This window comes from Parathalassolituus penaei (assembly GCF_026626885.1).
GTDB lineage: Bacteria > Pseudomonadota > Gammaproteobacteria > Pseudomonadales > Oceanobacteraceae > Oceanobacter > Oceanobacter penaei.
The window spans coordinates 1-115,343 of sequence record NZ_JAPNOA010000026.1; the positions used below are offsets into that span (position 1 = coordinate 1).

Genomic DNA, 115,343 nt, shown 5'->3' on the forward strand with positions numbered 1-115,343 from the left:
CACCACCATCGACGTCTGGTTGTAATCGTAATGCTTGTACCTTGGCATATCGCTTCCTCGCTGCTGCCAGGAATTTTACCGCAGAAAGGCGGTTGAGAGAGGTTTTTCTACAGCTTCAACGCCAAATTCAGCGGCTGCCGAAGGCAGTCCGCTGGAATTTTTTGTTATGTTTCTTGGCTGGGAGTTTTTCTGTTCTGAGGAAAGGCAAGTATTTATCTTTTCTTGACGGCTTGCAGAGATTTCCCCGCATTTGATGCAAGCTCATCAATTAGGCTGTCTTTTTCTTCAACTATCTCACGCAAAAGCTCGTTCTGATTTTCGAGATCATTGAGGGCATTCTCAGTATCTTCAACAGCATCATCGTAACCCTCAGCATAGCCATCCATCCATCCTAACTTATAGGTTTCATTAAGGATAGAAGCTTGCTGGTCTTGCAAGTTATTTTCATTTTTGTTTTTTGAGCTCATGTTTTTTCCTCATCTGTTCCCGCATTTGCTGTTTTAGTCCATCGTCTATCGTGGATCTCAACTGCTCACTTAGCTTCACGTTCTTACCTGCGTCTTGCTTTACACCTTCATTTTTGGGCTCTTCCGTAGTAGAGCTATTGCTTGAGGTGTCTTTAGGACGCTGAAAGTCAATCACATTATTTTTGCTACTCATGATCGTCCTCGAGTTGCGTTCCGAAGGCTACCAGTATAGCCAAGGTTCGCCGGTAAAATCAGCAGTTTTATGAAGCATTGACATGTAGGCTTGGAAAAATCACCCAGTCTTGAACTCAATTAATAGTTTCAGTCCTTTTGTGGAGGTGTTGCTTGAAACATAACAGTTTATTCATACGCATGCGCGTTTTTCTGGTGGCGTGATTTGTTGCGAAAGGATGGTAGGTATTTGAATTGATTGGTAATTCCATTTTCATAAAGTCATCCTCCCTGGAAATACGCGCGCGGACGGCGAGTTATGCGCGTTTTTCTGCTTTAACGTGCGTATTGATTCTGTGTTCAAAACGCAAAGTCATTGCACTTCATGAACTTACGCTAACAGCATCCGGAAAAACGCGCAATCGCTCTGGAAATACGGGCTGGATTTTTCTTTAGCCTGATTATTCTCTACGCGCCCGACGCCCGACGCCCGACGCCAGCCTCCACAAACACAACAGCCGCCCGTGGGCGGCTGTTGCTGGTTTCCTTACCCCGAATGCGCCGGTTAGCGGTGCATCATCCATTGGCCAATGCAGTACCCGGCGAGCCCGAAGAGGGCGGCAACAGCCAGGTACGACACCATAAACATTGGCCAGCTTTCAGGCTGGGGGATACTGAACATCGTGGTTTTTCCAGTGACAGGGGTTACAGCAGTATTGCCAACCACGTGACGGGTTGGTGGTGACGACGCAGAAAGACAGGTGTTTTTGCGGTGGCGCATGGTAACAATTGGCCGCTGTAAATCCGACTGCTTTTGTCAGTTATGGCGGTTGGCTGGTCGTAACGAAGCGGGAACGGGCTAACCCGGCTGGACAATGTGATCGAAGCGGCTGTTGCCGAGGTAGTTGTCGACGAGTCTGTGTAAATTTTTCGTTTAATGGTTCGTATTTGATCCAAAAATTGTGGATCGTATACAATCTTAGTCTAAGGTCTATTGAAAGAGGCCTTTAAGGGCAATATTGTGGTCACACCTAAAGAAATTGTAGACAAACCAATGACCGATTCCCAAACCCTGGCAGACAAGGTGTTTGCCGACATGACCACCGCCATCGTGCGCGGTGAGATCAAGCCAGGGGAACGGATTTCCGAGCAGCAGCTGGTGGAGCGTTTTGGTGGCAGTCGTGCGCCGATGCGGGAAGCCATCCAGAAACTCGAAGCGCGTCATCTGGTGGTGCGTATTCCACATGCCGGTGCCCGGGTGGTGTCTCTGACCCTGGCTGAGCTTAAGGATATCTACGAGGTGCGGGTCGAGCTGGAAAGCATGGCCTGTCGCCTGGCGGCACAGCGTATGACCGATGCTGAAATTGCCGAGCTGTTTGATCTGCTGGCGGTGCACGAAGCGTCCATCGCGGCGGAGCAGGGCCAGAGTTATTACCAGAAGGCCGGGGATCTCGATTTTCACTATCGCCTGATCCTCGGCAGCAAGAACCAGCGTCTGCATCAGATGTTGTGTGGTGAGCTGTATCACCTGGTGCGTATGTACCGTTACCAGACCAGTACCAGCGCCCAACGTCCGGCAGTCGCCCTGAAGGAACACCAGCGCATCGCTGAAGCCATTGCCGCGCGTGACGCCGAGCTGGCTGAACTGCTGATGCGACGCCATATCCAGGCGTCATTAACCAACCTAGAACGACTTATGGCTGAAGAGGAGGGTCGCTCATGACTCCAGGTCAGAAATTCCGCAAGGCACTGGCGGACAACCAACCACTGCAAATCGTCGGCACCATTAACGCCTACGCCGCCATGATGGCTGAGCGTATTGGTCATCAGGCGATTTACCTGTCGGGTGGTGGTGTGGCCAACGCTTCCTACGGCCTGCCGGATCTGGGTATGACTTCCCTGAACGATGTGGTGGAAGACGTGCGTCGTATTACCGCGGCGTCCTCGCTGCCGCTGCTGGTCGATATTGATACCGGCTGGGGTGGTGCGTTCAACATCGCTCGCACTATTCAGCAGATGGAAAAAGCCGGTGCTGCCGCGGTGCACATCGAAGATCAGGTGGCACAAAAACGCTGTGGTCACCGTCCGAACAAGGAAATCGTCTCCACTGACGAAATGGTCGACCGTATCAAGGCGGCGGTCGATGCCCGTACCGATCCGGACTTTTTCATCATGGCTCGTACCGATGCGTTTGCCCAGGAAGGTCTGGAGAGCGCTCTGGAGCGTGCCAAGGCTTATGTGGCCGCCGGTGCCGATGGCATTTTCGCCGAAGCAGTCAAAACCGAAGAGCACTACCGTGCGTTTGCGACTCTGGGTGTACCGATTCTGGCCAACATCACTGAGTTTGGTCAGACCGAGCTGTGGAATCGCAAGCAGCTGGGTGAATGGGGTGCTTCCATGGTGTTGTACCCACTGTCTGCCTTCCGCGCCATGAACAAGGCGGCGGAAACCGTTTACACCGCGCTGCTGCGTGATGGTGACCAGAAAGCGGTGGTGGACATGATGCAAACCCGTATGGAGCTGTATTCCTACCTGAACTATCACTCGTTCGAGGAAAAGCTGGACCAACTGTTCGCCGAAGGCAAAAACAAATAAGCCCGGCCCTGCGGGTAACCAAAACGACAACTCAAACGACCAATCCGCGCTGGCCGTTGTGGCTCCTGTTGTGACAGTGAGCTGGCCAGTAGCGGAACAAGAGGATGGAGCACAAGAATGGCTGAAGCAAAACAACTGAGTGGTGCCGGTCTGCGTGGCCAGGTGGCTGGTAAAACCGCGCTGTCGACCGTTGGGGTTTCCGGTTCCGGTCTGACCTATCGTGGTTACGATGTCAAAGACCTCGCCGACAACTGCACTTTCGAAGAAGTTGCCCACCTGATTCTGAAAGGTGAGCTGCCAAACCAGCAGGAACTCGATGCCTACAAGGCCAAACTGAAGGGCTTGCGCGCTCTGCCGCAGGCGCTGAAAGATGTGCTGGAACGTATTCCTGCCGATGCCCATCCGATGGACGTGATGCGTACTGGTTGCTCAATGCTGGGTAACCTTGAAACCGAAGAAAGTTTCGATCAGCAGCAGGACGCTACCGACCGCATGTTGGCGTTGTTCCCGGGCATGATCAACTACTGGTACAACTTCAGTCATAAAGGCAAACGTATCGAGGTAGAAACCGATGCGGATTCCATTGCCGAGCAGTTCCTGTGGACTCTGCACGGTGAGAAGCCGACCGAGCTGCATACCCGTGTGATGCACGCGTCGCTGGTGCTGTACGCCGAGCATGAATTCAACGCTTCGACCTTTACCGCCCGTGTTTGTGCTTCCACTCTGAGCGACATGCACAGCTGCATCACCGGTGCCATTGGCTCCCTGCGTGGCCCGCTGCACGGTGGTGCCAACGAGGCGGCGATGGAGCTGATCCAGAAGATGGAAAACCCGGATCATGCCGAAGCCACCCTGATGGGGATGCTTGAGCGTAAGGAAAAGATCATGGGCTTTGGTCACGCCATTTACCGTGAGTCCGATCCACGCAATGCCATCATCAAAGGCTGGTCTGAAAAGCTGTCCAAAGAAGCCAGCAATCCAGCGCTGTATGACATCTCTGTGCGTTGTGAGGCGGTGATGTGGCGCGAGAAGAAGCTGTTCTGTAACGCTGACTTCTTTCATGCGTCTGCCTACAACTTCATGGGTATTCCAACCAAGCTGTTTACCCCGATTTTTGTGTGCAGTCGTCTGACTGGCTGGGCTGCACACGTGATGGAGCAACGCTCCGATAACCGCATTATCCGTCCAAGCGCTGAGTACGTGGGTGTGGAATTCCGCGTGGTTCCGCCGATCAGCGTGCGCTGATTTTTCAGGGGCATAGCCCCTGTTGCAGGTTTCGAATCCGGAGGTGGGCAGGTTTTCGTGGGGTTAACCTGCCTGCCACCGGATTCGCCCCAATGTTGTTGATTGTTGCGCCGCAGGTCGCCGACAACGCCATAATCGAGAGAGACACCGTGAGCATGAACACCGAATTTCGCAAAGCACTGACTGGCACCGGCCTCGACTTTTTTGACACCCGTGCCGCGGTAGAGGCTATTCAGCCAGGCGCTTATAACAAGCTGCCGTACACCTCCCGTATTCTGGCGGAACAGCTGGTACGCCGCTGTGAGCCAGAGGCGTTGACCGACTCCCTCAAGCAGCTGATCGAGCGTAAGCGCGACCTCGATTTTCCATGGTATCCGGCCCGTGTCGTGTGCCACGACATTCTGGGTCAGACCGCACTGGTTGACCTTGCTGGCCTGCGTGATGCCATTGCCGAGCAGGGCGGTGATCCATCCAAGGTGAACCCGGTTGTTCCTACCCAGCTGATTGTTGACCACTCGCTGGCGGTGGAAGCACCAGGTTTCGACCCTGAAGCCTTCGAGAAGAACCGCGCCATTGAAGATCGTCGTAACGAAGACCGTTTCCACTTTATTGAGTGGACCAAAACGGCGTTCGAAAACGTTGATGTGATCCCGGCTGGTAACGGCATCATGCACCAGATCAACCTCGAGAAAATGTCGCCGGTGGTGCAGGCTCGTGATGGTGTTGCTTACCCGGATACCTGTGTGGGTACCGACTCCCACACGCCTCATGTGGATGCGCTGGGCGTGATTTCCGTGGGTGTGGGCGGTCTGGAAGCCGAAACCGTGATGCTGGGCCATCCATCCATGATGCGTCTGCCCGACATCGTCGGCGTAAAACTGACCGGCAAGCGCCAGCCTGGCATTACCGCCACTGACATCGTGTTGGCTCTGACCGAGTTCCTGCGTGCTGAGCGGGTGGTTGGGGCTTATGTTGAATTTTACGGTGAAGGCGCTTCCAGCCTGTCGGTCGGTGACCGCGCCACCATTTCCAACATGACGCCGGAATTTGGTGCCACGGCAGCGATGTTTTACATCGACGAGCAAACCATTGATTACCTGAAACTGACCGGCCGTGAGCCGGAGCAGGTCGCGCTGGTTGAGCAGTACGCCAAAGAAACCGGCCTGTGGGCTACCGCGCTGGAAGGCGCTGAATACGAGCGTGTGCTGGAGTTCGATCTGTCGTCGGTGGTGCGTAACATGGCTGGCCCGTCCAACCCGCATCGTCGTCTGCCAACCAGTGCTCTGAGCGAGCGTGGTATTGCCGACGAAGCCAAACTGGCAACCGCCAAACAGCAGGAAGCCGATGGCCTGATGCCGGACGGCGCAGTAATCATCGCCGCGATTACCTCCTGCACCAACACCTCCAACCCACGTAACGTGGTGGCGGCCGGTTTGCTGGCCAAAAAAGCCAACGAACTGGGTCTGGTGCGCAAGCCATGGGTCAAGACTTCCTTCGCTCCTGGCTCGAAAGTCGCCAAGCTGTATCTGGAAGAAGCCGGTCTGCTGCCAGAACTGGAAAAACTGGGTTTTGGTATCGTGGCGTATGCCTGTACCACCTGTAACGGTATGTCGGGCGCGCTGGACCCTGTGATTCAGCAGGAAATCATCGACCGCGACCTGTACGCCACCGCAGTGTTGTCCGGTAACCGTAACTTCGACGGTCGTATTCACCCGTACGCCAAACAGGCGTTCCTGGCATCACCACCGCTGGTGGTGGCTTACGCGATTGCCGGTACGGTGCGTTTTGATATCGAAAAAGACGTGCTGGCCGTAGTGGATGGCAAAGAGATCACTCTGAAGGACCTGTGGCCATCTGACGAAGAAATCGACGCCATTGTGGCCTCGGCGGTGAAGCCTGAGCAGTTCAAGCAGGTGTATATCCCGATGTTTGCGCTGGGCGAAAAAGAGAAAGCGGCCAGCCCGCTGTACGACTGGCGTCCGATGTCGACCTACATCCGTCGTCCGCCGTACTGGGAAGGTGCACTGGCCGGTGCTCGTACCCTGACCAATATGCGTCCGCTGGCGATTCTGCCGGACAACATCACCACCGACCACCTGTCGCCATCCAACGCGATTCTGGCGGATTCCGCGGCGGGTGAGTACCTGGCGAAAATGGGTCTGCCGGAAGAAGACTTCAACAGTTATGCCACCCACCGTGGTGATCACCTGACCGCCCAGCGCGCCACTTTCGCCAACCCGCAGCTGGTAAACGAAATGTGCGTAGTGGAAGGCAAGGTCCAGAAAGGCTCGCTGGCCCGGGTTGAGCCGGATGGCGAAATCATGCGTATGTGGGAAGCCATTGAAACCTACATGCACCGTGGTCAGAACCTGATCATCATCGCCGGTGCTGACTATGGTCAGGGTTCTTCCCGTGACTGGGCCGCGAAGGGTGTGCGTCTGGCTGGTGTTGAAGTGATCGTTGCGGAAGGGTTCGAGCGTATTCACCGCACTAACCTGATTGGTATGGGTGTGCTGCCGGTGCAGTTCCACGCCGGTGTGACCCGTCACACTCTGCAGCTGGATGGTACGGAAACCTACAGCATTCTGGGTGACGTAGCGCCTCGTGGCGAACTGACCCTGGTGATTACCCGCACCACGCCGGGCCATGAAGGTGAAATGGTTGAACTGGGTGTGACCTGTCGTCTGGATACCGCTGCGGAAGTGGATGTGTACAAGGCCGGTGGGGTGCTGCAGAAGTTTGCCAAGGACTTCCTGCAAGGGGCCTGAAGCCTTTGGGCGTCGGATGTCGGAAGCTGGACGTCTGACGCTATCGGACCACTAATCCTTGTAGGGCTTGCCTGTGAGGTGTCGGGCGGGGCCAACCTGCGAAAATGGCGTCTGGCGTCTGGCGTCTGGCGTCTGGCGTCTGGCGTCCGACCTCAGACCTCAGACCTCAGACGTCCGACGTACAAGACGAAAACAGGAGTTGAACATGTCTCGTGTTCCCCAGATCAAAGTACCCGCGACCTATATTCGCGGTGGTACATCAAAAGGTGTTTTTTTCCGCCGTGCGGACCTGCCGGAAGCCTGTCAGCAGCCTGGTGAGGCGCGTGATCGTTTTCTGATGCGGGTAATTGGCAGTCCGGACCCATACGGTCAGCAGATTGACGGTATGGGTGGGGCAACCTCCAGTACCTCCAAGACTGTAATTCTCGACAAGAGTACCCAGCCGGGTCACGACGTTGATTATCTGTTCGGTCAGGTCGCCATTAACAAGGCGTTTGTGGACTGGTCCGGTAACTGCGGCAATCTGACCGCTGCTGTCGGCGCATTTGCCATTATGTCCGGTTTTGTGAATGCCGAGCGGATTCCGGAAAACGGCATCTGCACTGTACGCATCTGGCAGAAGAACATTAGCAAAACCATCGTTGCCCATGTACCCATCACCAACGGTGAAGTGCAAGAGACCGGCGATTTTGAACTCGACGGTGTGACCTTCCCGGCCGCGGAAGTGGTGATCGAGTTTATGGACCCGGCCGATGGTGAAGGCTCCATGTTCCCAACCGGCAACGTTGTGGATGATCTGGAGGTGCCGGGGATCGGGACTTTCAAGGCAACCCTGATCAACTCCGGGATTCCGACCATTTTTCTGAATGCAGCGGATATTGGTTACACCGGTACTGAGCTGCAGAAGGATTTGAACTCTGATTCCGCCGCTCTCGAACGGTTTGAAACCATGCGCGCCTGGGGTGCTGTGAAGATGGGGCTGATCAGTGATATTGCTGAGGCCGCCACCCGTCAGCACACGCCAAAAATTGCGTTTGTAGCACCGGCTACCGCTTATACAGCGTCCAGCGGCAAGGAGATTGCTGCGGCAGATATCGACGTCTGTGTGCGTGCCTTGTCGATGGGCAAACTGCACCACGCCATGATGGGGACTGCAGCGGTGGCCATTGCAACGGCGGCGGCGGTGCCGGGTACGCTGGTGAATCTGGCGGCCGGTGGTGGTGAGCGTAATGCGGTGACCTTCGGACACCCGTCCGGCAGTCTGCGCGTGGGTGCTGAAGCCGAAATCCGTTCTGGTGAGTGGACGGCTACCAAGGCCGTTATGGGCCGCAGTGCACGGGTGTTGATGGAAGGCTGGGTACGTGTGCCGGGAGACTCCTTCTGAGTCTCCATGGGTTGATTAAATGAAAACAAGGCAGTGATACCGCAACGGGGGCGAGAGATTCCTGGTCGGTGTTGCTGTTAACAGTGTCTGCCATTGCTCCCGGCAGACACTGTTTGCGCCCCTTGGCAACCTGCTGGCCATGGGGCGTTTTTTTTGCCTGTCAGTGACGGATTTCGGGCGGCTTAATGGCTGTCGGGCGCTTGTTCCGTGGTGATGCCCTGATAACGCTGGAGCAGTGACTCCATCATACGGATATCAAAACTGTCGATGGCCATGGTGAGGTTGCCTGCCAGTTGCAGCAGCTCCTGATGCTGGATCAGATTGGCCTGTTCCTGCAGTGCCTGTGCGAAATTGCGAATGTCGGTGAGGCTGTGGCTGCTGGCAGCCAGCTGATAGAGCGGTGTCAGTCGATCCTGTAACTGGGCTGGATCAACGACCGTTGCCGGTTCCGGCGCGCTGGCGGCTGGCTGGACAAGGTCTTCCGGTTTGTGAGCGGGCAGGAAGCGCACCAGCTCGCGAAACAGGTCCCGTTTTAATACTGGCTTGCGTAAATGGCCATCGAAGTGGCGGTGTTGAAGCATCTCGCGCTCATCGGACATGACTGACGCCGTCAGGGCAATAATCGGAATCTGGGGGTGGTGGTCGCGCAGATGCCGGGTCGCTTCATAACCGTCCATAACGGGCATTCGAATATCCATCAGCACCAGATCGATGGATTCTTCTTCCACGCGTTTGAGTGCTTCTGCGCCGTTTTCGGCCGTGATGATCCGAATGCTGGTGTTGGCAAAAAAATGGCTGATCAGATCGCGGTTATTGGCGATGTCATCGACCACCAGCAGGGTGGCCGGTAAAAACAGGGCAAAGTCGTGATATTGCTCAAACCGTTGCTGATCGTTATGGCGGGTTTCTTCCTGCATAACGGCAATATCCACGCCGGGGATAGTTACAAAAAATGTGGAGCCCTTGCCCTGTTGGCTGCTGACGCCAATGTTGCCTCCCATGATTTCGGCCAGACGGCGGGAAATCGCCAATCCAAGACCGGTGCCGCCCAGATGGCGGGTGCGGGCGGTGCTGGTCTGTTCAAAGTCATCAAATACCCGTTCCAGATCCTCGGGGGCAATACCAATACCTGTGTCGGTGACGCGGATTTCGATATCCACCTTGCTCAGGTGGTCATACACCGCTAGCGCATGGGTTTCGATCTGGATACAGCCCTTGTCGGTGAATTTCACCGCATTACCGACCAGATTGATCAGAATCTGACGCAGGCGAGCGTCATCCAGCAGCAGTGAGGGCGGTACGTTGGCATCACTGCGAATCAACAGATCAATGCCTTTGCTGGTGGCGCTGAGGGTAAAAAACTGGGCGATGTCTTCAATGATGCTATGCAGGCTGACGGGTTTCAGGTGTAACTCCATCTTGCCGGATTCGATTTTGGACAGGTCGAGAATATCGTTGATCAGCTGCAGCAGCGATACGCCAGCATTGCGAATGGTACGCACGTAAGACTGCAGGCGTGGCTGGTCGAGTTGTTCGCTCAGTAGTTCGGTAAAACCGATGATGGCATTCATCGGTGTTCGGATTTCGTGGCTCATGTTGGCCAGGAACTCTGATTTGGCACGATTGGCAATTTCGGCCCGATCACGCGCCTGGGATAGCTCGGTATTCAGGCGACGTTGTTCTGATATGTCGCGCAGCACCACATATACCGCGTCGGCGCCTTCAAAACGAATGGGAGTGAAGCTGGTGTCGATCCAGAACTGACGGCCGTCCTGACGTCGCACCAGCAGCTGGTGTTGTTGGCGTTCTCCAGCCATGGCCTGTTGCATGGCAGATTCCAGTTGCTGACGCTGGTCACTTCGTCCGTGCTGTGCTGGAGCCAATGAGTCGGCCATGCAGTAGTTCTGTTCATTGCCTGCCGGTATTCCAAGGTAATAACGGGCGGCTGGATTAAACCGGATACAGTGGCCATTCTGGTAGATCAGGTTACCTTCGGTAGCTTCCTGAAACAGGGTTTTGAAGTTGTCCCGCTCGTTTTCGAGAGCCTGTTCAATCTGTTTGCGGCGGTCGATCTCGCGTCGCAGGCGGCGGTTCCAGTAGAGGCTAATGAGGACGTACAGGATAAACAGCCCCAGCAGTTTCAGCAGGGTGGCGTAGTCAGTTTGGCTGGCGAACTGCACGCTGCTCCAGCGATCCAGAATTGCCAGGTGTTCACGGTTGTCCATGTCGGACATCAGTGCTGCCATGGCGGCTGCCAGTGGTTTAAGATCGCTGCGCACCATCAGGCTGATGTTGACCTGAAAATATGTGGTACCAACAATCTTGAGGGTTCCATACCGCCCCTGACGCAGCAGGTAGTTGGCATTGGCCAGTGGCAGTAGCACGGCATCAAGGCGGCCATCAATAACGCCATCGAGCCCTTTCTGGGAGTTGTTTACCCGTATCAGGGGCTGGTTTCTCAGGGCGCGTTGTATGGCTCCTGCGTAACTGGCGTCTTCAGGCAAGGCGATCCGATGCCCATTCAGCGAGTTCAGCTGGGATATGTACTCCTGCTCGGAGCGCATTACGATCACGACCGGGCTGGAGTGAATCCGATACACCTCCTGGTAACCGGATGGCAACGTTGGGGTGTCCGGATCGCCGATCAGGACATCGGGTCGGTCAATGTCGCTGAGTGTGAGCCGAATCCCGAGGCGTTCATTCATGATTTTCAGATAGTCCGACATCATGCCGGTGATAATGCCGCTTTCCTGGCTGACCAGCGGCGGCAGATTGCTGACCACCCGAGCGCTGATATCCGGGTGTTGCTCCAGCCATTGGCGTTGATGTTCCGCTAACAACGGTTCCTGTTTATCTCCGCTGGTGGCGGGCACCCACTGGTTGATCAGGGCATCCACTTCATTGGCACTTATGTGCTGTAAGGTTTTGTCGATGGCGCTGGCCAGCAATGGATATTCCGGGCTGGTGGCCATGTAAAAATCCACCGGCCCCCAGGGTAACAAGGGTTTGATGTTCACGATGCCTTGTTGGCCGAGTTTGTAGTGCAGTACCGCGTAGAAGTCGATGAGCAGATCGGCCCTATGCTCCATCACTGCCTGAATGGCATCGTCTAGTGATGGTACGTTCAGAATCCGCAGGTTGGGATAACGCCTTTTCAACTCTGCATCAATGGCGTAGCTACTGGGGATGGCGATGGTTTGTTGTAGCAGGTATTCCTGGCTGGCGCCGACCAGGTCGCTATGCCCAAAGAAATACTCCTGCATGCGGGTATAGGGGCGGGTGAATATCAGGTTTTGGGCACGTTGTTCAGAATAGGCAAGTCCTGGCAGTAGGTGAATATCACCACGGTGAGCGCGATTTAACAGGTTTTTCCAGTCATCGATCACGTATTCGGGCGCGATGCCTAACTCGTCAAACACGCGTTGTGCCAGTTGTTGGGAAATGCCATTGGGTTTGCCATAGGTGTCGACAAAATCGAAAGGTTCCCAGTCGCGTTCGACCGCCACCCGTATTACAGGGTGCTGGCGAATCCAGTTCTGTTCTTCTTCGGTGAGTTTGGGGGCCGCATGGCTGGTGGTCGGCAGGGTAATCAGTAAAACCAGCAAAAACAGCAGTGAGTTCATTGATTACCCTGAGTGGCGTTATTCGGCAGCGATATGAATGAACTGCTCAAGGTTGTTGCGGAAAAGCTCCACCAGATAAGGGTCAAAGTGGGTGCCACTGTTGTCGACAATGAACTTCACCGCATTGTCAATACCCCAAGCTTCCTTGTATACCCGCTTGTGGGTCAGGGCATCAAAGACATCGGCCAGGGCCACAATGCGTCCGTAGATATGAATGTCGTGGCCTTTAAGTCCTGCCGGGTAGCCAGAGCCATCCCATTTTTCGTGGTGCTGCAGGGCAATGATGTCGGCTGCTCGCATGATGCGACGCTGGGCATTTTTCAGGAATTGATGTGCCTTGGTGGTGTGGCTGCGCATGATCTCCATTTCTTCGTCGGTCAGGCGTCCGGGTTTGTGCAGTATGTGCTCCGGGATAAATACCTTGCCAATGTCGTGCATAGGGGCTGCATGAAAAATAACCGTTTCGTCTTCGTCGGTCAGGCTTTCGTGCAAATGTGCCAGCAGGCGGGAATGTTCAGCAACCCGCTTGATGTGTTTGCCGGTTTCGTCGGATGTGAACTCCATTAACTCCGTCAGGATATGGATCATCTCCATTTGGGTTTGCTCAAGCTCGCTGAGCAGGCGTTTTTCAGCCAATTCGGCGCGAGTCTGCAGCGACATGTTCTTCTGTTTCAATAGCAAGCGTGAGGCATGCAGCTCCAGATGGGTGCGGGTACGGGCTAGTAATTCGGCAGCGTGAAAAGGTTTGACGATGTAATCAACGGCTCCCAGCTGAAAACCTTTGGAGATGGAGTCGATGTCTGCGCGTGCGGTGAGAAAAATAATCGGGGTATCGCGGTTGATGGAGTTCTTGCGGATTTGCTCGCAGACGTTAAAGCCACTGATGTCAGGCATCATGACGTCGAGCAAAATCAGATCGTAATAGGTGGACTTCAGCAGGTTCAGGGCATTCTGCCCAGTCATGGCATATGACAGGTCGTAGTTATCTTCGCGGAGGATATTCATGGCCACCTGAATGTTGTCAGCGACATCATCAACCACAAGAACTCTGAAATTCTGTTCCACATGCACTTCCGCTAGTTTGTTGTTCATTTGTAACGCTAGCACGTTGCTGAGCGGCTGCAAATTATCGGAAAGCCATATTGGAGGATCATCTGATTTGCGGCAGGTTGTTGATTTCTATGTCAGCGGTTTGGCCTGAATTGCGGTGTATGGCTGGGGTGTGAGGTGCCGGGTTTTGACGTCACGCGTGATGAGGTGCTGGCAGGACAGGGGCGCATCACCATGGTATGTGATGGTAGTTGAGCTTACGGCAATAAAAAAGCCGGCTTGCGCCGGCTTTTTTGACAGGTTAACGATCAGACCTGTGCAGGTTTGTCGGTCTCCGACTTCTGCTCAGTTGGTTCTGTTTCGTTTGCCTGGATAGCAACTTCTGCATGAACAACTGCTGGTGCAGGTTCAGCGGCCGGAGCTTCTGAAGCGGCGGCTACAGGAGTTTCTACTGCTGGAGCTTCCGCGGCAGGTGCCCGGGTTGCCACGGCAGGAGCTTCGCTGGCTGCTGGTGCTTCAACAACGGCTGCTGGGGCTTCTGCAACAACTACCGGGGCTTCTGCAATAACCACTGTGGCAGCAGGTGCTTCAACCGCTTGTGCTGCTTCAGGTGCAGTCTGTTCGTCAAACTGGACGTCGTCTTCACCACGCTGGTTACGAGGATCGTTCGGCGCGCGGCCACCGGCACGGCGACGGTTACGACGACGACCTGCATCGTTGTCAGCGGAGTCATCCGACGATTCAGCCTTGGTCACTTTTTCGACGGCAGGGGCTGGTTCGTTTGCAACAGCTTCAGCAACCGGTTGTGCTACTGGAGTGTCAGCAGCCGGTGCAACCTCGGCAACATCAACAGATGCTGGTTTGGCTTCCTGCACTGCTGCTTTTTCAGAGCGCACTGGAGCTTCGACGTTGGCTGCTGGTGCATCTTCCTGAGCGGAGATGTTTGCAGACGCTTCCTGTTTGACAGGTGCCTCGGCTGCAGCAGCAGAGCTGTCGACGGAGGAGGCAACGTCTGCGGTAGCAACAGCTTCACCGGCTACCGGAGTAGTGGACTCTTCTGAAGCGTTATCACCGGTTTCGCTACTGCTGTCATCGCCACGACGGTCTTCGTTGCGGCTGCGACGACGACGACGGGAGCGACGGGTACTCTTTTCACCATCCAGACCTTCTTCACCGGCCACTTCGCTGATGCCAGCAACAACGGCCTGTTCAGTATCGGCAGAACCTTCAGCGTTTACAGCAGCTGGTGCGGCAGCCTGGTCTTCTTCAGCACCTGGTTTTGGTGCTTCGCGACGGAACTCGCTGCTGCCACGGCTGCGGTCACGGCGCGGGCGACGCTCCTGACGGTTGTTGCTGGTGGTTTCAACGGCTTCAGTTTCAGTCGCTTCTGTAGCTTCAACTTCTGCTACTTCAGCTTCTGTTGCTTCAGCGGACAGGCTGGTTACATCGGCTTCGGTAACGGCAGCTTCATCGCGTTCCTTGCGGTTGCGATTACGGTTGCGGTTACGTTCGCGATTGCGACCGCTACGGCCTTCGCTGACAGCTTCTTCACCATCACGGGTTTCGCGTGGTTCGCGATTTTCACGTGGTTCACGTTCTTCGCGTGGCTCGCGCTGTTCGCGGCCCTCACGTGGTTCGCGGTTGGCGCGTGGCTCACGAGCTTCGCGTTCACGGGCTTCACGTGGCTCGCGGTTTTCGCGCGGTTCGCGGTTTTCGCGCGGTTCGCGGCCTTCACGAGGCTCACGGCCTTCGCGTGGTTCACGTTCTTCACGTGGCTCGCGCTGCTGACGGTTCTGTTCGCGTTGTTCGCGACGGGAGTTGCGTTCTTCGTTGCGGCGTTCGCGACGACGGCCGCCTTCGCTGCGACTGTTTTCGCTACGGCTGCCTTCAGTGCTGGTGCTGCTGGCAGTTGTTGATACTTCGATGCGGCTGGAAGGTGCAGGGCGCTCAACTGGTTTGGCTGGTTTCTCGCCACCACCAAACAGGCCGGACAGGAAAGAAGAAATCTTTTCCAGTACGCCCGGATTGGCTGGCGCCGGAGCTGGAGCAGCGACTGGCGCAGCGGTTTCGGCCTTGGCCTGGGTCGGAACCACACGCACAGCAGCTTGCTGGCTTGGGGTATGGTCACGAACGGTCAGGTCAACACCATAGTCTGGCTGTTCTTCGTCGAAACGATGTTCATAGGATACTTCACCAATCAGGCTGTCATCTGGACGCAGACGCAGTACTTCAAAGTGTGGTGTTTCCATGTTCGGGTTTGGCAGAACGATAACGCGAACGCCGTGACGGGTTTCGATGCCGTCGATCAGCTTGCGTTTTTCGTTCAGCAGGAAGCTGGCAATGGCAACCGGAACAATGGCGCGTACCTGTCCGGTGTTGTCTTTGGCGGCTTCATCTTCGATCAGGCGCAGGATGGACAGGCCAGTGGACTGGTTGTCACGAACAACGCCGGTGCCGCTGCAACGTGGGCATACGTGGCCGCTGGTTTCTTCCAGAGACGGGCGCAGACGCTGACGGGACATTTCCATCAAACCAAAGCGGGAAATACGGCCGACCTGTACGCGGGCGCGGTCCATTTCCAGAGCTTTCTTCAGGCGGTTTTCCACTTCGCGCTGGTGCTTGGCAGATAGCATGTCGATGAAGTCGATGACCACCAGGCCGCCCATGTCGCGCAGGCGCAGCTGACGGGCAATTTCGTCGGCCGCTTCAAGGTTGGTATTGAAAGCGGTGTCTTCAATATCCGAGCCTTTGGTGGCACGCGAGGAGTTGATGTCGATCGACACCAAGGCCTCCGTCGGATCGATCACAATGGAACCGCCGGATGGCAGTTTCACTTCGCGCTGGAAGGCGCTTTCAATCTGGGTTTCGATCTGGAAGCGGTTAAACAGTGGTACGTTATCGGTGTAACGCTTGAACTTGTTCTGGAACTGCGGCATGACCTGCTGAACAAAGGCAAGTGCCTGATCGTAGGCTTCGTCGCTGTCGATCAGTACTTCACCAACATCCTGACGCAGGTAATCACGCACGGCGCGAATGATCACGTTACTTTCTTGCAGCAGCAGGGCAGGAGCCTTGACTTCGTTATAGGCACGCTGAATGGCGTCCCACAGCTGAACCAGGTAGTCGAGGTCAGATTGCAGCTCTTCGCCAGAACGGCCAATACCGGCAGTGCGGACGATGACGCCCATTTTGTCCGGAACGGTGACGTCCTTCATGGCTTCGCGCAGTTCGGTGCGTTCATCACCTTCGATGCGACGTGAAATGCCGCCCGCACGAGGGTTGTTTGGCATCAATACCAGATAACGACCGGCCAGGCTCACTTGGGTAGTCAGGGCGGCACCCTTGTTGCCACGCTCTTCCTTGTCGACCTGCACAATCACTTCCTGACCTTCTTTCAGAACGTCACGGATATTGATGCGGCCTGGACCTGGATCGCGCGCAAAGTATTCGCGGGAGATTTCTTTCAGCGGCAGGAAACCATGACGTTCGGCACCGAAGTCAACGAAAGCGGCTTCAAGGCTAGGCTCGATACGTGTGATCTTGCCTTTGTAGACGTTGGATTTTTTCTGCTCGCGAGAGCCTGATTCAATGTCGAGATCGTAGAGTTTTTGCCCGTCTACCAGGGCTACGCGCAACTCTTCAGGTTGAGTTGCGTTAATCAGCATTCTTTTCATTCAGTGCGTCATGCTCTTGGGGCAGCATACGCCGGTGGCAATCCCAACCTGGGTTGGTCAGTACCAAAATATTTATGGGTGTTTTGCCGCAGTCCGCGACTCTCCGGGATCGGAGTGTGTCTGGCTGGAGCATTGGTGCAGTTTTATCCGGAACACCGACACTCTGGGGTCTGTTTGTCTTTGCGCTCGTCGGCAGTGTTGTTACACACGGCGGCTTCTGGGCCGCTAGCCGGTATCGCAAACCTGACAGGCGAATTGTGCATGCTCTGTCTGGGGCAAACAGGTGCCCTGTCCATAATTTGATAATGCGAGATTGCCAGCCGTGTATTTGCCAGGTTTATCTCACGGGCGGCGTCACGCCAGCCTTGTTTAAATTCGTCGAAGAGTTTTGATGCAGCCTCTTCTTCTTTTATACTCTGCCGCTTTTCACAGTTCTGCTGGCTGGCGTCAGATTCCTGCAAACATGATGGTTGTTATGTCTCAGGAATTTGGAATATAGCAACAAAGCATGAAGGCAGCAAAGGTTAGCACTGTGAACACTCCTTTTTCTTGAACTGGGACAGGTTGATCCTTCTTATATATGGCGAATCCCGAAATCGATACTGCCAAGGTGACCTTTGTAGAGGTTACTGCAGACAACGATGGTCAGCGACTCGACAACTTTCTGTTGTCGGTGCTGAAGAAAGTCCCGAAAACGCTGGTGTACCGCATCATTCGTAAGGGTGAAGTGAGGGTGAACAAGGGGCGTGCCAAAGCCGATACTCGTGTTCACGATGGTGATGTGGTGCGTATTCCGCCGCTGCGTCTGGCGCCTGAACAGGCTGCAGCGCAAGCTTCTGATGACTTGCTGGGCTTGCTTGCGCGCTCCATTGTGTATGAAGACGATGCACTGTTGGCCATCAATAAGCCGCATGGTCTGGCAGTGCATGGTGGTTCCGGTGTCAGTCTTGGTCTGATCGAGGCGTTGCGCCAGATGTATCCTGATCACTCTTTCCTTGAGCTGGTTCATCGACTGGATCGCGATACCTCCGGCATTATTCTGGTTGCCAAAAAGCGCTCAGCGCTGGTTGGCTTGCAGAAAATGCTGGTGAACAAGAGCGGTATCCGCAAGCGTTACCTGGCGTTGTTGCACGGGCGTTGGCCAGCCTCTATCAATGAGGTAAAAGCGCCGCTGAAAAAATTCGAACGTCAGTCCGGTGAGCGCATCATGCTGGTTGATGATGAAGGTAAGGCTTCTCACACCCGTTTTCGTTTGCTCTCTGCCGGTTCTCATTATTCGCTGGTTGAAGCGGAGCCGGTTACCGGGCGTACACACCAGATTCGAGTGCACAGTCAGTTTCAGGGCTATGCCATTGCCGGTGATGACAAGTATCGCGACAAGACCCAGACCCAGATCGACCAGGTTCACGGTGTAAAGCGTTTGTGTCTGCATGCGTTGCAGTTAGAGTTCCCGCATCCGATTACAGGCAAGGCCATGTGCCTGCGAGCGGAGCCGGGTGATGAATTGGCGCAGTTATTTCAACAGGAAGGATGTTCCTATGAGCTATGAGCTCATCATTTTTGACTGGGATGGCACGTTGGCAGACTCCACTGGACGAATCGTCGACAGTATGCAAAAAGCTGGGCGTCTGGTGGGGTTGCCAGAACTGTCGGATGCGGCAGTACAGAACATTATCGGACTTGGTCTGCCGGAAGCCTTGCTGGCGTTGTGGCCGGATATCACCGATGAGCAGATGACCATGATGCGTGAAGCCTATGCTCGTAACTTTGTTTACGACAGTCAGGTGCAGATGAGTCTGTTTGATGGCGCTGAGGCGATGCTCAAGCGTCTGCAAAAAGCCGGATTGCTGTTGGCGGTTGCTACTGGTAAAAGTCGCAAAGGTCTTGATCGTCTACTGCATGATCTGAGTCTGGGGCATTATTTCGCCGCGACCCGGTGTGCTGACGAGACTCTTTCCAAGCCGGATCCCTTGATGCTGAATGAGCTGCTGACGCAACTGAGTATCCCGGCTGGTCGGGCGCTGATGGTAGGCGACACTACGTATGATCTTGATATGGCTCGGGCTGCCGGTGTTGATTCGGTAGCGATGGGACATGGTGCGCATGAGGACGAGGTGCTGCTGGCATCTGGGCCTAAGGTGCTGTGTCACAGTATTACCGAGCTGGAAAACTGGATTTTCTCTCATATTAATGGAAGTGGGGCTGATACATGAATCGTCCGGAAGATAGCAGCAAGGAATGGCATCTGATCGAAAAGATGCTGGGTGACCTGCAAAAAGAGCAGCGTCGCTCGCGTCGTTGGGGTGTGTTTTTTCGTGCTCTGACGTTTATTTATCTGTTCGCGTTGTTGTGGATGTTTCGCACGCCAATCGAGAACGCCGAAGGTATGTTGCCTGAGGGTGGTTTTGCGGCGGTGGTCGAGGTGAAAGGCACCATTGCGGCGGATCAGGATGCCAATGCGGATGCGCTCATTGGTGCGATTCGGGATGCGTTCGAAGAGCCGGATGCCAAAGGTCTGATTTTGCGCATTAACTCGCCTGGTGGCAGTCCGGTGCAGGCGGGTTATGTGTATGACGAAATTCGTCGACTGAAAGCGACTCGTCCGGATTTTCCTGTCTACGCCGTGATTATGGATCTCGGTGCTTCCGGTGCTTACTACATTGCGGCGGCGGCCGATGAAATTTACGCTGACAAGGCCAGTCTGGTTGGGTCTATTGGTGTCGTCGGTTCCGGCTTTGGTTTTGTGGGTGTGATGGATAAGGTGGGTGTTGAACGTCGTAGCTACACCTCTGGTGCGCACAAGGGGTTCCTGGATCCGTTCCAGCCTGAAAAGCCAGAAGAGCGCGAATTTTGGGAGGGTGTGCTGGATGTGACTCACAAGCAGTTTATCGAGCAGGTGCGTAAGGGGCGTGGAGAGCGTCTGCACGAAACTTCGGACATGTTCTCGGGCTTGGTGTGGTCTGGTGAGCAAGCGCTGGAGCTGGGTCTGATTGATGGTCTGGGTAGCTCCAGCAGTGTGGCTCGTGAGCGTCTCGGTACTGAGGAGTTGGTGAACTTCACTCGCCAGAAAGCGCCTTGGGAAGAGTTGGTTGGGCGTCTTGGGGCAAGCTTTGGTCGTGGTGTTGCCACCATGCTGACTGAGCAATCTCTGCAATTGCGCTGAGTTTGTCGTATACTGTGCCGTCGATTGGCTATGTGGCTGATCGACGGTGTTTTTTCCAAATATTTTTGACAGCGGGGCGATCGCTCTCTATGATGTCGCGCACTATGGCAGAGGCGCAATTACCCCATCGCGTCGATGGGCCGAAACTCGTTGAAAACAATCAACAATTTTCTGCTCAAATCGACTCATCTGTACTCTCCCGATTGAATGATGCAGTTGATCGGTGCTTGGCACCGGTAAGCTGTGTGTTGTCGTTTGATAGGGACGAAGAGCGTCACAGAGTGTTGAAGGGTAGTTGCAGCACCCGCGTTTCCATGGTTTGCCAGCGTTGTCTGGAACCAGTGGAAGTCCGGGTTGAAAGTCAGTTTTCACTGGGTCTGGTTTTCAATGACGAGCAGGCAAAGCAGTTGCCTCGACGTCTTGAGCCGGTGGAGGTTGACGAGAATGGTATTCTGGATCTCTGGTCGGTAATTGAAGATGAGGTGCTTCTTGCACTTCCGATGTTTCCGACTCACGAGGCATCGGAATGCCAGATGCGCCAGCCCGAGCCGGAGAACAAACCTGGTAACGAAAAGCGGCCTAATCCGTTTGACGTTCTTGCACAGCTCAAACAGAAATAGCGTAGGAGCCAATCATGGCGGTTCAACAAAACAAATCAACCCGTTCCAGACGTGGTATGCGTCGTTCCCATGACGCACTGGACACTGGTGCAATGGCACTGGCTACCGATCCAACTTCCGGTGAAACTCACCGTCGTCACCACGTGACTGCTGACGGTTTCTACCGTGGTAAGAAGGTCGTGGAGACCGGCAACAACTGATATGTTGACCATTGCGGTTGATGCTATGGGCGGGGACTTAGGTCCCCGCGCTGCGTTCAGGGCCATTGAAAAGCTGCTGCGCAAACAGAAGGACGTTGGAATTCATCTGTTTGTAGAGCCGGACTGGCGGGACGAAGCCGAACAGACACTGCAGCGATTTGCTCCCCGCTTTCGCGTTGTGGTTTGTGGTCAGAGTATTGCTGCTGATGAAAAGCCCATGGTGGTTTTGCGCCATCGTGAGGATTCTTCGATGTTCCAGGCGATTGATGCCTGTCGACGCGGTGAATGTCAGGGTGTGCTGTCGGTTGGCAGTACGGGTGCTCTGATGATTCTTTCCCGTCATCTTCTCGGGGTTCTGCCTGGTATTGATCGACCAGCGCTGGCAACCCGTATTCCTACTCGCGGACGTCCCTTGTTGATGCTGGATCTCGGTGCCACTCTGAGTGCAACCACCTGTAATCTGGTGCAGTTTGCCGTGCTGGGTGTTGCCTGGTGTCGCTCCATGGGTACTGAAGTGCCGTCGGTGGGGCTTTTGAATGTTGGGCATGAGTCTGGCAAGGGCACGGACGAAATTCGCGGTGCGCATCAAGTGTTGGGCAAGTGTATGCCCGAGAATTACGCTGGCTTCTTCGAGGGGGATGATCTCTATCGGGGCGAGCTGGATGTGATGGTGTGTGACGGGTTTACGGGTAACGTTGCGTTAAAAACCAGTGAAGGTCTGACCGAGTGGTTGACCTGGATGTTGCGTGAAGAACTGCGTTCACACTGGGGTTTGCGGTTGTTGTTACCATTCTGGCGACGTATGTTCCGGCGGGTGCATCGGCAGATTGCACCGTCCCGTCACGGTGGCGCATTGTTGCTGGGAGTGGATGGTGTCGTGGTCAAAACACACGGCAAGTCCGACGTTTCAACCTATGAATACGCACTGCAATATTTGCTCCGTCAGGTGCAAAATCATGACAGGTCTTCACTAATTGAGCAGATTTCCCATGCTCAAGGGGTGATTGCCTGAAACAATTTCAATAAAATGTTGCCGCTCTGGTGTTTACTGGATGCCCGGACGCCCCTACTATTGCGCCGCCTTCTGTTGCAGGCAGCAGAGTAATGCGAGACTCCGGTGATGTTCCGGACTGAATGGTTGGCAACAAGAATACTTAAAGCAGCGGATGAAGCAGATGACACAAGTAATTGCGATGTTCCCTGGTCAGGGTGCCCAGCAGGTGGGTATGCTGGCGGATCTGGCTCAGGAATACAGCCTGATTGGTGAAACCTTTGCGGAAGCGTCCGAAGCGATCGGTGAAGACCTGTGGGCTCTGACCCAGAACGGTCCTGCCGAAACCCTGAATCTGACTTACAACGCCCAGCCAGTGCTGCTGACTTCCAGTGTCGCGCTGCTGCGTCTGGTTCGTTCCCTGTGCCCGGCACTTCAGATTGTTGCCGGTGCTGGTCACTCCCTGGGCGAATACTCCGCTCTGGTGGCGGCTGATGCGATTGATTTTGCTGATGCGGTGCGTCTGGTACGCAAACGTGGTCAGCTGATGGACAAGGCTGTGCCTGCCGGTGAAGGCGGTATGGCGGCGATTCTGGGTCTGGAAGAAGACGCGCTGCGTCAGGTGTGTGCCGATGCAACCGCAGCTGCGGGTGTGGTTGAGCCTGCCAACTTCAATGCTCCAGGTCAGATCGTTATTGCTGGCACTATGGCCGGTATCGAAAAAGCATGTGAGCTGGCCAAAGCGGCTGGTGCCAAGCGTGCGCTGCCTTTGGCGGTCAGTGGTCCATTCCACTCCAGCCTGATGAAAGCCGCAGCTGGTAACTTCGCCGAAGCTCTGGCTGCTGTGAACTGGCGTGCACCGGTGTTTCCGGTGTTTCACAACGTTGATAACGCGATTGCTCCCCTGGCGGAAGTGCAGGAGAAGCTGCTGGCACAACTCTACAGCCCGGTTAACTGGACGGGTGCTGTTGAAGCGGTGCGTGGCAAGGCTGAAGTAGCGATTGAGTTTGGTCCTGGCAAGGTTCTGGCTGGTCTGAACAAGCGTATCGATAAAAACCTGACCACTCTGGGTACTGGCGATGTTGCCAGCCTCAATGAGGTCGTTGCCCTGATTCAAGGACAGTAATATGACAGATAAAGTACTGGCTCTGGTAACCGGAGCTTCTCGTGGTATCGGTCGTGCCGTTGCTGAGCGCCTGGCTCGCACTGGTCACAAGGTAATTGGTACTGCGACCAGCGAATCTGGCGCTGCCGCCATTCGTGAAGCCCTGCAGGCGATTGATCCAGCCAACGATGGCATCGTTCTGAATATTGCGGATGCCGCTCAGACTGCTGAAGCGCTGAAAGCGTTTCTGGATCAGCACGGTACTCCGGAAGTTGTGGTTAACAACGCCGGTATCACCCGTGACAACCTGTTCCTGCGTATGAGTGATGAGGAATGGGAAGCCGTGATCAACACCAACCTGAGTGGTGTGTTCCGTGTTTGCAAGGCAATGGTCAAGCCAATGCTGAAGCAGAAGTCTGGTGCCATTGTGAACGTAAGTTCCATTATTGGTACTACCGGTAATGCCGGTCAGGCCAACTATGCTGCTGCCAAAGCGGGTCTGGAAGGTTTTACCCGTTCCCTCGCTCAGGAAGTAGCCAGTCGCAATATCACTGTGAATTGCGTTGCACCGGGTTTTATTAAAACTGACATGACTGACGTCTTGCCTGAAGCGCAAAAAGAAGCCATTCTAGCGACCGTTCCATGCAAGCGCCTCGGTCAGGCAGAAGAAATCGCCGCCGCGGTAGCCTTTTTGGCCAGCAGCGATGCCAAGTACATTACAGGCCAGACCATTCATGTGAATGGCGGCATGAATATGGGTTAAGGTCGTTCTGGCCTTAAGAAACACTGAAACAGTAGGAAATACCATGAGCAACATCGAAGAACGCGTAAAGAAGATTGTATGTGAGCAGCTGGGTGTTAAAGAAGAAGACGTTAAAGCCTCTTCCTCTTTCGTAGACGACCTGGGCGCTGACTCTCTGGACACCGTTGAGCTGGTAATGGCTCTGGAAGAAGAATTCGAAACCGAAATCCCAGACGAAGATGCCGAGAAGCTGACTACTGTTCAGGAAGCAATCGACTACATCGTTGCGAATCTGTAATAATCGCGACGTCTGAAAGCCGCCTCTTCGGACGCGGCTTTTTTTATGTCTGAAACAGGGAAACCAAAACAGTGATGAGTAAAAGACGGGTGGTGGTTACCGGTCTGGGAACAGTGAACCCGCTGGGCCTGGACGTCGCTTCAACCTGGCAGGCGCTGTGTGAAGGGAAATCAGGTATTGGCCCGATTACCCATTTCGACGCCAGCAGTTATTCCACACAGATAGTCGGCACTGTCAAAGACTTCGACGTTACCAGCGTCATGACCGAAAAAGAGGCTCGCAAGCTCGACCAGTTCCTCCAGTTTGCACTGGTGGCTGCGCATCAGGCGCTTGCAGATGCGGCCTTCCCGGATGACGTGAATCGTGACCGTTTCGGGGTGGCAGTAGGGTCTGGTATTGGTGGCCTGAACACCATCGAACAAAATCATGTCCAGCTGCAAAAGAGCGGTCCGCGTCGGGTATCACCATTCCTGGTGCCGGCGGCTGTTATCAATATGGCGGCTGGTAATATCGCTATCAAATTTGGTCTGCGTGGCCCGAACTTCGCGATCACCACGGCTTGTACTACCGGTACTCATAATATTGGTATGGCGGCCCGCACCATCGCTTACGGCGATGCTGATGTGATGATCGCTGGTGGTGCCGAGGCATCGTCCTCGCCACTGGGTATGGCAGGCTTTGCGGCCGCTCGTGCCATGAGTACCCGTAATGACGAGCCTCAGAAGGCCAGTCGTCCATGGGACAAGGATCGTGACGGCTTTGTACTGAGTGATGGCGCTGCCATGCTGGTTCTGGAATCTCTGGAGCATGCACAGGCACGCGGAGCTCATATTTACGCCGAACTGATCGGTCTGGGTATGAGTGACGATGCGTTCCACGTGACCAGCCCACCGGAAGACGGTTCTGGCGCCCGTGCCGCTATGGCCAATGCGCTGGCGGATGGCAAGGTGCAACCGCAAGAGGTTGATTACATCAATGCTCACGGTACCTCTACCCAGGTCGGCGACATTGCCGAAACCAAAGCGATCAAGTCTCTGTTTGGTGAGCACGCCTATAAAGTGGCGGTGTCATCCACCAAGTCGATGACGGGTCACCTGTTGGGTGCGGCAGGCGCGATTGAGGCCATGATTACGGTTCTGACCATTCAGAACGGCATCATTCCTCCAACCATTAACCTCGACAATCCGGACGAGGGTTGTGATCTGGACTACGTTCCACACACAGCTCGTAAAGCCGATGTCAAAGTGGCACTGTCCAACTCCTTCGGTTTTGGTGGTACCAACGGCAGTCTGTTGTTCCGTCGTTTCGAAGCCTGATCGATGAGCAGTGTGATATGCCAGCTGGCAGGGCAGTGGGCTGACCACTGGCCTGCTCTGGATCGGGGTTTGCAGTACGGTGATGGTCTGTTCGAGACCATTCGCCTCGACTCCCGCGGTGGAATGCCACTACGGGAGTATCATTTCGAACGTTTGCAGCAAGGTCTGCAACGTCTTTACTTCCCCTCGCAAGTGCTGGATCAGGTAATCCTTTCCTGGCAGCAGCTTTCCATTCCTGACGGCGCTACTGGCGTCAAACTGCTGCTTACTCGTGGAGAAGCGGCGCGCGGTTATGCCATTCCTGCTATTCCGGCGGTGAACCTGCAGTGGCAGTTCTTTACGTCCCCTGAATGGCGATGGAAGAGCAAGCCAGAGGGTTTGGTAACAGGTGTGAATCCTGTGCGTCTCGGCAATCAGCCATTGCTGGCAGGCCTCAAACATCTGAATCGACTCGAACAGGTTCTGGCGCGGCAGGCGTTTCAGCCGGGCTGGGATGAGAGTTTGATGCTGGATCAGGATGATTTGCTGGTCGAAGGCTGTATGTCCAATCTTTACTGGATAAAAAACGGAACGATTTTTACGCCGTCGCTGGCTAAAGCCGGTGTTAACGGTGTTATTCGTCGCTGGTTATCTGCACAACGGTCCATACTGGAAACAGAAGCTCGCTTGGATGAGCTGTATCAGGCCGATCTGGTGTTTATGAGTAACGCCCTTAACGGGCTGGTACCCATTGCTGCCCTGGATGGGCAGTCTTTGTCACAGGCGCCCGCCGCTTTGGCGGAATTGCGGGCCCTGCAATCTGAACTGGAAGCATGCTTTTGAAAAAACTGTTCGCATCTCTGATTGTACTGCTGGTGATTCTGGCGGCCTTGTTGTCGGCGCTCTGGAGCTTGCCGATGAAGAACACCCAGGAAGTGCTGATTGAAGTTGGTCAGGGCGATACCCTGCGTAGCAAATCATCAGAATGGGAGGCACAAGGCTGGTTGCCATCAGCGGCGCTGTTGCGTATGCAGGCGCGGGTTCTCAAAAAAGGGACGTTACGGGCTGGTGAATATATGGTGCCGACCGGACTGGATGGCCCGGCGTTTCTGGACTGGCTGGAAGCCGCCAGGCCACTTACCTACAAGGTGCGTTTTATTGAAGGCACTCGCCTGACCGATGCGATTGAAGCCATTCGTACTGCACCGCGCCTGAAGCAGGATATCGATCCACTGACACCCGCCAGCATCGCTCAGTTGCTTGGTCTGGAGGGAAATGTTGAAGGTATGCTGTTCCCGGACACCTATGTTTATCAGGGTGGGGAGCGTGCCTCGGCAATCATTCGTCAGTCTTATCGCATGATGCAAACCCAGCTGCAGGATGCATGGGAGAAACGTGCCCAGAATCTGCCGTACCAGACTCCGTATGAGGCGCTGATCATGGCGTCGATTGTTGAGAAAGAAACCTCGCTGGCGTCTGAACGTCCACAAATTGCCGGTGTGTTTGTGCGCCGCCTGCAGAAAGGAATGCGTCTGGAAACGGATCCGACGGTGATTTACGGTCTTGGCAGTACCTATGCCGGTGATTTACGTCGAAGCCATTTGCAAGACGAAAATAACCCTTACAACACCTATCGCATCAAGGCCTTGCCACCAACGCCAATTGCCATGGCCGGGCGTGCCGCGATTGATGCAGCCCTGCATCCGGCGGATGGCAATAACCTGTTTTTTGTGGCGCGTGGTGACGGTTCTCATGTGTTCTCGGCAACGCTGGATGCTCATAACGCGGCCGTTAACGAATACCAGATTCGTAATCGTTCAAAAGCCTATCGTTCAACTCCGGCAAAGGAGGCCAGTCAGTGAGCAAACATTATTCTGGTCGTTTTATTACCTTTGAGGGCGGAGAAGGTGCTGGCAAAAGCACCAATATCCAGTTCTGCGCCGACTGGCTCAGCGCCCGAGGTCAGGAAGTACTGCTGACCCGCGAGCCGGGCGGTACGCCGATTGCCGAGCTGATCCGCTCGCGTTTATTGAAGGCCAATCATTCCGAAAGTATGGACCCGCTGGCCGAACTGCTGCTGATGTTTGCCGCTCGTGCCCAGCATGTGAACCGGGTGATACGTCCGGCACTGCAGTCGGGTTGTTGGGTGCTGTGTGACCGGTTTACTGACTCGACCATCGCTTATCAGGGCTTTGGGCGCGGTCTTGATCTCGAACAGATTGCCACGCTGAAAAACATGACTCATGGGGATCTGGCACCCGACCGGACGTTCCTGCTGGATACCCCTGTTGAGGTTGGTATGGCGCGGGCGCGTGGTCGCGGTGCGGCGCTGGGTGAAGAAACCGATCGTTTTGAACGTGAGCAGCTGGCTTTCTTCGAGCGTGTACGGGAAGGTTTTCAGGCGCTGGCGGCAACCAATCCGCACTTTGTGACCATTGATGCAACTCAGTCGCTGGATCTGGTGCAAAGCCGTTTGCAGTCTGAATTGGAGCGTTTGCTGGCGTCATGACCGACATGTCGTTGTACCCCTGGCAACAGGGGGTGTGGAGTGATCTTGGCAGGCGTCACCAGCAGGGTGGTTTGCCTCACGCCTTGATGTTTACCGGGCCTCGCGGTGTTGGCAAGCAGGTGATGAGCCTGATGCTGGCACGCTGGTTGTTGTGCAGTGAGCGTGATCGCCAATCACTGGCTTGTGAACGTTGCCACAGTTGCCAGCTTTGGGCTGCAGGTAATCATCCCGATTTTATGCTGGTGACGCCGGAAGACGGTGGTCGTCAGATTCGTATCGACAGTGTTCGCCAGCTCAATGAATTCCTCAGTCAGACTCCACAAATCAGCCGTTGCCAGGTGGTTATTCTGCGTCCGGCCGAAGTTCTGAATCACAATGCTGCCAATGCGCTGCTCAAGACGCTCGAAGAACCGCCGGGCGAAAGTTTTATCCTGCTGGAATCCGAGCGTTTTGGTTCTGTGTTGCCGACGATTCGCAGTCGCTGCCAGCGCGTGGTTTTGCCCGTTCCTGCACATGCCGAGGCCATGGCCTGGTTGCAGCAACAAGGGCGCTCTGCGGATCAGGCGGCAGATGCCTTGCGTCACAATCAGGGTGCGCCGCTGGCAGCAAATGCCTGGCTGGAGGACGATGGACATGCCCAACACCGACGTTGGCTGGAAGAGTTGGCGACATGGTGTGATGGCCGTACACGTCTGGATCTGGCGCTGGGACACTGGAAAACCATCGAATTGGAGCCGCTGGTATGGTGGATGAACCGTGTGGCTGCGGATTTGCTGCGTGCCGCATGTGGTGCCAGCAACAGTCAGTTGCTCGATCCGGACGTGCCAGCCCGTTTGGGGGGCGCTACTCTGGATAGAACAAAACTGTTAGCCTTGCAGTCACGATTGGCAGAAGTTCTCGCACAAGTGCAAGGTGGTGCTGGCCACTTTAATCGCCAGCTGCTGGTGGAATCGTTGCTGATTGACTGGCGAAGTCTGATAACCCAAGGGAGACGTTAATGGCAAATATGGGTCGTAGCGGTATTCTGACGCTCACCATCAAGGACAAGGCCGTTTTGTACGCAGCCTATATGCCTTTTATCAGGGACGGTGGTTTGTTTATCCCGACCAGCAAGCCTTATCAGCTGGGCGATGAAGTATTCCTGTTGTTGCAGTTGCTGGACGATGCCGAAAAGTTGCCCGTGGCGGGCAAGGTTGTGTGGCTGACGCCAGCAGGAGCTCAAGGTAACAAGGCCGCTGGTATTGGTGTGCAGTTCAGTCCCGACAGTTCGCTGGCGCGTGACCGCATCGAGACACATCTGGCTGGTGCGCTGAAGTCCGATCGTCTTACCCATACCATGTAAAAGATTCTGCTGGGCTGTTGCGGCAGCCCCGGTGGCCTGTGTGATTGGCGGGCCGGTTTTCTGTATCGCATTGCCTGCTGGTGATGCCCGAGTTGTATATAGGTCAGGTTTATGTCGAATTCATCTGCATTTCGCTACATTGGTGCTACCCCGGTTGAGTCGCTCAACCTTGAGGTTCAGCACTACGAACACATTGCTACTGGCGCCGTGCATTACCACCTGGCCTGCGATCACGACGAAAAAGCCTTTATGGTTGCCGTGCGCACCATGCCCAAGGACTCCACCGGTGTCGCCCACATTCTCGAGCATACGGTGCTGTGTGGTTCTGAGAAGTATCCGGTACGCGATCCGTTCTTCATGATGACGCGTCGTTCTCTGAACACCTTCATGAACGCCATGACCAGCAGTGACTGGACTGCTTACCCGTTTGCATCGCAGAACAGCAAGGACTTCAACAACCTGCTGGATGTTTATCTTGATGCGGTGTTTTTCTCGCGTCTGCATCCGCTCGACTTCGCCCAGGAAGGTCATCGTCTGGAGTTCGAAAACCCGGATGATCCGCAGTCACCTCTGGTTTTCAAGGGCGTTGTGTACAACGAGATGAAAGGTGCGATGTCGTCACCTGTGTCTCAGTTGTGGCAGGGGGTGAGCTCCTATCTGTTCCCGACAACTACTTACCATTACAACAGTGGCGGTGAGCCAGCGGAAATTACCCGCCTGAGCTACGACCAGTTGCTGAAGTTCTACCGCAGTCATTACCACCCGAGCAACGCGGTGTTTATGACCTTCGGTAATCTCGACGTTGCTGAGCTGCAAGACAAGCTGGAATTCCAGGTGCTGAGCCGTTTTGAGCGTCAGAACCAGAGCTGGAGTGTTCCGGCTGAGCGTCGTTATCCGGCGCCGGTTGCCATTCAGGAACAGTACGGCGTTGATGGTGATGACCTCAGTGCCCGTACTCACCATGTGGTGGGTTGGCTGTTGGGTTTCTCCACCGATCTCGATGCCCAGCTGGAAGCCCAGCTGCTGAGTCAGGTGTTGCTGGATAACAGTGCTTCGCCACTGCGCAAGGCACTGGAGCAGACCGAGCTGGGTGGTTCACCATCACCGCTGTGTGGTCTGGAAGAATCCAATCGCGAAATGAGCTTTATCTGTGGCATTGAAGGCAGTGAGCCTGAGCATGCCGCGGCTCTGGAGCAACTGGTGCTGGATACTCTGGGTGAGGTGGCGAAGAAGGGTGTTGATCCTTCGGTGGTTGAGTCGGCTCTGCACCAGCTTGAATTACATCAGCGTGAAATTGGCGGCGACCATTACCCATATGGCCTGCAACTGATCTTTAATGCTCTGCCAGCCGCGACTCACTATGGTGATCCGGTTGCCATGCTGAACCTTGAACCTGCGCTGGCGCGTCTGCGTGCCAAGGCCAGTCAGCCTGGTTTTATTCAGGAAGCCGTTACCCGTCTGCTGCTGAATAACCGTCACCGTGTGCGTTACAGTCTGGTGCCGGATAGCGGCCTGAATGCTGAAGCCAAACGGCTGGAAGAACAGCGTCTGGCGGATATTCGTGCATCGCTGAGTGAAGAGCAGCTTGCTGAAATTCGTACACAGGCCGAAGCCCTGCAAGAGCGTCAGGCTGATCATGACGATCCGGGCATTCTGCCGCAGGTGACTCTGGCCGATGTGAAGCCGGAAATCGCCTACGTCCATCCGACCGCTCGCAATAGCGACGGTCTGCCGGTGACCGACTATGTGGCCGGTACCAACGGTATTATTTACCAGCAACTGATGCTGGATCTGCCAACCCTGTCGGCTGAAGAAATCAGCTGGCTGCCATTGTTCACCAACGCCTGGACCGAAGTGGGTGCGGGTGGCAATGATTACCTTGATCAGCAACAGAAGCAGACTTCGCTGGTGGGCAGCCTCAGCACCTATTCCACCATTCGTAGCGGTGTCAGCAACTGTGAGCAGCTGCAAGGTTACCTGGTGATGAGTGGCAAGGCGCTTGGCAGCAAGGCCGGTGACTTCAGTGGTTTGATGCAGGAAACCTGGCAGACCGCCCGTTTCGATGAAAACGAGCGTCTGCTGGATCTGTTGACTCATATGAAATCACGCAAGGAATCCGGTGTAACCGGTTCCGGCCACAGTCTGGCGATGGCCGCCGCCGCAGCGTCCCTGAACCCGGCTGCCAATATTTCCAACGCACTGTCAGGTATGCCACAGTTGGTCGCTCTGAAACAACGTCTGAAAGCGGCTCAGGCCGATGATGGCGCCAGTCTCAGTGCCGCTCTGGGAGCCATGTACAGCAAGATTCTGAAGACCCCGGGTGAAGCGCTGCTGGTGCACGATGACGCCCATCGTCTGGCGCATCTGCAGGCGGTTGCCGGTCTGTGGACACCGGATAGCGCCAATACTGCTCGCCCTCTGCAGTGGCAAATGCAGGATGCCGGAAGCTGGTGGATGGTGGATTCCCAGGTGAACTTTTGCGCCTGGGCGCTGCCTACAGTGACCATGGATCACCCGGATGCACCAGCCTTGTCAGTATTGGGTGGTGTGTTGCGTAACGGCTTCCTGCATACCGCGATTCGTGAGAAAGGTGGTGCGTATGGCGCGGGTGCTACTCACGATTCTTCTCAAGCCTGCTTCAAGTTCTACTCCTACCGCGATCCTCGGGTAGAAGGCACCTTTGACGACTTTGCTGCGTCGATTGACTGGGTGCTGGAACGTGAAGAAGGTGATGAGCTGGTCGAACAGGCTATCCTTGGCCTGATCGGTGGAATGGATCGTCCGGGTTCTCCTGCTGGTGAAGCCAAGCAGGTATTCCATATGGAGCGGGGTGGTCGCACCCGCGAATTGCGTCAGCAATTCCGTGAGCGTCTGCTGGTAACGCGCTGGAGCGATGTGCAGCGTGTGGCTGATCAATATCTGCGAGGTCAGGCTGGTAGCAAGGCGGTTATTGCGCCGCGCAACAGTCAGGCAATTGCAGAGAGAATCGGGCTGACGGCGGTCGATTTCTGATGCAGAATGCACGGCGGCCAAAGGCCGCCGTTTTTGTTTGGGTGGGATTATGTTGAGTTCAGTTAACTGTGTGATGTCCCGGATTGCCTCCCAGCGTACCGCATTGGTCTTGTTGTTGCGGGTGACGCTGGCCGCTTTGATAATTGCCGTGGTTTGGAAATCGCTGGAACCCAATGGTGGTGCCACCATCGCCGGTTCCGACAAGCTCGCCCATGGTCTGGCCTATATGAGTGTTACGGTGGTTGGTCTGAATAACTTCCGGGCGCTGCGCTTCAAGTTGCTATTTATTATGTTCGCGCTGGCGTTGGGTGCTTGTATGGAATACGGCCAGTCGTTTGTGCCGGGTCGTGATATGTCGTTGGGTGATATGATTGCGAATGCAGTTGGTGTGTCGATCGGGATTGCGGCGTATATCCCGTTCAGTTTCTGGCGCCGTCGTCGCCTGCAAATGGCAATGGCCTGATCGTTCAGGCGTTCTCAGACAGGTCAGATCGTTTGTTACCAAACTGGCTGCTCCGCAAGGATCAGCCAGTTTTTGTTTTCAGGGCGCCAATTCTGGTTTGGCAGGTGCCGAATCAGACCACCCGGGACCAGATAGGAGCGTGGTCGGAGGGTTTTTCCATACCGCGAATATCGTAGCTGATACCCGCTGCTTCGCAGCGTGCCAGCAGTGGAGCGGTCATCAGAATGTGGTCGATACGCAGACCGCGCTTCGGATCATCTTCAAATCCACGTGAGCGGTAATCAAACCAGCTGAATTGCTCCTGGCTGTCTGGATAATGTTTGCGGTAACTGTCGCTCAGGCCCCAGCCCAATAATTTCTGGTACCACTCGCGCTCTTCCGGCAGGAAGGAACATTTGCCGGTCTTCAACCAGCGTTTGGCGTTGGCATCACCAATGCCAATGTCGGTATCTTCCGGAGAGATGTTCATATCTCCCATCACGATGACGTTGTCGGCAGGCGTGAAGGTTTCGTTCAGATAACGCAGCAGATCTGCATAGAACTTCTGTTTGGCCGGAAACTTGGTTTCGTGGTCGCGACTTTCGCCCTGTGGAAAATAACCGTTCAGAACGTGCACCAGTTCATCACCCATGCGGTAGGTGCCGTGGATCAGACGTTTCTGGGCTTCTTCATCGTCCCATGGCCAGCCTTTAACGACCGCAACAGGGGCTTCCAGGCTCAGCAGCGCAACACCGTAGTGACTCTTTTGACCAAAAAATTCGACGTGGTAACCCAGAGCCTGCACATCAGCGAGCGGGAATTGTTCGTCGTGAACCTTGGTTTCCTGCAGACCAATAATGTCAGGAGCCAGTTGGTCACGCAGGGCTTCGAGCTGGTGAGGACGGGCGCGCAGGCCGTTGATGTTAAAGCTGACGAATGTAGTCATGGGAATTCTTTGCTGCCTGGAATTGGGCTGAATAATAACACGACCAGTACCATCATTGCGGTTACTGGCCGGTATGAAGTCGGAGTTGCTTAGTTGTCAGCCCTATAGGTATAAGCACGCAGACTGGGCAGATACGGCTCATCACTGATGCGCTGATCACCACGGGCCTGACGGGTGCGTCCTGGTGGTGGTTCCGGGCTGATGCGGTTGTGCTGCGGCAGAATGCCATTGTCACCGGCGATGAACAGTGGCAATGCAACGTTCATGGCCTTGCGGGTTTCTGCACCGGGTTGACCAAACACCAGATTGGCCCGTACCACGGGGGCCTGGTTCTGGATGCGGGCGAGCAGGGTGCCGGGAGGTAACATTCCGAGTTTTTCCAGTTGAATCTGGATGTGGGCCTTGTCTTCGCCCAGATCAAGCAGCATTGCTTCCGCTTCGGCGAGAGTCAGCTTGCGGATCGAGCGGCCGTTGACATACCAGCTGAAGCCAACACGCACGGGTGCCTGCTCAAGAATCGGGATATGCCGGAAACATTGCTTCAGGTGAATTCGGCTCAAGCCGGTCAGGGATAGTTTGTCGCGCAGATCTGACGGTCGTTCGGTGAGCTGCTGCAGGCTGTTCTTCCAGGTGGGAAGGTCCTGTTTTTCCTGCTGTACCAGCGCCCGGAAGTGATCCTTGGCGGCGTTGATGCCATGAATCAGTTCGATGCAGCGACTGTCGGCCTGGATCAAGCCATGGCGGGAGCGGGTTTCCCGCCCATCCTGATGGCCACGATACCAGAGGTCGCACAGCAACTCGCAGGCAAAATCGAGCGGGCCACACATCTGTTCTTCGGTTGGATTGAGTGGAATCCAGTGAGCAGGCTGGGATGTCGTCAGATGCTGCGCCAGCTGGTGAAGCTGATGCTGGAGGTCATCAAACGCGTCGATCAGTTCGGTAATCACGAGTTGGGGCGAGCCTTCAGTTTGGCGCGTATAAATTCGCTGTGCGGAATGTACAGCAGCTCGGATATACGGCGAATGATGTGTTCTTCATAACGGTCCAGGCCGTTGCTGGCCCATGCGACCTGCCACAAACCGGTCAGCAATTCAAATTTCTGTGTTTCGCTGAAGTGCTGGTGCACCAGTTCGGTGAACTGATAAAGGTCATTGGCGTCGGCGGCGGTGGTTTCGGCCTGCCGAATCAGTTCTTCCACATTGTCCGGTGTAAGTGAAGTGAATAGGTTGGCAAGGACGTCTCGCATCGCTTGGCGTTCACTATCATCAATCGAAAGATCGGCACGCATGACTTCAACCAGCAGGCTGGCAGCGGCGAGGTCTGTGGTGTGTTTGCTGGCTGGAGCGGCGGTTACGCCGTCCAGCAATTGTTTGAACAGTCGTGCAATCATGCCAGTTCGCTGAGCGTGCGCTCCAGTGTGTTCTGGTCCTGGGCGAAGCGGCGAATACCATCGGCCAGCTTGTCGGTTGCCATGGCATCTTCGTTCATGGCCCAACGGAATTCAGCTTCGTTCATGGACAGTTTCGGAATATCGGAATGTGCAGTTTCGACACTCAACAGGCGCGCCAGTTCATCCTTGTCGTCCGCCAGTTGTGCCAGCAGGTCCGGGCTGATGGTGAGTTTGTCGCAGCCTGCGAGCTGTTCGATCTCGCCGGTATTACGGAAGCTGGCTCCCATTACGACGGTGTTGTAGTCATGCTGCTTGTAGTAATTGTAGATGCGGCTTACGGATTGTACGCCAGGGTCGTTGGCGCCTGAGTAATCGGGGCCTGGCTGATTGGATTTGTACCAGTCCAGAATACGGCCTACAAATGGCGAAATCAGGGTAACACCGGCTTCGGCGCAGGCAACCGCCTGGGCAAAGCTGAACAGCAGGGTCAGGTTGCAACGGATACCTTCGGATTCGAGCTGACGCGCGGCCTGAATGCCTTCCCAGGTAGAAGCAATCTTGATCAGGATGCGGTCTTTGCCAACGCCGGCTTCCTGGTACATGGCGATCAGTTTGCGCGCCTTGGCCAGAGTTGCGTCGGTATCAAATGACATACGGGCGTCCACTTCGGTGGAAATCAGGCCCGGGATCATGGTGAGAATTTCACAACCGATCATTACGGCCAGCTTATCTGCAGCGTTAGCGGCCAGGGATTCACCATTTTTGGTGTTACGGGCCCACTCAATGGCTTGGGTCAGCATCGGCTGATAGGCAGGCAGACTGGCGGCTTTCAGGATCAGCGACGGGTTGGTGGTCGCGTCCTGGGGCTGGTGGCGGCGAATGGCTTCAATGTCACCGGTATCGGCAACTACTACGGTCATAGCACGAAGTGCGTCCAGCTTTGTCATGTGCAATCCTGATCTATTTCTTTGTTAGAGTTCCTTCTCCTAGATTGTCCTATCCCTTGCTCAGCGTCAAATATCGGTCGCATCAGGACGTTATTCTTTCGTTATTCGTAAAACAGCAGGAACAACCCGTACCTATTATTCAGGGACCTTTGGTTGAAATGCATCGGCTGTTTGCCTGGAATTGTGATGAATCGGAATAAGGAGAATCGAATATGAAGTGGATACTGATTGCGTTACTGAGCTTGCCGATGATGGCGATGGCTGGCCCTAAAGTGCTGATTGATGTACGCACTGCGGGTGAGTTTGAAAAGGCTCATCTGGAAGGCGCTGCCAATTTGCCGGTAGACAAGATTTCCGAGCAGATTGGTATGCTGGGGCTGTCGACGTCGGATGAAATTCTGCTGTATTGCCGTTCTGGTCGTCGCGCCGATATCGCCAAAAACAAGCTGGAATTCCTCGGTTACACCAAGGTTCGTAACCTCGGTGGCATCGACGATGCACGTGCTGCGCTGGCGAAAAAGTAAGTCGTCAGTCGCTGATCTGTTCGCCGCCATGACATCGGAGGGCAAGCAGATCAGCCGTGTTGCTGGATGCTGGCTCGAACAAAGGGCGAGTGATTCCGCCCTTGGAGTTCTGTCGGTTGAAGGGTGTTTTTAATAACCCATCAGCTGCAGTGCCTGCTCCATGATTTCCGGACCAGCATTGCGGCGGTGGGCGTTTTCGCTGATGTGACGACGGTACAGGCGGGCACCGTTCTGGCCATGGAAGAAGCCCAGTGTATGGCGGCTGATGTGATGCAGTGGTGCACCGCGCCCACATTGTTCTTCAATGTACGGGTACAGGCTACGAATAATCGCCGCCTTGTCGGCTTCCCGTGGTTCAGCGCCGTAATACAGCTGATCAACCTCCGCCAGTAATGCCGGGTTGTGATAGGCCTCGCGACCTACCATCACGCCGTCTACGTGTTGCAGGCACTCCTGCATCTGCTCATGGTTGTTCAGGCCGCCGTTAATAAGGATTTCCAGATGAGGAAATTCCTGCTTCAGACGGTACACAAAGTCGTACTTCAACGGCGGAATTTCGCGGTTTTCCTTCGGCGACAAGCCCTGCAGGATGGCCTTGCGAGCGTGCACAATGAATACCTCGCAGCCAGCGTCCGCAACGGTGCCAACAAAATCGCGCATCTGTTCATAACTGTCCTGATCATCAATGCCAATCCGGTGTTTCACCGTCACATCAATGCTGCAGGCATCCCGCATGGCCTTGACGCAGTCGGCGACCAGTTGCGGATGTGCCATCAGGCAGGCACCAATCATGTTGTTCTGCACCCGGTCACTTGGACAGCCAACGTTGAGGTTGGCCTCGTCATAACCCCATTGCTCGGCGTAGGTCGCACACTGCGCCAATGCCTGTGGGTCACTGCCACCCAACTGCAGGGCAATCGGGTGCTCAATATCGTGATATTCCAGATAACGTTCGCGATTGCCGTACACAATGGCACCGGTGGTCACCATCTCGGTATACAGAACGGCGTTACGGGTCAGCTGACGCCAGAAGTAGCGGCAATGGCGATCGGACCAGTCCATCATCGGAGCGGTGGTGAATGTCCGGTCCAGCTTTTTACCCTTGGAATAGGCAGTTGATCCGGCCGTTGTCAGGCTGGCTGCGAGAGATGTGTCGATATCGGATGAGGTCATGTATAGGCTTTCTGGGCACTGGCGTGCCGTCGGTACAAAACAGGCGCGGGAGTATCGCATGTTGAACGCGGTTGCGCATTAAATGTGCTGGCAAAGTCTGGTTATACCGCGCTCAGTGCGGTCTGTAGATGCGAAAACTCGGCATCGGCGGGCAGTGATATTCGAACCCAGTCGCTGCCAAGGCGGATATGGATACCCTGTTCGCGCAGGGCAGCAGTGAGCCATTTGGCTTTGGCAGGTGTTGTGTGCCAGCTGTAGAACAGAGGTGTGTGCTGGCAGGTCGGAGCATCCAGCAGGCTGCAAACCAGCGGGGCGATTTCACGCTGAAAGCGTTGATTGCGGACACGCAGCGACTCGTATGCGCGGGCTTGCCATTCTCGATCCAGCAAGGCGGCGCTGACGATTTCGATCGCCGGGGTGGCAATTGGCCAGGGACCGGTGAGGACACGCAACGGCTGTTGCAAGCTAGGATCTCCAAACGCAAATCCAATCCGTGCTCCGGGTAAACCAAAAAATTTGCCGACCGATCGTAACAGGATGCAGTTGGCTGGCAGTGGTTGCGTCAGCCAGCTGTGTTGCGGGTAAACATCGATAAAGGCTTCATCGATGATCAGCCAGCGTTGTTCGCCTTGCTGGTAAGCGTTCTGCAGGTACTGAAATAGCGGTTGGCGGAAATCCTGGCCCAGCAGCAGTCCGCCCGGATTGTTGGGGTTGATAATAACGGCGACATCCCAGTCGTTATGAAGTAGCGATTCCGGGTACTGGTATTGGTGCAGTTGGTAACCCCACTTCTGCCAGCAAAACGCATGTTCCTGATAGCCCATGCTCGGCACCATAACCCGTTTGCCGATGTCCTGGCTGGCAAGCAGTGGCGGCAATATCTCAATCAACTGCTGGGTGCCGGCTCCGACTGCGATGGGGCGTTGTCCGTAGTATTCCTGTGCAGCGTTAAACAAACGCTCCGGACTGGGGAGTTCGTACCAGCATCGTGGGTCAGGGGCAGGAACCGGCCATGGCTCGCGATTGCAGGCCGACGACAGGTCCAGCCATGGGTGTTGCCCTGACTGTTGCTGTTGTTCCTGAAGATCGCCGCCGTGGTGCGGTGGCGTCAGGTCAAAATACACAGGCAGCGATTCCGACCACGGCTACCCAGAGGTAAACGCCCTTATCGACCAGCCAGATGGCGCGATCCAGATCGGTCGCAACAGGAATCTGGCCTTCTCCCAGCGGTGGCCGTTGCTGGATTTCGCCAAAGTACTGGGCTTTGCCACCCAGTTGTAACTGCAGTGCACCAGCACCGGCTGCCATGACCGGTCCTGCATTGGGGCTTTTCCAGTTTGAGCCTTGCTGGCGAGCACACTTGAGCGCCGTGCGGCTGTTACCGCAGGCGGCATAGGTCAGCACCACGAGGCGCGCCGGAATAAAATTCAGGACGTCGTCAACACGGGCTGCACACCAGCCAAAATGCAGCAGGAATTCGGTTTTGTAGCCCCACATGGCATCCAGGGTATTAGCGAAGCGGTACAAGAGTGCGCCGACCGGGCCAAGTATCAGAAACCAGAAGATAGGGGCAAATACGGCATCGCTGCCGTTTTCCAGCACGGATTCGATCCCGGCTTTGGCGATTTCTTCTTCATTTAACTGGTCAGTATCACGGCTGACAATGCGACCAACCGCGTTGCGGGCTTCCTGCAAGTGGCCGAGGCACAGGGGTACAGCAATTGCCAGTGCATGCAGGCGCAGGCTTTGCCAGCCGACGGTGAAGTAGAGCACCAGTGTGCTGATCACGAAATGCAACCAGTCGGGGCTGAGCTCTAGTAGCAGTGCCAGTAACAGAACGGGCGGCAGAACCGTGATCAGCCAGGCCAGTACGCCAAACCAGCGCTGACGCCAGCGGTCTTCTTCGATGGATTTTTGCAGGCGGCGGCGACAGAAGGCTGCCCACTTGCCGAAGCCGATCAATGGATGCCAACGGCTGGGCTCGCCAAACATCCGGTCGATGACCAGCGCGGCGATCAGGGCATAAACAGTCGTTACCAGGTGTCCGATGGGGAGTTCCATTCAGGCTTCCAGACATTGGGTCAGAGAATCAATGGCACCCTTGCGGGCACCATTGTGCATCGGTTTGCGTGGTCTTCGAAAATAAGTCTGGGCTGGCCGATGCGGGGGTTGGCTGGGTGTCACCGGTATTCCGCTGCCAATCAGCTGGTGGGCAGCAGTTGGGCGACTTCCTGCAGGTATTGCTTACGCTTCAGTAACAGATGCCAGCGTGAGCCGCCTACCTGGCGCCACAGAATCGCAGCGCGAATACCCGCCAGCAGCAGGGCGCGAACCTTGTTGGCTGTCTGAGGATTTTGCAGATAGGTCGGATTACCGGTGACGTGAATCCGGAACGACATTTTGCTGAGCGTGTTTTTGTACACTTCCGCAATGGCAGCGATGGTGTTCTCGTGCGTTACGCTGAAGTGTTCCGCCTGACGGGAAGCCTGCTGGATACCGTCACCAAGCGCCGCAAACGTGGCGCGATCGCGTTTCAGCTTGTTTTCCAGCTGCAGGATCGACACAACGTAACGTTGTACATCCGGGCTGATGCCAGCCTGAATGCCGGATGCCATGGTATTGAACGTATCCAGCCCAAGATGCAGGGTTTCGCGGGCGTTGCCATACACGTCGTCGAAGGTTTTCGGGCTCTGGATAAACAGGCTGCCTAACAGTGGTTCGCTGTATTCGCGTGGCACATCACCAGTGCGGGCCAGCTGTTCAACCAATGTGGCGGCTTGTACAACCGCCGCCATGGCAATGGCTTGTTCGCGACGATCACTCATCGTTATTCCCCGTGGTTTCGATGACGCCGCCACCGAGACAGATTTCGCCCAGATAGAAGACAGCGGATTGGCCCGGCGTGATGGCTCGTTGTGGTTGGTCAAAGCGGACGCGATAAACCGACTTACCGTTTTGCTCGACCTTGTCGATCACACAGTCCTGATCATCCTGGCGGTAGCGCACCTTGGCGGTACAGCGCAGTGGCAGTTGTGGCTCATCATTGACCCAGAATACCTGCTCGGTGGTCAGCCAATCCTTGAACAGCAGTGGATGATTACTGCCTTGCACGGCGACCAGCACGTTGCGTTCGAGGTCTTTGCCGGCCACGAACCAGGGAGCATCCGGGTGGTTCTTCAGGCCGCCAATACCCAGCCCCTGGCGTTGGCCAAGGGTGTGGTACATCAGACCCTGGTGTTCGCCAATGTCCTCACCTTCCGGCGTCTGGATGCGTCCGGGTTGGGCCGGCAGATACTGTTTCAGGAAGTCGCGGAAGCGACGCTCGCCAATGAAGCAAATGCCGGTGGAGTCTTTTTTGTGGGCGGTAATCAGGCCGTTTTCTTCGGCGATACGGCGTACTTCCGGCTTTTCCAGTTCACCAACCGGGAACAGGGTCTGGGCGATTTCCTTGCCGCCGACGGCGTGCAGGAAATAGCTCTGATCCTTGTTGGGGTCGAGGCCTTTTAACAGCTGGGTTTCACCGTTGATGTCACGGCGACGGACGTAGTGGCCGGTGGCAATCAGATCGGCACCCAGGATACGGGCGTAATCGAGGAACGCCTTGAACTTGATTTCGCGGTTACACAGGATGTCCGGATTCGGCGTGCGTCCGGCCTTGTACTCGGCCAGAAAATATTCAAACACGTTATCCCAGTACTCAGCGGCAAAGTTGGCCTGATGCAGTGGGATACCGATGGTGTCACATACCTTTTGGGCGTCAGCCAGGTCTTCCTTGGCGGTACAGTATTCGGTGCCGTCGTCTTCGTCCCAGTTCTTCATGAACAGGCCTTCTACGTGGTAACCCTGATCTTTCAGGAGCCAGGCAGATACGGACGAGTCAACACCGCCGGACATACCAACGATGACTTTGATGTGGCTATTCGACATATTCAGGGGTGCTCAACAATCAGATTCAGCGGGTACTGGCGGCCTGAGAGGTAGTCTTCCACACAGGTCAGTACCATTTGGCTACGAAGATGCGGGCAAGTGCGCAGTTCTTCAATGGTCATCCAGCGCGGACCAACAATACCGTTATCCAGCACGGCGTTTTCGATTTCATGGTCGACGCTCGCGCTGAAGCAGTAACGGTGATAAGTGATGCCATTGGATGGCGCGGTATAGGTGTACAGGCCTACCAGAGCGGTAGGGGTAACCATCCAGCCGGTTTCTTCCAGCGTTTCGCGGCAGGCAGCATCAAGAATGCGCTCGCCTTCTTCAATGTGGCCTGCAGGCTGGTTAATAACGGCCTGGCCGTTGATGGTTTCTTCTACCATCAGGAAACGGCCGTCTTTTTCCACGATGGTGGCGACGGTAGCGTGTGGTGTCCAGCGAGTTTGCATGACAGCTCCAGACTGATCGAAGCGGCAGATAGTAAACGATGGCGCCAGTTGCCTCAATTCGGCCGCCGTCGAGCTGGACGAGTGGGAAGGTTGCCTGTCGGACGTTTTGATTGTGATGGCCGTTGCTGATTGTTGCGATTACGGCGCGGTGTGGCAGGCATGTGAATTTCTTCCGAGCGCCATTCGCCTGGCTTCAGGTCGCCCAGTGACCATGGTCCGATGGCGGCGCGCACCAGTCGTAGTGTCGGGTGGCCGATATGGGCGGTCATGCGCCGTACCTGTCGATTGCGGCCTTCGCTGATGCGAATCTCCAGCCAGCTCAGACTATCATTGTTGCGCTGACGCACCGGTGGGTTGCGTGGCCATAGTGCTGGTTCTTCAATTCTGCGAACCTGTGCGGGTCGGGTCGGGCCGTCATTCAGGGTAACGCCACGACGCAGATTTTCCAGGCTCTCATCTGACGGAATGCCTTCTACCTGTACCCAGTAGGTTTTTTCCATTTTATTGTCGGGATTGGCGATTCTGGCCTGAAGCTGCCCATTATCTGTGAGCAGAAGTAATCCTTCCGAGTCATAATCCAGCCGCCCGGCGGGGTATACTCCTGGTCTATCGACGAAAGTAGCGAGTGTGGCTCGTCCGTTGGTATCGGTAAACTGGGTGAGCACGTTAAAAGGTTTGTTTAAAAGAATAATAAGTGCCATCAATGTGTCTGCTTTGTAAGAAAACTACTCAACCCTTGGTCTAGCTTGCATTTTCTGTAGAAAAACTACAAATTATGCGCCGTTTTCAGAATGGAAGGCCGCCGGGGAGGGCAGTTTTCCGGCGTTTACAGGTAAGCCCTGCGAACGTCTCGTATCAATCGGAGTCCATCAAAAGTACAACTGCCAAAAGCGGTGATTCAGGATTCCGGCGCTATAGCCAATTCAGCATTATGCAACAGGAGTAAGAATGTCTACTGCCAATCCCACTATTGTTTACACCTGGACCGACGAAGCCCCTGCGCTTGCGACCTATTCTTTACTCCCGATGATCCAGGCTTTCGCCAAGCCTGCCGGTGTTGACGTAGAAACCCGTGACATTTCCCTTGCTGGCCGTATCCTGGCCCAATTCCCTGAGTTCCTGACCGAAGAACAGCGTCAATCTGACGACCTGTCTGAACTGGGGCAGCTGGCCACTCGTCCGGAAGCGAACATTATCAAGCTGCCGAACATCTCTGCTTCCATTCCGCAGATCGTTGCAGCTGTGAAAGAACTGCAGGCCAAAGGTTACAACCTGCCTGACTACCCGGCTGATCCACAAACCGCCGAAGAAAAAGACATTCAGGCTCGTTTCGACAAGGTTAAAGGTTCTGCGGTTAACCCTGTTCTGCGTGAAGGTAACTCCGACCGTCGTGCGCCACTGTCTGTTAAAGAATACGCACGCAAGAACCCACACTCCATGGGTGAATGGTCTGCTGATTCCAAGTCACACGTTGCTCACATGGAAGACGGTGACTTCTACGGTAGCGAATTGTCCGTAACCATCCCGGCTGCTACCTCTGTCAACATCGAACTGACCGACACTGATGGCAACGTCAAGGTTCTGAAAAAGAACCTGGCCCTGCTGGAAGGCGAAATCATCGACGCTTCCCGCATGAGCCGCGCCAAACTGCGCGAGTTCCTGGAAAAGGCCATCTCCGAAGCCAAAGACGAAGGCATTCTGCTGTCTCTGCACCTGAAAGCCACCATGATGAAGGTTTCTGACCCGATCATGTTCGGCCACGCAGTGACTGTGTTCTTCAAAGACGTATTCGCCAAGCACGGTGACACCTTCGCCAAGCTGGGTGTGGATGTACGTAACGGTCTGGGTGATGTTTACGCCAAGATCCAGTCTCTGCCAGAAGCAGAGCGTGCTGCGATCGAAGCGGACATCAAAGCTGCTTACGAAACTCGCCCAGCACTGGCGATGGTTAACTCCGACAAGGGTATCACCAACCTGCACGTGCCGAACGACGTAATCGTTGACGCTTCCATGCCTGCCATGATCCGTTCTTCTGGTCGTATGTGGGGCGCTGATGGTCAGCTGCACGATTCCAAAGCCGTTATTCCGGATCGTTGCTACGCTGGCATCTACCAGGAAACCATCGAGTTCTGCAAAAAGAATGGTGCATTCGACCCGCGTACCATGGGTTCTGTACCAAACGTAGGTCTGATGGCTCAGAAAGCCGAAGAATACGGTTCACACGACAAGACTTTCGAAATCCCTGCTAACGGCACCGTACGCGTAATCGACGCTGCTGGTAACGTTCTGATGGAACACGCTGTTGAGCAAGGCGATATCTGGCGCATGTGTCAGACCAAAGATGCTGCTATCCAGGATTGGGTGAAGCTGGCGGTAACTCGTGCTCGTGCGACTGGTGTTCCTGCTGTGTTCTGGCTGGATGCTAACCGTGGTCACGATGCTCAGGTAATTGCCAAGGTTGAGAAATACCTGGCGAATCACAACACCGAAGGTCTGGAACTGCCGGTGATGGAACCACGTGCTGCGATCCGTTACTCTCTGGAGCGCATCAAGGACGGTCTGGATACTATCTCTGTAACCGGTAACGTACTGCGTGACTACCTGACTGACCTGTTCCCGATCATGGAGCTGGGCACTTCTGCCAAGATGCTGTCTATCGTTCCTCTGATGAACGGCGGCGGCATGTTTGAGACTGGTGCGGGCGGTTCTGCTCCAAAGCACGTTGAACAGCTGATCAAAGAGAACTACCTGCGTTGGGATTCTCTGGGTGAGTTCATGGCTCTGGCTGCTTCTCTGGAGCATCTGTCAGGCTTCGCCAACAACCCTAAAGCGGCTGTTCTGGGTAAGGCTCTGGACGTTGCTACTGGTAAACTGCTGGATAACAACAAGTCACCAGCTCGTAAGCTGGGCAGCATCGACAACCGTGGCTCTCACTTCTACTTGGCCATGTACTGGGCTCAGGCAATGGCTGCCCAGGATGAAGACGCTGAACTGAAAGCGGCTTTCACTCCTGTTGCTGCTACCATGACCGAAAACGAACAGAAGATTCTGGGCGAGCTGACTGCCGTTCAGGGTCAGACTGTTGATATCGGTGGTTACTACAAGGTAGATGCTGCCAAGGCAACTGTCGTAATGCGTCCAAGCGCTACTCTGAACAGCATCATCGACAGCATCGCCTGATCCCTGATTTGCTCTGAGTAGTTAAAAAGCCACCCTCGGGTGGCTTTTTTATTGTCTTTTATCGTGTGCTGACGGCAGGCGGCGGAAGTTGCCCGGGTAACCGCTGGCTGAAAGGGGGGGCTCCTGGCAGACGTTGGGATTGTCAGGAGAACTCTGAATAACTCTGCACAATTCCGCGCGACTGCTGCAGAGCGTGTGAGCGGGCATCAAGTGAGGGGGCTGGGTGTGTTGCAATGTTGTCTGCGAGGGTTCTGGGGCGCTTGAACGACCGTGCGAGGGAGTGATGCGGTTGGTAACGGTGGTTCTGTTCGGCTGGTTGGGGTGGAGTGCTGGTCTGCTTTTATATGTGACTGTCGGGGTGGTCCGTAACGAGACAGATAATTTGTACGGATTTTGATCTGGTACGAGGTAACGTTAGGTAAGTGTGCGAAACGGGCTGGAACAGTTTGTTGCTCCAGCGTTGTGAAATGAGAATTGTTTTGGATGTTTTTTGCCCAGATCCAATGCCAGATCAACTGGCATTGCTTTCGTTAACAGCCTTTTCGTTTTCGTTTGAATTGGCCGCTACGTCAAGTGCGCGAATGTTGATGGCATGAGTACCTTTGTCGCTCGGGCGCGTATCGAATTGGACTGGCTGGCCAGCTTTCAGTGTGCGGTAGCCATCCATCTGAATGGTGGAATAGTGAGCAAACAGGTCTTCGTTGCTGTCATCTGCCTGGATGAATCCGTATCCTTTGGCGTTATTGAACCATTTAACTTTCCCGGTCTTCATCGTTGCTTGCCTCCCTGATTAACGCCCCGAACGTAATGTTGGGCCCGTCTGAACGATAGCGGCAATACAGTACGCGTGGGGGGTAAGGTCGTCAAGCGGCTAGAGCATTGCTCAGGGCGGCGGTATGATGGGGTTCCCTTTTTGAACCCCTTGTGACTATGTACGTGACTTCCAAATCTCAACTAGACTTGAACATGAGCCATGAATCAGGTCCGGGCGATGGTCAGGGTGGCCTGGCGGTCGAAAACGCCAAACCAGCCCTCAAACGCCCATCCATGTATCGTGTCATCATGATGAATGACGATTACACGCCCATGGAGTTTGTTGTCGAAGTGCTGCAACGCTTCTTCGGCAAAAACCTGGAACAGGCAACAGATATCATGTTGACGGTTCACACCAGGGGGAGCGCGGTTTGCGCCATCTATACTCGCGATGTCGCTGAAACCAAAGCCGCTCTCGTGAATCAATATGCAAGAGATAGCCAGCATCCATTGCTGTGCGAGGTTGCACCAGCAGATGATTAGGGGGACCTGCAATGCTGAACAAAGAGTTGGAGCTGACGCTCAACGAGGCCTTCAAGGCCGCTCGCTCAAAGCGGCATGAGTTCATGACAGTCGAGCACCTGTTGCTCGCTCTGCTGGATAACGAAGCGGCTTCCGCCGTTCTCGGTGCCTGCGGTGCAGACGTTGCCCGCCTGCGCAAGGAACTCACTGACTTTGTCGATGCTACTACGCCGCTGATTCCTGAGATTGATCAGGAGCGCGAAACCCAACCAACCCTCGGCTTTCAGCGTGTGCTGCAGCGTGCCGTGTTCCATGTACAGTCCTCAGGCAAGGCCGAAGTAACCGGTGCCAACGTACTGGTTGCCATTTTCAGCGAACAGGAAAGCCAGGCGGTTTATTTCCTCAAGCAGCAGAACATTGCTCGTATTGATGTGGTGAATTACATCTCCCACGGCATTTCCAAAGTTAACGGTCCTGAGGAAGGTGCTGCCCACAAGCCGTCTGAGCAAAATGACGAAGATGGTGACAATGTGGCCGGTAGTGCACTCGAAGGTTATGCCACCAATCTCAATCGTGTTGCTCGTGAAGGCAAGATTGATCCGCTGATTGGTCGTGATGACGAAGTCAGTCGTCTGATCCAGATTCTGTCCCGTCGTCGCAAGAACAACCCGCTGCTGGTGGGTGATTCCGGTGTTGGCAAGACGGCCATTGTGGAAGGTCTGGCCAAGCGTATCGTTGATGGCGAAGTGCCTGAGATCATTCAGGACGCAGTGGTGTACAGTCTCGACATGGGGGCGTTGCTGGCCGGTACCAAATACCGCGGCGACTTCGAGAAACGTCTGAAAGCGCTGCTGGCAGAACTTAAACGCCAGACTCACGGCATTCTGTTTATCGACGAAATCCACACCATCATTGGTGCGGGTGCAGCCTCTGGCGGCGTAATGGATGCCAGTAACCTGCTGAAGCCAATGCTGAGCTCTGGTGAGATTCGTTGCATCGGCTCCACAACCTTCACCGAATTCCGTGGCATCTTCGAAAAAGACAGCGCCCTGACCCGTCGTTTCCAGAAAATCGACGTTCTGGCTCCGTCGGTTGAAGACACCTACCGGATTCTGAAAGGTCTGAAAACCAAGTTTGAAGACCACCATAATGTTCGTTACACCGATAAGGCCCTGCGTGCCGCGGCGGAGCTGTCCGATCGTTACATCACTGACCGCAACCTGCCTGACAAGGCAATTGACGTGATTGATGAAGTGGGTGCGCTGCAGCAGCTGCTGCCAGTCAGCAAACGCAAGAAGCAGATTAACGTGCCTGAAATCGAGCAGGTAATTGCGGCGATTGCCCGTATTCCGCCCAAAACGGTTTCTGCGGATGACAAGGAGTTGCTGTTCAAGCTGGAAGACAAGCTGGGCATGGTAGTGTTTGGTCAGAACGAAGCGATCCAGACCCTGTCGACGGCGATCAAGATGTCTCGTGCTGGTCTCAGCTCACCGGAAAAACCAATTGGTTCTTTCCTGTTTGCTGGCCCTACTGGTGTGGGTAAAACTGAGGTGTCCCGTCAGCTGGCCAAGGTGATGGGGATGGAGTTGATCCGCTTCGATATGTCGGAGTACATGGAGCGTCATACTGTGTCCCGTCTGATTGGTGCGCCTCCAGGGTATGTTGGTTACGATCAGGGTGGCCTGCTCACTGAAGCGGTGAACAAGACTCCACACTGTGTGCTGCTGCTCGACGAAATCGAAAAAGCTCACCCGGAAGTGTTCAACATCCTGCTGCAGGTGATGGACCACGGTACGCTGACCGATAACAACGGCCGCAAGACTGACTTCCGTAACGTGATTCTGATTATGACCACCAACGCCGGTGCCGAACGTATGAGTCGCTCCAGTATTGGTTTCACTCACCAGGATCACACCACTGATGGCGCAGAAGAGTTGAAGAAGGTGTTTACACCGGAATTCCGCAACCGTCTGGACGCAGTTGTGCAGTTTGCGCCGCTGGGTCGTGACACCATTCTGCATGTGGTCGACAAGTTTGTTGCAGAGTTGCAAGGTCAGCTCGACGACAAGCGAGTCACTCTGAACGTCAGTGATGAAGCTCGCTTGTGGTTGGCTGAGCACGGTTACGACGAAAAAATGGGCGCTCGCCCAATGGCTCGTCTCGTGCAAGAAAAGATCAAAAAGCCACTCGCCGAAAAGATCCTGTTCGGTGAACTCTCACACGGTGGAGATGTTCAGGTGCTTGTTGAAGAGAAAGAACTGGCGCTTCATGTGCCAGAGGCAGTACCAGCCTGATAAGGCTGGTTACTTACCTGCCGGGACGCCTTAGCGTGCCCGGTAGGTGATACGACCTTTGCTCAGGTCATAGGGAGTCAGCTCAACCTTGACCTTGTCGCCAGTCAGAATGCGGATGTAGTTTTTGCGCATTTTGCCAGAGATGTGAGCAGTAACCACGTGGCCGTTATCCAGCTTAACGCGGAACATGGTGTTAGGCAGGGTATCAATTACCTCACCTTCCATTTCAATATGATCGTCTTTCGCCATTCGTCACCTGTTTAGGGAATATACAGAGCGGGCGCATTCTGCCTGACTTCTCTGCAATAATCAAAGTTTGGGGAAATTATTTGCGCTGCCAGCGGTTATCTATCAGATATTCCATCGGCTGGTATGCTTCCTTGTATTCCATTTTGCTGCATCCTTCGACCCAGTATCCGAGATAGTGCCACGGTAAATCCAGGCCCTGGCATATCTGGGTCAGGCGCAGAATCATGTAGCTGCCAGGTGACAAGCCATCCAGATCCGGATCGAAAAAACAATAGACCGATGACAGACCATCGCCAAGCAGGTCAAACACGAGAACGGCAGCTACGTCCGGGCCGTTTCTGGCCACCAGGAAACGTGTGTTGTCAAAGTGCTGACACAGAAAGTCCTGATATTGCTCCGGGCTTGGTGGGTACATGCTGCCATCGCTGTGGCGCATACTGATATAGCGTTCGTAAAGGAGGTAATGCTCCATTGAGGGTTTTTCAACCGTCAGTTGCCAATGCTTCAGAGCTTTCAGGGTGCGTTTGAAACGGCGCTTCATCACAAATTCATTGATCGCGACGCGTACCGATACGCAGGCCTGACAGTTTGGACAATCCGGCCGGTACAGGCTCAGGCCGCTGCGCCGAAAGCCGTTCAGGCTCAGTTGGGTCAGCAATTCCATGTCGGGTACAATTTCCGGGTCAACGTAAAGGCTGACAGCTTCGCGGCCGACGATATAACCACAGGGGTGAGTGTTTTTGGGCCGAAACAGCATGATTCGGGTCATGATGGCAGTCCACGCAATAACAGGGCTGGAAGAGGGGTAGGTGATGGGCCGTTGACGGCTATCCGCAAGTGTTGTTCGAACTCATGGCGGGGTAATTCAACCAACCCGAAGCGCGACAGGTGGTCGGTTCGCATTTGACAGTCAATAATACGTATACCGCTGTTGAATAGTTCTGGTGCAGCCAGCGCAAATGCCAGCTTGGAGCTGTTGCTGATGCGCGAAAACATTGATTCACCGAAAAATGCTAGTCCAATACGCACACCATAAAAACCACCGCACAACTCGCCCTCGGGAGTCCAGCATTCGACACTGATGGCGTAACCGGCGTGGTGCAGGTCCGAGTAGGCTTGCTGCATTTCTGGTTGTATCCAGGTGCTGCCGTCCTGTTCTTCGTGGGTGCTGGCGCAGCCGGTCATGACGTCGGCAAAGGCGAGATTGCAGGTAAAGGTAAGGGCTGTGCGATTCAGTTCCTTGCGAATTGTGCGAGGAACACGGAAGGTGGCGGGCAAAATGACGGCACGCGGCGCTGGGCTCCACCACAGGCGTGGATCACCGTCGGAATGCCAGGGGAAAATGCCGCGTCGATAGGCTGCATGCAGCCATGCGGGGGACATGCCCCCACCTACGGCCAGCAGTCCGTTGGGTTCTTGCAGAGCGCGTCTGGTATCCGGGAAGTCCGGGACGCTATTGTCATCCAACCACTCTATCATCGTACAGCCGTGATAAACTTCTTAACAAACAGGTATACAGGGTACTGAATTGTCCAGAGGATCCGCTAGAGCTGACGCGAAAGAAAGCGTGCCAGCATTAACAATGGCCAATTGGGGCAAAGGACACGACGTGGCGGTGCTGCTCTCGGCGCTGGGCACGTTGTTGTTGTTAATGGCAATGTTGTCCTACACACCACAGGATGGAGGATGGTCGTCGGCGTCCGGTGCTAGCGTGCGTAATGCCGTTGGGGTGCTGGGGGCCGGTGTCGCCGATCTGCTGGTGCATGCCTTCGGCTATCTGGCCTACATTGTACCTTTTATGGTGCTGCTGAAGTTGTGGCTTCTCTACCGTCGTCGCCAGACCGCCAGTAACTGGGTCTGGAGTCTGCGACTGCTGGGTATTCTTTACATCATGGCATCCGCCTGCGGTATTGCTGAGCTCAGCATCTGGGATGGCAAGGACTTGCCAATGGGTGCTGGTGGCATGCTGGGCATGGCGGTGGCGGCCTCTGTTGGTTATCTGCTGGGGCTGGCGGGCACGGTTGTGACTCTGGTTGTGCTCATGGCGCTTGGCCTGATGTTGTTTCTTGAGTTCTCCTGGCTCGAGTTCTTCGAAGATCTCGGCGAGCGTGTTGACCGGTTTATGAATCGTCGCCGCGCGGCGGCCGAGCTGGCTGAGCGTCGTGCCGAAGATGCCGATGTGCCGTTATTTATTCCGGATAACGAAGGCCCGATGTCGATTCCTGTTCCGCCGGTGGTGAGTGAATCGATAATGGATGTGCCGGTGGCTGGTGGTCGTGGGCGCAAGCCTGCCAGCAGCCAGTCATACAGCACCCCTGCGGCGGATGCTCCGTTTACAGCATTCGATCCTCAGCCTGCTCAGGAACGTTTCAGTGCCGTTGATGACGAGGCTCCCAGGGCGCCTGTGGTTGAGCGTCGTTCGACTTCTCGTCACATTGAACCTGGGTTTGGTGATCTCGATAGCCTGCTGCACTCTGAGTCTGATGATTCGGAGCTGCCTATAGATCCCGTTGCAAATCGGTCAGCTCCTGCTCGGGAGTTTGTCCGCAAACCTGAGCGTGCGTCTGAACCAAAAGTTGTACCGATTATTCGTGCCGAAGGTAATTTGCGTTCAGCCAGTCATTATCCGGAAGCAGACAGTGTCCGCGACGACACGGTAACTGCTCGTGTGGACGCCTCGACCATGCCGGTTATGCCGCGTCCGGTGGTTTCTGATCCTTCCCTGTTTCGCAGTACCTATCAAACGGTAGGGCAGCGCACACATGGCATGAACACTGTGCCGGAAGTCAGTGAAGCTGTTGATATTCCAGTACTGGATTCTCGGCCTGATCCTGTGTGGCGGGTGGAACCAGAGGAATCGCCAGTGTCACACGCCCAAGTGTCACACACGCCGGTTGCGCCTGCTGCACCTGCTGAAAATCTGTTTACCGCAACCGATGATGAAGACGACGATATTCTGCCGTGGGTGAGTGAACCTGTGTCGCGCCCATCCTCTCAGTCGGCTCCGGTGCATACCGCGCCGCCAGAGCCAGTTGCAGCGCCACAAGCAGTTGCACAGCCAAACGTTTCTCCAGCAGCCGTTTCCCATGCGCCAGCAGCGGCTTCTGTGGGTGGATTTGCGTCAACAAGACCATTGGCTTCCCTGCCGGATGACGATGATTACGACGATCTGCCGTTCGATCTGGATGAGCCTGCACCTGCTGCATCCGCTCCGGTTGCTCCTGCGGTGCCAATTCAGCCGCTGGAAAAACGTGATTCCGGTATGAGCGAACGTGCGCTGCGCGACATGAAAGTCGGGGCAGCCAATTTATCGCCGCTGCCGTCTATTACAGTGCTGGATCCGCCGCGTAAAGACAAAAAAGGTGGCTTTACCGAAGAGCGCCTGCAAGAGCTATCGCGTTTGCTGGTGCAAAAATTGGCCGACTTTGGCGTCAAGATTGAGGTCACGGCGGTTGCACCGGGCCCGGTGATTACCCGGTTTGAGATTCAGCCGGCGCCGGGTGTGAAAGCCAGCAAGATCACCAACCTGGCCAAAGACCTGGCTCGCTCGCTGGCGATGGTCAGTGTGCGGGTGGTGGAAGTGATTCCGGGCAAATCAGTGATGGGTATCGAAGTGCCAAACGAAGACCGTGCCGTGGTTTCGCTGTTTGAGGTGCTGTCATCGACCGAGTTTGAAAACATGCACTCGCCGCTGACACTGGCATTGGGTCATGACATTGGTGGCAGTCCGGTGATTACCGATCTGGCCAAAATGCCGCATTTGCTGGTGGCCGGTACCACCGGCTCCGGTAAATCGGTGGGTGTAAACGCCATGATTCTGAGTATGTTGTTCAAGGCCACGCCTGAGCAGCTGCGAATGATCATGGTTGACCCGAAGATGCTGGAATTGTCGGTGTATGAAGGGATTCCACACCTGCTTACGCCGGTGATTACCGATATGAAAGAAGCCGCTAACGGCCTGCGCTGGTCGGTGGCGGAAATGGAACGTCGTTACCAGCTGCTGGCGGCAGTCGGTGTGCGTAACATTGCCAGTTATAACCGCAAGGTTCAGGAAGCCATTGATGCCGGTGAGCCAATGCTGGACCCAACCTGGCAGTTGCATCTGTCGTATGACACTACGCCGCGCACCCTGAAGCCCCTGCCGTATATCGTGATTGTGATCGACGAATTTGCCGACATGATGATGATGGTCGGCAAAAAGGTAGAAGAGCTGATCGCTCGTATTGCCCAGAAAGCCCGTGCCGCCGGTATTCATATGATTCTGGCGACCCAGCGGCCGTCGGTGGATGTGATCACCGGTCTGATCAAGGCGAATATTCCGACCCGTATTTCGTTCCAGGTATCGTCACGGATCGACTCCCGTACCATTCTGGATCAGGGTGGGGCGGAACAGTTGCTGGGTCACGGTGACATGCTGTACATGCCACCGGGGCTGGCATTGCCGGAGCGTGTGCACGGTGCCTTTGTGGACGACGATGAAGTGCATCGCCTGGTCGCCGAATGGAAGCTGCGCGGTGAGCCGGATTATCTGGAAGAAATTGTCCAGACCGGCGAAGAAGGTGCTGCACCCGCTGTGGGCGAGGGGGGTGACGAGCAGGATGAACTTTTCGACGAGGCCGTTGCCTTTGTAACATCCACGGGCAAGTGCTCAACCTCGTCGGTTCAGCGTAAATTGCGGATTGGCTACAACCGGGCGGCACGTCTGGTCGATGCCATGGAAGCCGCAGGCGTAGTGTCAGCTCCGGCACACAATGGTGCTCGTGAGGTGCTGGCGCCACCCCCGCCTGATCTGCGATGATGCGCGCCGTCTGAATATTCTTCCGGGCCGGTGTATTCACCGGCCTTTGTTTGTTAATCCATCGGATTTTTATGAAATACAAGGCCTTTCTGATTCTGCTGCTGGCTTCCTGTCAGGCGCTGGCGCAAAACACCGCTCTCGATAATTTTGTGTCCCGTATCCGGGGCGTTACCAACCTGCAGGGTGACTTCACCCAGACCGTCAAAGACGCGGGTGGTCGTGTGATTCAGACCACCAAAGGTCTGATGCTGGTGGCAACACCGGGCAAGCTGCGCTGGGAAACCCAGCCACCGTTCCAGCAACTGGTGGTATCCGACGGTAAAGACCTGTGGGTGTACGACCGCGACCTCGAACAGGTAACCGTACGCGAGCTGGATCAGGACGTACAAGGCACTCCGGCCCTGCTGCTGAGTGGTCGTGCTGGCGATATCGAAAACAACTTCCAGGTTGGTGAAGCGGAAGTCGGCTTTACCCAGGTGTTCCATCTGGTGGCACGTGACAAGAGTCAGCTGTTTGAAAGTCTCGATTTCGTATACGAAGGCAAGCGTCTGGTGCGTATGCGTATTCACGACACGACCGGTCAGAGCACTGAAATTGCCTTCTCCAACGTGCTGGTGAACGAACTGATTGGCGATCACCTGTTCCAGTTTGAAGCCCCGGAAGGGGTGGATGTGATTGACGCCCGTGCCACCGCCAAGTGATCTGTTTGGTGCCACAGGAAGTGGCCAGCCAGCCTGGGAGCCATTGGCGGCGCGTATGCGCCCTCGCACCCTTGATCAATACATCGGCCAGTCACAGGTGATTGGTCCGGGCACGGCGTTGCGTCGTGCCCTTGATGCCGGACAGCTGCACTCTCTGATTTTCTGGGGGCCGCCGGGCGTGGGGAAAACCACACTGGCGCAGTTGATTGCCGGTTCTGTTGATGCGGCGTTTATTACCCTCAGTGCGGTGATGGCGGGTGTGCGTGAGATTCGCGAAGCGGTCGAGCGCGCCAAACAGAACCGTGTAATGGGACGCAAAACCGTCCTGTTTATCGATGAAGTTCATCGCTTCAACAAAAGCCAGCAAGACGCTTTTTTGCCCCATGTCGAAGACGGCACCCTGCTGTTTATTGGTGCTACCACCGAAAACCCGTCGTTTGAACTGAATAACGCCTTGCTCAGCCGTGCCCGTGTTTACGTATTGCGCAGCCTCAGTGAGGCCGAACTGCTACAGGTATTGCAGCAAGCCCTGCAGGTATTGCAAACCGAAGACGGACTGACGGTGCAGCTTGAAACCGGTGTGCTCGAATATCTGGCCGAAATGGCCGATGGTGATGCCCGGCGGGCGCTGAATAATCTCGAATTTGCCCTGCAAATGGCCGTTAATGGTGTGCTGAACAAGGCTGCTGTGCAGCAGCTGGTGGTGCGTCAGGGGCGGCGTTTTGATAAAGGCGGTGAAGCCTTTTACGACCAGATTTCCGCCATGCACAAATCCGTGCGCGGCTCCGATCCGGATGCGGCTTTGTATTGGCTGGTGCGTATGCTGGATGGTGGCTGTGATCCGTTATATCTGGCGCGGCGTATTGTGCGGATGGCCAGCGAAGATATTGGTAATGCCGATCCGCGCGCCGTCAGTCTGTGTATGACGGCCTGGGATGTGCAGGAACGTCTGGGCAGCCCGGAAGGCGAGCTGGCACTGGCGCAGGCCGTGGTGTATCTCGCCTCTGCACCGAAAAGTAATGCCGTCTACAAAGCCTATAACGAAGCGCGGGCGCTGGTGGCCAGTCAGCCGGGTTATGACGTTCCCCTGCATTTGCGTAATGCGCCAACCCGCCTGATGAAAGAGCTGGATTACGGCGCGGAATATCGATACGCCCACGATGAGCCGGGCGCTTTTGCCGCTGGTGAAAACTATTTCCCGCCAGAACTCGCCGATTTGCGGTTGTATCACCCCAGCGGTCGTGGGTTGGAAGAAAAAATTGCACGCAAGCTCGATCATTTGCGTGAACTTAACCAACAATCGGACCGCCAGCGATATCCTGGTGGGCCGCAGGAGCAGGATATACCGTCATGAGTCTGTTATGGATCGCCACCGGTGGTGCTATTGGTGCAGTTTGCCGCTTCTGGGTTGCCAGCAGCATATTCCAGTGGATGGGCAAACCCTTTCCGTATGGCACGCTGTCGGTGAACCTGATAGGCTCTTTTCTGATTGGTATCGCCTACGTATTGCTGGTTCAGCAACAATGGGGCTCTGAACACTACAAGCAACTGGCGATGGTCGGGTTCCTCGGAGCTTTTACGACCTTTTCCACGTTTTCGCTGGAAAGCGTTACGCTGTTGCAACAGGAGCGCTGGATGGCATTTCTGGCCTACACCGGCTCCAGTCTGTTTGGATGTCTGGCCGCAACCGCAGCCGGCATTTACCTGACCAATTTATTGACCAAGGGAAGTGTCTGATTGCTCGGGCAATTGGATAATTGCCTGCACTTTCCTCTGACAAGCACTGGTATAGAGAAACATGCTCGATATTAAATTTATTCGCGATAACCTGGATACTGTGGCGGCTGCGCTGGCCAAAAAGAAATTCGAACTGGATGTAGCCAGTTTCCAGCAGATGGATGAAACCCGCAAATCCGCTCTGACCCGTGCCCAGTCCCTGCAGGCTGAAAAGAAAAAAGCCTCCAAGCAGATCGGTATGCTGATCGGCCAGGGTATGTCTCCGGACGAAGCCAAAGCCCAGGTGATGGGTGGTATTGATTCCGACATTACCGTTGCTGAGCAGGAAGCGCGTGATGCTGAAAACGCTCTGCGCACCTATTTGCTGAGTGTGCCAAACCTGCCGCACGCCGATGTACCGGAAGGCAAAAGCGAAGACGACAACCGTGAAGTGCTGAAGTGGGGCACTCCGCGTGAGTTCAGCTTTGCACCAAAAGATCACGTGGATGTGGCTGAACCGCTGGGCATGAGCTTTGACGCCGGTGCTCGTGTTGCCGGCTCCCGCTTTGTAGCCCTGAGCGGCCAGATCGCCCGTATGCACCGCGCCCTGACCCAGTTCATGCTCGACACTCACACGCTGGAACACGGTTACGAAGAAACCTACGTACCGTACCTGGTGAACCGTGACGCCCTGGAAGGCACCGGTCAGCTGCCAAAGTTCGAAGAAGACCTGTTCCGTATTCCGCAAGCCCAGGGTGACAAGGACCTGTTCCTGATCCCGACCGCTGAAGTGCCGGTTACCAACCTGCTGCGTGATGCCGTATACGACGGCGCGCTGCCGCTGAAAAAAGTGGCTCACACCCCGTGCTTCCGCTCTGAAGCGGGCAGCTACGGTCGTGATACGCGTGGCATGATCCGTCAGCACCAGTTCGACAAGGTTGAGCTGGTTCAGTTTGTAGCGGCTGGCACCAGCGAAGCGGCTCTGGAAGAGCTGACTGGCCATGCAGAAGCTATTCTTCAGAAACTGGGTCTGCCATACCGCAAAGTGGTTCTGTGTGGTGGTGACCTCGGTTTCTCGGCTGCCAAGACCTACGACCTTGAAGTGTGGCTGCCAGGTCAGCAGAAATACCGCGAAATTTCTTCTTGCAGTAACTTCCTGGATTACCAGGCTCGTCGTATGCAGGCGCGCTGGCGTAACCCGGAAACCGGCAAGCCAGAACTGCTGCACACCCTCAACGGTTCCGGTCTGGCGGTTGGTCGTACCCTGGTTGCTATCCTGGAAAACTACCAGCAGGAAGATGGCAGCGTAGTGGTGCCAGAAGTACTGCGCCCGTACATGGGTGGTCTTGAGGTAATTGGTGCATGATGACTCTGCCGCTGGTATTCCGTGCTGATGCCCGTCCTTTTGTTGTGGTCGGCGCCGGTCAGATCGGTACTCGCAAGATTCATACGCTGGTAAAAGCAGGTGCTCAGCTAACGGTGATTGCACCGCACGTTGACGCTTCCGTGCAGGCTCTGGTGGATTCCGGAGCGGTGAGCTGGCAGGCACGTGCCGCCAGCGCCACGGATACTTTTGCCGCCGGATCGATGCTGGTGCTGGCGACCGACGATGAAGCACTGAACACCGCACTGGCCGAGTCGGCCCGCCAGGCTGGTTGCCTGGTCTGCCGGGTTGATCGCACCGATGACAACGATTTTGCATTCCCGGCGGTGATCGACCGTTCGCCGGTGCTGGTGTCGATTTCCAGTAGTGGCAGTTCTCCGGCTCTGACTCGTCATTTGCGTCAGCGTCTCGAGGCTTACCTGCCACCGGAATACAGCGACCTTGGCCATATGGTGGATGGTCTGCGCGACAAGGTAAAAAACAGCCTGGCAGCGCCATTACGCGCCGCGTTCTGGCGTCAGTTCATGCGCAGCAATGTGCCGGAACTGGTGCTGGCGCGTCAGCAAGATCGCGCCAATGCATTGGCTGAACAGATGCTGGCGGGTGAAACCCCGGCGATGGGCGAGGTGTATCTGGTGGGTGCTGGTCCTGGTGACCCGGACCTGCTGACCTTCCGCGCCCTGCGTCTGATCCAGTCCGCCGATGTGGTGGTGTACGACCGTCTGGTTGGCCCGGGCATCATGGCGTTGATCGCCGAAGATGCCGAGAAAATCTACGTCGGCAAGGCCATGAGCAATCATTCCGTGCCGCAGGATCAGATCAACCGTTTGCTGGCCGATGAGGCCATGAAAGGCAAACGAGTACTGCGCCTGAAGGGTGGTGATCCGTTTATTTTTGGCCGTGGTGGTGAGGAAATCGAACTGCTGGCTGAATACGGTGTGCCATTTCAGGTGGTGCCGGGTATTACCGCTGCCAGTGGTTGTGCGGCGTACGCCGGTATTCCGCTGACCCATCGTGACCACGCCCAGAGCGTACGCTTTGTTACCGGTCACCTGAAAGATGACAGTCATGATCTGCCGTGGGCTGAGCTGATTCACCCGCAACAGACTCTGGTGATCTACATGGGCCTGAGCGCTATTCGTGTGATCTGCGAACAGCTGATTGCACATGGCATGTCACCGGAAACTCCGATTGCGCTGGTGGAAAAAGGCACTCTGCCAGATCAGAAAGTGCACGTCGGCACGCTGGCCACCATGCCAACGCAGGTGGAAGGCAAAACCATTCATGCGCCAACACTGACCATTGTTGGTTCTGTGGTTACTCTGCACGACAAGCTGGCCTGGCGATAAGCCGGGCTTCTGAGCCAGACCCGGCGCTCAAACGCCGGGTGCAAGACCCGAAAAGCACCAAACAAAAAGCCCTGTTATGCGATGGCATAACAGGGCTTTTTTGTTGGCAGGTTCGCCGGACACCGGTTGGGCTGGTTTGGGCGCGATTACAAGCGGCTGCGGTCGCGGTTGTTCCAGGCTTCGGTGCACTCGGCAATAAAGGTATCAATATCGGCACTGCGGCGAATGGTTACCAGCGCCAGCGCGGCAGTGTTAATAACGGCCAGACGCGCGTATTCACTGTCCAGCTCACCACGCCAGAATTGGCGCAATAAATCGGTGCCGATACCTTCCGGCTTGTCTTCGTAATGGCTCTTGAGGTTTTCGATGACCAGATTGCCGGACTCACCGTTCAGGTGCCATGAGGCTTTGACGGCGCGCTCCGGGTTAACCTCGAACTCACCACCTTCACCTTTCATGACCAGCATATTGCCACCGGTCAGGGCTGCGCCGCCGACGTGGGTAACGCTGTAGTTCGGGTGGAACACCCCCTGCACACTGGCCACACCTTGTGGTGCCAGGGTTTTCAGAATGGTGTTGATAGGCGAACGCACACCCAGAATTGCCTTCAGCGACAACCAGCGTTGCAGCTGTGGATTCAGCTCATCACAGGGCAGATAGCAGAGTGATGGTGCCGATTCGATGTCAGCCATTTTGATTGCAGGCAACCCCAGCTCCGCAAATACCTCGTGCAGGTACATACGGCCTTCGGTATGCGCCAGGCTGCCGTGGAACAGAATGCGATACCCCATGCTGTTCAGCAGCAGAGCCGACAACAGGCACCAGAATGGCTGGCGGCGTTTGCCCGCGTAGCTTGGCCACACCAGATCAAACGGCACGTTGTCTGGCCAGCTTTTGTTGATGGCGGTGGCGAAGCCGGCCAGTTCCTCCGGGCTCTCTTCTTTTACCCGCATCAGCATCAGAATGGCACCCAGCTGCTCGGGATGGAAATCACCGGCCAGCATGTGGCTCATGGTGAATTCGGCTTCTTCAAAGGTCATGCTACGGCTGGCATTTTTGCCGCGCGCCAGAATACGCACGTATTCGGCCAAAACATGTTTTTCAGGAACGTTACTCACAGGCAGTTCTCCGGGCGGGGCAGTCCCGCAATCTTGGCAGCCAGCTTGGCCGGGCTGCCGGGAAACAGGGTTAACAGATAAATGCTGCCAGCCTTGTCGGCACCCAATTCCTGTTTGATGTATTTGCTGAGTGGGCGCATGGCGGGCGACACCTCGAACTCCGCATAAAACCGCTTCAGGCAGTGCAGGATTTCCCAATGGGCGTCGGTCAGTTCAATGCCTTCCGATTGTGCCAGCCAGCTGGCTACCTCGGGTGACCAGTCGTCCAGATTGGCCAGAAATCCGTCCGGAGTCAGGGCAGGGTGGCTCATATCAGTACCAGGTTAATGTGCGTGTACACGACAGGGTCAGTTCGACCCATTCGGCATCGGTGACACCAATCGCCGTGGTGGGCATATTTTCGATCAGGCCACGAACCTCGGCATCCTTGATGCGATATCGGGCAAAGCGGCTGAACGAAGGCAGCAGATATAACGCATCGCCGACAAACAGGAATTCATCACCTTCACTGCTCAGGCTACTGGCCTGGCTCAGGCGTTCCGGGCTTGGGCTGGAAATAATATGCAAGGTCATGGTTACAGCCCCATACAGAACTGCTGGCGCGACACCAGCTCACGGATAGCATCCGGCTCCAGTTCGCGAGCCACAGAATTGATCAGGCGTTTGTCGAGCTGCAACGCCTCGAGATCGGTGCGGCTGTAATACACCGCCTCACAATCATATATAGGAAGCGCATTCACCAGCTTGCTCGGCGACTTGCCGCCCGGTTTGCGCTCTTGCTGGTGGTTGATCAGCCACAGCAGACCCGCGCCAATAAACAGCAGGCTCACCTGGTGGTCAAAAGCACCCATCGCCAGTGCCAGCTCTATCGCTTCCAGATCCGCCGACGGCGCGTTACGGATCACAATCAGTGCATCGGCCATAAACTGCTCTTAAAACTCGATAATGCGGTCGGAATCGTTCATGGCTTCCGCCATATCGCCCAGACCACTCAGATTAAAACCGGCTGCCAGCGTTGCGCCAGCATGCTCGTAACGATCATTTTCTGCCTGATCCAGCAGGCCGCGACGAATCGAATTGGCAATGCATACCTGCAGCGGAAAGCCCAGCTCGCTGGCCAGCTCGTTCCACATTTGATGAACCGGCGGCTGGCCCTGAATCGGAGTCTGGCGATCGTTGGCGCACAATACCGCATCACGGTAGAAAAACACGCGCTGGATCTTGTGGCCAGCGGCATGGGCCGCGCGGGCGAAGTCCATTGCCTGCCAGTGGCTGTGGGTAATAAAAGGAGATTGGGTAACAAACAGGGTAAAGGTTGCCATACACACGCCGGCCTTGGGCCGTCCTGACAAAAACTGCCGCCATCATAGGAGCGAAGCCCCCTTATTTCCAGTCAGAGCAGTTGAATGCGATTTTTGTAATAAAAAGTGTTGACACCCAAAAAATAACGAGTAATATACGCGGCAGTTGGAGGGATGGCAGAGTGGTTGAATGCACCGGTCTTGAAAACCGGCGTCGGTTAATCCCGATCTAGGGTTCGAATCCCTATCCCTCCGCCAAAACAATAAAACCCCGTGATCGCAAGATCACGGGGTTTTTTGTTTTACGGCGTTTGCTACGGGTTCTTCCGGCCGGTGGCGAAATTCCCCGGCCGTTACCTGCCTGCCACAATTCCTGCATAACACTATGCTTTGATGGTCCGTTGCGACTGGCGCAGTTTTTCTTTGGCGTGTTCACGAGGCACAGATGAAACAGCTTATGTTGATCGGCTTTGGCGCAATGGCCGAAGAAGTGCTGGCACATATGCCGGCGGAACTGGTATTGCGCTGGGTAGTGGTCACGGAACGCAGTCGTAACCGTGTCCGCGCCTTGCTGCCGCCGTCGGTTGCGGTGGTAACCCGTATCGCCGAGTGCACCGGCAAACCGGATCTGGTGCTGGAGTGTGCCGGTCAGCCGGGCGTGCGCGCCCATGGTGTCGATGTGCTGGCGCGTGGTTGGGATCTGGCGGTGATTTCGGTTGGTGCCCTTGCCGATGCTGAACTGGCGGATCGTTTGCACGCAGCGGCGGCCACTGGGCGTTCACGACTGCATGCGTTGTCGGGGGCAGTTGCTGGCATTGATGGCCTGGCCGCAGCGCGTGAAGGTGGCCTCGATGAAGTGTTGTATACCTCTCGTAAAAGCCCGGCCAGCTGGCGCGGCAGTGCGGCGGAACAGATGGTATGCCTTGATACCATTGCCGAACCATATGTGTTTTTCCGTGGCAGTGCTCGCGAAGCGGCGTTGGCGTTTCCCGCCAACGCCAACGTTGCTGCCACCATCGCCCTGGCGGGCTTGGGACTCGATAAAACCCGTGTGCAGCTGATGGTCGATCCCGGGATTTCCACCAACCAGCATCGGATTCATGCCAGCGGTCGGTTTGGTGAAATGAATATCGAACTCTGTGGTATGCCACTGGAGCGTAATCCGAAAACCTCAACGCTGGCGGCCTTGAGTGTGGTGCGTGCCTGCCGGCAGGCGGTATCATCGGTGGTGATTTGAACGCCGATCGGCGTTCAGGCCGTTGATCAATTCCTTTGCAATGTTGGCTCGGAATCTGCTCCCGGGTTTTCATGATCATTTAAGCATCCTGCTCGTATCGTTCTGCTTCATCCCCGGCTGAACACATTTTCTGCCCGACGTCATACGTCGCAATTCTGACCCAAAATACTCGCGAAGTTGCTAGCTGGCTTGTCCTACGGCTCGGTGATCAATTTTCCATGATGGGTGCAAACGTCTGATTAATCAGGACGATGGTCAGGTGGTTGTGGTGTATGGATGTTCCACAAGCAGGGAGCGCGGCAAGGATGCCAATTACAAAAAAATCAAAAGAATTCAGGTGATATGAGCAGAGCCATCATCGTGTCGAATCAAGCCGCCTGTGTGCGCTGGTTAATGTTAAATCTGTCTCGGGTTGACGATGTGTGGGATGAATTTGACGAAACCGGGTTGCTCGCGGGCGATTGTGTCTATGGCAATTTGAGTCTGGAGAATATCGAATCGCTGATTGGTCGAGGTGTTCGTTATTTCCAGATCCGTTTTGGCAATGGACGATATTTTCGGGATCAACCGCTGGATGATCGTGCCTGGAGCGATTTGCAGCCGGAGTTGGTGGAATTTGGTCTTGCTCATTTTGCACGGCCAGCGCCTCATTGGTTGGGGTGAATTGGCCTCTGCTGTCCTATCTGGCTTATGTCGGCTGTTCTGGCTGTTTAAGTTTGTTTCTTCAGGTCTTTAATCAATTTTCAGCTTCACTACCTCTGTCATAATGCGACACGCTTCTCGTTGTGGCGTGGCCGGTATCGGCCAGATAGTGACTTTGGCGCTTCTGGCTATTGGCAACCGTTACGCCAGCTGTTTTCTGCGCCCGCTTCGGTTACAAGGGCGTCAGTTTTCCTGATCTGCGTCTGCTTTTTTGTGATTACAGGATGTTGTTGATGTGTGTTTGCCTCGTTCTGACGGCTGCCGGAGTGTGTGGTGGCTGAAGTTATTCCTGCTCTGACTCGTGAAGTGCTGACCCGGATGACCTCCGGTGAGAAGCGGTTTGCCCAGCGTCTGAAAGATCTGCTCGAAGATGACTACCTGTGCTGGTACGACATTCCCATTGGGCGCAAGCGGCGTTACGCCGATTTTGTGATCCTGCATCCGCAGCGTGGTTTGCTGTTTCTGGAAGTGAAGGACTGGAAACCGTCCACCCTCAAGCGCCTGAACAAACACACGGCCAGCCTGCTGATTGCGGATCGCCTGCACGAGGTGGCCAATCCGCTGGAGCAGGCCCGCCAGTACATGCTGGAAACCATCAATGTGCTGACCCGTGATCCGCAGCTGGTGCAAGAGGGCGCTTTTGCGGGCAAGTTGTGTATGCCGTATGGCTGGGGTGTGGTGTTAACCAATATTACTCGCGCCCAGATGGAAGCCTGCACAACCCAGGAGCAGCGCGACAGTGTGCTGCCTGATCATCTGGTGATTTACCGCGATGAGATGCTGGAAAACACCGATCCGGAGGAGTTCCAGCAACGCCTGTGGGGCATGTTTAATCATTGTTTTGGTGCTCGTTTGTCGGTGCCGCAGATCGACCGGGTACGTTGGCATATGTTTCCGGAAGTTCGTATCGATGTGCAGCAACATGAGTTGTTTGGCCCGGACCTGGATGATCTGCCAGAGTTTGACGACGAGCCCGATGAACTGGATGAATCCGATGCGGTTGAAGTCGCCGACGATGACGTGGCAGGCAGCCGTATTAAAAAGAACGGTGGTGAACCGGGCGGTGATCTGGTGCTGTCGATGCCAGCCCGTAAGACCAGCAAAAAACTCCGCAACCGGCAGTTGCTGGAGAAACTCCCCGATATTGTGAAAATTCTGGATATCCAGCAGGAGCAGCTGGCGCGCAGCCTGGGAGCTGGGCATCGGGTGATTCACGGCGTGGCCGGTTCCGGTAAAACCCTGATTCTCGGGTATCGCTGTGAGCTGCTGGCCCATACCACCAGCAAACCGATTCTGGTGCTGTGTTTTAACATCACCCTGGCGCGCAAGTTAAACGCCATGATGGCCAGTCGTGGCCTGACCGAGCGTGTGCAGGCGTTGCATTTTCACGACTGGATCGGCCGTCAGTTACGCACTTATCAGGTCAGTGTGAATTACGACTCGGGCAAGGTGTGGGAACAGCAAGTGGCGGCGGTGATTCGTGCGGTCGATTTTGGCCAAATTCCGCGTGCCCAGTACGGCGCGGTGCTGATTGATGAAGGACACGATTTTGAGGCCGACTGGCTGCGGCTGGTGGTGCAGATGGTCGATCCGGAATCCGACTCGTTACTGCTGCTGTACGACGATGCCCAGAGTATTTACCGCAAGAAAAGTGGCATGAGTTTCAGTCTGTCGAGTGTAGGGATCAAAGCTCAGGGACGCACCACGGTGCTGCGCCTGAATTATCGCAATACCCGCGAGATTCTGGATTTCTCCTATCGGTTTGCCAGCAAGTACATCGCCAGTCATGACGGCGATGATGACCATGTGCCATTACTCGCGCCGGAGGCGGCGGGTAATCACGGCCCGTTGCCGCATCTGGAAATCTGCCAGGACTGGCTGGGCGAAATGAAAGCCTGCGCCAACCAGCTGCTGGCCTGGCGCGAGCAGGGGCTGCGCTGGAATGAAATGGCGGTGTTGTATGTGCATGGTGTGCAGGGTGAACGTCTGGGGCGTTACCTGCGTATGGAGCACAACCTGCCGGTGAACTGGCTGGGTAGCTCGACGTACAAAAAGCAGTACAACCCATTGGCCGACAGTATTGCCATTATGCCGATACCGTCGAGCAAGGGGCTGGAGTTTCCGGCGGTGATGGTGATGGGGGGTGGTGATTTTGATTGCAGTGACGAGCAAATCAATAACAGTGCCCGCACTCTGTATGTGGGGCTGACCCGCGCCCAGAAATACCTCAGCGTCAGCTGGTCGGCCGAAACCGAACTCACCCGTCGTATGGCGGAGGTGATGGCGAGCTGATTCCAGGTGGGGGCTTCGCGGATAAAGTACCCGGCACAGGCTTTCTGCCGGTGAAGTGGACTGCTACTGTTTCGACAGGGATATCGGAGGTTTTATGCCGCAGACGCATCTTCATTGGCACCATCACCCGGTTCAGCAATCACAGCGCGCAGCCATGAAAGGCCAGCGCGCGTTTGTGTTGTGGTTCACCGGGCTGAGTGGTTCGGGTAAATCCAGTATTGCCGGTGCGGTGGAGTGTCTGCTGGCTGAGCGTGGCAGGCACACCTATCTGCTCGATGGCGACAATGTTCGTTATGGCTTGTGTGCCGATCTTGGCTTCAGTCGCGCGGATCGCACCGAAAATATCCGCCGGGTTGGTGAAGTCGCCAGTCTGATGGTCGATGCCGGGCTGATTGTGCTGGCGGCGTTTATTTCACCTGAGCGCGCGCAGCGTAAGAACGTGCGCCAGCGACTGCCAGCCGGACAGTTTATTGAAGTGTTTGTGGATGTGCCGTTGCCGGTGTGTGAATCCCGCGATGTCAAAGGGCTGTATCAGAAAGCCCGTGCCGGATTAATCATCGACTTTACCGGCGTGCACAGTGGTTACGAAGCGCCGGAAAATCCGGAAATCGTGATCCGGAATCACCAGATTGATATCGATGCCGCCGCCGCGCAGGTGCTGGATTATCTGCAGCGGGAGGGGTATCTGGATCGTTCGGATATTTGATTGATACTCTGTGCATCTGATGTATGCAAAGCGGTTGTTGCCAGGGAGGCGTGATGTTTGTTCATTATTACGATGCAGAAAATGTCGGGTTGGCGGGGCTGGATAAAATAGCCCTGACCTTGCAAGACAGGATGTTCGTATTCAGTCGTGTTGCAACGCTGGCCCACACGGGTGTTCATCCTTCGATTGTCTGTTTTCGCGAGTATCCTTTGGGGCCTGATCAGGCCGACTTCTACATTATTGGCCATCTGGCCAGTCTGCTTGCCCATGCCAGCCCGGCTGAACGCAAGGTTCTGAAATGTGTACTGCATTCGCGGGATCGCGCCTTGTGTCAGGCATTCCAGTTTCAATGCGAGCTGGCCGGGGTGAGTGGCAGCACGTTGGTATCGACGGACGACGCCGAAAAGAGCATTACCGAACAAGTCGAGGCAAAGCAAAAGGCACTGCCGGTGGCCAATACGGGTGCGAAACCCGCTTCGGCGGAGCAGGATCTTGGGCAGAAAATGCTGAAACTACTGGATGCGCCGAAAACTTTTGCTGAGTTGACCAAGGCGTTGAAGCTGAATGCCAAGGATGTGAATCCATGTTTCGCTAAACTGGCCAAAGCAGGTGTTATCAAGCGTCAGTCACAGTCGAAAAAACATTGGGTCAAAGCCTGAGCGCAAGATGATCTTCCAAACCTGGCAGCGACTTTTTCCGTCGCTGCTCTCCGTAATATCTCCTGTATCCCAAACAGGAGGTTTTTCATGTATCCACCACGCTCTGGCCAATACATTCTTTATACCTGCCCCCATTGTGGTTATCAGACCAAGGGGCCGCATTTTGGATGTATTTTGATGCCCAGGTATTGCCCTGAATGCAAATCCGGTGCGCAGATGGAACAGCGAGTGTGTGAGCGTCGAACTCTGATTGAGCGCTTGCTGGACAAGCTCGGGAAGAAATTCTGATGCTGGTGGTGCGTTTGCTGCTGGGTATGCTGGTATTACTGGCGCTGCTGTTGGGGCCGGGGCTGATGCTGTTGCTGATCGCGGTGAAGGTGTTGGCCGCGATTTTCCCGTTGCTGGTGGTGGTTGGTGTGGTTGGCTGGCTGGTGGAGCAGTAGTTCGGGGGGTTAATAGCCGACGTTGCCCAGCGCAGCTGGCCACCGTTAATTGCCCATTGGGCGAGCCGGGATTCACCGCAACGGCCGACCCGGCCGGGGCATGGATGCCCCGCAAGGCCCGTTGGCACAGGGATGTGCCATCGGGCCGGGGTCGAAACGCCGTTGTCGGTGAAAACCGGGAAAACGAGCCCAGTCGGGCAAAAGCAGGGGGAGGCCCGCCCGGCCGGGGGACAAGGTCCCCCAAGAGGGCATACGGCCGTGCCAATTAACAAACGTACAGATCGTGCCGCCATTCGATGTGGGCATGACGTGTATGAATGCCGACGGGTCGGCATTGGTGCGTCTGCCCGGTTTTACAGCGGCATAACCGCCTTGAGCCACAGGGTGTTGCCCTCGGCGCGGTTGCGGACGTTCATTTCCTGAGTGTATTTCACAGTGGCGAACCAGCCTTTACCGGAGTCGAAGCGGATGCTTGGGCCAATGGCCATGGCTTTGCCGCGGTTGTCCTTGATGGTAGCGCCGTTCTGTTCGTCATCGGTGATTTGTTGGTAGAGGTAACCGCCAGCGCCGACAACCAGTCCATTGCCAATGCCCCAGCCGAGGGCGTAATCCATGATCAGTTCCTGACCGTCGGTGTAGTGGGTGTCGCTGTTTTCGCCGTTAACGGTCCACATACCTTTGAAACCAAAGTTCAGGCCAGTCGGGTCCATGCGGCTGACGCCATAGACGCCCTGTGCGGCCCAGTGGTTGCGGCCGATATTGGCGATTTCGGTTTTGTCGTATGAACCGGTTGGGGCGATGATGTCGAACACGGCTACGGTGTGCAGTGCCTGACTGTGATGCCAGCCAATGGCGGCGCCGAAGACCATGTCGCCGAGGCCACTGTCGCTGTCACTGACGCCGGGGGCGATTTTGACATCCAGATTCACCAGTGGGGCGATGGTGTGGAAACCGAGCGAGCCGCCCAGTACCTGTTGTTCGGTGACGTAAACCAGACGAGGCACCACGGCGTTGGCGGTGACCTTGAAATCATCGGATGGTGAGGCGTCATCGCCCTTGTTGTTGCGCAGGGTGTCGGCGCTGTAGCTTTGGGCGTACACAATGCCGTACATGCCGGGTGGTGGCAGGGCGCAGCAGGTGTAGTTTTCAGCGCCCACCGGGTAAACGGTGCCGCCGCCTTCGGTGGCCAGCAGGGTGTTGGATGCGGTCAGCGCCAGGGTGCACAGGGTCAAGCGGGATGCGGTTCGCATGTCAGATTCCTTCATTTTATTGTTGTTATGTGGATCAGCACCAGGGCAACTGGCCAGCGTGGATCGGGGAGTGCTGGACGGATGTCTGGTGCTGATGCAGCGGAAGGTATGGTCACCTGAACCGGGTGATGAGTTCTAATATGGATTAGGCGGGGTTTTGATACCGTAAAGGTATCAGGTTTGGGTAGCCGATTTGATTGAAGGTGCAGGAGAGCAGCCCTGTATCCATGCCGGTGCATGGATACAGGGCTTGCGGGGTTAACCGGTAGCGGTTAAACGGCGATCAGTTCCAGAAAATTGCGGCGTAGCCGGTAATCACCACAATACAGAGGAAGTTCAGGAACAAACCGACTCGCATCATGCTGCGTTGTGGCACGTAGCCGGAGCCAAACACAATGGCGTTGGGTGGTGTGGCGACCGGCAGCATAAAGGCACAGGACGCCGAAATCGCAATCAGCACTGACAGCACAATCGGGTTTACGCCCAGGCTTTCGGCCACACTGGCGAATACCGGTACCAGCAATGCGGCGCTGGCGGTGTTGCTGGCGAATTCGGTCAGGAAGACCACGAAGGTGACCACCACCAGCATGGTGACGATGCCACCGGCGTGGTTCAGCAACTCCGACAGGGTCTCCGCCAGGAATACGCTGGTGCCAGTGGTTTTCAGCACGGCGCTCAGAGCCAGACCGCCCCCGAACAGCAGCAGTACGCCCCAGTCGGTGGTCTTTTCAATATCTTTCCAAGTCACAACGCGAGATACACCCAGTGCCAGAATGGCGCTGATGGCGATCAGGGTGTCGAAGTCTTTCAGGCCCCCCAACGCCGCACTCAGCGTGCTGCTGAAAATCCAGCACACCACGGTCAGACCAAAAATCACCAGCGTCAGGATGCGGGTGTGGTTCCACTCTACCGGTTTGTGGTCGATTTCAAAGGTGTGGTTCAGTTGTGGGCGGGTGAGCACATACAGCAGTACCACCATCAGCGGCAGCAGAAGCAGGGCGATTGGCATGCCCATTTTCATCCAGCCGGTAAAGTCGAGGCCGGTGTTGGCGGCGGCGATGGCGTTTGGCGGGCTGCCCACCAGGGTGCCGATACCACCAATACTGGCGCAGTAGGCGATACCCAGCAGCACGAAAATATAGGTGCCCGGCTCTTCGCGGTTGTCGATTTTCTCCAGCAGCCCCAATGCCAGCGGCAGCATCATGGCGGTGGTGGCGGTGTTGCTGATCCACATGGACAGGCCAGCAGTGGCGGCAAACATCAGGAATACGGCATTGCGCATATTGCCTTTGGCCAGCAGCAGCATCTTGTCGGCGATGGCCTGATCCAGCTGTTGGGTGTGCAGGGCGGCCGCCAGTGCAAAACCACCCAGGAACAGGAAGATCACCGGGTTGGAAAAGTGGCTGAGGGCGGAAGTGGTATCAAATACCCCCATGGCAACGGCTAACATGGGCACCATCAGGGCGGTGATGGACACGTGTACGGCTTCGGTCAGCCACAGAACGGCGGCAAACGCCAGAATGCTCAGGCCGACCGTAGTGTTGTGATCGTACGGCAGGGTTTCGAGCAGGATAAAAAACAGGGCGACTGTGCCCAGAAAAATGATGCTGTTCTTGTTGAACAGCCAATGCGTGAAGGCATTCAGGATGGCCATAGGTGGCACTCCTTAATCGGTATGTTTTATCGGTTATTGTTGACCGAGATTCAACAAATGAGGGGGTCAGCGGTTAATGGTATGGCTCATAATGAGGCAGTGCCAGCCCTGAAACATTGACTGAACACACTGTTTTCGCTGATGGATCAGCGGGTTGTGGGAAGTGGTTGTGTTTTGGGTTGATGTCGAAACATTGCCAAATTTTCATGGGTGGAAATTGTTGCATACGACAATTATCAGGGTGTTTATCGTTGTTGCCGATGGTCGGAAATGCAGGTTTTGGATCCAATCCAGTAAAGCCTGCACATCGGCGGCTTGAGTGATTGATTGACAATGCAAGCATTTTGAGCGTCTTGCTAATGGATGCGTCGAACACTCGTGCAGTTTCGGGTGTGTTGGCAGGGCGCGGAACACAGCACTGCGTGTGGCGGTTTTTATTGCGTTGGCATACGCACCGGGGTGTTGCTGAAAGCGGGCTAATTCCCCATCTGTGTGTGTCTGTAATGGCGTCAGGTAGTCGCTTAGACTGTTAATTGTCCGCTTTGCCAAAAGCCGACAATCCGGTGCGCTCGGCATCGGGTTCTGGTTAGCCGGGTGTTGTTTGCCAATCGCTGTTTATTCGCGTGGCAAGCGAACATACCCGCAAACAAGTGAGCAGAAACTCGTCTGCTCCGGTTTCTGGATGTAATGCCTGTTTTCCCGCTGCTGGCCTGTTCGCAGGTGACGATCAGCGGGCTTTGGTGTTTTCTCCGGCTGCCATCTGGCTGCATCTTGATGGGGTATCGAACATGACTGATCAGACCCGTGCCGCAGTTGCGGATGGGGTAGACACTCGCCGGGAGTTCCGGCATGGCATTGCCTGTGCACTCGGGGCTTATGGCCTGTGGGGTGTATTTCCGGTGTATTTCAAATGGCTGGAGTCGGTGCCAGCGTTTGAGGTGCTGCTGCACCGTGTGGTGTGGTCGGTGGTGTTTCTGCTGATTCTGGTCACCATGGGTAAACGCTGGGGCGCGGTGATGGGTGTGCTGCGCAACAAACGTATGTTGGGCATGTTGTGTCTCAGCTCTCTGATGATTGCCGGTAACTGGCTGGTGTTTATCTGGGCGGTTGCCAATGGCCGGATTCTGGAAACCAGCCTTGGTTATTTTCTGAACCCGCTGATCAGCATTTTTATGGGTATGGTGTTTTTGTCGGAACGCCTGCGACCGGCGCAGTGGGCTGCGCTGGCACTGGCCGGTGTTGGTGTGGTGATGCAGGTGGTGCTGTTCGGCAGTTTGCCCTGGGTGGCGCTGGCACTGGCCCTGACGTTTGGTTTTTATGGTTTGCTGCGTAAGCAGATTGCCGTGGATTCGATTCTGGGCCTGTTTGTTGAAACCCTGCTGCTGTTGCCGTTTGCGCTGGTGGGTATGGTCTGGTTTGCCCAGGCGGGGACTTTGCACTTTGGTAATCAGGGCTGGCATCTGGATGTGTTGCTGGCGCTTTGTGGTGTGGTAACCAGTGTGCCTCTGCTGTTGTTTGCCGGTGGTGCGCGCCGCCTGCCGCTGATGATGATGGGGTTGCTGCAGTATCTCGGCCCTACCATTTCCTTTACGCTGGCGGTGGTGGTGTATGGCGAACACATGGACGAAGGCCGTTTGATGACCTTTGTGATTATCTGGGCGGCACTGGCGATTTTTACCCTCGAAGGATTGCAACAGCGTCGTCGCCGTAAACTGATGCCAGCCTGATCGGCTGGCTTACGGTGTTTTCAATCGCCCGCTTTGCAAGAAGGCGGGCGTTTGTGTTTTGGGTCCCTGAACAGGAGCAGACAATGAAACAACTCGGGTGGATAACAGCACTTTTATGGGCAACGCTGTGGCTGGGTGGTTGTACCGGTATGCCACAAGGCGTCAGTCCGGTCAGTGATTTTGATGGCGAACGGTATTTGGGCCAATGGTATGAAATCGCCCGGCTTGATCACTCGTTCGAACGTGGGCTGGAGCAGGTGACGGCCACCTATTCACGGCGCGAAGACGGTGGCGTAAAGGTAATTAACCGGGGCTATTCGCCGGAAAAAGCCGAGTGGAAAGAAGCCGAAGGCAAAGCCTATTTTGTAGAAACCCCGGACAAGGGTTATCTGAAAGTGTCGTTCTTCGGGCCGTTTTACGGTTCCTACGTGGTGTTTGGCCTCGGCGCGGATTACCAGCATTCGTTTATCTCCGGGCCGGATCATTCGTATCTGTGGCTGCTGGCGCGTACACCGACGGTGAGTGATGAGGTGTACCAGCAGTTTGTTGATGACGCCAAAGCCCGTGGTTTTGATACCAGCCAGCTGATTCGGGTAAACCAGAAAGCCGCTGAGTAGCGAATGCCTGCTCGGTGATTATTAAACGGTACTCTTGAGCTTATCTCCGACATCGGATGGCTAGGGACCCTCTGAATAACTCGGTGCCCGCTCTGGCTTATCGGGATGGTGATGAATCACGAAGCCGGTTTGATGGCATAGCGGGCTACGTCGAAAACCGGCGACACCGAGTCATCACCATCCCGAAAGCCCCAAAGGGCGCGGGCTGCAGCGCATTTGAGCGGTGTTGACGAACTTGAAAAGGACTCGTCATTTCGCTGCGTTCGTCGCCTTGCTCACACGCGCTGCAGCACTCGCGCAGAGCTGTGCAGAGTTATTCAGAGTGTCCCTAGGACCTTGTCCCCCGGTTAATAGCTCCTGCGTATCGGCTGTGATGATCACTAAATCGCGGCTAACAGCTTCGCTGCTGCCGTTCCTGCAGTAATTTGCAACCCGCATTTATAGAAGTGTCTCGGTACGCTTGAAGCTTGGCCAATACAACAAACGGGCTGTCAGCCGCGATGGCATTGCGGGTATTCGCGGTGTGGATGGATGCTGCTCGCCCGACGCCCGACGCCCGACGCCCGACGCCCGACGCCCGACGCCCGACGCCCGACGTCTACTCGGCTTGTTACTGGACGCTTGCTGTCAGTGCCAGTGGTTGTTGGTGCTCTTCAATCATCTGTGCCAGACGTGTAAACACCTGTTCGGCATGGGAGATCACCAGGGTTTGACCGGCATCCAGTTCTTCCATTTGCAAGTGCGGATTGAGTTCCTGCAGGGTGCGGACAAAGCGTGGCGGTGTGGTGCGGTTGTAGATGCCGAGCATGCCGCAGAAGGGTTGGCTGACCTGTGCGACCAGTTGATCCCAGTCGGTGGTGGTTTGTTGTAAATCCAGCTCCAGCCCGGCGCCGTTCTGGTTGTAGTTGTAATGGTAGGTGCCGAGTTTGCCCTGACGGGCGGATTCCGCGTGTAACACCTCGAGGTCGGCCGGTGAGTCGGCAAAAATGGCTTCTACCCAACGCTCGGGTCCCAGTTTGCGTACTTGCACCATACCCAGACGAATCAGCATGCGGGTGATCCAGAAGGCATGGCGGGCCGACCACAACATGGCGCGTTGCTGGGCGGGGACACCTTGCAGGTCGACGCCCGGTTTGAAATGCCCTGATGGTGAAGCGGCCAGCAATCCGGCGAAGCGCTGCGGATAACGGCTGGCCAGTGCCATGGCTGGAATCAGGCCGGATTCGTGGCTGAGCAGCCATGCCCGTTCAATGCCGAGCTGATCAAGCACGGCAATGCAGTCATCTACCTGATTGTCGAGTGGGTCGGCAATCGGGCTGGCAGGCGGGGTGCGGCCGTAGCCAGGCCGTTCCGGAATAATCACGTCAAGGTTGAATCGGTGCGCCAGTTCGCGGTCCTGTTCGAAATCACCCGCACCAAAAAATGGCCCGTGCATCAGTACCACGGGCACTCCCGACGGCGGGCCGTACCGACGCCAGCCAATCAGTCGACCGTTGCGTACCACGTCCCCCAACGTTAACGGCCAGGGGGACATCAGGCCAGGCTGTTCGTGGCCAAGGCTACGCCCGCTGCTGCGATTGGCCAGCGCGGCACCGGCTGCCACAACCTGATTCTGGCGATTGGCGCCCATCTTCTGCATCACGGTTTTGATTTGCTGGCGCACGGTGCCCAGTGATCGGCAGCGTTGTTCGCTAATCTGTTCGGCGCTCAGGCCCTGTGCCAGTCCCGCCAGAATTTCACGTTCCGCCACCGACAAACCGAAGACTTCACCCAGCGCCAGTTCGATGGACTCTGGCCAGCGGCACTCCAATGACTGAAATACAAACACCCGATGTGGGGCGTGGTAGGTGGCTGTCATGATCAGCGGGGTATCCGGATTGCCCGCAGGCCAGGTTTTGATCAGGGTGGGGCCGTTGTGCCGATAAAGGCGCTGACGGAATTGCTCGAACTCACCGGCCTTGATGCCAAGGCGCTGGTAGTTATCACCATCCATGCTGTGGAACAGGTCGCGCGCGGCCTGATTGCACGCCAGCAGAATACCGGTTTCGGTCAGCACCAGCGTTGGTGCGAGTTCGTCCTTCACCATGGTATGCAGCTGGTCATTGAGCATGGCCTGACGCTCAACATCACTGATCAGTAACGCCAGCTCCATCGTGGCTTCGCTGCTCAGCGGCATGCCGCTGCGAGTGACGGGCTCCAGAAAGCTCAGCAGCTCATCGTAGTCTTGCTGGTGATGAATAATCGCCAGCACCATTTCCCGAAGCTGGTTGTGTCCGGCGGGTAGGCTCATGCAGTGCTCTTCTTGACAGGTATTCAAGTGCGACGCTCAGTTGGGACGAACAGTTCAGGTAGCTGGCCACGTGACTGTTCCTGACGTTTTTTATCTTAAGGCCTGAAATTTATACCAGATGGTAGATGAGGGCGAGCCATTGGTCTCAAGACAATAACGCCAGCACTCGTCGTGAGTGACATGACTCAAATTCCAGGAAGGGACAATCATGGTGTTATTGATCAAAAAACCGTTGGTGATGGTGATTCTGGCGGCATCGTTGGCCGCTTGTGGCGGTGAAGAAAGTAATTCGGCAAGTACCGGGGATACCAAAACCGATACGGTAAATGATAGTGGCTCAGGTACGGATACTGGCTCAGGTACGGATACTGGCTCAGGCACAGATAGCGGCTCAGGTACGGATACTGGCTCAGGTACGGATACTGGCTCAGGTACGGATACTGGCTCAGGTACGGATACTGGCTCAGGTACGGATACTGGCTCAGGTACGGATACTGGCTCAGGCACGGATACTGGCTCAGGCACGGATAGCGGCTCGGGTACCGATACTGGCTCCGAAACTGACACAGGCTCTGAAACCGACACTGGCTCTGAGGCTGGCAGTGGTGGTGACTCATCTGCCGGATCTGATGGCTCTGAAACCGACACCGATACTGGCTCCGAAACCGACACTGGCTCTGAAACCGACACTGATACTGGGTCTGAAACCGATACTGGCTCAGGCACAGATTCCGGCTCAGGCACAGATTCCGGCTCAGGCACAGATTCCGGCTCAGGCACAGATTCCGGCTCGGGCACAGATTCTGGCTCGGGCACCGATACTGGCTCTGAAACCGATACTGGCTCTGAAACCGACACTGGCTCTGAGGCTGGCAGTGGTGGTGACTCATCTGCCGGATCTGATGGCTCTGAAACCGATACTGATACTGGCTCTGAAACCGATACTGGCTCCGAAACCGACACTGGCTCCGAAACCGACACTGGCTCCGAAACCGACACTGGCTCCGAAACCGACACTGATACTGGCTCTGAAACCGATACCGGCTCTGAAACCGATACCGGCTCTGAAACCGATACCGGCTCCGAAACTGACACCGGCTCAGAAACGGATACCGGCTCCGAAACTGATACCGGCTCTGAAACCGATACTGATACTGGGTCTGAAACTGACACAGGCTCTGAAACCGATACTGGCTCTGAAACCGATACTGGCTCTGAAACCGATACTGGCTCGGAGGCAAATGAATGGGTGGAGTCTGTGGTTGCAACGGCACAGACCTATGCCTATCAGGGCGATGCTGATAACGGTGCAATCCAGAAAGTCAGTGCCTCCCATCACTGGTTGCTGACCACCCAAACCCGTGTGGCGCAGGAAGAGATTACGGAGACGGATGATCTGGGTGAAACCACTACCAGCACGGTAGATGTCACTCGCCATTCGTTTGCTCTGGAATATGTTGAGCGTGATGGTCAGGCGTTAACAACGGTTGCGTCTCGCATGCTGGTGAGTGATGCGCCAACCGAAAATGACCGTGCGCCAGAGGCCCTGATGTCGACCAGTGCCGACGGTTCGGTGGTGTGGGTGGTGCACGACTCCACCGCTTTGCAGGGTGAGGAGCTGATCCAGAATGTGCTGGTGCAGCGTTGTGAAATGGTAGTGCCAAGCAGCGCGCCAGTAGAGGCCGCCAACTACCGTGCCAGCAGCACGGCAACCCTCAGCTGCAACAGTGCTGGCACGGTGACGGCCAGTGGTGATTTATCCCTGCAAGATCTGGTTATCCAGAGTTCGCCAAACGGCACCTACGCGGTGATGGGCTGGAAAAATACCAACGCTGAAGGTGCGTCATCGGATTATCGGGAGTTCCGTCGCTGTGATTTTGATGCAGCACGCTCGTTCGCCCGGACCAGCTGCGATAACAGTGCCCAAACCGGTTTTGTGTTCAGCAGTAATACCGAAACGGTTAATGCGGTTCAGGTTGGTGTGACCAATACCGGGACGGCAGCAGCTCTGTTGAGATTCAACCGTCCGACGGAACTCGACGATCTGCAGTTGCATGCTCTGCTGGTGCGTGGTGATGGCCGTTACAACTACGGTTACGACGGCGCACAGTTTTTGGAGGAGACTGCCGCAACGGCCACCGATAGCAGCTCGCCGTTTTACGAGCAGTCCAGTGATGCTGTGCTGTTTGCAGGGGTTGGTCAGTACGACATCAATGTGCTGTTTACCGAGCGCGAGTTCCGCAATCTGTACGTCGGTGGCCAGTATCAGCAGGTGCAGTTCTGGAGTAATCCTCAGTATGTAACGCTGGGTGGGTATGAGGGCGCGGGCGTCAATCAGGTGATGTTGACCGCCCAAACCTTCGACTACCTGACGCCGGAAAATGCCGCCAGTGAGGATTTTATAGGGATTACCTCGCTGCCAGCGGCTGAGTTTTCGACAGGTTATTCGTCCCAGGACACTGAAACCACTCGTAGTCAGTTGACCTTCCAGACTCTGTGGATGGACCTGAACGGTGCGCTGGTGACTCGCCCGGCGGTTGCCCTGTTTGATGCAGCAACCTACTACGACTCCGGGGATATCCAGATGCGATCGGTTCAGACTCACACCCAGGCGGTGGTGCTGCCCGACAGTGATTACACCGTCAGGGCGGGTGACTGGGCGGCATCCCCGCAGTTACGGGATGGACAATTGTTCCTTAATGGCCCAGAACGGAATGGTATTACCAGTCTGGCGTTGAACTATGACGCTGATGATGGCTGGAGCTTTGGCAACGGCTGGTTCTTTGCTGACGACACCAACTCCATGTCGGGAGATTCAGCATTAACCGTGCTGGATGGTGCTCCGGTGGTCTGGTCTGCCTGGTACGACTCGGATTTGGGTCAGCAGCAGATGCGTTACCGCGTGGGAGCTGCTGCGGATACTGCCTCGGCTGAAGAGGTAGTTGATGAAGCGGTTGATGGTACTGACGATCCAGTCTCGGATACGTCGGATCGTAGTGCGGTAGAGCCTGCCGCCGTGGGTACGCCGATAGCGGCCAGTGGCTGGAGCAAGTTCAAGGCCTTGTTTGGTAACAACTGAGCAAGGAGTGATTATCCGGCCTGGCCGGATAATCACTCGTACTGATCAGAAGTCGTGGTGCTGTGAATTCAGACTGTGATCGTATCCGGGGTTGTGGTTAGGCTTGAAAATTCTGGGGGCGTGGGTGTGGTAAGCATATGAGTGAATACATACGAGTGGTGTACGCCTGTCAGACGGGTTCCCGTTATGCACCCGAAAAAACCGTGCCGCTGATTCATGGTCTGTACGACCAGACCTGGAAAATGCAGCGTGACGCAGAGGTCGGCAGTGTGATGCTCTGCTGTGATGGTTTTTTGATGCATTGCCTCGAGGGAGAGCCTCACGCGGTGCGATCCCTGTACCGGGAGATTTGTTTAAGTCGTTATCTGTGCGACCCGATGATGCTGTATCAGATGTCGGTACCAACCCGTCTTTATCCGGCCGATAGCCATAAGCTGGTGCTGCCGCGCACCGAGGTGCGGATTTATCTGACCGAACACTGGATGGAAGTGTTTAACCCGTTCTGGTTAAAAGACGAACAGATCGAAATGTTGCTGCTGTATCTGGGGGATGTGCGAGGAGCCCAGTACCGCGATGCGACCGTTCGCCGAATGGAACGGCCAACAACGCGGTTGCTGGAGCGTCTGCAACAAGGATTACGCTGGCTGCAGTGGCCGGTCAGTCAGTAATGGCCGAATGACGTGGGCCAGTCGTTGCAGTCCATCGAGTAACAATACGTTCGGACAGGCAAAGTTGAGGCGGATATAACATTGCTGCGGGTCGGGGGCGGGCAGAAAACCACAGCCACTGCTGATGCGCAGCTGACCTTCTTCCAGCAAACGTTTGCTGAGAATTGCGCTGTCGAGCCCGGTAGCGGCGCAGTTGATCCAGGCCAGATAGGTAGAATCTTGCGGATACAGCGTCAGCTCGGGCAGTTGTTCCTGCAGGAACTGCTGAATGGTGCGGTAGTTTTGGTACAGGTAATCACGCAGTGCTTCGAGCCAGTGGTCGCCTTGCTGATAGGCTGCAATCAGGCTTTCCACACCCAGCGCGTTGACGCTGCCGATTTCGTGAATCTGCATGGCCTTGCGTACGCGGTTACGCAGGGTTGGATTCTGGATAATCAGGTTGGCGATCTGCAGGCCAGCAATGTTGAAGGTTTTACTCGGTGAATTGAGGGTGATGCAGCTGGCGCCGAATTCCGGGCTGAGGGTGGCAAACGGTGTATGGCCGATGCCGGGGAAGGTGAGATCACAATGGATTTCATCACTCACCACCAGCACCTGATGGCGCGCACAAATCTCGCCAATACGCTGCAGTTCTTCGCGGCTCCAGACCCGGCCGGACGGATTGTGCGGATGGCACAACAGCATCACGCGGTTGCCCGGATGAGCGGCTTTCTGTTCGAGGTCGTCGAAGTCGATCTGGTATCGGCCCTGTTCATCCATTTGCAGGGCGTTTTCCACGATTCGTGCGCCTTGATGACGAATGCAGGAAAAGAAGCAGTGGTACACCGGGGTTTGAACGATCACCCCAAAATCCCGATGGCCGCAGTGATCCGCCTCGGCGCGCAAAATTGCTGAAATCGCAGGCACCACGCCCAGCGTTGGCAGCACCTCTTCACGCCCAATGGCCATGCCATAACGGCTGCTGAACCAGTGGTTCAGAGCTTCGTAATATTCGTCACGAATCCAGGTATAACCAAACACGCCGTGATCAATCCGCTGGTGCAGGGCATCCAGAATGGCCGGTGCAGTCCGAAAATCCATATCGGCCACAAACATCGGCAAGGTGTTGGTATCCGGGGTGGAGTCCCACTTGAACGAGCCAGAACCATGGCGGTTGATAACGGTGTCAAAATCAAACTGGGGTTGGGACATGCGCCACTCCGTTGTCCTGTGAATTCAGATCCAGATCGGCGGTGCGTCTGGTTTTGTATTGGCCGAGCATAAACATTCAGACTCGTGCTGACCATTTTTGCGCGGTGCTGATTGATCAATCTGGCTCATAAGTCTGATCGGCTGCGCCCGGTTATCCTGCACAGATCAGGGGCTTATAGTGGATGCTCTGATTTTTCCGAGGAATGCGGATTTGAAATATTGGTTGCTGTTGTTGGTGCTGGTGGTAGTCGCGGGGCTGGCGGTGTTCTGGTACTTGCAACAACCGCGTTTTGGCCAGTTGCCTGAAAACCCTGACTGGGCATCGTCGCCGAATTACCGGGATGGCGAGTTTCAGAATCTGGAGCCAACGCCCATGTTAACCACCGATACCAGTCGTTTGGGTCTGATGTGGGACAACCTCACCAATCCGGGGGTTAACACCGCGCCAGCGGCACCGCTGCCGGTGGTAAAAACCGATCTGTTTGCCTTGCCTGCGGATCAGAACGTACTGGTGTGGCTGGGGCACTCATCGTTTTATCTGCAGCTGAACGGCAAACGTTTGCTGGTGGACCCGATTCTGAGCGGTTACGCCGCGCCCATCAGCCTGGCGATTCCGGCCTTTGCAGGCACCACGGTGTGGACGGCGGATGATTTTCCGGAGCTGGATTACCTGCTGATTACCCACGATCACTGGGATCATCTCGATTACGACGCGGTGATGGCATTAAAACCGAAAGTGAAGCAGGTGGTTGCACCGCTGGGTGTGGGCAGTTATTTCCGTCAGTGGGGTTTTGATGCCGCCCATGTTAACGAGCTGGACTGGTTCGACACGCTGAACCTCGAAGGTGTGGATGGGCTGGATATCACCCTGATTCCCGGTCGTCACTTTTCCGGGCGCCTGTTAACCCCGAACAAGACCCTGTGGGGTGGTTATGTGCTGGAAGTGGGCGGTAAACGTTACCTGATTGGTGGCGACAGTGGTCCTGGTATTCATTACCAGCGTATCGCTGAGCATTTCCCGGATGGTTTTGATCTGGTGATGCTCGACAGCGGCCAGTACGACCCACGCTGGGCCAATGTGCATATGACCCCTGAGCAAAGCACAGCGGCGGCTGATCTGTTAAAAACCCGCACCTTTATGCCGGTGCATATCGGTCGGTTCCAGCTGGCAAAACACCCATGGAACGAGCCTTTCGAGCGGGCGCTTAACGCGGCCTCCCAATACTCCTACCGCATCATTACCCCGCGTATTGGCGCAACGGTATGGCTCGATGACAACCAGCAGGCCTTTGATGCCTGGTGGCGTGGGCAATAACCATCGATAGCCTCTGAATTATCCCAGCCTCCAGTATCCATGCGGGTTCTGGAGCTGCGGATACCACAATAGACGATTCTCGCCATTGGTGTGAAAGCTGCAAGAACTGTCTTTTCGTTATCATAAAAACCTTATATTTTGTGAGTCTAAGTTTATGCGATTCGCCTGAGCATCCAGCTTTAGCGGTGACATAACAGGCTTCAGGATCGGGATAACAAAATGGCAGGGAGGAAAAGGATGTCGAAGGTTAACTGGAATAGCGGTTTCTGGCTGGGTTGTGTGTTGTGGCTGGCGGGTAGTCAGAATCTCTGGGCGGTGCAGCCAATTGCGCAGCCTGAGCGGCTGCAAAGTGCGGATGCTGCCGTTGTGGCGGCGGCCGTGACGGAAGTGCTGACCGCGTGGGCGGGCTCAGACGCTACCAATGAAATCGAAATTGGTGAGCAGCTGCTGATGGCCTGGAGTACGTCAACAGGCACTGTCGCCCACTGGTTTGATCAACAGCCAGTGGCACTGGAACATTGGTTGGCGGTGCAGGATTACCTCTTTCTGTCGATGATGGCCTTGAACGGCGAAGATGCTGTGAAGCAGCAGCGGGATGCATTGGTTTTGTTGCTGCAAAAAGCGGGATCGTCACCGGCTGCGGCCGTTTACAGCCAACGGTTGCAGGCGCTGGAACTGACGTTCTGAGGTTTCACGAGTGGCATCCTGGCCAACAGTGATCGTGCAGATGGTCAGGGTTTCTCCCATGACAATTCCCGAAAATACTCCGTCATAAATTCCACACAGGCGCGTAAAGGCCCTGACCCTGCCAGTCGAATGGGATGCGCCGCCCAGACGTTGGCGCTCTGGTTTATCGGGATGGTGATGAATCTCGAAGCCGGTTTGATGGCCCTCTTCTAAATACTGGGGCTACGTCAAAATCTGCAACACAAAGTCATCACCATCCCGAAAGCCCCGAAGGGTGCGGGCTGCAGCGTGTTTGAATAGTGTTGACTAACCTGCGCGGCCGACTTGAAAAGGCCCCGGCCAGGTTGGTTCGTTATTTTGCTGCGTTTGTCGCCTTGCTCACGCGCACTGCAGTGCACGACTGCATGGAGGCAGGGCGAAGCCGGAGCCGAGAGCTGTGCAGAGTTATTAAGAGTGTCCCCAGGGAAATTCGGCTATCGATGCTCAGGCAATTGTGCGGGAGCCGTTGTCCACCTCGTTGTCTTCGACCGGCAGGCGTGCCAGCCGTGACGGCAACGGTAGAAACGCTTGTGGGAACAACTCAGGAGCGCGCCAGGCGGTGACCAGAATGGTGCTGAACAGTCCGAACAGAAATACCTTGTTGATCATCCAGTTGGTTTGCCAGATGGTCCATTCCGGCGCGGCAAAAAACATTGCCAGTTTGGTTGCGATAATCGCCAGTTCCAGAACGGCCACCAGCAGGGCAACTGCCAGAACGTTCGGTCGGCGGGTTAACAACGACCAGCCCAGCCAGGCGTGAATCAGCGGCCAGGCATCCCATTGCACGTATTCGTACCAGTGCAGCTGGTAGTTCAGCGCATAGGCAATCGGGAACAGGTATTTGATCAGTACACTCCAGACCGCGACCAGAATCAGCGCGTGGCCCAGGAAGTCGTACCAGTGACTGGTTTTACCCTCTGGAGCGGCCGCAGGGGCTTGCCAGGTGTGGGAAGTTGCCATAAACAATGCCTCCTTTTAGGTCGGCCAGACCGGCAGGCCGGCAGACCGATTGTATTGAATGACCATTGCAGAGTATGACTGTTGTCTTGTTTTCTCTATCCCTTCGGTAGCGCATTCGCTTGCCAAAACCTCCAAAGATGAATGGTACGGCCGATTCGGAATAAGCTGCTACCCACGGGTTTCTTATGGAATGGCAGGGCTTCGCCTGGTGATATTGATCTCAATTTCTGCCTGTCCTGTTTATGACCTGCAAATTTGTGACTCGCTCAACAGGTTGCTGAAACAATCATTTCCATCTCCTTCCTGCAATGACGCTCAGGTGTGCCGAATGACCGCTTGTCTCCGGTAAAATTCAGGTTTCATGCGGGTTTGCGCCTGTTTTCTGAAAGGGTGAAGCAGGTCCGTGATTGCCCTTTGACCAGCTCCCGTCGCCTGCCTGTAAAGTGCGCGTTTTGTCAGCAATTGTAACAAAGCGCAATTTATACAATGGAGGTCTCTATGGAACGGTCAGCATTTGCAACCGGACGGGTTCTGTTATCGGTGATGGTCGCCAGCGCCAGTCTGGTGGCTTGTGGCGGCGGTGGTGGTGGCAGCAAAAGCAGCAGCGAAACGCCCGCGCCGGTAATGGTGACGGCACAGGGTTCAGTAAGTGGTCTCGACGGTTCTCTGGTGTTGTCCTCCGGTCAGGGCAGTATGACACTGACGGCTGACGGTGCGTTTACTCTGGCGACCGGTGTGGAATCTGGCAGCACCCTGACCTTGTCGTTGAGCTCTGCACCGGAAGATCAATCCTGTGAAATTACGGCGGGTGCGGAAACCGCTAATGCGCCAGCGGTTGTTTCTGGTGTCGCGATTGAATGTGTGGACCTGATGTCGGTATCGACCACCGTTCAGAACTATTTCACCGGTGAGGCGATTGCTGGCGCGCTGGTGAAAGTCTCGACTCGTCTGGCGACCGGGGTTGGAGAAACGGTTTCGGCAACCGCCGATGCCAACGGCACGGTGACCCTGAAGGTGCCATCGGCGGCGGTACAGGCACTGGTTGTATCGGCGGACGCTAGCGGTTTTGGTGAGCACTCTGCGACGGTAGCGGTTAACGGTGCGGATCCTGTCAGTACAACCTTGTCGTTGCAGCCTGCCAACGTTGAAACCACCTTTGATGCCGCTCAGCAAGCCAGCCTGACACTGGATTCTGGCGCTGAAATTGTCAGCCTGCCGGCTGCTTCGCTGGTGGATGCCAGTGGTAATGCGGCTAGTGGCACGGTTACCTCGGAAGTCACTCTGATCGATCCAAGCCGGGACCCGGAACTGATGCCGGGCGGATTTGTGACCACGACCGATGCCAACTCCGGCCTGCTGGAGAGTTATGGCGCCATGAACGTTACGTTTCGCGATTCTGAAGGGGAATTGCTGAATCTGGGCACTGGTCAGACGGCTACTGTGCGTATTCCAGTTGCTGAAGGCTCGTCCTCGCTGCCAGCAACCATGCCGCTGTATTACTTCAATACCGAGAGTGGTTTGTGGGTAGAAGAGGGTACGGCGACATTGGTGACGGTGGGTGGTGAGTCCTATTACGAAGGCCAGGTGGCTCACTTCTCGACCTGGAACGCCGACCAGGTATACAACAGCATCCAGATCAGTGGTTGTGTGACCGATGAAGACGGCAATCCGGTGAGTTCAGCGCGTGTGTATTCACAAGGTCGTGATTATGTCGGTTCTTCCAGCACTACCAGTGATGCCGATGGTAACTTTGTGCTGTCGGTGCGTCGTGATTCGGACGTGCTGCTGCAGGCGGCTGCCAATGGTCTTTACGACGCAGCGTCGGTGAATACCGGCTCCAGCAATATCACTCTGGATGAGTGTATGGTGCTCGACCGCTCCGGTGTCTCCATTACCCTGACCTGGGGCCAGAACCCTTACGACCTCGACAGTCACCTCGGCGCACGTAGCACTGATGGTTCTGAATACTTCCACATCTACTACGGTAATCGCAGTGAGTCGGTTGTTAACGAACTGATCGAGCTGGATGTCGACGACACCGACAGCTTCGGTCCAGAGGTGATTACCCTGTCCGACTTCCCGTTCCCGGGTGAATACGAATACGCCGTGAAGCGTTATTCCGGCAGCGGTGATATTGCCAGTTCGCCAGCACGTGTGAGTGTGCGTGTGGGTGAATCTACCCAGGTGTTCTCGCCACCAGCGGGTGAGCCAGACGATTGCTGGGCGGTGTTCAAGATCAATGTGGATGAAAACCTCAACCCGACGTTGGTGCCAGTGCAGGCGTGGGAAGATCGCAGTTACTGCTCTTATTTGTCCAACCATGGCAGCAATTCCATGTCGGTTGATTCGGGGCGTCAGCATCCGCTGACCGAAGCCATCGAGAACAAGTATTACGCCAAGTAAGTGGTTTCCTGACGGATGCTGATCGGTTAAGCACCAAACGCCAGCCTTATGCTTCGGTGCAGCACTTGATAGCAATACGACTTGCGAGGCTTGTTAATTGGCTGAACCGTATGCCCTTATGGGGGATCTTGTCCCCCGGCCGGGCGGGCCTCCCCTGCTTTTGCCCGGCTGGGCTCGTTGCAGCCAGCTGCGCTGGGGACATTCGGCTATTGATGAATAAGCTATGGCTAAGGAGAGGTGACTGGCACCGAGTCTGGTTTCCTGACCGTAATCGTCTGTTGTTGTACAGGCCCGAGCCGGATTTCCGGCTCGGGCTTTTTTATGGTTGCGGGAGGGGTGCTGCCGGGCTGTGTTGTAACCGCGATTTTCCGGCAGTGCCTTGTTTTGCCTGCATTTCCTGACATCTGCGGGGTTTGCGTCGTGGGTCTTGCGCCGTTAACCTAGTTGGCTATTGAGTGATAACCACCAGCAGGTATTCGTGAACTCTATCAAGGCAGATAACAGCGGGTCAGGCCCGATAACATGGTCGATTGCAGAGCTGTTGCAGTTCGAGCAATTCCGCGAGCAGGATCGGCAACAGGATGAGGCTGTGTTGGCGGAGCGTGATCGCCGCATCTGGCGTGAATATCAGGCAACGGGCGGTGAGCCGCAGCGTCGTCGGGTTTATCGCTTCTGGTTGTGGCAACGTCAGCAAGCGTCGGACTTGCCCTCTGTTGATGCAGGGCAGTTGTTTGGTCAGACGCTGGCCAGTGTGTCCGTGGTGTTGATGCTGCTGGGGTTTTTAAGCGGAATCTGTCTGGCGGGTAGTGCCCTTTATTACGATGGCTCGGTGCCGGTCAACGTGGCGCTCTTTCTGGGGCTGATTATCGCGCCGCAGTTGTTGTTATTGCTGGGGCTGGTGGTCAGTGTGCTGCTGTCGGCGTGGGTGCCGGGGTGGTTTGTCAGCTGGTATCAACCTCCATTGTTGCTGCTGCGCTGGTTGCATGAACGCATCTGGAAACGGGCGTTGCGCTATGCCAACCGTTCTGGTTTAGCGGATCGTGGTGCGGTTAATAACACCGGTGGTGAACAGCAGGATTCTCGTAAAATCCGCCAGCTGCTGCTGGAGCAGGTGTTTGACCTGTATCAGCCGTTGCTGGCAACCCGTGCCCTGCGTCTGATGCAGCTGATGGGTATCGCTTTTAACCTGGGCGTATTGGGTACATTGCTGGTGCTGCTGGCCTTTACCGATCGTGCCTTCGGTTGGCAAAGCTCGCTGACTTCATCACCGGACACCGTGATGTCCATCCTGGAGGTGCTGGCATGGCCATGGACCTTGTTGGCCGGTGCTGGCGCTGCCTTGCCAAGCGCTGAACAGATTGCCGCGACGCATATTCAGCTGGGTGGTGTCGCTGGCAGTTTTCAGGGAGCTGAATTCCGCGCCTGGTGGCCGTTTCTGCTTTGTTCTGTGCTGGTGTATGGCCTGCTGCCACGTGTGTTGGTGTGGGCTTGGTCGCTGCTGCGCGAATCGCAGTTGCTGGCCGCCATCGATTTTGAGGGGTATCACTATCAGGGGTTGTGGCGGCGCATGCAGTCGATTGATCTGCATAGTCAAAGCCACGATCAGACCGCCAGTGTCGAAGCCTCGCAGGTGTTGTCGCCGGTTGAGCCGGTGCGTTCCGTCAGTCAGCAGGTCTATGTGCTGGTGGATACCTTGCAGCGTTATTCCCGCCAGTATCTGCAAAGCTGGTTGCCGCCGGTGAATGGTGGTGAACATGACTTGCTGGAAGTGAAAGGCCTGGCGGAGCTGCAGGCGGGTGGTAATCAGCCCGTGTGGCTGGTGGTTGAAGGCTGGCAGCCTCCGATTGAAGAGTCGCTGGCAGAGCTTGCAGCAGCAGCGCGCCGTTTGCAGGTGAGTGGTGTTGATTTGCATCTGTTGCTGCTGGGCAAACCGTCGCCGGATGGCAGCAAGCTGGTTACGCCTCGTCTGGCGGAGGTCTGGCGCAAGAAGCTTGATCTGTTGCAGTGTCCGAACCTGATGGTGCATGCCGATACCGGTGCGGCCGGTTCTGAAGGAGATACGTTATGAATGGCCGTGCCCATCCGCTGATTGCGGTGATTGGACACCCGAATGAAGGCAAGTCGTCAGTCTTGTCGACCCTGACCGAAGATGACTCGGTGGTGGTGAACGACTATCCGGGCGAGACCACCCGGTGCCATTATTTCCCGGTCGAGATAAACGGCACAGTGGTGCTGGAGCTGGTGGACACCCCTGGGTTCCAGAACCCTCAGCGTATTCTGGAATGGATGCGTGCCTGCGGTAAAACCGACGATGCACTGCTGCAGGATTTTCTGGCGACCTTTGCTGATCAGGAAAGCTTTCACCACGATTGTGAACTCATGAAGCCGCTGGTTCAGGGCGCGGCGCTGATTTATGTGGTGGACTGCTCACGGCCGCTGTTGCCAGTGGATGAAGCAGAAATGGAAATCCTGCGGCTGGTGAACAAGCCGCGGATGGCGGTGATCAATTTCAAGGATGACGATCGGGATTATCTGCCAGCCTGGACCAATGCCTTTCGCCGCCACTTTAACGTGATCCGCGAATTCAACGCCCACCATGCCCGTTTTGAAGAGCGTATTGCCCTGCTGGAAACCCTCAAGGCAATTCAGCAGGACTGGGAGCCGCAGATCAATCGCGCTATTGATGCGTTTCGCCAGAACTGGGATTACCGTCGCCAGCAGGCGGTGGATGCTGTGTGTGATTACCTCACTACAGCGTTGCAGCTGGTGATTGAACAACCGCTGGCCAAGGGCGCTGACCCGGAGCCGGTGAAAGGGCAGGTGCTGGAACGATATCGTTCCACGTTGGTGATTCGCGAACGCCAGTTGTTTGATGCCCTGCGTGGCCTTTATCACCATCACAGTTTCAACTTTGAATTGCCGGCACAGTCGGTGTTGCAGGAGGATCTGTTTTCCGAAGTGACCTGGGATGTCCTGGGTTTGACTCGCAAACAGCTGCTGATGGCGGCGGCCGGTATGGGAGCTGGGATTGGTGTGGCCCTTGATGCTGCCAGTCTTGGTTTGTCCACCGGTTTGTTTGCGGCAGCGGGCGCGCTGGTCGGTGGCACCGGTGCCTGGTTTATGGGGCAGGAATTGGCCAAGGTGCGTGTACACCGTCTGCCACTCGGTGGTTCGCGATTGGTGGTCGGGCCGAGTCGTAATCCGCAATTGCCACTGGTGTTGCTGGATCGTGCGGTGCTGTTTTATCGCGAGGTTATGAATCATGCGCATGGTAATCGCAGTGGTGCCTTGCCAGATCTGGCCAGTCAGAGTGTGGTGCGTCAGACCGATGCCGATCATCAGAAGCAGTTGCTGAAACAGGCGCGCTTGTTGGCAGAAGGCAGCTCAATGGAACGTGATAACGCCCGTGAGCAGCTGGCGTTATTGATTGCTGACCTGCTGGTGATGGATTAACGGGCGTTTGGAGTGCAGGTGCTGGCCGGATGGTCAGCACCTGCGAGTGTCAGTTGTCAGCAGATGCTCAGACCACCAGGGTCAGCACCAGGCTTAATACCAGCGCCAGTGAGAAAAACGATGCCAGCGTTGTTAGTGCCAGCGAGCTGGCGCAAAAATCACGCTGACCATACTGGCCGCCAATGATCGGGAAAATGGCCGCCGATGGCAGAGCGGCATACACAATCAGCAACGCCATAATCATTGGATCAACCGCTGGCCACACCAGCAACACCAGTACAATCATCAGTGGATGCACCAGCAGCTTGATGGCGCTGACAGTGCCCAGCTCGCGCAGATTGCCACGCATTTCCGTCCCCACCAGTGATCCACCAATCACCAGCAATGCCAGCGCTGGTGCGGCGCTGCCCAATACCGACAGCGGTTTGGAGATGGCTTCCGGCAAGCTCAGGCCAGAGGCCGATACCATCAGGCCAAGCGTCATGGAAATAATGATCGGATTGCGGAACAGTCGCTGCAGAATGCCTGTTAACACCAGTCCGAGGTTGGCGCCCTTGCCATGCTGGCTGTTGCCCAACTCCGCCATGATCAGCACCGATGGCAGAGTCACGATGTTTTCGATAATTACCGCAAACATAAAGGTGTGGCCCCATTCCGGCCCGAAAGCCTGAGTAACGACCGGAAAGCCCACAAAAATACTGTTGGGCATCGACACGCCCAGAGCCTTGATCGCCGCTTCCGTCGTGCTGTTTCCAAACCAGCCCTTGAATACCAGTACCGCCACCAGCTGAGCCAGCAGCGCGCCAATGGCGTATACCCCCAGAAAATCCCACACCAGCACGTCTTCCAGTTTCATACGAGCGATGGTGCCGAAGTTCAGCGCCGGAATCAGGCAGAACAACACCAGCTTTGACAGCATCGGCAGGCTGTCCTTGGGCAGAAAATCGCGTTTCGCCAGGAAATAACCGGTCCCGATAATGGCAAAGACCGGCACGATGATGGAAAGAATATTGGGCATGAGAATCCTTGTTGCCTGTCCTGTAGTGCCTGAGTGCTCGTAAGGCGCAGGTGAGTTCTGCGAAGCGAGTGGCGAGAAAAGACGATTTTTATGGTTGTGGTGTAAGTCGCTAGGCTGATTGTGCCGTTGCAGGTGGGCTTGGCAAATAAAAAGCATCATCAGACGTATGCCGTGTGGTGATGCATGAACCAGCAGAGCTGCAGCCAATCAGCGCGAAGCCAGTCGCCATGCGGTTTTGTGGAGAAATTCCGGCTATGGGGTGATACCGATCGAACGGAGTTGTTTGCGCCGCTGGTTAATCCTTGGCTGTCTGTGCAGGGCAGAAAATGGTGAAAGCGAATCAGATTGGCCAGAGGAGTGGATCGGCTTGTCTGGCGACAGGTGGTGACGGAAGAAACTCCGAGTCTCGAATGTTGGCGGCGGAATTGTTCCAAACTTGCCAGAGTTTGGTTTTGTTGGCTCTGTCCGAGAGCTTTGAGGGTGGGGTGTTGCAGTTCGTTGGCAACTCGGTATCGGTTCCAGCAATGCGTTGTAACTGTCTGATTAATTTGAAATTGATACCAAAAATGGAATCATTGATCCGGTTTTGCCTGCCAAAAATGATATCCAAAGCACACTACTGGTCTTTTTTTGAACAGTTGTTGAGAGTGTCGAAAAGTAAGCAGTTTTTGGCGTTTATTCGGGGACTTGCCCGTATTTACAACAGGAATGGCTTCTTGTGACTATCAGGGGGTCATGGCGCTGGCGATGTTTCGAACGGCGTTCGTGAACAAGTGCAGAAGACGCTGGTAATCATAATTGGCCATTCGTGCGGCAAAACATCCTGACCGTCAGGTGTGTTGGTGCTGAATGGTTGGCTTTTGCGTGGGGAGCGCAAATAGCGGTACGGGACCCAGGTGATCTGGGGCGTTGGTATTGAAGCAAGGGCTGAAGGCTGCAAAACACTATCGTCCAATCGTCAGTAGGATTTTTACTACTTATGGATACCTGTGAGCACCCCTATTTTAGTCGTAGAAACCAATACCAACACTGGTCGAATGTTCAGTGATTCACTTTATCTGAACAATGGCGCCAATTTCGACCGCGAGGGAGCTTTGAAAGTTCCCGTAAACGGCCGTTAACCAGTAGCTCCATCTGCTAACAGCGCTTCATCCTGTTAACACAGGCTGTTGCGTACATTCAGGATCTGGTCTTCCGTTCCGTCTTTCCCGCTTTCTCCGGGGTGACACGCTCATCGTCACCCCGGAGAGGGTGGGATCCGGCTGGATGGTCTTTGACCGTTTCTGTGTCCATAAAATTTACCCGTGGAAAAATCAGAATGCTTATTGGTGTTCCAAGAGAAATAGAAGAAGGGGAAAAACGCGTCGCCCTTACGCCCGAGGTGGCCACGCATCTGCAATCGCTTGGCTTTCGCCTGGCCATCGAACACAACGCTGGTGCTGCGGCCAGCTATGACGATGACCAGTACCGTGCCGTTGGGGTTGAGGTGTTTGAAGACCCTCGTGACCTGTGGCGTCAGTCCGACATCATCCTGAAAGTTCGTCCGCCACGTGAACACCCTGAGCTGGGTTTCTATGGCGTTGAGCTGCTGCATCCTGGTCAGACCCTGATCAGTTTTATGTATCCAGCGATGAACCAGGAACTGCTGGCGGATCTGTCTGCTCGTGGTGTTACTGCGCTGGCGATGGACAGTGTTCCGCGTATTTCCCGCGCCCAGAAGATGGATGCGCTGAGCTCCATGGCCAACATCGCCGGTTACCGTGCGGTAGTGGAAGCCGCTCAGCACTTCGGTCGCTTCTTCACCGGTCAGATCACGGCTGCCGGTCGTATTCCTCCAGCCAAGGTACTGGTTATTGGTGCCGGTGTGGCTGGTCTGGCTGCCATTGGTGCGGCCAAGAGCATGGGCGCGATTGTACGCGCGTTCGATACCCGTCCTGAAGTAAAAGAACAGGTCGAGAGTATGGACGCCGAGTTCCTGATGCTCGATTTCGAAGGCGAAGACGGTAACGGCACCGGCGGTTACGCCAAGGTGATGAGCGCCGAGTTTATCGCTGCCGAAATGGCTCTGTTCCGCGAACAGGCCAAAGAAGTCGACATTATCATCACCACCGCGCTTATTCCGGGCAAACAGGCGCCGGAACTGATCACCGAAGATATGGTGGCCAGCATGAAGCCGGGCAGTGTGATTGTTGACCTCGCGGCCGAGACTGGCGGTAACTGCCGTCTGACCCGCGCCAACGAAGTGGTAACTGCACACGGCGTGACCCTGATCGGTTACACCAACCTGCCAAGCCGTCTGGCGGCTCAGGCAAGTCAGCTGTATGCCACCAACCTGCGTCACCTGCTGACCGACCTGTGCCCTGAAAAGAACGGCAAGCTCAACGTCAACATGGACGACGAAGTGATTCGTGGTGCCACTGTGGTGAAAGAAGGCAACATCACCTGGCCACCACCGGCTCCACGTATCTCCGTGGCTCCAAAAGAAGATATGGGTGAAAAGGCACGTGCTGCTCTGGAAACCCCTGCTGAAGAGAAGAAACCAAGCGCGTTTGCTTCCCTTATCCCTATGCTGCTGGCAGCGGCTGCCCTGTTTGGTCTGGGCGCTGTAGCACCGGCAGCATTTATGGGCCACCTGACAGTATTCGTGCTGTCCTGCTTTATCGGTTACATGGTGATCTGGGGTGTTTCTCACTCCCTGCACACTCCGTTGATGAGTGTTACCAACGCGATCAGTTCGATCATCGTGATTGGTGCCCTGATCCAGATATCCAGTGACAGTCCGTTGGTGACTGGTCTGGCAACGCTGGCGGTGTTTATCACCAGCATCAATATTGTCGGCGGTTTTGCGGTAACAGCCCGCATGCTGCGTATGTTCCGTAAGTGAGGATGGGATAATGAACTCAGGTATTCTTACTGTTTCCTACCTCATTGCCAGCGCCCTGTTCATCATGGCTCTGGCGGGGCTGAGCCATCAGGAAAGCGCTCGTCGCGGTAACCTGTACGGCATGATTGGTATGGGTCTGGCTCTGGTGGTTACCGTGTTTGGCGTAGTAACGGCCAACCATGGTCTGCTGCTGGTGGGTCTGGCGGCTGGTGGCGTGATTGGCTGGGTGCTGGCCAAGCGCGTTGAAATGACCCAGATGCCAGAACTGGTTGCGATCCTGCACTCTCTGGTAGGTCTGGCGGCGGTGCTGGTGGGTTGGGCCAACGCCCTGAAACACCCGACTGACATGTCTGATATTGAACTGAAGATCCATGCCGGTGAAACCGCTATTGGTATTCTGATTGGCGCCATGACCGTTTCCGGTTCTGTGTGTGCTTATCTGAAGCTGAGCGGCAAGGTTGGTGGTCGTGCCCTGATGTTGCCAGGTCGTCACCTGTTTAACCTGGGTCTGCTGTTGGGCGCAATCTTCTTCACGATTGATTACATCAACACTGACAGCGTGATGGCGCTGGTGGTTGTGACCGTTCTGGCACTGATTTTCGGCATCCACATGGTTCTGGCCATTGGTGGTGCTGACATGCCGGTGGTGGTGTCCATGCTGAACAGTTACTCCGGTTGGGCCGCTGCTGCCATGGGCTTTATGCTCGGCAACGACCTGCTGATCGTGATCGGTGCCCTGGTGGGTGCGTCTGGTGCGATTCTGAGTCACATCATGTGTAAAGCCATGAACCGCAAGTTCCTGAGTGTGATCTTTGGTGGTTTCGGTACTACCTCTACGGGTGGTGGCGATTCCGGCCCAGCGGGCAGCGCTGATGACATCAAGCCAATTGATGCCCAGGAAACTGCCGACATGCTGCTGCACGCCAAGGAAGTGATGATTCTGCCAGGTTACGGCATGGCCGTTGCCCAGGCTCAGCACACCGTTTATGAAATTACCCGTCGCCTGCGCGAGAAGGGAGTCAACGTGCGTTTTGGTATCCATCCGGTTGCTGGTCGTATGCCTGGTCATATGAACGTGCTGCTGGCGGAAGCCAAGGTTCCGTACGACATCGTGTATGAAATGGATGAAATCAACGCCGACTTCCCGAAAGTGGATGTATCGGTGGTGATTGGCGCGAACGACATCGTGAACCCGGCTGCCCAGGAAGTTCCTGACAGCCCGATCGCTGGTATGCCAGTGCTGGAGCCATGGAAGGGTAAAACCACCATCGTGCTCAAGCGTGGTATGAGCAGCGGTTACGCCGGTGTTGATAACCCGCTGTTCTACAAGGACAACACCCGTATGTTGTTCGGTGATGCCAAGGCATCTGTGGAAGCGGTTCTGCGTTGTCTCGGCGACTGATCCAGTTCCTGTCTTGCTGACCGCCTGCTCCGGTGGTTAGCGCCGGCGGCGACCAATATCGCAGGTTGTCGCCGGTCTTTTTCAGGACGTGCATTATTAAAAAACCAGCCCTTGGGCTGGTTTTTTGTTTTTGTGGTGGTGATTTGGCTCGGCTAAAGTCTGGCGTCTGGCGTCTGGCGTCTGGCGTCTGGCGTCTGGCGTCTGGCGGCTACTCGGCTTGTTAATTGGCTTTGCTGTTTGCCCTCTTGGGGGACCTTGTCCCCCGGCCGGGCGGGCCTCCCCCTGCTTTTGCCCGACTGGGCTCGTTTTCCCGGTATTCACCGACAACGGCGTTTCGACCCCGACCCGATGGCACGTCCTTGTGCCAACGGGTCTGGCGGGGCATCCATGCCCCGGCCGGGTCGGCCGTTGCGGTGAATCCCGGCTCGCCCAGATGGGCAATTAACGGTGGCCAGCTGCGCTGGGTAAATTCGGGATTGGGTATTGTGCGAGCGAAGTTCATCTCGTTCCAACGCTCCTGCGTTGGAATGCAACGGTGTCTGCTGGTGCATGTCGGATGTTGTTCGCCTGACGCCTGACGCCTGACGCCTGACGCCTGACGCCTGACGCCTGACGCCTGACGCCTGACACCCGACGCCCGTTCACATGCAATTTCGTTTGGTTGTCTGATCTGAAACGGAATGCCTCGTCGGTGGCGGTCTGCCGTTATGGTGGTTCTGAGTTTTCGTCTGGGCCTGTTTCGGCCTTTGGGTTTTTGTTCAGGAGCCTGGTTATGTCCCTGTTTGCTGCGCGCAAGATCGACTGTCACAACCATATTTTTGATCCGCAACGTTTCCCGTATCAGCCCGACACGCCGTATCGCCCACTGGACTGCGAAAGCTCGCCTGCCAATCTGTTTCATCAGGTGCTGGATATTCACGGGGTTAGCCATGCCTTGCTGGTGGGGCCGAACTCAGGTTATGGCGAGAACGATAATCGTGCGTTGCTGGATGCCATTGCCGGTTCCAATGGGCGGTTTCGGGGAATGGCGGTGGTCAGTCAGGATGTTTCTGTCGAGACGTTGGCGGCGCTGAAAGCTCAGGGTGTGGTGGGGGTTACGTTCAACGTTGCTTATTACGGTCTGGAGCATTTTGCGGCCAGTGATGCCTTGCTTGGCAAACTGGCGGATCTGGAAATGCTGGCACAGGTGCAGACCCAGGATGATCAGATGCTGGGGTTGGCGCCGATGTTAAAGCGCCACCCTGTGCGGGTGGTGGTGGATCACTGCGGGCGTCCAAATCTCGGGGACGGTGTTGATGGTAAGGGTTTTCAGGCGGTGCTGGATCTGGCGGAAAACGGCCGTACATGGATCAAGGTGTCTGGATTTGCCAAATTTTCGCGGCAGTCGGCGCCATGGCTGGATGTTGATCCCTACGTGGCAGCGATTTGTGAGGCATATGGTGCTGAGCGCTGTTTGTGGGGATCTGACTGGCCGTTTCTGAAAGCGCTGGAACGTATGGATTACGGCGTGATGGTGCAATTGGTGAAACGCCACTTCCCGGATGCTGAGGAGCGTGAGGCCTATTTGTGGAGAAACGCCGCCAGTTTGTTCGGGTTTGATGAGATGTGACGGATGACTGATCAGTAATGTCGAGCCAGATTGCATGTTTTCTTGCCCGACAAGCTTGAAAACTGTCGACTTTATGCTTCCGGTCAAATTGTAGGGCATTCCTTTCGGTCGATTGCGCAACAATTACCATGATAGAGTTCCGTCCTGCCTTGAAACAGGTGGTGTTTTTCGGAAACCGTTGTCATGGATGTTGCCTTGAGTCGTCATTTTCTGGAGTGCTGGCCTGCCAGTGGCATTGCCGGTGGTTCCCTGTGAATCGCCCGTGGTTGCTGTTGTTGCTGCTGCTTTGGCAATGTATCGGAATTTCCCTTGCGCAGGGGTTGCCCGAGTACGATGTGTCGGATCAGAAACTGGATTTGCATTCAATGCAGCTGCGGGCGTTGTCCGATACCAGTGGCCAGTTCGATATTCGTCAGCCGGGTGCCGTGCAGCGCTTTGAGTCGGAATCCCGATTAGTTGATTCCGCGTTTGTACTGCCCGGATACACGGCCGTGCACTGGTTTGAAATCCGCCTGCGTAACAATGGCAGTGTGCCAGTGCGGCGTTTTGTGGTCATTGACGAGGTTGATGCCGAGCGTCTGGATCTCTACGAACGCGATGGTAATGACTGGTTACAGCAAACCTCCGGGCTCGTGGTGCCCATCAGTGAGCGACCCACCCATAGCCTGAATCCTGCATTTCTGGTGGATTTGCAGCCTGCCGAAAGCAAGGCTGTCTATCTGCGTATGGAAACGCCTTTCCGCCTGATGAACTTCACCATCAGAGTGCAAGCGTCGGAAGTGTTTCTGAATGGCCTGGTTGAGAAGTCGTGGCTGTTTTTCTTCTTCTTTGGCGCGGCCCTGATTATCAGCCTCTACAATTTCTTCCTCTATGCGGCCCTGCGGGATCGCATCTATCTCTATTACGTGCTGTTTGGTGTTTTTTTCCTGCTGTCGGTGGTGGCCTACGGCGGGTATCACTTGCTGATTCGTGACAGTCTGAAGCTGCATTACCTGATGCAGGTGCCGATTCACTTCAGTACGGTTTTTCTGGTTTTGTTTATGCGCCGCTTGCTGGAGTTGCCGCGGCATTTGCCAAAACTGGATCGGCTGGCGCAGGCGATTGCCGGTTTGATGGCAGCGCTGGGTGTGGCCGTGGCGATTGATGTCAGCAATCTGTATTACTCGTTGATATTGGGTATGCCAGTGGCGCTCACCCTGTTGGGGATTGCTTTGTACGCCTGGCGCGCAGCCTTGCCGATGGCGGGCAGTTTTGCTGTCGGTCAGATGTTTTTACTGGGGGGGATGACGGCTCTGGTGGGGGTGAATGTCGGGCTGCTGCCTTATAACCTGTTCACCAGTTTTTCCTACATCATCGGTGCGTTGCTGGAGATGTTATGCCTGGCGCTGATTTTGGCGCATCGGGTTCGCAGTCTGGAGTTACAACAGAAGGAGTCTCGGGCGTTGCTGCTGAAACAGCAAAGCGACAAGGCTGCTGAGTTGAGCCAGCTGATTGCTGAACGTACTCATGAGCTGCAGCTGGCTAACGCTGAACTCGAAAAGCTGTCGTACCTTGATAGCCTCACCGGGGTAAATAATCGTCGCTTTTTTGATCAAAAACTGACGGAGCGCTGGCATCCACAGTATTTGGGTATGCCGCTGGCTCTGATCATGTGTGATCTGGATTATTTCAAACACTACAACGATACCTATGGTCATCAGGCCGGTGATGACTGTATCCGGCTGGTTTCCAATGTGTTGCGTTCTGAGCTGCGTAAGGCTGGAGATGTCTGCTCGCGGTATGGCGGCGAAGAATTTGCGCTGATTTTGCCCAATACCACCGAAGCCGGAGGCATTGCACTGGCGGAGCGTCTGCGTCAGCAGGTACTCGATCTGGCGATTCCTCATATTGGTACGTTAGGGCGTGTATCGGTGAGTTTTGGTGTCGCCAGCTGTGTGGTTGGTGATGGCACCGAATCGGCTGAACTGGTTGCTCGAGCCGACCGTGCGCTGTATCAGAGCAAGTCGCAGGGGCGAAATCGCGTCTGTGGTTCTGCTCTGGATGCCGATGATGACTGCCGTGTTGCCGAGTATGGCTGAATTGCTCCGCTGATTGGTTGATCCTTCCTTACCATTATGTTCCATGATCACCTCTGGTGGACGTGTTGTTTTTGTCTGACAATACCTGATTGATTGTCCATTTTGCTTATGGCCTCTGTTGCGTTTTGCTGGCTGCAGCTCGACGGATGATGACAAGTGGACGGGTGTTGTTTGCCAGCGAGGCTGGCTTGAGGTGTTTATGTCGCTGGATATGTGGCTTGCCTGGCTGGCAGCCTGCTGGTTAATCAGTCTGACTCCGGGTGCGGGTGCCATTGCGTCCATGTCGAGTGGTCTGAAACATGGTTTCTGGCCCGGTTACTGGAACGTGGTTGGTCTGCAGCTGGCGCTTTTGTTGCAAATTCTGGTGGTGGCGTTGGGTGTGGGGGCGGTGCTGGTGGCATCTGAAACGGCATTCAGTCTGATCAAGTGGGCGGGTGTGTTGTACCTGCTATATCTGGCCTGGAAACAGTGGCAAGCGGTACCGTCCGATTTGCAGCCAGCCGCTGCTGATGCGGCGCCGGTCAGTATTGCCCGTTTGATCGGCAATGGCTTTGTGGTGAACAGCAGTAACCCCAAGGCGATTGTGTTTATGCTGGCGATTCTGCCGCAGTTTCTGGATCCCACTCAGCCGCTGGTTCCTCAGTACAGTCTGATGGCGTTCACCATGGTGGCAACGGACATGATTGTGATGGCGGGTTATACCGGTCTGGCCGCGCGAGTACTCAAGTATCTGCGTACTCCACGTCAGCAGCGTTATCTGAATCGCAGTTTTGCCGCCATGTTTGCCGGTATGGCATCCATGCTGTCGCTGGTGAATCGCACGCATTGATTCGTTGGTGATTCGCCTGTTGTCGGGGTGGTGGTCAGAATCATCTGCCGCCAGCCCGTCTTTCTTGGTCAGTCTTTCTCAGCCTGTCGTTCTTGATTGTCAAAATCGGTCCCACCAGGGGACGTCACCGTAATAACCATCCATAAAGTCGATAAAGGTTCGAACCTTGCTGGCCAGTAACTGCCGGTGTGCGTACACCGCATACAGGGCCATTGGTGTCGGTTCGTGCTCGGGCAGAATCATCTGCAGGCGGCCATCGGCCAGTGCCGGCCCTGCAATAAAGGTTGGCTGGATGGCAATGCCTGCGCCCTGGATGGCGGCTTCGGTCAAGACATCACCATTGTTGCTGATCATATCGCCAGCCTGACGGCCACCGCGGCTGCGGCCTTCCATCAGCGCCTCGTGGAGTGGCAGGTCGCTGTCATCCAGATAGCTGTAGCGTAGATAACGATGTTGTTGCAGGTCTTGCAGGCAGGCGGGTGTGCCGTGTTGTTGCAGGTACGACGGCGCGGCGCACATCACCAGCCGGATGGGTGCAATCTTGCGGGCAATCATGGATGAGTTTTTCAGATGGCCGATACGCAGTGCCACGTCAAAACCTTCCTCAACGATATCCACTTTGCGGTCGTTTAATTGCAGGTCGATGCTGATGCCGGGGTGCTGTTTCTGGAAATCACAGAGTAATGGTGCCAGGTGGCGGGTCGCGAATGACACCGGGGCGCTGATACGTAACAGGCCGCGGACACCATTCTGGCTGTCATCCAGCTGGGTTTCGAGATCATCCAGTTCATCCAGCAACTGGCCTGCACGCTGGTAATAACGACTGCCTGCTTCGGTCAGATGAACCTTGCGTGTTGTGCGGTTCAGCAAGCGCACGCCCAGTTGTTGTTCCAGCCAGGATACGTACTTGCTGACCAGCTGGGGTGACATATCGAGGCGTTCGGCGGCGCGGCTGAAGGTGTTTTCATCCACCACCGTGATAAACGCGCGCATGGCGCTGAGTCGGTCCATATCGGTTGTGCCCTGTGCTGTGGTTCTGTTTATTATCAATGCTGTGTTGATAATCATGCAATGGCGAGCGTCTTATTCTGTGTGGGGGTGGATAGTAATCTGTATTCATCGGCTCAGGGCACAACCTGATGCCCCAATAAACACAGAGGATACGATGATGAGCAACGCACTGATTAACAAACTGTTCAAAACTGACGCTGGTTTTGCCGCTCTGGCCCTGCGAGTACCGGTTGGTATCGTGCTGGCGGCCCACGGCTCCCAGAAGCTGTTTGGCTGGTTCGGTGGCTACGGCCTGGAAGGGACCGGTCAGTGGATGGCCAGTATTGGTCTGGAACCGGGTTACCTGATGGCGCTGCTGGCCGGTAGTGCCGAGTTCTTCGGTGGTCTGGCGCTGGTGCTGGGTTTGCTGACTCGTCCAGCCGCTCTGGTAACCGCATTTACCATGCTGATTGCGATCTTCAGTGCTCACATTGCCAATGGCCTGTTCCTGACCAATAACGGTTACGAATACGCACTGAGCCTGCTGGCGGTGACCGTTGCGCTGGCGATTCAGGGGGGTGGTGCGCTGTCGGTGGATTCTGCAGTCGCTCGCAAGCTGCAATAAACAGGATTGGCGGTACCCCGGTGGCTGTTGTGGGATTCAGCGGCCGGGGTTCCACTTCGGATTCATGACGGATTATCGGGAGTGCTGAAATGCTGGTAGATGGTGTGTGGCAAGAGAACTGGCAACCGGTTCAGAGCAAGGACGAAGATGGCCGATTTATTCGCCAGGTGTCGTCCTTTCGTAACTGGGTAACGGCCGATGGCAGTGCCGGGCCAACCGGTGTGGGTGGTTTTAAGGCCGAAGCGGGCCGTTATCACCTGTACGTGGCGTATATCTGCCCTTGGGCGTCTCGTACCTTGATGGCACGGGCACTGAAAGGTCTGGACGATATCATCAGTGTGTCGGTGGTGAATCCGCAGTTGACCGAGCAGGGCTGGGCCTTTGGTGGCTTTGAGGGCTCGGATGATGACACGCTGAATGGCGCCCGTTACCTGCATGAGCTGTATACCCGTGCGGATGCACACTTCACCGGTCGGGCTACGGTTCCGGTGTTGTGGGACAAACAGACCGGCACCATCGTGAATAACGAATCCGCCGACATCGTGCGTATGTTTAATACGGCGTTTGCAGGGCTGGTTGATCAGGGCCCTGATTTGTATCCAGCGGCCATGGCTGAAGCAATTGATGCATTGAACGATCGGATTTATCCGGGGCTGAACAACGGTGTTTACCAGGCCGGTTTTGCTTCAACCCAGGAAGCCTACAACGAGGCGTATGAGCGCGTGTTTGCCACTCTGGATGAACTGGAGGCGCGGTTGGCCGATGGGCGTCAATGGTTGTTTGGTGATGGTCTGACCGAGACGGATCTGCGTCTGTTTGTGACGCTGGTGCGGTTTGATGCTGCTTATCACGGACTCTTCAAATGTAACCGTAATCAGTTGAAAGACATGAAGAATCTGCATGCCTATATGCATCGTTTACTGGCCGTTCCGGGTATTGCCAAAACCGTGCGGCTGGATCACATCAAGGCCGGTTATTACTCGATCAAGGCGTTGAATCCGAACGGCATAGTACCACGCGGTCCGTTTGAGATCTGACGTTATAAAATAGTTCTATCGTGTTGAATTTTATGGTGTATGTCTTTTTTGAAAAGGCAGAAGGAGGCTCAGATGGCCAAGAATACTGACGTTCTGTTTGTGTCCCATGGTGGTGGTCCGATGCCGCTGCTGGGTGATCCGGGGCACCGCGAAATGGTGACTCGCCTGAAAGAAATTACCGGCCAGTTGCGCAAGCCAGACGCCATTCTGGTGATCAGTGCGCACTGGGAGGAATCGGTGGCCACCGTGACTACTGGAGCCAATCCGGACCTGATTTATGACTACTACGGTTTTCCGCCGGAGTCTTACCACATCAAATACCCAAGTGGCGGTCAGCCACAGCTGGCCAACCAGGTGGTTGAGGCATTGAAGTCTGCTGGAGTGCCGGTGCGGGCCGATGATCGTCGTGGCTTTGACCACGGTGTGTTTGTGCCGCTGAAGATCATGTTCCCGGAAGCCAATATTCCGGTGGTGCAGTTGTCGCTGGTGCATTCGCTGGACCCGGCAGTACACGTGGCGATTGGCAAGGCGCTGCAGAATCTGGACTTCGATAACCTGCTGGTGCTGGGGTCAGGTTTCTCGTTCCACAATATGCGGGCGTTTTTTGCGCCGAATACGCCGGAGCTTCAGGATCGCAATCTGCAGTTTGAGCGCTGGTTGCTGGAAACCTGTGCCAGTCCGAACCTGACTGAAGCCCAGCGTGAAGAGCGTTTTGTGCACTGGGCCGAAGCCCCGTACGCACGTTTCTGTCACCCGCGTGAAGAACATCTGCTGCCATTGCATGTGTGTTATGGCCTGGCAGGCAAGCCAGTGGATGCGCACTGGTCGGCGGTGGTGTTGAACAAGGCTTCGGGTATGTTTCTCTGGCGTGTCTGATGCGTTGATTTGACCGATCCCGCCATTACTGTGCTGGTCGGGAAACACTGTACTGTATCTGTTCACCGCCACGGGCTGACTTACAATGGTCGGCCCGGTGGTCGGTACGGCGCTGACCCCGCGTAGTCGGGAGTTTCCAATGTCAGCAGGTGTTATGCGCCCATCCGGGCCTGCGCTGTTTAATCCGGTGTTGATAGCCGGATGTATCATCATTCTGGTCGGCTTTGCCGTCCGTTCCTCGTTTGGTTTGTTCCAGATCCCGATTGCTGAAGAGTTCGGCTGGATGCGTGCCGATTTCTCGTTTGCCATTGCGTTGCAGAACCTGTTCTGGGGTATTGGTCAGCCCCTGTTCAGCGCCATGGCGGAAAAATACGGAGATCGCAAGGCGATTATTGCCGGTGCCATCTGTTATGCCGGTGGTCTGGTGCTGTCGTCGTTTGCGGTGACGCCGGGTCAACATCAATTGCTGGAAATGCTGGTGGGCTTTGGTATCGCCGGTACCGGTTTTGGTGTGATCCTGGCGGTAGTTGGGCGTTCGGCCTCTGAGCGGTATCGTTCGATTTCGCTGGGTATTGTCACGGCAGCGGGTTCTGCCGGTCAGGTGGTGGGACCACCGTTGGCGCAGCATCTGCTCGACCAGATGCCGTGGCAGACGGTGTTTGTGGTGTTCGCCGGGCTGGTGGCGGTGTCCATGCTGGCGCTGACATTGATGAAGGTGCCGTTGCCGGAGCGCAAAGTCGCTGCGGGTGAAGATCTCGGAACCGTAGTGAAGCGGGCAATCAAAGACCCGACCTTTATGTTTATCTTTCTGGGCTTTTTCTCCTGCGGATATCAGCTGGCGTTTATCACTGCGCACTTTCCGGCGTTTATCGCCGAAATGTGCAGCTCGGTGGAGCCGGGCAGCATCATCCACGCGCTGGGGATTACCTCGACCTCGATTCTCGGTGCGGTGGCGCTGGCGACCATCGGTATCTTCAACATGATCGGCACCTTGCTGGCTGGCTATCTGGGCAACCTGTATTCACGCAAGTACCTGCTGGTGGGGATTTACACCTTGCGGGCGATCGTATCGGCGCTGTTTATCATTTACCCGGTGACGCCGGTGACGGTGTTTATGTTCTCCGTACTGATGGGCGGCTTGTGGCTGGCGACGGTGCCGATCACCTCAGGGCTGGTGGCGCAGATTTATGGCCTGCGTTACATGGGGACCCTGTATGGTCTGGTGTTCCTGTCGCACCAGATTGGCGGTTTTATGGGGGTATGGCTGGGCGGCAGTCTCTATGACCTGTATGGCAACTACACCCTGGTCTGGTGGGTGGGTGTGGGGGTTGGTTTGTTCTCGGCGCTGATTCATCTGGTGGTGGACGAACGGCCGTGGGACAAGCGCGATAGCAGCGGTGGATTACAGCCGGCCTGAATGGCTCGCCGGGCAATAAACGGATGAAAGAAAGCGGCTTCGGCGCTTTTTTTGTTACCGGTTCTGTTGGCAGCACGGTTGGGGTTGGCCAACACGTCTTTGTGTACTAGTATGCTAGTACATTGAAACAAGCTGCTGCGATGTTATGCCAAAATCCCTGATCAACGTGTTGTGCAGTACCAATGACCCGGTCGAAATGGCGGCGATACTTGATGCCTTGTTAACCGAGTCGGAACTGCGGGAAATCGACAACCGCATTCGTATTTTCGAGATGCTGCTGGCCGGGGCTTCCCAGCGTGAAATTGCCGCGCAACTGGGGGTTGGTATTGCCACCGTCAGCCGTGGTGCCCAGGCATTTCGGCATACCAGCGAGCAGGTGCTGCAGCGGTTAAAGCCCGAGCAGGAATAATTGTGTCCATAGCGTGCCTGTGGATGCTCTGCATCCGGGCACAGAGAAACCGAGACGTTTATGCAAAAGCCAGAATTCAAGACCCGGATTGCCCTGAGCGGCAAACCGAATTACATCAAGCTGGTCGAGGACTACAACTTCTTCGAACTGTTCCGCAAGATTGAACGTGAATTCGACAGTTGTTTCCTGTTCGAATCCCTCGGCGAAGAAAGCTACATCGCCCGTAACCACATCATCGGTTTTGATCCGGCCTACATCATTGCCGCCACCGACCGCACCACGCTGACCATCACCGACACCCGCAGCGGCGAGGTCGAAACCCGACAGTGCGACAACCCCTATTACGCCCTGCGCGAGCTGGTGCCGCAGAACATCATCTCCCGTCGCTACGCCGGTGGTCTGGTGGGGTATCTGGGTTATGACTCGGTGAACTTCTTCGAACCCACCATGAGCATCCAGACCAGCGAGCTGTTCGAGCCGTTCAAGTTCGGGGTGTTTCTGGATGGCCTGGTCTACGACCAGATGACCGGCGAGATCTTCTATTACTACTACGGCGACAACCGCATCGAGCAGATCCGCGAGCTGCTGGCCCGTGAAACCCCGGCCTACGACGCCACTGTCTGCACCTGTCTGGGCGACACCATGAGCCGTGAGCAGCACGCCGCTGCGGTCATGAAGGTGAAAGAGGATATTCGTGCCGGTCTGATCTTCCAGTGCGAAGTCGGCTTCAAGACCCGTTACCGCATCGAAGGCGACACTGTCCAGGTGTACGCCAGACTGCGTGAAGTGAACCCGTCACCGCACATGTATTACCTCAAGTTCGGTGAGCAGAAGATCATCGGCGCTTCGCCAGAGCTGCTGTTCCGCCTGCGTAACGGCGAAATGGAAACCTTCCCGCTGGCCGGAACCACCAAACGCGGCGCCAACGCCGAGGAAGACCTGCAACTGGCACGGGCGCTGCTCAACGATCCGAAAGAAATCGCTGAGCACAACATGCTGGTGGACCTGCACCGCAACGACATCGGCCGCGTCGCCCGTTTCGGCACCGTAAAAGTCCGCAGCCTGATGGACATCAAACGCTTCTCCCACGTCCAGCACATATCCTCCGAGATCGTCGGCATCCTCTCCGAGAAAGACGACATGTTCTCGGCGCTGGCCTCCAACTTCCCGGCGGGCACCCTCACCGGCGCGCCCAAAGTAGAAGCCATGAAGATCATCAACGGCCTCGAATCCGAAGGCCGTGGCCCATACGGCGGTGCAGTAGGCCAGTTCAGCTTTAACGGCGACTGCACCTTTGCCATTCCGATCCGCTCGGTGTTTATCAAGGGCACTGAGGGTTATGCCCAGACCTGCGGTGGCAACGTCTTTGATTCCAATCCGGAAGACGAATACCGCGAGATCGAACGCAAGCTGGCGGCCATGCGTCGTGTGCTGGCCTCCTTTGAACAAGTCAGCGAATAACGGTAACGGGAAACGAGTCCATGAAAGTTCTGATTATTGATAACTACGATTCCTTTACCTACAACCTGTACCAGTACGTTGGTGAGATTCTGCAGTCGCGCCAGCAGCCGGGCGGTTTTGAGATTGTGGTTAAACGCAACAACGAGATCACTCTGCAGCAGGCGTTTGAACTGGCACCTGATCGCGTGATTATTTCGCCGGGACCGGGTTCGCCGGACGACAAGGCCTACTTTGGTGTGTGTGCTGACGTGATTCTGGAAATGGGCAAAACCACCCCGGTGCTGGGCGTCTGCCTGGGCATGCAAGGCATTGCCCACTACTTCGGCGGTGACGTGGTACGCGCCTCACGCCCAATGCACGGCAAAACCTCCACCATCGCCCACGATGATAAAGGCCTGCACCGTGGCCTGCCGCAAGGCATCGACATCATGCGCTACCACTCCCTGATGGTCGCCGCCGACACCCTGCCGGACTGCCTCGAAATCACCTCGGTGGTACAACAAGGCAATGAAAGCCTGGCGGATGCTATTGCTGCCGGTGGTGAAATCATGGGGGTGCGCCATAAGCAGTATCCGATTGAGGGGATTCAGTACCATCCGGAATCGTTTGCGTCTGAAGGCGGCAAGGATGTGTTGGTGAACTTCCTGTTGCAGCGCTGATACCTGCTCGCGTCGGGTCTTGCTCGGCGAGCATTCAGGTATTTATGGAAAGCGTTCAAGTGTTTTATGAAAAGCGGCCTTGTGCCGCTTTTTTGTGCCATTTTTCAGACGTTGAACTCGCATGTCGGGTTTTGTCAGCTCGTCTGTGCCGTTTTGGAATCAATTAACGGAGTTTTATGACAGGGTTATTGCAGATTCAGGATTAGTTTTTTTGGCCTAATCGATTGTCGAACAAAAAGCATAAAAACAGGGTGAAATGGGTCGTCTCTGGCACAAACCCTATGGCTGTAAGGGTTTTTCGGTCGAATTTATTGTGATTCGGCTCACGCTTTGTGGGGGATTTGGTGAATGGCGTACCTAATGGTTAAAAAAACTAATGATTCACATTAGAAAGCTTCGCTTTTTTGCACGATCGTTCGCTCATACTATTACCCCATCGAAAGCGATGAATCCAAAACCAAAGGGTGATTATTATGAGCAAGAACGAAATGAACCTGGAAGCTGCCACTCACTTTGATGCTGATTTCCACATCCAACGCGCTCGTGAAATGCGCTCCGCTTACATGGCTGAACTGTTCTCTTCCCTGTTCGCTAAAGTAAAAGAGCTGTTCCACGTAAAATCTCACAAGGTTGCTGTTAGCCACTAAGTGATTGCTGTACACAGGGCGTTGCACTATTTCTGCAAAACACCTGTTTCACCGCGTGGAATCCTCTTCTGATTCCCCGGAATGTCCGGACTTTGGGTGGGCCTAATGATTAGAATGCCCGTATAACCCCCAAAGCCTGGAGTGAAAGCCTCTCCAGATATTCTCCTCCTGTTTTTAAATCTGATGCTGCCTGAAAAGGTCGGCGTTTTTCTGTTTGTTTTTCTCCGCATCTGCCCCGCTGACATGCCAGCGACTGTTGGGCGTATTTCCCCTTTTGCGTCAAACCTCTTTCGGGCCGTGTGTTTGTCCGGACAATTTGCGGTCGTATGTGCGGGTTGTTGCCTTGTGGGTGTGTTATTTGTGGGATGGCTCTATAAACTGTGGCCCAAATACAAAACATCACTTGCTGTGCCTTGCCGTAGAGGGAGTTAGGAGCGTTTATGAGAGTGCTGCATACATCGGACTGGCACCTTGGACGGGTGCTCTATGGCCGCAAGCGTCATGATGAGTTTGAGGCGTTTCTGAAATGGTTGTTGGCAACGTTGGCCGCAGAACAGGTTGATGTTCTGGTGGTGGCGGGTGATGTGTTTGATACCAGCGCACCCGGCAATCGGGCTCAGGAACTATATTACCGGTTTTTGTGTGATGTGGCTGCCACTGGCTGTCGCTATGTAGTGATTCTGGCAGGCAATCATGATTCCCCTTCGTTTCTTCAGGCGCCGCAAGCGTTGTTGCGGGCGCTCGATATCCATGTCGTCGGAGCTGTTTCTGATGATCTCGCCGATGAGCTTCTGATATTGCGTAATGCCGAAGGGCAGGCCGAGTTGTTGGTGTGTGCAGTTCCCTACCTGCGCGATCGCGATATTCGTCTGGCTGAAGCAGGCGAGCGTACGGATGCCAAAGATCGAAAGCTGCAAGATGGCATTCGTGAACACTATGCCCGTATTGGTGAGCTTGCTGAGGCCCTCAAAGGCGAGATTGGGCCAGTGCCGGTGTTGGCGACCGGGCATCTGTTTGCTGCTGGTGGCCAAACGGTTGATGGCGATGGTGTTCGTGAACTGTATGTCGGGTCGCTGGCCCATGTCAGTGCCAGTGTATTCCCCCCTGTTTTTGATTATGTAGCCCTTGGGCACTTGCACGTTCCGCAGAAAGTAGCGGGCTGTGAGCATATCCGTTATAGCGGCTCGCCCTTGCCAATGGGGTTTGCGGAAGCGGCTCAGCAAAAGCAGGTGTGCCTGGTGGATATGATGATGGATGGTGCTCACTGCCAGCTGGTGATTCGTAGTCTTCCTGTGCCAGTGTTTCGTTCGCTGGAGTCTGTGCGTGGCGATATGGATACGGTTCTGGCCCGTTTGCAGGCACTGCGACTGCAAAACAAGCCGCTGTGGCTTGAGGTTATTTGCGACACCGACGGACTTGCCAGTGATGTGCGACAGGCGCTGGAGTCTGCGGTTGAAGGTACGCAGCTGGACATCCTTCGGGTTCGCCATAATCGTCTGGTGCAGGCAGTGTTACAGCAAGGTGAGGTGGATGAAAGTCTCGATGATCTGACTGAGCAGCAGGTCTTTGATCGTTGTCTGGATGCCCATGAAATTGAAGGCGAGCGTCGGGATGATTTACTTGCGCTTTACCATCAGGTTGTTCAGGACATGGGAGATCAGGTTCGGGAAGCGTCAGAGGAGGCATTGTCATGAGAATTGAGCAACTGCGCTTTGCCAACCTCAACTCGCTGGTGGGTGAGTGGTTTATCGACTTCACCCGGCCTGAGTATCTGAATGACGGTATTTTTGCCATTACCGGGCCAACCGGTGCTGGCAAGTCGACCTTGCTGGATGCCATTTGCCTGGCTCTGTACGGGCGGACGCCGCGGCTTGGCAAATTATCCAGGAGTGAAAACGAAATTCTGGCCCGCCAGACCGGTGACTGTTTCGCCGAAGTGACGTTTTCTACGCAGGCGGGGCGTTTTCGTTGTTATTGGGGGCAGCATCGTTCTCGCCGTAAAGCCGATGGTGAACTGCAGCAACCCCGGCATGAGCTGGTGAATGCCGATACTGGAGTCGTGCTGGAAAGCAAACTTCGGGATGTTGAAGTGCGGGTACCGGAAATTACCGGTATGGACTTCGACCGTTTCACCCGCTCAATGCTGCTGGCGCAAGGCGGCTTTGCGGCTTTTCTGAAATCCAGTGCCGACGAGCGTGCTCCTATTTTGGAGCAGATTACCGGTACGGCGATCTATAGCCAGATATCCATTCATGTGCATGAGTTGCGTGGGCGCGAACGTAAAAAACTGGATGATCTGGAAGCTGGTCTGCAAGGAATGGTGTCTCTGACGGCGCAGCAAGAGCAACAGTTGCGTGAAGACATCGCCCATCATGAAGTACAGGTCCAGCTTGGTCAGCAGCAGGCCGATAGCGGGCGTAAGAAACTTGAGTGGCGTAAGTCGTTAACGGCCTGTGGTAATAGTCTGGCCAGTATCTGCGAGCAGAAAGAGCTACTGCAACAGCGGATCAGTACGTTTGCACCGCAGCGGCAGGAGTTGGAGCGTGCCCGGTTGGCGGCGGGGCTTATGGCTGAATTCGGACAGGTCCGGGCTTTGCGCGATCGGCAATTGCAGCTTCAGAACACCATCAGCGAACGTTTGCAGCAGCTGCCTCAGCAAGAGGTTCTGTATACAGAGCTGAACACCCGGTTGCAGCGGCGGCAGCTTGAATTGCAGGCAGCTCGTGAAGAGTGGCATGCATTGCAGCCTCAACTTCGCCAGGCACGAGAGCTGGACCAGCAGATCCGGGAGCGACAGCAATTATGGCACGCCTTGGTGGAGCAGCAGGAGGCGCAGGTACTTGCTCTGGAAACCGGGCAGAAGCGCCAGCAACAGTTGCGTGAGCGCCAGGCCAGACATCAGCAGCAGCTGGAGCAAACGCGCCAGCTAATGAATCAAAAAGCCGTTGATGAACAATTGCGGGAACGATTGGCGGGGATTGAACAGCAGGCGCTGGCGTTGCATGGGCAGATGCAGCGAATTCGTCAGCAGCGTGACGAGCTGGCGCGTCTGGTTGTGCAAAGAGATCAAGATGAGACCGAATGGCGGCAGCTGCGTTTGCTTAATGATCGCGATACCACCGATCTTGAGCAGGCGAAAGAACAGCTGGTTCAGTTGGCTGAGTTTCAGCAGCGGCAACTGGATGGGCAGACATCTCTGTTCTGGCGTAACAGCTTGCAGCAGCAATTGCAGCACCGTGCCGGTTTGCAGCGTTTGTCGGAACTGCTACAGCAGTTTCAAGGTGCTGAACGCGGTTATGACGTCGCGCGCCGACGCAGCGTCGACCTCGGACAAGAGACGAAATTCGGTAATGAGCGGCTTGAGCTGGTGCAAATCCGGGTTCAGACGCTGCATATGCGAATGGAAGCGCTGCACATGAAGCAGTCGTTAAAACAGACGTTGAACAGTCTGGATGAATATCGGCACAAACTTGTTGATGGTGAAGAGTGTCCGCTCTGTGGCGCGCTTGAGCATCCATTCGCGCTTGGTAATGTGCCCGTTCCAACGGTAACCGAGCAGGATATTGAGGAAGTGCGCAGTCTGCTGGCCAGTGCCGTGCAGGATGAAACAACTGTCAGGATTGATCTGGGGGCGATGCAACGTGAGCAGCAGGTTGTCGACGAGTCGATAGCGACTCAGCTGGAGCGTATTCAGGAGTTGCGTGAACGAGTCACGGCATCGATTCGCGAATGTGGCGTTTTTGCGTCGGCTGACGATCTGGAGCTTCCAGGATTGTTGGTTTCCCAGATTCAGGCTCTTGATCTGGATCTCGCGGCGATTGAGGCGCGGATTCAGATTGCGGACGAGGTTGAGCAGAAAATACAGCGACAGCAGGTCGCTCTTGAGGATGTGCGCGAACGAATGGGACGTAACCAGGGCCGCTATCAGCAACTGACGGCGAAGCTGGAGGAGTTGCACATTCAGCAAGACAGTCACGGCGTTAATCTTGCCAAGGAAGAACAGTTGCTGGAATCCCAGCAGGCTGCCTGGGATGTTCTGATGCAAGAGTTTGGAATTGCGTGTGATCTTGCTGCGGATGAAGCGTTGGTTGTGTTACGGCAGCGTCAGACGCAGTGGTCGACCTTGTCCGAGCGGTTGCTGCAATTACAGCAGGAGATAGTGCTGCTCGACAGTGAGGTTCGTCATCTGGATGAGCAGCTCCAGGGCCTCGTACAGGTGCGAGGATGTCGGCAGGTGCAAATTGATGAGTACGCCTTGCAGCTGGAATCATTGAGGGCGGAGCGTAAGGGGTTGTTGGATGGGCAGCTGGTGGACGACGCCGAGTTGGTGGTATCACAGCGTCTGGAGTCTGTTGGTGCTCAGGTCGAAGCTGATGCAAATCTGATGCGGCAGAAAGAGCTGGAGATTGGGCAGCTACGCGCTGCACTGGCACAGCTGCAACAAGACCTCGAAGGGGTTGTCGGGCAGTTGTCGCAGGCGGAAGTTGCATGGCAAGCCAGTTTGTCGGCGGCGGCATTTGAAACTGAGTCGGCGTTTGAGCTGGCTGTCCGAAGTGCTGACGTAGTAGTCAGCCTGCAGGCGGCGGCAGATCATCTGGGCAATGATGAGATCCGGCTTAAACACCAATGGCAGGAAATGACGTTGCGGCGTGATCAGCTGGCTGCGCAGGCTCTTTCTGATGAGGCCGAAGAAGCGCTCGAACAGGATTTATACCGTTACCTTGGGGTGGTTGAAGGTCTGCAACAGCAATTGGGCGCCTTGCGTCAGCAATGGCGGATGAATCAGGACCTGGTGCAGCAACAGCAGGAGCGGCTTGGACGAGTAGTGCAGCAACGTGCTCTCTATGAGCGTTGGGATGCGTTGCATCAATTGATCGGGTCGGCTGATGGCAAGAAGTATCGTAATTTTGCCCAAGGGCTTACCTTCGATATCCTCATTGGTCATGCCAATCAGCAGTTGCAGAAAATGACCGACCGTTATTTGCTGGTTCGTAATCGCACGGTCGCGCTGGATCTTGATGTGATGGACAACTGGCGGGCTGGTGAGGTGCGCTCGACTCGTAATCTTTCCGGTGGTGAAGGGTTTTTGATCAGTCTGGCGCTGGCATTGGGCTTGTCCCAAATGGCCAGTCGACAAGTGCGGGTGGACTCGCTGTTTCTGGATGAAGGCTTTGGTACGCTGGACGAAGACGCTCTGGAGGTGGCCCTGGATACATTGTCGGGGCTACACAGTGAGGGTAAGTTGATTGGAGTGATTTCACACGTGGCGGCATTGAAGGACCGTATCGCTACGCGAATAGAGGTGGTGCCAGGTCGAGGTGGGCGCAGCCGTTTGTCGGGGCCGGGGTGTGAGGCGATAGTCTGCAAGTAATTGCCCGGAAGTCCGGCAACCGGTTCTCTGACGTATCTGCTGGCGGTAAACAGCGGCCAGTTCTGTGTTGTTAAACGTTCGGTGTGGTTGAAATTCGTTGGTCTGCTCGTGAATATCCGGGTTGACGGTTTTTGAGTGAGAGGAAGGGTTGTGGCGAATCTTGATGAGTTGGCAGTTGCCCTGCGCTCCCATGCCTTGCCACCAGTAGCGCAATGGCATCCTGAGTTATGCGGTGAGATTGATATTGTGATTCGGGCGGACGGGCGCTGGGAGCACGAGGGTGGGGAATTTCGCCGGAGTGAGTTGCAGATGCTGTTTGCCGGTTTGCTCCGTCGGGAAGGGGGTGAATATTATCTGGTCACGCCTGCTGAAAAATTGCGCATTCGCGTTGAGGACCAGGCGTTTCTAATCACGCTGATTGATGTTCAGGACGGCTGCATTGAGTTGTTGACCAATTGTGGTGAGCGTCTTTCGCTCGGGCGTGAGCATCCATTGCAGTTTTCCTGGTGGCAGGAAGTTTTGCTGCCCATGGTTGAAGTGCGTGACGGTTTGTTTGCGCGTTTTGGTCGTTCGGCTTGGTATGAACTCGTTGGGATGGCTGAAGAGCGGGATGGCGGTTGGTGGATTGTGTCAGATGGTGAAGAGTACCACCTGCCAGATGAATAGGAGCCTGTAGTGGCTGCCACCTGATAAGATATAAAACAAAAACGCCTGCTTCTGCAGGCGTTTTTGTTTGTGATTGCTGGATTCGCGAGAATCAGCGCACTACGTTTACGTACAGGGTCAGGCGCTGGCCGGGATACAGATATTTGCCCTTTGCGGAATTCGGGTTCCACTTGCGAATATCAGCGATATCCAGACGGAAGCGGTTGGCAATCGAGTTCAGAGTGTCACCACCGCGAACGCTATAGTTAATCTTGCGCAGCTCGTCACGAACGGCTCGTGAAGGCGATTTTCCTTCCGCTGATTTCCATACGGTCAGCTTCTGGCCTACGGACAGTGGCGAATCGGTATCAAGCCCGTTCCAGCTAGCCAAATCGCGTACGCCAACGTTGTAGCGCGAAGCGATTGCCCACAATGTGTCACCGGATGCCACTTCATGGGATGTGCGGGAGCTGTTGTTGGGTTTCGGCGCTGCTGCCACTATCGTGTTACTGGGCTCTCCACCTTTAGGTCCTGGAATCATCAGAATTTGGCCGGCCTTGAGGTTATTGCTGGCCAGCTTATTGGCCGTGCGAATAGCGTCAGTACTGCTCTGGTAGCGACGGGCAATGCTGGCGATGTTGTCACCAGAGCGTACCTTGTACTGATTCCAGTGTATGCGTTGGTCAGCCGGCAGGTTGATCAGGGCTGCTTCCAGGGATTGCTGGTTGTCGACCGGTACCAGAATCTGATGCGGGCCGTCTGGTGCAGTTGCCCAGCGGTTGAATCCGGGATTCAGGCGTTGCACTTCACTCAGGCTGGTGTCAGCCATTTCGGCAACCTGTGACATGTCAATCTGGCCACCGGTGTCGACGACTGCAAAGTATGGTTGGTTGTTGACCGGTGTAAAGCGAGCGCCATATTGCTGTGGGCTTTTCAGAATCTGGGCTAGACCCAGCAGTTTTGGAACGTAGTTGCGGGTTTCTTTCGGTAGGTCCAACGACCAGTAATCGGTTGGCTTTCCGGCATCCTCATTCTTCTTGATTGCGCGGGACACGGTGCCAGCGCCGGCATTATAGGCTGCAAGAGCGAGGTACCAGTCGTTGTTGAATTGGCGCGAAAGGGAAGACAAGTAATCGAGTGCGGCATTGGTTGCGGCGCGAACATCGCGACGGCCGTCATACCACCAGTTCTGACGCAGACCAAACACGTTGCCGGTTGCGGGAATGAACTGCCAGACGCCTGCGGCCTGACTTGGTGAATATGCATAAGGGTCGTAGGAACTTTCAACAAACGGCAGCAGGGCGAGTTCGCCTGGCAGGCGTCTTGCCTCAATTTGTTCGGCAATATAGTAGATATAAGGCGAGCTGCGCTCACTGACTCGTTCAATGAAACCGCTGCGGCTGGCATAGAAGTTACGTTGCTCAGCAATGCGATCGTTGTCGGTCAGATCCATATTGAAGTTGTCGAGGACTCGGTCCCAGACGTCGTTGAATTCAGGGTCGCCTGGTTGTGGCTGCCACTCGTAGCCCAGTGAAACGGTGTCGGAGCTATTGTGTGGCTGCCAGGTAGGCGTTGGTTCGTCTGTGTCTTCTGCAAGAATCTGCACCGGTTTATTGGTACAGGCTGTGAGCGCCAACGTCAGCGTGGCGATCACCCATGGTAGTGTCAGATGTCGCATGGGAATACAATGTCGTTTGATTTGTGGGACAGTCTATTCACACAGGTTGTTCACGGCAAGCTTCTATGTCAGTCAAAGGTGTAAAGCTGTGCGTCATGTCATGAGTTTTACAATTCTTTAACGGGGTTTGAATGGCAATTCGAATAAAATCAGAGGCTTATGGTCAGTGGGTTGGATCAGTCCAGGCGCAGAGATTGTTGGCATTGGAGGCTGGATGGTTGCGTGATGCGCTTTCAGGGCTGCATGGTAACCACCTGCTTTACCTGGGGATTGACGACAATCCACTGTTCTTGCAACGTTCCAGATGCAGTCATCCATTCCGGATGGGACTACCCTGGCAGCCTGAAATTACCTGTCATGCCCGTATGAATGATGACGTTTGGCCTTTGCCTGACGAGGCCCTGGATGTGGTTGTTATGCAGCACGGGCTGGATCTGACGGCACGCCCGCATCAGATGATTCGTGAGGCTTCACGCGTTCTGGTGTCGGGGGGGTATCTGGTGATTACCGGTTTTTCGCCGGTCAGTCTGTTTGGTCTGTTGCGCACGGCGATGGCGTTTTCGACACGTATGCCCTGGGTGGTTAACAGTGTAGCGGCTGAACGCCTGCGTGACTGGCTGACCCTGCTTGAATTTCGGGTGGAGTCGATCACGCCGGTTGCGCATTTGTGGCCTCTGAAAGTGGCCCCGGAGCACATTTCGCGCAGAATGGATCGGGTGTTGGCGGGGACGCGCTGGTTGCCTGCGAATGTCTATGTGCTTGTGGCGCGTAAAACGGTCGCTGGTGTGACGCCTATACGTCCGCGGCGCTGGCAGCTGCTCGACCCCGGCTTTGGTATGGCAATTCCGGCGGCGCGGGTGCCGGGCGCGGCGGAATGAACGGTTGTGGAGAATTATGAAAGTCGAAATTTTTACTG

At 55.5% G+C, this 115,343-nt stretch carries 98 protein-coding genes and 1 tRNA gene (1 of these 99 running past the window's edge); 66 read left to right on the top strand and 33 right to left on the bottom strand.

The annotated features are described in order from the left end of the window. Positions 1-212: 212 nt before the first annotated feature. Together OUO13_RS09020 and OUO13_RS09025 are read right to left on the bottom strand one after the other, a co-directional pair. Positions 213-467 (bottom strand): hypothetical protein, encoded by a 255-nt coding sequence (locus OUO13_RS09020; RefSeq protein WP_283173548.1) that lies wholly within the window; start codon positions 465-467, stop codon positions 213-215. Next, positions 445-660 carry a hypothetical protein gene (locus tag OUO13_RS09025; RefSeq protein ID WP_283173549.1) on the bottom strand — a complete coding sequence of 72 codons (216 nt, stop codon included), beginning with the start codon at positions 658-660 and terminating at the stop codon, positions 445-447. Before OUO13_RS09025 ends, OUO13_RS09020 begins: the two co-directional genes overlap by 23 nt. 1,032 nt (positions 661-1,692) lie before the next feature. On the opposite strand from OUO13_RS09025, the gene OUO13_RS09030 reads away from it, so the two are divergent. The 5 genes from OUO13_RS09030 (at position 1,693) to prpF (ending at position 8,630) form a co-directional block, all read left to right on the top strand. Continuing rightward, positions 1,693-2,361: a GntR family transcriptional regulator gene (locus OUO13_RS09030; RefSeq protein WP_283173550.1), complete on the top strand. Its 669-nt coding sequence runs from the start codon at positions 1,693-1,695 to the stop codon at positions 2,359-2,361. Continuing rightward, positions 2,358-3,233 (top strand): methylisocitrate lyase, encoded by an 876-nt coding sequence (gene prpB, locus OUO13_RS09035; protein ID WP_283173551.1) that lies wholly within the window; start codon positions 2,358-2,360, stop codon positions 3,231-3,233. The genes OUO13_RS09030 and prpB overlap by 4 nt, the downstream gene beginning before the upstream one ends. 117 nt (positions 3,234-3,350) lie before the next feature. After that, a complete protein-coding gene (gene prpC / locus OUO13_RS09040) occupies positions 3,351-4,478 on the top strand; it encodes a bifunctional 2-methylcitrate synthase/citrate synthase (protein WP_283173552.1) in 1,128 nt (375 codons plus the stop codon). A gap of 155 nt (positions 4,479-4,633) precedes the next feature. Continuing rightward, positions 4,634-7,246, top strand: a complete 2,613-nt coding sequence (gene acnD / locus OUO13_RS09045; RefSeq protein ID WP_283173709.1) for a Fe/S-dependent 2-methylisocitrate dehydratase AcnD — start codon at positions 4,634-4,636, stop codon at positions 7,244-7,246. 205 nt (positions 7,247-7,451) lie between these two features. Next, a complete protein-coding gene (gene prpF, locus OUO13_RS09050; RefSeq protein ID WP_283173553.1) occupies positions 7,452-8,630 on the top strand; it encodes a 2-methylaconitate cis-trans isomerase PrpF in 1,179 nt (392 codons plus the stop codon). A 182-nt stretch (positions 8,631-8,812) separates the two neighbouring features. Here prpF and OUO13_RS09055 read toward each other — a convergent pair whose 3' ends face one another. The 3 genes from OUO13_RS09055 to rne all read right to left on the bottom strand — a co-directional run bounded on the left by OUO13_RS09055 (position 8,813) and on the right by rne (position 16,977). Continuing rightward, positions 8,813-12,253 (bottom strand): ATP-binding protein, encoded by a 3,441-nt coding sequence (locus OUO13_RS09055; RefSeq protein ID WP_283173554.1) that lies wholly within the window; start codon positions 12,251-12,253, stop codon positions 8,813-8,815. Between the two features lie 18 nt (positions 12,254-12,271). Next, on the bottom strand, positions 12,272-13,345 hold the full coding sequence (locus tag OUO13_RS09060; protein ID WP_283173555.1) for an HD-GYP domain-containing protein: 1,074 nt from the start codon (positions 13,343-13,345) through the stop codon (positions 12,272-12,274). A 266-nt stretch (positions 13,346-13,611) separates the two neighbouring features. Next, the gene (gene rne, locus OUO13_RS09065) at positions 13,612-16,977 is read right to left on the bottom strand and encodes a ribonuclease E (protein WP_283173556.1); all 3,366 of its coding nucleotides are present in this window, start codon (positions 16,975-16,977) and stop codon (positions 13,612-13,614) included. Between the two features lie 580 nt (positions 16,978-17,557). Between rne and OUO13_RS09070 the strand changes: the two genes are divergently transcribed. From OUO13_RS09070 to OUO13_RS09150, 17 genes are all read left to right on the top strand, one after another. Then, complete coding sequence (locus OUO13_RS09070) at positions 17,558-18,526, top strand: RluA family pseudouridine synthase (protein ID WP_283173557.1); 969 nt, start codon at positions 17,558-17,560, stop codon at positions 18,524-18,526. Further along, the gene (locus OUO13_RS09075) at positions 18,516-19,190 is read left to right on the top strand and encodes an HAD-IA family hydrolase (RefSeq protein WP_283173558.1); all 675 of its coding nucleotides are present in this window, start codon (positions 18,516-18,518) and stop codon (positions 19,188-19,190) included. The genes OUO13_RS09070 and OUO13_RS09075 overlap by 11 nt, the downstream gene beginning before the upstream one ends. Beyond that, positions 19,187-20,140, top strand: coding sequence for a S49 family peptidase (locus OUO13_RS09080; protein ID WP_283173559.1), 954 nt, complete (start codon positions 19,187-19,189; stop codon positions 20,138-20,140). The genes OUO13_RS09075 and OUO13_RS09080 overlap by 4 nt, the downstream gene beginning before the upstream one ends. An 89-nt stretch (positions 20,141-20,229) precedes the next feature. Then, positions 20,230-20,760: a YceD family protein gene (locus tag OUO13_RS09085; protein ID WP_283173560.1), complete on the top strand. Its 531-nt coding sequence runs from the start codon at positions 20,230-20,232 to the stop codon at positions 20,758-20,760. A 14-nt stretch (positions 20,761-20,774) separates the two neighbouring features. Beyond that, positions 20,775-20,960, top strand: coding sequence for a 50S ribosomal protein L32 (gene rpmF, locus OUO13_RS09090; protein WP_283173561.1), 186 nt, complete (start codon positions 20,775-20,777; stop codon positions 20,958-20,960). A 1-nt stretch (position 20,961) separates the two neighbouring features. Beyond that, positions 20,962-21,972, top strand: a complete 1,011-nt coding sequence (gene plsX, locus OUO13_RS09095) for a phosphate acyltransferase PlsX (RefSeq protein WP_283173562.1) — start codon at positions 20,962-20,964, stop codon at positions 21,970-21,972. A 163-nt stretch (positions 21,973-22,135) separates the two neighbouring features. Further along, the gene (gene fabD / locus OUO13_RS09100) at positions 22,136-23,077 is read left to right on the top strand and encodes an ACP S-malonyltransferase (protein WP_283173563.1); all 942 of its coding nucleotides are present in this window, start codon (positions 22,136-22,138) and stop codon (positions 23,075-23,077) included. A 1-nt stretch (position 23,078) separates the two neighbouring features. Next, the gene (gene fabG, locus OUO13_RS09105) at positions 23,079-23,819 is read left to right on the top strand and encodes a 3-oxoacyl-ACP reductase FabG (RefSeq protein ID WP_283173564.1); all 741 of its coding nucleotides are present in this window, start codon (positions 23,079-23,081) and stop codon (positions 23,817-23,819) included. Between the two features lie 43 nt (positions 23,820-23,862). Then, the gene (gene acpP / locus OUO13_RS09110; protein ID WP_283173565.1) at positions 23,863-24,096 is read left to right on the top strand and encodes an acyl carrier protein; all 234 of its coding nucleotides are present in this window, start codon (positions 23,863-23,865) and stop codon (positions 24,094-24,096) included. Between the two features lie 74 nt (positions 24,097-24,170). After that, the gene (gene fabF, locus OUO13_RS09115; protein ID WP_283173566.1) at positions 24,171-25,412 is read left to right on the top strand and encodes a beta-ketoacyl-ACP synthase II; all 1,242 of its coding nucleotides are present in this window, start codon (positions 24,171-24,173) and stop codon (positions 25,410-25,412) included. A 3-nt stretch (positions 25,413-25,415) separates the two neighbouring features. Further along, complete coding sequence (pabC, locus tag OUO13_RS09120) at positions 25,416-26,234, top strand: aminodeoxychorismate lyase (protein ID WP_283173567.1); 819 nt, start codon at positions 25,416-25,418, stop codon at positions 26,232-26,234. Beyond that, on the top strand, positions 26,231-27,253 hold the full coding sequence (gene mltG / locus OUO13_RS09125) for an endolytic transglycosylase MltG (protein ID WP_283173568.1): 1,023 nt from the start codon (positions 26,231-26,233) through the stop codon (positions 27,251-27,253). Before pabC ends, mltG begins: the two co-directional genes overlap by 4 nt. Next, positions 27,250-27,900 carry a dTMP kinase gene (tmk, locus tag OUO13_RS09130; RefSeq protein ID WP_283173569.1) on the top strand — a complete coding sequence of 217 codons (651 nt, stop codon included), beginning with the start codon at positions 27,250-27,252 and terminating at the stop codon, positions 27,898-27,900. Before mltG ends, tmk begins: the two co-directional genes overlap by 4 nt. After that, positions 27,897-28,898, top strand: coding sequence for a DNA polymerase III subunit delta' (gene holB / locus OUO13_RS09135; protein ID WP_283173570.1), 1,002 nt, complete (start codon positions 27,897-27,899; stop codon positions 28,896-28,898). The genes tmk and holB overlap by 4 nt, the downstream gene beginning before the upstream one ends. Further along, positions 28,898-29,242 (top strand): PilZ domain-containing protein, encoded by a 345-nt coding sequence (locus OUO13_RS09140; RefSeq protein ID WP_283173571.1) that lies wholly within the window; start codon positions 28,898-28,900, stop codon positions 29,240-29,242. The genes holB and OUO13_RS09140 overlap by 1 nt, the downstream gene beginning before the upstream one ends. 111 nt (positions 29,243-29,353) lie before the next feature. After that, complete coding sequence (locus tag OUO13_RS09145) at positions 29,354-32,254, top strand: insulinase family protein (RefSeq protein ID WP_283173572.1); 2,901 nt, start codon at positions 29,354-29,356, stop codon at positions 32,252-32,254. A gap of 49 nt (positions 32,255-32,303) precedes the next feature. After that, on the top strand, positions 32,304-32,717 hold the full coding sequence (locus OUO13_RS09150; protein WP_283173573.1) for a VanZ family protein: 414 nt from the start codon (positions 32,304-32,306) through the stop codon (positions 32,715-32,717). Positions 32,718-32,829: 112 nt separating this feature from the next. Here the strand turns inward: OUO13_RS09150 and xthA are convergent, their stop codons facing one another. From xthA to tal, 4 genes are all read right to left on the bottom strand, one after another. Beyond that, positions 32,830-33,642 (bottom strand): exodeoxyribonuclease III, encoded by an 813-nt coding sequence (gene xthA / locus OUO13_RS09155; RefSeq protein ID WP_283173574.1) that lies wholly within the window; start codon positions 33,640-33,642, stop codon positions 32,830-32,832. 89 nt (positions 33,643-33,731) lie between these two features. Further along, positions 33,732-34,589: a DNA replication terminus site-binding protein gene (locus OUO13_RS09160; protein ID WP_283173575.1), complete on the bottom strand. Its 858-nt coding sequence runs from the start codon at positions 34,587-34,589 to the stop codon at positions 33,732-33,734. Continuing rightward, entirely contained in the window at positions 34,586-35,032 is a 447-nt protein-coding gene (locus OUO13_RS09165) for a tellurite resistance TerB family protein (RefSeq protein ID WP_283173576.1), read from the bottom strand. The genes OUO13_RS09160 and OUO13_RS09165 overlap by 4 nt, the downstream gene beginning before the upstream one ends. Next, positions 35,029-35,979, bottom strand: a complete 951-nt coding sequence (gene tal, locus OUO13_RS09170; RefSeq protein ID WP_283173577.1) for a transaldolase — start codon at positions 35,977-35,979, stop codon at positions 35,029-35,031. Before tal ends, OUO13_RS09165 begins: the two co-directional genes overlap by 4 nt. Positions 35,980-36,191: 212 nt before the next feature. Between tal and OUO13_RS09175 the strand changes: the two genes are divergently transcribed. Continuing rightward, positions 36,192-36,503: a rhodanese-like domain-containing protein gene (locus tag OUO13_RS09175; RefSeq protein ID WP_283173578.1), complete on the top strand. Its 312-nt coding sequence runs from the start codon at positions 36,192-36,194 to the stop codon at positions 36,501-36,503. A gap of 129 nt (positions 36,504-36,632) precedes the next feature. Here the strand turns inward: OUO13_RS09175 and dusA are convergent, their stop codons facing one another. The 7 genes from dusA to OUO13_RS09210 form a co-directional block, all read right to left on the bottom strand. Further along, a complete protein-coding gene (dusA, locus tag OUO13_RS09180; protein WP_283173579.1) occupies positions 36,633-37,676 on the bottom strand; it encodes a tRNA dihydrouridine(20/20a) synthase DusA in 1,044 nt (347 codons plus the stop codon). Positions 37,677-37,777: 101 nt separating this feature from the next. Next, positions 37,778-38,800 carry an aminotransferase class I/II-fold pyridoxal phosphate-dependent enzyme gene (locus OUO13_RS09185; RefSeq protein ID WP_283173580.1) on the bottom strand — a complete coding sequence of 341 codons (1,023 nt, stop codon included), beginning with the start codon at positions 38,798-38,800 and terminating at the stop codon, positions 37,778-37,780. Then, a complete protein-coding gene (gene cbiB / locus OUO13_RS09190; RefSeq protein WP_283173581.1) occupies positions 38,790-39,737 on the bottom strand; it encodes an adenosylcobinamide-phosphate synthase CbiB in 948 nt (315 codons plus the stop codon). The genes OUO13_RS09185 and cbiB overlap by 11 nt, the downstream gene beginning before the upstream one ends. A 140-nt stretch (positions 39,738-39,877) precedes the next feature. Next, complete coding sequence (gene hflD, locus OUO13_RS09195; protein ID WP_283173582.1) at positions 39,878-40,501, bottom strand: high frequency lysogenization protein HflD; 624 nt, start codon at positions 40,499-40,501, stop codon at positions 39,878-39,880. After that, positions 40,494-41,603 (bottom strand): tRNA 2-thiouridine(34) synthase MnmA, encoded by a 1,110-nt coding sequence (gene mnmA, locus OUO13_RS09200; protein WP_283173583.1) that lies wholly within the window; start codon positions 41,601-41,603, stop codon positions 40,494-40,496. Before mnmA ends, hflD begins: the two co-directional genes overlap by 8 nt. A 2-nt stretch (positions 41,604-41,605) precedes the next feature. Further along, positions 41,606-42,055 (bottom strand): NUDIX hydrolase, encoded by a 450-nt coding sequence (locus tag OUO13_RS09205; protein ID WP_283173584.1) that lies wholly within the window; start codon positions 42,053-42,055, stop codon positions 41,606-41,608. A gap of 53 nt (positions 42,056-42,108) precedes the next feature. Next, positions 42,109-42,756 (bottom strand): pseudouridine synthase, encoded by a 648-nt coding sequence (locus OUO13_RS09210; RefSeq protein ID WP_283173585.1) that lies wholly within the window; start codon positions 42,754-42,756, stop codon positions 42,109-42,111. Positions 42,757-43,003: 247 nt separating this feature from the next. Here OUO13_RS09210 and OUO13_RS09215 point away from each other — a divergent pair, with 247 nt between their 5' ends. Continuing rightward, positions 43,004-45,235, top strand: a complete 2,232-nt coding sequence (locus OUO13_RS09215; protein WP_283173586.1) for an NADP-dependent isocitrate dehydrogenase — start codon at positions 43,004-43,006, stop codon at positions 45,233-45,235. A 511-nt stretch (positions 45,236-45,746) separates the two neighbouring features. On the opposite strand, the gene cspD is transcribed toward OUO13_RS09215, so the two are convergent. Beyond that, positions 45,747-46,007, bottom strand: a complete 261-nt coding sequence (gene cspD / locus OUO13_RS09220) for a cold shock domain-containing protein CspD (RefSeq protein ID WP_283173587.1) — start codon at positions 46,005-46,007, stop codon at positions 45,747-45,749. A gap of 194 nt (positions 46,008-46,201) precedes the next feature. Here cspD and clpS point away from each other — a divergent pair, with 194 nt between their 5' ends. Then, positions 46,202-46,531: an ATP-dependent Clp protease adapter ClpS gene (gene clpS / locus OUO13_RS09225; protein WP_428982329.1), complete on the top strand. Its 330-nt coding sequence runs from the start codon at positions 46,202-46,204 to the stop codon at positions 46,529-46,531. 11 nt (positions 46,532-46,542) lie between these two features. Continuing rightward, entirely contained in the window at positions 46,543-48,804 is a 2,262-nt protein-coding gene (gene clpA, locus OUO13_RS09230; RefSeq protein ID WP_283173588.1) for an ATP-dependent Clp protease ATP-binding subunit ClpA, read from the top strand. A 30-nt stretch (positions 48,805-48,834) separates the two neighbouring features. On the opposite strand, the gene infA is transcribed toward clpA, so the two are convergent. The 3 genes from infA to aat form a co-directional block, all read right to left on the bottom strand. Further along, positions 48,835-49,053, bottom strand: coding sequence for a translation initiation factor IF-1 (gene infA / locus OUO13_RS09235; protein ID WP_283173589.1), 219 nt, complete (start codon positions 49,051-49,053; stop codon positions 48,835-48,837). Positions 49,054-49,129: 76 nt separating this feature from the next. Then, positions 49,130-49,822, bottom strand: a complete 693-nt coding sequence (locus tag OUO13_RS09240; RefSeq protein ID WP_283173590.1) for an arginyltransferase — start codon at positions 49,820-49,822, stop codon at positions 49,130-49,132. After that, a complete protein-coding gene (gene aat / locus OUO13_RS09245; protein ID WP_283173591.1) occupies positions 49,819-50,436 on the bottom strand; it encodes a leucyl/phenylalanyl-tRNA--protein transferase in 618 nt (205 codons plus the stop codon). The genes OUO13_RS09240 and aat overlap by 4 nt, the downstream gene beginning before the upstream one ends. Before the next feature lie 199 nt (positions 50,437-50,635). Here aat and OUO13_RS09250 point away from each other — a divergent pair, with 199 nt between their 5' ends. The 6 genes from OUO13_RS09250 to cysG all read left to right on the top strand — a co-directional run bounded on the left by OUO13_RS09250 (position 50,636) and on the right by cysG (position 59,001). After that, a complete protein-coding gene (locus tag OUO13_RS09250; protein WP_283173592.1) occupies positions 50,636-53,851 on the top strand; it encodes a DNA translocase FtsK in 3,216 nt (1,071 codons plus the stop codon). 71 nt (positions 53,852-53,922) lie between these two features. Next, positions 53,923-54,552 carry an outer membrane lipoprotein periplasmic chaperone LolA gene (gene lolA, locus OUO13_RS09255; protein WP_283173593.1) on the top strand — a complete coding sequence of 210 codons (630 nt, stop codon included), beginning with the start codon at positions 53,923-53,925 and terminating at the stop codon, positions 54,550-54,552. A 55-nt stretch (positions 54,553-54,607) separates the two neighbouring features. After that, positions 54,608-55,906: a replication-associated recombination protein A gene (locus OUO13_RS09260; RefSeq protein ID WP_283173711.1), complete on the top strand. Its 1,299-nt coding sequence runs from the start codon at positions 54,608-54,610 to the stop codon at positions 55,904-55,906. Next, positions 55,903-56,289, top strand: coding sequence for a fluoride efflux transporter CrcB (gene crcB, locus OUO13_RS09265; RefSeq protein WP_283173594.1), 387 nt, complete (start codon positions 55,903-55,905; stop codon positions 56,287-56,289). The genes OUO13_RS09260 and crcB overlap by 4 nt, the downstream gene beginning before the upstream one ends. A gap of 61 nt (positions 56,290-56,350) precedes the next feature. Further along, positions 56,351-57,634, top strand: a complete 1,284-nt coding sequence (gene serS / locus OUO13_RS09270; RefSeq protein WP_283173595.1) for a serine--tRNA ligase — start codon at positions 56,351-56,353, stop codon at positions 57,632-57,634. Beyond that, positions 57,631-59,001, top strand: coding sequence for a siroheme synthase CysG (gene cysG, locus OUO13_RS09275; RefSeq protein ID WP_283173596.1), 1,371 nt, complete (start codon positions 57,631-57,633; stop codon positions 58,999-59,001). The genes serS and cysG overlap by 4 nt, the downstream gene beginning before the upstream one ends. 146 nt (positions 59,002-59,147) lie before the next feature. Here the strand turns inward: cysG and OUO13_RS09280 are convergent, their stop codons facing one another. Genes OUO13_RS09280 through tusD form a run of 5 tightly spaced genes read right to left on the bottom strand, consistent with a single transcriptional unit; the run spans position 59,148 to position 61,441 of the window. After that, positions 59,148-60,119 (bottom strand): glycosyl transferase family protein, encoded by a 972-nt coding sequence (locus OUO13_RS09280; protein WP_283173597.1) that lies wholly within the window; start codon positions 60,117-60,119, stop codon positions 59,148-59,150. Next, complete coding sequence (locus OUO13_RS09285) at positions 60,116-60,430, bottom strand: TusE/DsrC/DsvC family sulfur relay protein (protein ID WP_283173598.1); 315 nt, start codon at positions 60,428-60,430, stop codon at positions 60,116-60,118. Before OUO13_RS09285 ends, OUO13_RS09280 begins: the two co-directional genes overlap by 4 nt. Before the next feature lies 1 nt (position 60,431). After that, positions 60,432-60,692 carry a hypothetical protein gene (locus tag OUO13_RS09290; RefSeq protein ID WP_283173599.1) on the bottom strand — a complete coding sequence of 87 codons (261 nt, stop codon included), beginning with the start codon at positions 60,690-60,692 and terminating at the stop codon, positions 60,432-60,434. Between the two features lie 2 nt (positions 60,693-60,694). Further along, complete coding sequence (locus OUO13_RS09295) at positions 60,695-61,042, bottom strand: DsrE family protein (RefSeq protein WP_283173600.1); 348 nt, start codon at positions 61,040-61,042, stop codon at positions 60,695-60,697. Positions 61,043-61,051: 9 nt separating this feature from the next. Beyond that, positions 61,052-61,441 (bottom strand): sulfurtransferase complex subunit TusD, encoded by a 390-nt coding sequence (gene tusD, locus OUO13_RS09300; RefSeq protein ID WP_283173601.1) that lies wholly within the window; start codon positions 61,439-61,441, stop codon positions 61,052-61,054. A 147-nt stretch (positions 61,442-61,588) separates the two neighbouring features. Between tusD and OUO13_RS09305 the strand changes: the two genes are divergently transcribed. The 7 genes from OUO13_RS09305 (at position 61,589) to OUO13_RS09335 (ending at position 67,459) form a co-directional block, all read left to right on the top strand. Beyond that, positions 61,589-61,678, top strand: a tRNA-Ser gene (locus OUO13_RS09305). Between the two features lie 187 nt (positions 61,679-61,865). Continuing rightward, positions 61,866-62,657, top strand: a complete 792-nt coding sequence (locus tag OUO13_RS09310; RefSeq protein WP_283173602.1) for an aspartate dehydrogenase — start codon at positions 61,866-61,868, stop codon at positions 62,655-62,657. A gap of 276 nt (positions 62,658-62,933) precedes the next feature. After that, positions 62,934-63,320 carry a CRISPR-associated protein Csx16 gene (locus OUO13_RS09315; protein WP_283173603.1) on the top strand — a complete coding sequence of 129 codons (387 nt, stop codon included), beginning with the start codon at positions 62,934-62,936 and terminating at the stop codon, positions 63,318-63,320. Between the two features lie 312 nt (positions 63,321-63,632). After that, positions 63,633-65,651 carry a 3'-5' exonuclease gene (locus tag OUO13_RS09320; RefSeq protein WP_283173604.1) on the top strand — a complete coding sequence of 673 codons (2,019 nt, stop codon included), beginning with the start codon at positions 63,633-63,635 and terminating at the stop codon, positions 65,649-65,651. 94 nt (positions 65,652-65,745) lie between these two features. After that, positions 65,746-66,357: an adenylyl-sulfate kinase gene (cysC, locus tag OUO13_RS09325; protein WP_283173605.1), complete on the top strand. Its 612-nt coding sequence runs from the start codon at positions 65,746-65,748 to the stop codon at positions 66,355-66,357. 53 nt (positions 66,358-66,410) lie between these two features. Beyond that, entirely contained in the window at positions 66,411-67,016 is a 606-nt protein-coding gene (locus OUO13_RS09330) for a hypothetical protein (RefSeq protein WP_283173606.1), read from the top strand. A gap of 287 nt (positions 67,017-67,303) precedes the next feature. Further along, positions 67,304-67,459, top strand: a complete 156-nt coding sequence (locus OUO13_RS09335) for a hypothetical protein (protein ID WP_283173607.1) — start codon at positions 67,304-67,306, stop codon at positions 67,457-67,459. 353 nt (positions 67,460-67,812) lie between these two features. On the opposite strand, the gene OUO13_RS09340 is transcribed toward OUO13_RS09335, so the two are convergent. Next, entirely contained in the window at positions 67,813-68,709 is an 897-nt protein-coding gene (locus OUO13_RS09340; RefSeq protein ID WP_283173608.1) for a SphA family protein, read from the bottom strand. A 283-nt stretch (positions 68,710-68,992) separates the two neighbouring features. Then, a complete protein-coding gene (locus OUO13_RS09345) occupies positions 68,993-70,363 on the bottom strand; it encodes a DASS family sodium-coupled anion symporter (RefSeq protein WP_283173609.1) in 1,371 nt (456 codons plus the stop codon). Positions 70,364-71,151: 788 nt separating this feature from the next. Here OUO13_RS09345 and rarD point away from each other — a divergent pair. Together rarD and OUO13_RS09355 are read left to right on the top strand one after the other, a co-directional pair. Then, positions 71,152-72,090 carry an EamA family transporter RarD gene (gene rarD, locus OUO13_RS09350; protein ID WP_283173610.1) on the top strand — a complete coding sequence of 313 codons (939 nt, stop codon included), beginning with the start codon at positions 71,152-71,154 and terminating at the stop codon, positions 72,088-72,090. Positions 72,091-72,173: 83 nt separating this feature from the next. Continuing rightward, entirely contained in the window at positions 72,174-72,707 is a 534-nt protein-coding gene (locus OUO13_RS09355; RefSeq protein WP_283173611.1) for a lipocalin family protein, read from the top strand. Between the two features lie 610 nt (positions 72,708-73,317). On the opposite strand, the gene OUO13_RS09360 is transcribed toward OUO13_RS09355, so the two are convergent. Then, complete coding sequence (locus tag OUO13_RS09360; protein ID WP_283173612.1) at positions 73,318-74,997, bottom strand: alpha/beta fold hydrolase; 1,680 nt, start codon at positions 74,995-74,997, stop codon at positions 73,318-73,320. A 208-nt stretch (positions 74,998-75,205) separates the two neighbouring features. Between OUO13_RS09360 and OUO13_RS09365 the strand changes: the two genes are divergently transcribed. Together OUO13_RS09365 and OUO13_RS09370 are read left to right on the top strand one after the other, a co-directional pair. Then, entirely contained in the window at positions 75,206-78,076 is a 2,871-nt protein-coding gene (locus OUO13_RS09365) for a hypothetical protein (protein ID WP_283173613.1), read from the top strand. Positions 78,077-78,213: 137 nt separating this feature from the next. Then, a complete protein-coding gene (locus OUO13_RS09370; RefSeq protein ID WP_283173614.1) occupies positions 78,214-78,744 on the top strand; it encodes a BLUF domain-containing protein in 531 nt (176 codons plus the stop codon). Here the strand turns inward: OUO13_RS09370 and OUO13_RS09375 are convergent. Further along, positions 78,712-79,935, bottom strand: coding sequence for a MalY/PatB family protein (locus OUO13_RS09375; RefSeq protein ID WP_283173615.1), 1,224 nt, complete (start codon positions 79,933-79,935; stop codon positions 78,712-78,714). The genes OUO13_RS09370 and OUO13_RS09375 overlap by 33 nt on opposite strands. A gap of 211 nt (positions 79,936-80,146) precedes the next feature. Between OUO13_RS09375 and OUO13_RS09380 the strand changes: the two genes are divergently transcribed. Together OUO13_RS09380 and OUO13_RS09385 are read left to right on the top strand one after the other, a co-directional pair. After that, positions 80,147-81,250, top strand: a complete 1,104-nt coding sequence (locus tag OUO13_RS09380) for an MBL fold metallo-hydrolase (protein WP_283173616.1) — start codon at positions 80,147-80,149, stop codon at positions 81,248-81,250. 237 nt (positions 81,251-81,487) lie between these two features. Further along, on the top strand, positions 81,488-81,937 hold the full coding sequence (locus tag OUO13_RS09385; protein ID WP_283173617.1) for a hypothetical protein: 450 nt from the start codon (positions 81,488-81,490) through the stop codon (positions 81,935-81,937). 483 nt (positions 81,938-82,420) lie between these two features. Here the strand turns inward: OUO13_RS09385 and OUO13_RS09390 are convergent, their stop codons facing one another. Next, positions 82,421-82,936, bottom strand: a complete 516-nt coding sequence (locus OUO13_RS09390) for a hypothetical protein (RefSeq protein WP_283173618.1) — start codon at positions 82,934-82,936, stop codon at positions 82,421-82,423. Between the two features lie 498 nt (positions 82,937-83,434). Between OUO13_RS09390 and OUO13_RS09395 the strand changes: the two genes are divergently transcribed. The 3 genes from OUO13_RS09395 (at position 83,435) to OUO13_RS09405 (ending at position 88,792) form a co-directional block, all read left to right on the top strand. Continuing rightward, the gene (locus OUO13_RS09395; protein WP_283173619.1) at positions 83,435-85,339 is read left to right on the top strand and encodes a carboxypeptidase regulatory-like domain-containing protein; all 1,905 of its coding nucleotides are present in this window, start codon (positions 83,435-83,437) and stop codon (positions 85,337-85,339) included. Between the two features lie 478 nt (positions 85,340-85,817). Beyond that, a complete protein-coding gene (locus OUO13_RS09400) occupies positions 85,818-87,407 on the top strand; it encodes a DUF2868 domain-containing protein (protein WP_283173620.1) in 1,590 nt (529 codons plus the stop codon). Continuing rightward, on the top strand, positions 87,404-88,792 hold the full coding sequence (locus OUO13_RS09405; protein ID WP_283173621.1) for a GTPase/DUF3482 domain-containing protein: 1,389 nt from the start codon (positions 87,404-87,406) through the stop codon (positions 88,790-88,792). The genes OUO13_RS09400 and OUO13_RS09405 overlap by 4 nt, the downstream gene beginning before the upstream one ends. 67 nt (positions 88,793-88,859) lie before the next feature. Here OUO13_RS09405 and OUO13_RS09410 read toward each other — a convergent pair whose 3' ends face one another. Beyond that, on the bottom strand, positions 88,860-89,810 hold the full coding sequence (locus OUO13_RS09410; protein WP_283173622.1) for an AEC family transporter: 951 nt from the start codon (positions 89,808-89,810) through the stop codon (positions 88,860-88,862). Between the two features lie 1,318 nt (positions 89,811-91,128). Here OUO13_RS09410 and OUO13_RS09415 point away from each other — a divergent pair. From OUO13_RS09415 to OUO13_RS09435, 5 genes are all read left to right on the top strand, one after another. Then, positions 91,129-92,694 (top strand): Re/Si-specific NAD(P)(+) transhydrogenase subunit alpha, encoded by a 1,566-nt coding sequence (locus tag OUO13_RS09415; protein ID WP_283173623.1) that lies wholly within the window; start codon positions 91,129-91,131, stop codon positions 92,692-92,694. A 10-nt stretch (positions 92,695-92,704) separates the two neighbouring features. Next, entirely contained in the window at positions 92,705-94,096 is a 1,392-nt protein-coding gene (locus OUO13_RS09420; protein WP_283173624.1) for an NAD(P)(+) transhydrogenase (Re/Si-specific) subunit beta, read from the top strand. A gap of 772 nt (positions 94,097-94,868) precedes the next feature. After that, the gene (locus OUO13_RS09425) at positions 94,869-95,705 is read left to right on the top strand and encodes an amidohydrolase family protein (RefSeq protein WP_283173625.1); all 837 of its coding nucleotides are present in this window, start codon (positions 94,869-94,871) and stop codon (positions 95,703-95,705) included. Between the two features lie 251 nt (positions 95,706-95,956). Beyond that, a complete protein-coding gene (locus OUO13_RS09430; protein ID WP_283173626.1) occupies positions 95,957-97,783 on the top strand; it encodes a sensor domain-containing diguanylate cyclase in 1,827 nt (608 codons plus the stop codon). Between the two features lie 199 nt (positions 97,784-97,982). Next, positions 97,983-98,612: a LysE family transporter gene (locus tag OUO13_RS09435; RefSeq protein WP_283173627.1), complete on the top strand. Its 630-nt coding sequence runs from the start codon at positions 97,983-97,985 to the stop codon at positions 98,610-98,612. 99 nt (positions 98,613-98,711) lie between these two features. Here OUO13_RS09435 and OUO13_RS09440 read toward each other — a convergent pair whose 3' ends face one another. Then, a complete protein-coding gene (locus tag OUO13_RS09440) occupies positions 98,712-99,623 on the bottom strand; it encodes a LysR family transcriptional regulator (protein ID WP_283173628.1) in 912 nt (303 codons plus the stop codon). A 157-nt stretch (positions 99,624-99,780) separates the two neighbouring features. Here OUO13_RS09440 and OUO13_RS09445 point away from each other — a divergent pair, with 157 nt between their 5' ends. The 11 genes from OUO13_RS09445 (at position 99,781) to OUO13_RS09495 (ending at position 112,770) form a co-directional block, all read left to right on the top strand. Next, positions 99,781-100,227: a DoxX family protein gene (locus tag OUO13_RS09445; protein WP_283173629.1), complete on the top strand. Its 447-nt coding sequence runs from the start codon at positions 99,781-99,783 to the stop codon at positions 100,225-100,227. An 89-nt stretch (positions 100,228-100,316) separates the two neighbouring features. Further along, positions 100,317-101,264: a glutathione S-transferase family protein gene (locus OUO13_RS09450; protein ID WP_283173630.1), complete on the top strand. Its 948-nt coding sequence runs from the start codon at positions 100,317-100,319 to the stop codon at positions 101,262-101,264. Positions 101,265-101,336: 72 nt separating this feature from the next. Continuing rightward, positions 101,337-102,140: a DODA-type extradiol aromatic ring-opening family dioxygenase gene (locus tag OUO13_RS09455; protein WP_283173631.1), complete on the top strand. Its 804-nt coding sequence runs from the start codon at positions 101,337-101,339 to the stop codon at positions 102,138-102,140. A 139-nt stretch (positions 102,141-102,279) separates the two neighbouring features. Beyond that, positions 102,280-103,557, top strand: coding sequence for an MFS transporter (locus OUO13_RS09460; protein ID WP_283173632.1), 1,278 nt, complete (start codon positions 102,280-102,282; stop codon positions 103,555-103,557). 145 nt (positions 103,558-103,702) lie between these two features. After that, positions 103,703-103,966: a Trp family transcriptional regulator gene (locus tag OUO13_RS09465; protein ID WP_283173633.1), complete on the top strand. Its 264-nt coding sequence runs from the start codon at positions 103,703-103,705 to the stop codon at positions 103,964-103,966. 60 nt (positions 103,967-104,026) lie between these two features. Further along, positions 104,027-105,427, top strand: coding sequence for an anthranilate synthase component I family protein (locus tag OUO13_RS09470; RefSeq protein ID WP_283173634.1), 1,401 nt, complete (start codon positions 104,027-104,029; stop codon positions 105,425-105,427). A 20-nt stretch (positions 105,428-105,447) separates the two neighbouring features. After that, entirely contained in the window at positions 105,448-106,086 is a 639-nt protein-coding gene (locus OUO13_RS09475; RefSeq protein ID WP_283173635.1) for an anthranilate synthase component II, read from the top strand. A 473-nt stretch (positions 106,087-106,559) separates the two neighbouring features. Next, entirely contained in the window at positions 106,560-106,733 is a 174-nt protein-coding gene (locus OUO13_RS09480) for an RSP_7527 family protein (RefSeq protein WP_283173636.1), read from the top strand. A gap of 440 nt (positions 106,734-107,173) precedes the next feature. After that, positions 107,174-108,427 (top strand): exonuclease SbcCD subunit D C-terminal domain-containing protein, encoded by a 1,254-nt coding sequence (locus tag OUO13_RS09485; protein ID WP_283173637.1) that lies wholly within the window; start codon positions 107,174-107,176, stop codon positions 108,425-108,427. Then, positions 108,424-112,104 (top strand): AAA family ATPase, encoded by a 3,681-nt coding sequence (locus tag OUO13_RS09490; RefSeq protein ID WP_283173638.1) that lies wholly within the window; start codon positions 108,424-108,426, stop codon positions 112,102-112,104. The genes OUO13_RS09485 and OUO13_RS09490 overlap by 4 nt, the downstream gene beginning before the upstream one ends. Before the next feature lie 150 nt (positions 112,105-112,254). Continuing rightward, positions 112,255-112,770, top strand: coding sequence for a DUF1285 domain-containing protein (locus OUO13_RS09495; RefSeq protein ID WP_283173639.1), 516 nt, complete (start codon positions 112,255-112,257; stop codon positions 112,768-112,770). A gap of 91 nt (positions 112,771-112,861) precedes the next feature. Here the strand turns inward: OUO13_RS09495 and OUO13_RS09500 are convergent, their stop codons facing one another. Next, entirely contained in the window at positions 112,862-114,427 is a 1,566-nt protein-coding gene (locus OUO13_RS09500; protein WP_283173640.1) for a LysM peptidoglycan-binding domain-containing protein, read from the bottom strand. A gap of 131 nt (positions 114,428-114,558) precedes the next feature. On the opposite strand from OUO13_RS09500, the gene OUO13_RS09505 reads away from it, so the two are divergent. Beyond that, positions 114,559-115,305, top strand: coding sequence for a class I SAM-dependent methyltransferase (locus OUO13_RS09505; protein WP_283173641.1), 747 nt, complete (start codon positions 114,559-114,561; stop codon positions 115,303-115,305). Between the two features lie 16 nt (positions 115,306-115,321). Beyond that, positions 115,322-115,343 carry the beginning of a ribonuclease HI gene (rnhA, locus tag OUO13_RS09510; RefSeq protein ID WP_428982330.1) on the top strand. Its footprint extends 413 nt past the window's final position, so the window shows 22 of its 435 coding nt (coding positions 1-22); it begins with the start codon at positions 115,322-115,324; its stop codon lies beyond the right edge, outside the window.

Coding starts and splice junctions, on each gene's coding strand:
- OUO13_RS09020 (WP_283173548.1), bottom strand. CDS start 467: ATGAGCTCAAAAAACAAAAATGAAAATAACTTGCAAGACCAGCAAGCT.
- OUO13_RS09025 (WP_283173549.1), bottom strand. CDS start 660: ATGAGTAGCAAAAATAATGTGATTGACTTTCAGCGTCCTAAAGACACC.
- OUO13_RS09030 (WP_283173550.1), top strand. CDS start 1,693: ATGACCGATTCCCAAACCCTGGCAGACAAGGTGTTTGCCGACATGACC.
- prpB (WP_283173551.1), top strand. CDS start 2,358: ATGACTCCAGGTCAGAAATTCCGCAAGGCACTGGCGGACAACCAACCA.
- prpC (WP_283173552.1), top strand. CDS start 3,351: ATGGCTGAAGCAAAACAACTGAGTGGTGCCGGTCTGCGTGGCCAGGTG.
- acnD (WP_283173709.1), top strand. CDS start 4,634: ATGAACACCGAATTTCGCAAAGCACTGACTGGCACCGGCCTCGACTTT.
- prpF (WP_283173553.1), top strand. CDS start 7,452: ATGTCTCGTGTTCCCCAGATCAAAGTACCCGCGACCTATATTCGCGGT.
- OUO13_RS09055 (WP_283173554.1), bottom strand. CDS start 12,253: ATGAACTCACTGCTGTTTTTGCTGGTTTTACTGATTACCCTGCCGACC.
- OUO13_RS09060 (WP_283173555.1), bottom strand. CDS start 13,345: ATGAACAACAAACTAGCGGAAGTGCATGTGGAACAGAATTTCAGAGTT.
- rne (WP_283173556.1), bottom strand. CDS start 16,977: ATGAAAAGAATGCTGATTAACGCAACTCAACCTGAAGAGTTGCGCGTA.
- OUO13_RS09070 (WP_283173557.1), top strand. CDS start 17,558: ATGGCGAATCCCGAAATCGATACTGCCAAGGTGACCTTTGTAGAGGTT.
- OUO13_RS09075 (WP_283173558.1), top strand. CDS start 18,516: ATGAGCTATGAGCTCATCATTTTTGACTGGGATGGCACGTTGGCAGAC.
- OUO13_RS09080 (WP_283173559.1), top strand. CDS start 19,187: ATGAATCGTCCGGAAGATAGCAGCAAGGAATGGCATCTGATCGAAAAG.
- OUO13_RS09085 (WP_283173560.1), top strand. CDS start 20,230: ATGATGTCGCGCACTATGGCAGAGGCGCAATTACCCCATCGCGTCGAT.
- rpmF (WP_283173561.1), top strand. CDS start 20,775: ATGGCGGTTCAACAAAACAAATCAACCCGTTCCAGACGTGGTATGCGT.
- plsX (WP_283173562.1), top strand. CDS start 20,962: ATGTTGACCATTGCGGTTGATGCTATGGGCGGGGACTTAGGTCCCCGC.
- fabD (WP_283173563.1), top strand. CDS start 22,136: ATGACACAAGTAATTGCGATGTTCCCTGGTCAGGGTGCCCAGCAGGTG.
- fabG (WP_283173564.1), top strand. CDS start 23,079: ATGACAGATAAAGTACTGGCTCTGGTAACCGGAGCTTCTCGTGGTATC.
- acpP (WP_283173565.1), top strand. CDS start 23,863: ATGAGCAACATCGAAGAACGCGTAAAGAAGATTGTATGTGAGCAGCTG.
- fabF (WP_283173566.1), top strand. CDS start 24,171: ATGAGTAAAAGACGGGTGGTGGTTACCGGTCTGGGAACAGTGAACCCG.
- pabC (WP_283173567.1), top strand. CDS start 25,416: ATGAGCAGTGTGATATGCCAGCTGGCAGGGCAGTGGGCTGACCACTGG.
- holB (WP_283173570.1), top strand. CDS start 27,897: ATGACCGACATGTCGTTGTACCCCTGGCAACAGGGGGTGTGGAGTGAT.
- OUO13_RS09140 (WP_283173571.1), top strand. CDS start 28,898: ATGGCAAATATGGGTCGTAGCGGTATTCTGACGCTCACCATCAAGGAC.
- OUO13_RS09145 (WP_283173572.1), top strand. CDS start 29,354: ATGTCGAATTCATCTGCATTTCGCTACATTGGTGCTACCCCGGTTGAG.
- OUO13_RS09150 (WP_283173573.1), top strand. CDS start 32,304: ATGTTGAGTTCAGTTAACTGTGTGATGTCCCGGATTGCCTCCCAGCGT.
- xthA (WP_283173574.1), bottom strand. CDS start 33,642: ATGACTACATTCGTCAGCTTTAACATCAACGGCCTGCGCGCCCGTCCT.
- OUO13_RS09165 (WP_283173576.1), bottom strand. CDS start 35,032: ATGATTGCACGACTGTTCAAACAATTGCTGGACGGCGTAACCGCCGCT.
- tal (WP_283173577.1), bottom strand. CDS start 35,979: ATGACAAAGCTGGACGCACTTCGTGCTATGACCGTAGTAGTTGCCGAT.
- OUO13_RS09175 (WP_283173578.1), top strand. CDS start 36,192: ATGAAGTGGATACTGATTGCGTTACTGAGCTTGCCGATGATGGCGATG.
- dusA (WP_283173579.1), bottom strand. CDS start 37,676: ATGACCTCATCCGATATCGACACATCTCTCGCAGCCAGCCTGACAACG.
- cbiB (WP_283173581.1), bottom strand. CDS start 39,737: ATGGAACTCCCCATCGGACACCTGGTAACGACTGTTTATGCCCTGATC.
- hflD (WP_283173582.1), bottom strand. CDS start 40,501: ATGAGTGATCGTCGCGAACAAGCCATTGCCATGGCGGCGGTTGTACAA.
- mnmA (WP_283173583.1), bottom strand. CDS start 41,603: ATGTCGAATAGCCACATCAAAGTCATCGTTGGTATGTCCGGCGGTGTT.
- OUO13_RS09205 (WP_283173584.1), bottom strand. CDS start 42,055: ATGCAAACTCGCTGGACACCACACGCTACCGTCGCCACCATCGTGGAA.
- OUO13_RS09210 (WP_283173585.1), bottom strand. CDS start 42,756: ATGGCACTTATTATTCTTTTAAACAAACCTTTTAACGTGCTCACCCAG.
- OUO13_RS09215 (WP_283173586.1), top strand. CDS start 43,004: ATGTCTACTGCCAATCCCACTATTGTTTACACCTGGACCGACGAAGCC.
- cspD (WP_283173587.1), bottom strand. CDS start 46,007: ATGAAGACCGGGAAAGTTAAATGGTTCAATAACGCCAAAGGATACGGA.
- clpS (WP_428982329.1), top strand. CDS start 46,202: ATGAGCCATGAATCAGGTCCGGGCGATGGTCAGGGTGGCCTGGCGGTC.
- clpA (WP_283173588.1), top strand. CDS start 46,543: ATGCTGAACAAAGAGTTGGAGCTGACGCTCAACGAGGCCTTCAAGGCC.
- infA (WP_283173589.1), bottom strand. CDS start 49,053: ATGGCGAAAGACGATCATATTGAAATGGAAGGTGAGGTAATTGATACC.
- OUO13_RS09240 (WP_283173590.1), bottom strand. CDS start 49,822: ATGACCCGAATCATGCTGTTTCGGCCCAAAAACACTCACCCCTGTGGT.
- aat (WP_283173591.1), bottom strand. CDS start 50,436: ATGTCCCCCGCATGGCTGCATGCAGCCTATCGACGCGGCATTTTCCCC.
- OUO13_RS09250 (WP_283173592.1), top strand. CDS start 50,636: ATGGCCAATTGGGGCAAAGGACACGACGTGGCGGTGCTGCTCTCGGCG.
- lolA (WP_283173593.1), top strand. CDS start 53,923: ATGAAATACAAGGCCTTTCTGATTCTGCTGCTGGCTTCCTGTCAGGCG.
- OUO13_RS09260 (WP_283173711.1), top strand. CDS start 54,608: ATGCGCCCTCGCACCCTTGATCAATACATCGGCCAGTCACAGGTGATT.
- crcB (WP_283173594.1), top strand. CDS start 55,903: ATGAGTCTGTTATGGATCGCCACCGGTGGTGCTATTGGTGCAGTTTGC.
- serS (WP_283173595.1), top strand. CDS start 56,351: ATGCTCGATATTAAATTTATTCGCGATAACCTGGATACTGTGGCGGCT.
- cysG (WP_283173596.1), top strand. CDS start 57,631: ATGATGACTCTGCCGCTGGTATTCCGTGCTGATGCCCGTCCTTTTGTT.
- OUO13_RS09285 (WP_283173598.1), bottom strand. CDS start 60,430: ATGAGCCACCCTGCCCTGACTCCGGACGGATTTCTGGCCAATCTGGAC.
- OUO13_RS09290 (WP_283173599.1), bottom strand. CDS start 60,692: ATGACCTTGCATATTATTTCCAGCCCAAGCCCGGAACGCCTGAGCCAG.
- OUO13_RS09295 (WP_283173600.1), bottom strand. CDS start 61,042: ATGGCCGATGCACTGATTGTGATCCGTAACGCGCCGTCGGCGGATCTG.
- tusD (WP_283173601.1), bottom strand. CDS start 61,441: ATGGCAACCTTTACCCTGTTTGTTACCCAATCTCCTTTTATTACCCAC.
- OUO13_RS09310 (WP_283173602.1), top strand. CDS start 61,866: ATGAAACAGCTTATGTTGATCGGCTTTGGCGCAATGGCCGAAGAAGTG.
- OUO13_RS09315 (WP_283173603.1), top strand. CDS start 62,934: ATGTTCCACAAGCAGGGAGCGCGGCAAGGATGCCAATTACAAAAAAAT.
- cysC (WP_283173605.1), top strand. CDS start 65,746: ATGCCGCAGACGCATCTTCATTGGCACCATCACCCGGTTCAGCAATCA.
- OUO13_RS09330 (WP_283173606.1), top strand. CDS start 66,411: ATGTTTGTTCATTATTACGATGCAGAAAATGTCGGGTTGGCGGGGCTG.
- OUO13_RS09335 (WP_283173607.1), top strand. CDS start 67,304: ATGCTGGTGGTGCGTTTGCTGCTGGGTATGCTGGTATTACTGGCGCTG.
- OUO13_RS09340 (WP_283173608.1), bottom strand. CDS start 68,709: ATGCGAACCGCATCCCGCTTGACCCTGTGCACCCTGGCGCTGACCGCA.
- OUO13_RS09345 (WP_283173609.1), bottom strand. CDS start 70,363: ATGGCCATCCTGAATGCCTTCACGCATTGGCTGTTCAACAAGAACAGC.
- rarD (WP_283173610.1), top strand. CDS start 71,152: ATGACTGATCAGACCCGTGCCGCAGTTGCGGATGGGGTAGACACTCGC.
- OUO13_RS09355 (WP_283173611.1), top strand. CDS start 72,174: ATGAAACAACTCGGGTGGATAACAGCACTTTTATGGGCAACGCTGTGG.
- OUO13_RS09360 (WP_283173612.1), bottom strand. CDS start 74,997: ATGAGCCTACCCGCCGGACACAACCAGCTTCGGGAAATGGTGCTGGCG.
- OUO13_RS09365 (WP_283173613.1), top strand. CDS start 75,206: ATGGTGTTATTGATCAAAAAACCGTTGGTGATGGTGATTCTGGCGGCA.
- OUO13_RS09370 (WP_283173614.1), top strand. CDS start 78,214: ATGAGTGAATACATACGAGTGGTGTACGCCTGTCAGACGGGTTCCCGT.
- OUO13_RS09375 (WP_283173615.1), bottom strand. CDS start 79,935: ATGTCCCAACCCCAGTTTGATTTTGACACCGTTATCAACCGCCATGGT.
- OUO13_RS09385 (WP_283173617.1), top strand. CDS start 81,488: ATGTCGAAGGTTAACTGGAATAGCGGTTTCTGGCTGGGTTGTGTGTTG.
- OUO13_RS09390 (WP_283173618.1), bottom strand. CDS start 82,936: ATGGCAACTTCCCACACCTGGCAAGCCCCTGCGGCCGCTCCAGAGGGT.
- OUO13_RS09395 (WP_283173619.1), top strand. CDS start 83,435: ATGGAACGGTCAGCATTTGCAACCGGACGGGTTCTGTTATCGGTGATG.
- OUO13_RS09405 (WP_283173621.1), top strand. CDS start 87,404: ATGAATGGCCGTGCCCATCCGCTGATTGCGGTGATTGGACACCCGAAT.
- OUO13_RS09410 (WP_283173622.1), bottom strand. CDS start 89,810: ATGCCCAATATTCTTTCCATCATCGTGCCGGTCTTTGCCATTATCGGG.
- OUO13_RS09415 (WP_283173623.1), top strand. CDS start 91,129: ATGCTTATTGGTGTTCCAAGAGAAATAGAAGAAGGGGAAAAACGCGTC.
- OUO13_RS09420 (WP_283173624.1), top strand. CDS start 92,705: ATGAACTCAGGTATTCTTACTGTTTCCTACCTCATTGCCAGCGCCCTG.
- OUO13_RS09425 (WP_283173625.1), top strand. CDS start 94,869: ATGTCCCTGTTTGCTGCGCGCAAGATCGACTGTCACAACCATATTTTT.
- OUO13_RS09435 (WP_283173627.1), top strand. CDS start 97,983: ATGTCGCTGGATATGTGGCTTGCCTGGCTGGCAGCCTGCTGGTTAATC.
- OUO13_RS09440 (WP_283173628.1), bottom strand. CDS start 99,623: ATGGACCGACTCAGCGCCATGCGCGCGTTTATCACGGTGGTGGATGAA.
- OUO13_RS09445 (WP_283173629.1), top strand. CDS start 99,781: ATGAGCAACGCACTGATTAACAAACTGTTCAAAACTGACGCTGGTTTT.
- OUO13_RS09450 (WP_283173630.1), top strand. CDS start 100,317: ATGCTGGTAGATGGTGTGTGGCAAGAGAACTGGCAACCGGTTCAGAGC.
- OUO13_RS09455 (WP_283173631.1), top strand. CDS start 101,337: ATGGCCAAGAATACTGACGTTCTGTTTGTGTCCCATGGTGGTGGTCCG.
- OUO13_RS09460 (WP_283173632.1), top strand. CDS start 102,280: ATGTCAGCAGGTGTTATGCGCCCATCCGGGCCTGCGCTGTTTAATCCG.
- OUO13_RS09465 (WP_283173633.1), top strand. CDS start 103,703: ATGCCAAAATCCCTGATCAACGTGTTGTGCAGTACCAATGACCCGGTC.
- OUO13_RS09470 (WP_283173634.1), top strand. CDS start 104,027: ATGCAAAAGCCAGAATTCAAGACCCGGATTGCCCTGAGCGGCAAACCG.
- OUO13_RS09475 (WP_283173635.1), top strand. CDS start 105,448: ATGAAAGTTCTGATTATTGATAACTACGATTCCTTTACCTACAACCTG.
- OUO13_RS09480 (WP_283173636.1), top strand. CDS start 106,560: ATGAGCAAGAACGAAATGAACCTGGAAGCTGCCACTCACTTTGATGCT.
- OUO13_RS09485 (WP_283173637.1), top strand. CDS start 107,174: ATGAGAGTGCTGCATACATCGGACTGGCACCTTGGACGGGTGCTCTAT.
- OUO13_RS09490 (WP_283173638.1), top strand. CDS start 108,424: ATGAGAATTGAGCAACTGCGCTTTGCCAACCTCAACTCGCTGGTGGGT.
- OUO13_RS09500 (WP_283173640.1), bottom strand. CDS start 114,427: ATGCGACATCTGACACTACCATGGGTGATCGCCACGCTGACGTTGGCG.
- OUO13_RS09505 (WP_283173641.1), top strand. CDS start 114,559: ATGGCAATTCGAATAAAATCAGAGGCTTATGGTCAGTGGGTTGGATCA.